The sequence below is a fragment of the Rhodococcus sp. T9N genome, from assembly GCF_024436645.1.
GTDB lineage: Bacteria > Actinomycetota > Actinomycetes > Mycobacteriales > Mycobacteriaceae > Rhodococcus_F > Rhodococcus_F qingshengii.
In genome coordinates this window covers 458,195-573,537 of sequence record NZ_JAMSKS010000002.1, presented here as the reverse complement: position 1 = coordinate 573,537, position 115,343 = coordinate 458,195, and the positions used below count along the sequence as shown (strand labels likewise).

Here is a 115,343-nt window from a genome sequence, read left to right as displayed (position 1 = left end):
ACGTCAATCGAAGCGGTTGACCCTCGACGACCTGGCCGAGGCCTGTGGTGTGACCAAGGGGTATCTCTCGAAACTCGAGCGCGATCACGTCAACGCGTCGGTGGCGACCCTGATAAAGGTGTGCGCGGTGCTCGAGATCCCCGTCGGATCCCTGTTCGAGAATGCGTCCGCCGGTGAAGTAGTCCGCGCCGACGCCATGCCGCAAATCAGCTTCGGTGGCGAAAAGATGACGGAGTACCTGCTCACGCCTACCAACGAGCGTCGAATTCAGGTGCTGCTCGGCGAGCTGGAACCAGGCGGCGGAAGTGGTCGGGAGTTCTACAGTCTGCCGATCGACGTGAACTTCGTGCACGTGCTCGAGGGCGGCTTGCGGGTCTCGTTCGAGGGCGGTCGGACGGATCCGAACGGTGAGGCCGTCGATGCCGAAGACGTCGTACTTGCGGCGGGCGATTCCTTCACGTTCACGCCGACGCACAACCATAGTTTTCAGGCCGAAGGCTCGGTTCTGGCGAAGGTTCTGTGGGTCTTGAATCCGGCATTGCCGGAAGGGCCCCGCGCGTCGTCTTCGTGAGACTCGAATCCGTGAATGTTGATTCTTAGGAAACAAGAGTTGACATGATTGGCGGCACCCGTCACGCTGGTAGTTGTCCCCGTCACACACACCGTCGAAAATTGGCGTCACGGAACTCCTGAAGGAGCGCACCATGCATGTCGATTCAGTTCGAGTTGGCCTGTTCCAAGGTCCGCTCACCACCCCGGACACCTTTGCGTCGGTGGAGTTCAACCTCGCTGCAATCGACACTGCTGCCCGCGAGGCTGCAGCATCCGGTGCGAAGATCCTGCTGACGCCGGAGATGTCCGCAACCGGCTACGACATCGGCGAACTGGTGTCGCTACGCGCGGAACCGGCCGACGGCCCCATCTTCGATTCCGTCGCCGCGATTGCTCGAAGCGCCGGCATCGCAGTCGTCTACGGCTACCCCGAACTCGACGGGGGAGATGTCTACAACAGTGTGCAGGTGGTGGACCGCGACGGCACTTCGCTTGCGCACTACCGCAAGACGCACCTGTTCGGCACGCTCGACCGCGAACATTTCCGGCCAGGTGAGACCCTGGTGGTCGGGTTCGATTTCGAGGGCATCCGCTGCGGGTTGTTGATCTGCTACGACGTGGAATTTCCGGAAGCGGTTCGGGCCCATGCCGACGCCGGTACCGAATGGCTCATCGTGCCGACAGGGTTGATGACTCCGTACGAACACATTGCGCAGCAAGTGGTTCCGGCCCGCGCATACGAGAGTCAGATGTTTGTCACCTACGTCAATCGCTGCGGCGCCGAAACCGAGCTGACATACTGCGGTCTCTCGTGCGCCATCGCGCCCGACGGTGCCGAGTTGGCGAGGGCCGGGGTCGGCCCGGAATTGCTCCTCGCCGATATCGCCGCCGCCACCGTCTCGCAATCGCGCACCCTCAACACGCATCTCGACGATCGACGCCTCGATCTGTATCCAGACCTTTCTGTCACGACTGTCTCCAAGGAGAACCGTAGATGACCATCCCAGTAGCTCCGGACAGTTCCTCGGAACCCGGCAAGCAGCCGCCCCTCACGATGTTCGGGCCGGATTTTCCGTTCCCGTACGACGACTACGTTTCCAGTCCGGCGGGACTCGGCTCGGTGCCCGATCTGGCACTGGGTACAGAAGTTGCCGTGATCGGTGGCGGACTCTCCGGCATGATCGCGGCCTACGAGTTGCTCAAGGTCGGTCTCAAACCGATTGTCTACGAAGCTGATCAGATCGGTGGCCGGATGCGGTCGGTCGAGTTCGACGGGCACCCCGGGGTGGTCGCCGAGATGGGCGCAATGCGTTTCCCACCGTCGTCGACGACGTTGTTCCACTACCTGAACGAACTGGGTCTGCAGACCGAAGAGTTCCCCAATCCCCTTGCCGAGGTCACGCCGAGCACCGTCATCGATCTCAAGGGCGAGAGCCACTACGCGCACACTCTCGAGGATCTGCCGCCGATCTACACCGAGGTGGCGCAGGCCTGGCAGCGCACTCTCGAAGAGCATGCCGATCTGATTCCGTTGCAGCAGGCCATTCGTGACCGCGACACCGCAGAAATCAAGCGGATCTGGAACGACCTCGTGGTGCGCTACGACGACCAGACGTTCTACGGATTCCTCGCCGCGTCGAAGCACTTCAAGTCCTTCCACATGCGGGAAGTGTTCGGACAGGTCGGATTCGGTACGGGCGGTTGGGATACCGACTACCCCAATTCGATCCTCGAAATCCTTCGTGTGGTCATCACGGCCGCCGACGACGACCACCGCGGCATCGTCGGTGGATCGCAGCAGCTGCCGATGCGGTTGTGGAACCGCGCCCCGGCGCACATGGCGCATTGGCCTGCCGGTACTACGGTCGCTTCGCTCAACGACGGTGAGACGCGTCCCCGCGTCACCGAACTCCGGCGTACCGAGCCCGGCAACATCACGGTCACCGACTCCGAAGGTTTCATTCGCACGTATGCGAGTGCCGTTGTGACAGTGCAGAGTTGGATGCTGCTGAACAATATCAGGTGTGACGACGATCTGTTCCCGATCGACCACTGGACTGCGATCGAGCGAACTCACTACATGGGTTCGACCAAGGTGTTCGTTCTCGTCGACCGCCCGTTCTGGAAGGACAAGGACCCCGTGACCGGCCGTGATTCGGTGTCGATGACACTGACCGACCGTATGAGTCGCGGCACCTACCTGCTGGATCAAGGCGAGGGCAAGCCAGGCCTGATCTGCTTGTCGTACACCTGGTCGGACGATTCGCTGAAGCTGCTGGCGCTCGACGCCACCGAGCGCATGAACATCATGCTGCGCTCTCTCGAAGAGATCTACCCCGGCGTTGACTTCCGCAGCCACATCATCTCGAGCCCGGTGACGCTGTCGTGGGAAACCGAGCGCGACTTCATGGGCGCATTCAAGGCGAACCTTCCGGGGCACTACCGCTACCAGGAGCGCCTGTTCTCCCACTTCGTGCAGAATGATCTCGAACCGCGTCATCGGGGAATCTTCCTCGCCGGTGACGACGTGTCGTGGACCGCCGGCTGGGCTGAGGGCGCGATCCAGACCGCGATCAACGCGGTATGGGGCGTCGTCAACCATCTCGGCGGCGCTGCGCCTGCCGAGAATCCCGGACCCGGCGACGTGTTCGAGGAGCTTGCTCCGATCAGGTTGGGCGACTGAGCTCACCGCAACTGCCGAAATGTCGTGCCCGATGGGGGTTGGTACTCCTATCGGGCACGACCTCTTTCCGGTGATCCACGCAACACTGGAAAGTGTTCGGATCCAATAATTTCCAGGAGGGTGTTCAATGGCGAGCACATCATCGGCGACCAAGACCGCAGCTGCAGAATCGAGACCGGCAGGCGGTGATCGATCCGGTGACCCGGCGCTCGAACTGGTCGCCGAATTGGCAGCAGCGGGCCAGCGACTCGTCTTCCGTCAGGGTGACAACCTGAACAGTGACGATCTGACCTGCGTGGTGCTGTGGCCGTCCGGAGAGCCCTCGCTCTCCGATCTGTGCGAGAACTTCGAGTCTCTCGGACTCCGAGTTTCGACGCACCGCCCGCTTCCGACCGTTCTGGGTTCGGCGCATTACTTCACCTTCGAGCCGAGCACCTTCGACGGCAGTGCGCTGGAGAAGATGGCGGACGCCTTCGAAGCCGTCATCGCCGGACAGACCCGGATGGATGCGTTCTCCAGTCTGATCGGACGAGCAGACATCACCTGGCGCGATGCAGAGTTGCTGCGCGCTGCGTGCCGTTTCCTCGCTCAGGCTCGTATCGGTTTGTCCGAGAGCTACATCGTCGGAGTGTTGGCAGCGAAGCCACTCTTCGTACGGCAGGCGATCGAACTTTTCACCGCGCGTTTCGACCCCGCCGTGGCGGGTGTGCGTGAGACAGCTGTGGCTACCGCAACGGCAGCTATCGACGAATCAGTCGACGGTGCAGACACTCTCGACGAGGATCGCGTCTTGCGCGGCGTGCGTTCGTTCCTGCAGGCGACTCTGCGCACCAACTGGTACCTGCGCGGTGAGAGCGGCGAACCGCTACCGTACGCGTCGTTCAAGATCGACTCGCAGTTGCTCTCCACTCCGCAGAAGACCGTTCCCTTCCGCGAGATCTACGTCAGCGCACCCAATGTCGAAGGCGTGCATCTGCGTAGTTCCTCCGTCGCCCGTGGTGGCCTGCGTTGGTCGGATCGATACGAGGACTTCCGCACCGAGGCTCTGAGTCTCATGAAGACCCAGAGCGTGAAGAATTCGCCGATCGTTCCTTCGGGAGCCAAGGGCGCGTTCGTGGTTCGGGGCACGTCGTCACCGACTCCGGCGCAGGTGCAGGAGTCTTACAGCACCTTCATTCGCGGCCTGCTGGACGTGGTGGACAACATCGTCGACGGCGCTGCGGTACACCCGGCAGAAGTAATCGAGTACGACGGTGAAGACTCCTATCTCGTCGTGGCAGCAGACAAGGGGACAGCGCGGTTCTCCGACGTCGCGAACGGCATCGCCGTCGAGCGTGGTTTCTGGCTCGGCGACGCTTTTGCTTCCGGCGGTTCGGCCGGCTACGACCACAAGGCGATGGGCATCACCGCTCGCGGCGCCTGGGTAGCGGTTCGACGGCACTTCGCCGAGCGCGACCTCGATGTCGACACCGATCCGTTCACCGTCGCGGGTATCGGGGACATGTCCGGCGACGTGTTCGGCAACGGAATGTTGCTCTCGCACAAGATCCGTCTGGTCGCGGCATTCGATCACCGCCACATCTTCATCGACCCGAACCCCGACACCGAGACGAGCTTTGCCGAACGCGCTCGCCTCTTCACCGTGCCGCGCTCGTCCTGGGACGACTTCGATCGCACCGTGATGTCGCCGGGCGGTGGCGTCTGGCCGCGGAGCGCGAAGTCGATCCGCCTTCCGCTCGAGGCGCGTGCGGCCCTCGGAATCACCGAGGAGAACTTGACCCCGCAGGAACTGATCCGAGCGATCCTGTGTGCTCCGGTGGACCTGTTGTGGAACGGCGGCGTCGGTACCTACGTGAAAGCGTCGACCGAAAGCAACGTCGACGCGGCCGATCCGTCCAACGACGCAGTTCGCGTCAGCGCTGACGAGTTGCGTGCGACGGTGGTCGGTGAGGGCGGCAACCTCGGCTTCACCCAGCGTGCCCGCATCGAATATGCCGCTGGCGGAGGCCGAATCAACGCCGACTTCATCGACAACGCGGCCGGCGTGGCTACCTCGGACCGTGAGGTCAACATCAAGATCGCACTCGCAGCGTTGGACTCGACCTCGCGCAATGAACTACTCGCGGCGGCCCAGGACGAGGTGGCCGCATCGGTGCTCGAGGCCAGTGAAGATCAGACCCTCGCGATCAGCCTGGCCGAGCACCGCGCACCGGCCCTGCTCGATCAGCACGAGCGGTTGATCGAGAACCTCGTCTCGGCGGGCGCCATGAAGCGACTGGAAGAATCTCTGCCCGACGCCAAGGCGCTGGCGGTCAGGGCGCGTGCCGGGCAGGGTCTCCTGCGGCCGGAACTTGCTGTGCTGGTGGCGCAGTCGAAGAACGTACTGACTGCGGAACTGGGCGCATCGACGGTCCCGGACAATCAGATCTTCGCCGATCGTCTCCCGCAGTACTTCCCGCTCTCCGTCGTCGAGGCCGCACCGGACGCAGTCCGCGCACATCGGTTGGGCCGCGACATCATCATCACCTCGGTTGTCGACGAACTGGTCAACCGCGTCGGCCCCGGCGTGTTGTTCCGGCTCGAGGAACACCTCGGAGTTCGCAGTCCGGAAGCGGCTCTGGCCTACGCCGTAGTCAGCGAAGTGCTTGGAACGGAGGACCTTCGACGTGAAATCCTGAACTCCGATCTCAGTGCCACCGAACAGCTGAAGGCTCTCGATCGCTTGCAGCAGCTGTTGGAATCCGAAATGAGCTGGGTGTTGCGCCGCCCGGGTGCTGCCGGCCGGTTCACCGTGAACCCGCGCGCCGACATCGATCGGTGGGCAGCCCCGGTGCGGGAACTCACCGACGGTTTGTCGGCAAGCGAGCGCATCGAGGCGTCTTTCGGAGCGCTCGCCCTGGCAGACATTGCACTGCAGGAGAATACGACGGCCGCGGCCGCAGCCGCGATCTATCGGGAACTCTCCGACGCTCTCGATCTGGGCGATGTTCTCGGCGGCGTCAACGTCGCCGTCGGTGCCTCGCATTGGGAGGTCATGGGCAGCGCTGCCGTCCATGCCAGGTTGACGGCGCGTTTCGCGGACCTCGTGTCCGGTGCGCTCGGTGAAGGTATTCCGGAGGTCGTCGAGTTGTGGACCGCCGCCAATCCGCAAACGGTGCGCCGGTTCACGGCTTTGATGTCGAGCGTGAGCCGCAGTGGAGCGCTGGACACCGCCCGTCTCTGCACGGTCGACGCCGAACTCGAACTACTCGTTCGCGGTGCGTCCAGTTTCGCTTCGGTACACGCCGCGGAGCGTTCAGCGGCCCTCCCAGGCGAGTAGCGATAGCAGCAGTTCGGCTCTGACCCTGGCCTGCCCGAGGTCGCATTGCAGCAGTTCCTCGATGCGTGCGATGCGACCTCGGAGGGTGTGCCGATGAACACCGAGTTCGGCTGCAGCCGACTCCCATTGGCCGTTTGCCTCGAGATAGGCGCGCAAAGACGCGGCCAGTGCGGTTCCGTGTGCCTGGTCGTGTTCCGTCAGCACCGGGATGGTGTCCGCAGCCATGGCGATCAATGCCTCACGGGCAGACTCGGATGCCAGAATCGTCGAACCACTCAGAGCGTCGAACTCGAGAATACGCGCCGTAGCCGTCGTGAGGTTGGCCGCGGCGCGGGCCTGGACGAGTGCGCGGGGTGCGTCGAGAAGACGGTGAGGGGTGCTGATTCCGGCACGCACGGCTTTCGCTTCGGTGGGGGAGAGCTGCGCCAGTAGTGTTTTGGCGGTGTCGATTGTGTCGGTTCCGCGGAGGAGGACGGTCAGCGAACCGTCCTCGGATTGCGCGAACAACGGCCGGCCTGCTCGCGCGAGAGCGTTGTCGAGTTCGCGAAGAACTGGGCCGAGTCCGGATCCGCGAACGTGGACGACACGAATGTTGCCGTGCGTGTCGCTTGCCTCGTCCAAGTACGACGGCACACTGTCTTCGGGGATTCGGCCGTCGAGTAAGAGCCCGAAAGCCATGGCGTTGAGTCGAGTTCGCTCGGCCCGTAGTCGAACCGGTTTCTCGAGTTCGAGAGTGAGCAGCGAGACCGCATGCCCGAGCAACACTCTGTCGATATTGCTCAGGGGCCCGGCGCCCGCCATGGCGAGGTAGCCGTGCCAACTGTCGGTGACGCCGACGGGGGACAGTGTCAGCGTCCGTTCGGGTGTGCTCTGCGAGATCGACGCCGGAGCGTTGGGATCGCGGGTGGTGGCCGCGACCGCGCGAACCTCGGTGATCAACGACTTCTGGTTTGCCGGATGCACCGCGGTGATCCGATCTCCGACAAACGCCACCGAAGTTTTTGTGGCCGTGGCCAGTTCGCGCACGATGGCAGACACGCCACCGCGCAGTGCAACGCGGGTGATGCGCGTCTGTACTTCTGCCGCGCGGAGTACCGATTCGTATTCCTGCTGGCTCAGACGGGTCATCACCGCGCGCGTGACTGCCGCGAACGGGGTCGTGAACGGCACTTCCAGCAGGGGGAGTCCGCGGCTGCGGGCGGCGGCAATCAGGTCTGTGGGCACACTCTCGTGGGAAAGGCCGGTCCCGAAACCCAGAGCCGATACTTCTGCGGCGGCCAGACGGTCGATGTACTCGCTGTAGTCGGTGGCGTCGGCGCCCACCAGTGCCAGCCCGGTGGTGAGCACCAATTCGCCGCCGGAAAGCCACGGGGTGGGGTCCGTCAGCTCTGTGGCCTGCGCAAACGTGACGGGGTGGGTGGCAGCTGCGCGGTCGGTGAGCAGAGCCAGCGAGAGGTGTTTCTGGCGCAAGAGCCACGAGATCGGAACCGTCACCTGATCAAGGCTAGCTGTCGTTGCCGATATGGAGTAGCCCTGGAGCTCCGGGTATCCATTTCGGCAGTGCTTGCGATGCTTCGCGCGTCGCATACTCGAATGCAATACACAACCGAGAGGGTGGTCACATGAGTGCAATCGAATACCGGCTTCCGCAGGAGCGTCGCATCGTCACGGAGTTCCCGGGCCCGCGCTCGGCTGCGCTCGCCGAACGCCGTAAGAAGGTCGTCGGCGCCGGCGTCGCATCCACCCTCCCGGTCTACGTCGCCGACGCAGACGGCGGAGTCATCGTCGACGTCGACGGCAACTCGCTGATCGACCTCGGTGCCGGTATCGCGGTGACCAGCGTCGGCGCTTCCAACCCGGCCGTCGTGTCCGCCGTTCAGGATCAGGTCGCGCACTTCACCCACACCTGTTTCATGGTCGCTCCGTACGAGGGCTACGTCGAGGTCGCCGAGCGTCTCGCCGAGCTCACCCCCGGTGACCACGAGAAGCGTTCCGTGCTGTTCAACTCCGGCGCAGAAGCCGTCGAGAACGCCGTCAAGATCGCCCGTCACGCAACCGGTCGCGACGCAGTCGTCGTCTTCGACCACGCGTACCACGGCCGCACCAACCTCACGATGGCACTGACCTCGAAGTCCATGCCGTACAAGAGCGGCTTCGGTCCGTTCGCCCCCGAGGTCTACCGCGTCCCGATGTCCTACCCGTACCGCGAGGGCCTCAACGTCGATGGCTCCAAGATCACCGGTGAGCAGGCCGCACAGCGCGCCATCACGATGATCGAGAAGCAGGTCGGTGCTGCCAACACGGCCGCCATCCTCATCGAGCCCATTCAGGGCGAGGGCGGATTCATCGTTCCCGCAGAAGGATTCCTCCCGACGCTCGTCGCGTGGGCCAAGGAGAACGGCGTCGTCTTCATCGCCGACGAGGTTCAGGCAGGCTTCGCTCGTACCGGCGCCTGGTTCGCCAGCGATCACGAGGGCATCGTCCCCGACCTGGTCACTCTCGCCAAGGGCATCGCAGGCGGCATGCCGCTCGCCGCTGTCACGGGCCGCGCCGAGCTCATCGACGCCGTCCACCCCGGCGGCCTCGGTGGCACCTACGGCGGTAACCCCGTCGCCTGCGCCGCTGCATTGGCGTCCATCGACCAGATGCGTGAGCTCGACCTCTGTGGCCGCGCACGCACCATCGAGTCGACCGTCGTCGGCCGAATGAACGCACTGGCAAAGGAACTCGACGTCATCGGTGACGTTCGCGGTCGCGGCGCGATGCTCGCCATCGAGCTGGTCAAGCCCGGTGGGCAGGAGCCGGACGCCGACATCACCAAGAAGATCGCCGCCGAATGCCTCGCTGCCGGCGTCGTGATCCTCACCTGCGGTACCTACGGCAACGTCATCCGTCTGCTCCCGCCGCTGGTCATCTCCGAAGAGCTGCTCGACGACGCGTTGACCGTCCTCGAGACCGCCATCCGCACTGCAGCACAGGGGAACTGACATGTCCAACGTCTCGGATCTTCTCGACTCGGTACCCAAGGGTCTCTGGCTCGGCGGCAAGCTCGTCCCGGCCGAGAAGACCTTTGCGGTCTACAACCCGGCAACGGGTGAGGAACTCGCCCAGGTAGCCGACGCCACCGCTGCCGACGGTATCCGTGCGCTCGACCTCGCCGCTGCGGCGCAGGAAGACTGGGCGGCCACTCCGGCACGTGTACGCGGCGAGATCCTGCGCACCGCCTTCGAATTGCTGCACGCCCGCGCCGAGGACTTCGCGCTGATGATGACCCTGGAAATGGGTAAGTCGTTGGCAGAGAGCCGCGGTGAGGTCAACTACGGCGGCGAATTCCTGCGCTGGTTCAGCGAGGAAGCAGTACGCATCGGCGGACGTTTCACGCAGGCTCCGGCCGGCAACGGTCGCATCCTGGTCACCAAGGAAGCCGTCGGACCGGTCCTCGCGATCACCCCGTGGAACTTCCCGCTCGCCATGGGCACACGCAAGATCGGACCGGCGCTGGCTGCCGGTTGCACCATCATCGTCAAGCCCGCCGAGGACACGCCGCTGACCATGCAGCTCCTCGGTCAGGTGTTCGCCGATGCCGGTCTGCCCGACGGTGTGCTCTCGATCCTCCCGACGTCCGACGCGGCCTCCATCAGTGGGCCGCTGATGGAAGATGCGCGTCTGCGCAAGGTCACCTTCACCGGCTCCACTGGCGTCGGAAAGTTGTTGGTGCGCAATGCTGCTGACAAGCTGCTCCGCACGTCGATGGAACTCGGTGGTAATGCGCCGTTCATCGTCTTCGACGACGCCGACATCGACGCAGCTGTCGACGGCGCAATGCTCGCGAAGATGCGTAACGGCGGCGAGGCCTGCACCGCGGCCAACCGCATCTACGTCGCCAACTCGGTGCGCGAGGAGTTCACCGACAAGTTCACCGCCAAGGTTGCGGCCTTGAAGGTGGGCGCCGGTGACGCCGAGGGCACCAACATCGGACCGCTGATCAACACCAAGCAACTCGCAACCGTCACCGGACTCGTCGACGACGCCGTGTCCAAGGGTGCTCGCGTTCGCACCGGTGGATCGGCACCCGAAGGCCCCGGGTTCTTCTTCACCCCGACGGTCCTCGACCAGGTGCCCGCCGACGCGCGCCTGCTGAAGGAAGAGATCTTCGGACCCGTTGCGGCAGTGGTCGGTTTCGACACCGAAGACGAAGCGATCGCGGCTGCGAACAACACCGAGTACGGTCTCGTGGCGTACTTCTACACCCGCGACATCGACCGTGCAATGCGCGTCTCGGCCAAGCTGGACACCGGCATGGTGGGCGTCAATCGCGGCGCGATCTCCGATGCTGCCGCGCCGTTCGGTGGGGTGAAGGAATCGGGCTTCGGCCGTGAAGGCGGAACCGAGGGTATCGACGAGTATCTCGATACCAAGTACGTAGCGCTCTAACTTGCTGTGCGCCTTTATTAACCGCGGGCGGTTAATAAAGGCGCACAGTTGTCTATTGACCTAACGGAGTCGGGCGGTAGTACTTGCCCTCGTGGTAGAGCAGGGGCGCGGCAGCGGATTCGTCGTCTTCTTCGGCGTGAACCCGCGTGACGAGTCCGATGACCAGCGTGTGGTCGCCGACAGGGATCAGCTGGTCGACCTTGACGCGCATCCAGCTGGGGGTGCCGTGCAGCACCGGCTCCCCGGTGTCGAGCACTGCCCACAGTGACTCGTCTGCAAAACGCTGATCGGCACTACGCGCAAAGCGCTGGGCCAGATGCTGCTGATGTTCGCCGAGAAGGTGGATCACCAAGGACTCGGCTGCCTTGAGTGCATTGATGCTCGACGACGTCTCCGCGATGTTGAACGAGACGAGCGGCGGCTCGAGGGAGACGGACGAGAACGAGGTGGCGGTGAAACCCACCGGGCCGGTACCCGAATCGAGGGTCACGACGGTGACACCGGCGGGGTGGCGGCGAAGCGCAGCGCGGTAGTCACCGGCGCAGATGCCGGTGGACAACTCGGGCGTCGCTGCTACTTCGGGGACGTCGGGGGTGGTGTGGCTGGAAACGGCATTCGGCTTGTCAGACAACGGGAACTCTCCGGCTGGAACTCGAGGTGTGCGGTGTGGTCGAGGTGACTGCGCTCGGCATACACAGACAGGCGTCGGTGCGGCACAGATCTACGTGCCGTCGACGCCAGTGGTTGCCGGCCGGGGTCCTGGTTGCAGTGCACATGGTGCGTCCAACTATAGGTGGACGCACGTCTGAGTGGTTTCGGACCGGGTTGGCTGAAGTGCGTCAGTCCATGTCGACGGCGAGGCCGGCGGTGATTCGGAGGAGTTCGGAGTACGTCGTGCGAAAGACCGTGTTGGGGTGCCCGGCGGCTGCCCACAACTCGGGGTACTGCTCGAGGGCGGTATCGATGTAGGTGGGCAGGTTGGTGGGATGCCCGAGCGGAGCGACCCCACCGATCGGCTGGCCCGTCGCGGACTTCGCCATCTCCAGCGGCGCCCGCGTGAGCTTGCCTTCGAGGCGTTCGCCGGTGGCCTTCAGATTCACCTGATGCGCGCCGGAGACCAGCAGCAGGACCGGATCGTCGTCGAGAAGGAACACCAGTGACTTGGTGATCGCGCCTACCTCCACCCCTACGGCCGCCGCTGCCTCGGCCGCGGTGTGCGTGGCGTCGGGCTGCGTGACGATGACGCCGTGGTGACCCCGCGAGATCAGTGTTTCGGCGACGTGCGAGGCGTTGGGGTGGAGGAGGCTCGTCATGAGTTCAGACTAGGACTAGTCGGCGTTCGCCACAGCTGGAGTCGGCGTCGTGTCGGTGGACTTTCGGTTACGGCGGATCGTGAAGCCGAACAGCATGACCGCACCGATCAGCGCGTAAAGGAAAAGCGTCAGAGCAGGCTGGCCGACGCCGACGTTGTTGAAGTAGACGATGCTCCGCACGCCTTCGGTGCCGGCGCCGGGTGTGATCCACCGGCCGATGGCGGCATAGAACGAGGGAATCACGTTGGAGCCGAATGCGCCTCCCGCACTGGGATTGCCGAGAATCACGAAGACGGCGATAGCCAGCGGGACTGCCAGAACGCCGATGGCGGCGCGCAATCCGAGTGTGAACATGGCGGTGCCGAACACCACGGCTGTTCCCAGGATCCAGAGCGGGAACCAGTGGCCGGCGAAGGTTCCGAGTACGTGTGAGGTGATGAGGGCGCCGAGGGCTCCCGAGATGATCGAGTAGATCGCGATCACGCCCGTGTGTGCGCTTGCCTGGCGGAGAGTCTTCGGCGCACCGATGAACAGTCCGATGGCTGCCGCAAGGAGATAGCCGCCGACGACCCAGCCGACCGAGAGGTAGAAGCCCGAGAGGCCGCGGTTGTCGTGGGCTCCGACGGGGATCTCGTCGCGGACGACGAACTGTCGGTCCTGTGTCGCCTCGACCTTCGTGAACACCGCTTCGAGTGACGTCGCGATGGAGCTGCCGCCTGCGCTCGCGGTGATCAGGGTGTCCGGTCCGGCCGGGTTGATGACAAACGCGCCCTGGATCTCGCGGTCGTTGATCATGCGGCGAGCGGTCGCCGTGCTGTCGACCACCTGAGCGTCGAGCGGGCTGCCGTCGATGGCGTTGAGTTTGTCGGCGATCTGCTGATCCATGCCGTCGGGTGTGCCCTGATCGGCGATGACCGCGATTTCGATGTCTCGCGGAGTCGGCTGATGGAAGGCGGCGACGTAGCTGAGGATGAAGCCCATCTGCAGCAGGAGCACGCCGACGAACAGCGCGGCCATCACCTTGGGTGCGCCGTATTTCACCAGCAGATTGTCGTGGTGGTGTTCGTCGTGGGTGGAGCTGTTGTCTGGTGCGGCGTGTGCCGGATGCGTAGTGGTCACGAAAGAGTCCTGATCTTGTCGAAAGTAAAGAGCTTGTCAATACCCGAGGTATTGAATACTCTAGGTATCGTGACTGAATCTCGTCAACCGGACTGGACGCCGGTAACCCGCCCCGGACGTGACGTGGTGCGGCAAAGACTGCTCGACGCTGCGGCGGAAGAGTTTGCGGAGCGCGGATTCAGTGCCGCACGTCTCACTGAAGTTGCTCGCCGAGCGGGCTTCACCAAGGGGGCTGTCTACTCCAACTTCGAGTCGAAACAAGATCTGTTCGCCGAACTGTTCGCGCAACGGTCTCTCGAACTGGCCGGCCGGGTGCTTGCCGAGATCGCCGGGATGAACCCGTCCGACGCGGCGGGCAAAGGTGGCGAGGCCATTGCCACGTGGATGGTCGACGACCCGGGGTGGTCACTGCTCGTCCTCGAATTCGGAGTGCTCGCCGGACGTGATCCGCAGATCGCACAGGCGTACTTACGTGAGCGTCGCCACTTGCGCAGTCAACTCGTGGAGTTGATCGGCGAACGTGCCCGAGAATGGGGAGTGGATGATTCCTTCGATGTGCGGACCACTGCAATCTCGTTGATGGCCTTGATATCCGGGCTCGTTCTCGAACACTCCGTGGATCCGGAAGAAGTTGATCAGAGCGTGATGGGTGCCGCCGTGACGGCACTCTTCGCCGGCGCCGTCGCACGGGCAGGATTGCCCGCCGTCTGAGTTGCTCGGTTGACAGGCAACAGATTTGAGAACTACCCTCTGGGTGCAGTACCTCGTTAGGTGAGGCTTCTGCACGAACACAGGCCACTGATCTCACGACGTCGAGAGACGCCCAAGGTTAGGACAGATCTCCCCGGCTTAAGGGGTGATCCAAAGTGGCTTCCCGGTCTTGATCGGGACACGTCGTGCAGTGCCAAAACTCGGACGTGGAGGTGTTTTCGCAGCTTGATGCCGGTTTCTTCCGGCGAAGGCGAGAGTACGTCGATATTCGGTTCTCCTGGCGTGTGCTGTGCGCATGTACTTTGTGTGGCGTCATCGGACGCCCCGAACTTTCAGGAGGTGACCATCGTGGACGACCCGCCGAGTCGATATTCGACCCATCCTTCTGTTCTTGCCGACGATGCTCACCCCGGTCTTTTGCTCTTCAGTCACTGACTCTTTGCATCCTCGGCTTCATCTGCGCGGCTTTGCCGCGTCCGCTGACGACTTCCATTGTCGCTCAGCGCATTCTGCTGCCCTCATGCACTGGCATGGTCCGGCGTGTTCGGGCAGCCGAGGAGATTCGTCATGTCATTTTCCGTTCTCGCATTGCGGCCACGGCCCACGAGAAACAGTGCACAACAAACACATTCAACAGTCCTGGCAAAGGAAAGCGCACAGGAATTGGTCGACTACTCGGCCTCGGACACGCGCACCGTCCTCGCCGATCTGACCACGACGGCCAACGGCCTTCGCGACGATCAGATCGACGATCTTCGTCGGCAATACGGGCGCAACGATGTCCGCCACGACCGCCCGGCGCCGGCAATCGTGCAGTTCGCGGGGGCCTTCAAGAACCCGTTCATCCTGATCCTGGTATTCCTCGCCCTGATCATGGTCGGGACCGACGTGGTCTGGGCGGACCCCGAGGACGGTCCTTCCTACGAGGGCATCATCACTCTCGGGTTGATGATCTTTGTCAGTGTCTCACTGAGGTTCTGGCAGGAATACCGTTCGAGCCGCGCCGCCGAGGCGCTCAAGGCGATGGTTACGACGACCGTCGCGGCCACCCGCAAGATCAACAACACCGTGGTCACGGCTGAGATTCCGATCGAGCAGTTACTGCCAGGTGATGTAGTCCAGCTTGCCGCCGGCGACATGATCCCGGCCGATGTCCGCATCATCCGGGCCAAGGATCTACAGGTCAATCAGTCCATGCTCAGCGGTGAATCGATGCCGGCCGAGAAGTCGGCGGACCCGTCGTCGGGGATCGACGTCGATCGCCTGCTCGAAGCCGAGAACATCGGGTTCATGGGTACTTCCGTCGTGTCGGGCAGCGGCACCGCCGTTGCGGTACACACCGGCAAGCGGACCTACTTCGGTGCCATGACAGCACAATTGGCGTCCAAGCGACCCGAAACCAGCTTCGACGTCGGGGTGCGCAGTGTCAGCTACCTGCTGATCAAGTTCATGCTGATCATGGTTCCCGCGGTGTTCATCATCAACGGACTGACCAAGGACTGGAGCCAAGCACTACTCTTCGGCGTCGCCACCGCGGTGGGGTTGACTCCGGAAATGTTGCCGCTCATCGTGACGGCGAACCTGGCCAAGGGTGCGCTCCACATGTCGCGCAAGAAGGTGATCGTCAAGCAGATCAACGCGATTCAGAACTTCGGTGCCATGGACGTTCTGTGCACGGACAAGACCGGAACTCTCACCGAGGACCGCATCGTTCTCGGTGAGCATCTCGATACTGCCGGACGTAAGTCCGAGGACGTATTGCGGCTAGCGGCGGTCAATTCCGTGAATCAGACCGGATTGCGCAGTCTTCTCGACGACGCGGTGATCGAGGCCGCCGGTCCCGAAGTGGTCGAGGAGATCTCGCGTCGCCACGGGTTGGTGGACGAGATTCCCTTCGACTTCAAGCGCCGTCGACTCTCCGTGGTGGTCGACCACGGAGACGCCGATCTGATCGTAACCAAAGGTGCAGTGGAAGAGCTCCTTTCGGTCTGTGAATCGGTGGAACTGGACGGGGTGACCCACCAATTGACACCGGGATGGCTGGCCCGAGTCGACCGTCTGGTCGCGGAGCTGAACGGTCAAGGTAAGCGAGTGCTTGCGGTGGCAACCAAGACAGTCGTCGAAGAGCAGCGCCGCGAGTACTCGACGGCCGACGAAGAGGGCATGACCCTGGTTGGACTGCTGGCCTTCCTCGACCCGCCGAAGGAATCTGCGGCCGGGGCGATCGAAGCCCTCGCGAGCCACGGAGTCGCGGTCAAGGTAGTGACGGGTGACAACGAACTGGTCGCCGAAACCGTCTGCGGCAAAGTCGGTATCGACGTGGGAGCTGTTGTATCCGGCGCCGAGATCGAAGCGTTGAGCGACGACGCCCTCGACGAGTTGGTGCAGCGGACAACCGTATTCGCGAAGACGGATCCGATGCAGAAGGCACGCATTGTCGAATCGCTGCGCCGGGTCGGCCACACGGTTGGTTTCCTCGGTGACGGTGTCAACGACGCACCCGCACTGCGGGCTGCGGACGTCGGCATCTCCGTTGACACAGCGGCGGACATCGCCCGCGAATCCGCGGACATCATCTTGCTGGAGAAGGACCTCGGTGTACTCGAACAAGGAGTCATCGAAGGGCGTCGTACCTTCGGAAACATCCAGAAGTACATCAAGATGACTGCGTCGTCGAACTTCGGGAACGTCTTCTCGGTGCTCGTCGCCAGTGCCCTGCTGCCGTTCATCCCCATGATTCCCGTAGTTCTGTTGTTGCAGAACCTGATCTACGATCTCTCGATGCTCACGATCCCGTGGGACCGTGTCGACGACGACTTCCTCGCGAAGCCCCGCAAGTGGGAGACCAAGAGCCTTCGCCGGTTCATGGTGTTCATCGGCCCGATCAGTTCGATCTTCGATATCTCGACGTTCGCGCTGATGTGGTTCGTGTTCGCCGCCAACTCTCCCGAGCATGCAGCGCTGTTCCAATCGGGTTGGTTCATCGAGTCATTGATCTCGCAGACGCTGATCGTTCACATGATCCGCACCCGCAAGATCCCGTTCATCCAGTCGCGTGCATCGCTGCCGGTACTGCTCAGCACAGGCGCCGCCTGCGTCTTCGCGCTGGTGTTCCCGTTCACGTCCTGGGGTCATTCCCTCGGGTTGGTTTCACTGCCGTGGAACTACTTCCCGTGGCTGGTCCTCACTCTCGCGGCATACTGCGTCGTCACGCAGGTGGCCAAGGGAATGTTCATCCGTCGATTCGCGACCTGGCTCTAGGAGTTCACCGTGGAAATCCACGTCATCCTTGTGCGGATAGCGCTCGGGCTCGTCCTCGGCGCTGCCGTCGGGATCGAAAGGCAATGGCGCGCAAGGATGGCGGGTCTGCGAACCAACGCGTTGGTGAGCTTGGGTGCGACGCTCTTCGTCATCATGGGCGCGTACGGGTTTCAGGGCCCGGACGCTGATCCGACGCGCGTCGCAGCGCAGATCGTCTCGGGGATCGGTTTCCTCGGTGCTGGAGTGATCATGAAGCAGGGTGCGTCGGTCACCGGCCTGAACACTGCCGCCACTCTGTGGGCCACTGCCGCCGTCGGCGCACTGGCAGGTGGCGGAATGTACTGGGTCGCGGTGTTCGGTGCCGGCGCAATCATGTTGGCGAACACGCTGTTGAGGCCGTTGGGCCGGATGATGGATCACCAGCCTGCCCGAACCGGACGCGAAGAACCACCCGCGGACTACACCTTCGAGGTGACCTGTCACGGCGACGCCGAAGCTCACATCAGAGGTCTTACCGTGCAGTCCATTTCGAGGCCCGAGTTTCAGCTCCGGTCAGTGCAGTCCTTCGACATCCCGGACAGCGACCGCGTGCGGGTGGTGGCCGAACTGGCTGCCGCGGAGCGAGACGACGGACTCCTGGAATCCGCCGTCAGCCGACTTAGCCTTGAACCGTTGGTGACTCACGTTCGGTGGGAGGTGGAACCGTCGAAGTAGATTCGGGGTCGCTGTCAGTCAGCGCGCATGTTCTTGCGGCGCAAGTGAGTTCCCCGGTGCAATGTTCGCGCAGTTGGACGGTGCAGGCTTGCCGTTCAAGCGGTCGTCGACCCAGCCGAGCGCACCGGGGAGCCAGAGCATGGCGCCGAGGAAGTGGCTGATGGTGTCGTACTGGTCGTACTGAATCGCCAGGCCGGCGTCGCAGTACTTGCGTGCGAGGGTGCGGACGTCGCCCGTGATCATCACGCCGTCTCCCGCTCCGACACCGGGGCCGCCGGGTTGGGTGCCCTCGATGGTGCCGTTGGCCGCCTGCGCGATGAACATCGGAATGGTCGGTGTCGCCGCGGTGCCCATGTTGATCTTGTTCACGACATCGACGTACTCGGGAACCGTATTGGGATCGGCGTACTCGGGTTTGACCAGATCCTGCCAGGTCAGTCCGGGATACTGTGCCAGCACATTGCCGATGGACGCGTCTTCGAGTCGAGCCATGACGTCGCGTCCACGGTCGCTGAGATACTTCCCGAAATCGATGTCGTACGAACGCGCAACGCCGACGACTGCCATGCCGACCACGCCGCCCCACCCGATGCTTCCGCTCGCGTAGCGAAGGTTGTTGGCCGGATTGACCAGCACGCCTCCCTGCGCGGCACCGATCAAGTTGTCGTTGATCTCCGGTGCATATGCGGGAGCGAGTATCGAAGCCCAGTTGGTGGCGATCGCTCCGCCGGAGTAACCCATCAGCGCGATCTCTGCGTCGTCGGTGATTCCGGTTTCCGGGACATCGCGGGCGGCACGCAGAGCGTCGAGCGTCATCATCCCGTATTCGGGTCCGGCAGCGAAGTTTGCATCCGGGCCCTCGGTGTCCGGGACGACGATCGTGTAGCCCAATGCGAAGAGCGGCCCGAACAAGGCTGCCTCGATGGACGTGAAGGTACCGCCGACGTTGAAATTGCGCCCACTCGGCGTCCAATCTCCGATCGGGGTGTTGCCCGCGATGGCCCGCGACGGACTGTCGTCGGGGTTCAGTGAATCGTAAAAGGATTGGTACGAAACAACTTTATCCGGTTGAGCGTTGGCCGGGCGCAGGATCGAGGTGACGTTGGCCGACGGCTGACCGAGGGCGTCGGTTGATCGGTAGAGAACCTGCACTGCCTGTATCGGGGTCGGGATGTTGAGAATGGTGTACGGCACGGTGCGAGTCTCGAGGACCGCGCCTGGAGCGTACGACGAGAGAGGCGCCGCGCCCTCGTAGCTGTAGAAACTGTCATCAGGGGACTGGGCAAGAGCCGGCTGCGCGAGTGCTGCCGGTGCACCGACGCCTGTCAGTGCAACCGCGAGTACTCCGACAACTGTGCGAGATAAGACCCTTGACGACATACTCGTCCTCCACATTGGTGTGCCACGCCCCACCCTGAGATCGCGGTGTGACGACCACCATATATTACTCGCGGGTAATGTGGGGATCGGTCAGATCGGGCGCAGGCTCGAGGTCTCGGCGTAGGAAGATTTCGGAGGGCTCGCCTGGGAGTAACAGAACTCCCGCGTCGGTATATCCCATTGCGCGATAGAAGTTCTGGGCTGATTCGTCGGCGAGTGTGGAGGTGAGGACCTGCGAGTGTCCCGCGCGGCTCATGCGTTTTTCCCAACCTGTGACCAAAGCGCGCCCGATGCCTTGGCCGCGGTTCGGAGACAGGACGGTCAGCATGTTCATGAACGGAATCTCGTCCCAGAACAAGCCCCAGCGCAGCCATCCGATTGGATTACCGTTGTCCTCGGCGATGAGTATCCGGCCGCGTTGGACCACTGACGCGAGTTCCTCGGCAGCGACGTGCGAGTCGTGCTCACGTAAGAACGGCAAGTCTGTCTGCGCTGCGACGCGAATGTTCACCACAGAAGTCAGTATCGCCGTTCAGTCGGAGTTGATGGCGTTCGGCTTGGACAGGTAGACGACTCCGGGGATGTGGCTGGGGTCCGGCGGCAATTGGGAGTAGCCCGCTCGGGTGTACAGGCGAATGTTCCGCAGGCTCCTGCTTCCGGTGAACAGCTCGAAACGTGTGATGTGCTCCGGAGCGTTCTGTTCCACGTGCTGCAAGAGGCGTCGGCCGAGGCCGTTGCCCGCCAAATCCGGTGCCACCATGAGGCGACCGATCTGCCATGCGGTTCCGTCCGCGGTTCCTCGCACGGCCCCGACGAGCCGTCCGCCGCGTCGTGCGGCCCAGACCGTCGACTGCTGAACCCAGGCTCGGACCGTGGGTAGGTCCTCGTGGAGCGGGGGTATGTCCATGCTGTTGTTGGAGATTGCTTCCGAAACCCAGCAACAGCGTTGTAGAACAAGGATTTCCGCGGCGTCCTCGTCCGTTGCGCGCTCTATGACTATCTCGTTCATGGTTTCCCTTACGAATAGGTTTTTCGCACCCGCAGGGCAATTGTTCACCCGCAGGCTGAATTTGGCGCGCGGCTGAACAATTGGCGCGCGGTTGTGAATGCAGAGCGTTTCAATTCAGGCATAACAAACAAAACGCCCGCGACCAATTGGTCGCGGGCGTTTCGTGAAAAAGAACGTCAGACAGTTGCCGGAGTGTTCTCGTCCAACTTCGGATCTGCGTTCGCGATTCGCTTGTTGCGAATGAGGCTGCTGATGAAAGCAGCGCCGATCAAGAAGACACCGACCAGGCCGGTGATGATCTCGTTGATGTGAACGCCGATGGACACCATCAAGATGACGGCCAGAGCGCCGATGGCCCAGTGCGCACCGTGCTCGAGGTAGACGTAATCGGAGAGCGTGCCCTTGCGGACCAGGAAGACCGTGATGGAACGGACGAACATCGCGCCGACGAAGCCGAGGCCGAGGGCGATGATGATCGGGTCTGCCGTGATGGCGAATGCGCCGATGACGCCGTCGAACGAGAAGGACGCGTCGAGGACCTCGAGGTAGAGGAACAGGAAGAAGCCGGCCTTACCGGTCGCTTTCGCGAGCTGCGTGGGGCCGCCGGACTTGGTGGTTTCTTCCTCTTCGCCTTCTTCCGGCAGATTGAACAGTTCACCCAATCCGTTGACCGCGATGTAGGTGATCATGCCCAGAACGCCCGAGATCATGACGGTGGAGACCTTGTCGTCAGCAGCGAGGAAAGAACCACTGAGAACCAGGACGATGCCGGCCACGACGACGGAGAGCTGATCGAGCTTGCCGATGCGAGCGAGCGGCTTCTCCAGCCAGGACAGCCAGGTGATCTCACGCTCTTCGAAGATGAATCCGAGGAAGAGCATCAGCAGGAACATGCCACCGAAGGCAGCGATCTGCGGGTGAGCGTCGGTGAGGATGGTTTCGTAGCTCGGCTCGCCGTTGGCGAAGTACGCGGCGTCGTCCGCAGGCGGGTTCAGTGCGAGGTCGAGTGCAGCTACGGGTCCGAGACCGGATGCAGCCCAGACGATCACGAGCGGGAACACCAGACGCATACCGAAGACGGCGATGATGACGCCGATGGTGAGGAAGATCTTCTGCCAGAATTCACTCATTCTTTGCAGAACAGTGGCGTTGATGACGGCGTTGTCGAAGGAAAGCGAGATTTCCAGAATCGACAGGATGATGACGAGGAACAGTGCCTCGGGTCCGCCGTAGATGAACGCAACGATCATCGCGAGGATCGAAATTGCGATGGATAAACCGAATATTCGCAGTACCACGGAGCGTGGCCCTTTCTAGTTGGTCAATGCAGAGTGGTTACTGCAAGCGGTCTCTCACCGCATCCGAACGTGAAAACGGGGAGGGTTCCACAGACTACTGCGGAACCTTCCCCGAGTCAGCTCGTCGAGAGCGAAGATCAGACGTTGACGCCGTAATCGCGCGCGATGCCCGCGAGGCCGGACGCGTAGCCCTGGCCGATTGCGCGGAACTTCCACTCTGCACCGTTGCGGTACAGCTCACCGAAGACCATGGCGGTCTCGGTGGAAGCGTCCTCGGAGAGGTCGTAACGAGCGAGCTCGTTGCCGTTCGACTTGTCGACGACGCGGATGTACGCGTTGCGGACCTGGCCGAAGGACTGCGAGCGAGCTTCTGCGTCGTAGATCGAAACGGGGAAGACAACGCTCTCGACCTCGGCAGGAACCGCTGCGAGGTTCACGTCGATCTGCTCGTCGTCGCCTTCGCCTTCGCCGTCCGTGTTGTCACCCTTGTGCTCGATCGAGCCGTCGGGCGAACGGAGGTTGTTGAAGAAGATGAAGTGCTGGTCGGAGAGGACCTTCTTGTTCGAGCCTGCGCCGATTGCGCTGGCGTCGAGGTCGAAAGCAGCTCCGGTGGTGGAACGTGCGTCCCAGCCCAGGCCGACGACCACTGCAGTCAGGTTCGGGGCCTCCTTCGTGAGAGAGACATTGCCGCCTTTGGTCAAGCTGACGCCCATTCAGGGGTCCTTTCAAGAGGAGAGACAAGGCCCACTACGACGCGAAGTCGTCTTGGGAGTGTGTTTACCTCCACCACCCTAACCGCAGTTCCGGTGTGTTCGCCGTAACAGCAGAATTACGAACCGAGAAGCGAAGTGCTGGACCCGTAGGATTCAATCGTGGTGGGAAGATGGTCGGAGCGCTTCAATCGGGGGGCAAGAGTGGGGGAGTCGGTCAGTCGTGCGCGGGAGGCGCAGACGGCCATGGTTTCGGCGTTCCTCGACATGGACAAGCGGCAGACCATCGCGTCGGCAGCAGTCGACGCTTCCGCCGAGCTGTACCCCGAGCGAGGGCTGCGCGCTGCGTGGGAACCCGTTCGGGATCGGTGCTTCCAGGCTGCGTCGGACTACCTCGACACATCCGAGCGCTATGGCAACGATCAGGTACTCCACCAGAACCCGAACGGTGCTCGGGCGGCGTTCGAAAAGTCGGTAGCCGAACTCGTCGAGGCGGCAAAGGGCGTCGACGCCTTCTACAACGGGCATCGTGCGCACCTCGAGCAGGCGACGGTCACGATGTCCGCCATTCCCGTCCTCGGCCAGCAGGCCCGAACCCTGGCGAACGCCGTCCGGGAAAAACTGGCTGCCACCGATCAGCGCTATCGCGAGTACCCGTCGGTGGTGACGGCCTCCGAACACCTCGACGACGCGGTTGCAGCGCTCGACAATGCGCGCTCATCCGGTCGCGCCGACGCAGTCCGCACGCGGGCCGAGAGTGTCCGCGAAGCGGTATCGGCGCTCGAGGAAGCATTGGCAGAAGCCCCGTCGACCCAGCACCGTGCCGAGATGACGATCTCCTCCGTTTCGACCAGGTTGTCGGCAGTGCGCACTCGAGTGGACCGCCTGGATCCGGCGTACTCCGCATTGCTGCGCGAGTTCAACGCCGCGAGTTCCGCTGACCTCGTCGACAACAGCAGTCGCAGCCGAGCGCATATCGATCAGGCCGACATCGATCTCAAGGAAGCGAAGCAGTCGCTGGCTGCGGGAAACCCCGAACATGCACTGGCTTTGATGGCCGAAGCCCGCGTGCACCTCGCCGACGCCGAAGCGTGTGCCGACGCCGTGACGGACCGTCTCGCTACTCTGCGTGCAGTCCGGGCAGATCCGAGCCAAAAGGAACGTGAGGTTCGTTTCCGGCTGAAAGACGCCCAGATGTTCGCTGTTAACCAAGGGTTGGTGGCGGAGTGGGGCTCCGTACTCGATGCTCAACTAGCAAGGATCGAGCGAGCGAGTGCGTCACTGTCGGGAACTCATCCGGACTACTGGTCGTATGTATTACAGCTGGACTCGGTATCGACGTTCATCACCGAAGTTGTCGAGAAGATGCGGGCGCGAGCCGGCAAAAACTGAATGGTCGGGCCGATCGGGGGATCGGAGTTGCCCGACGCGTTGTCACAGGGGGTCGTTTCATGGACTTGATTGCGGTTACAGAGAGAAGAGAAATGCAGCACTTTCAACATCTCGAGGATGACGTGCGGGAGCAACTGTTCCTGCATGCGCCTCGATCGTTCGCGGATTCCGACGAGAGGGATCTGCTCGCGATTGCTCTGGGTGCAACTCTCTACGTTCCTGCCACCCGGGCCGGGTTGGCCGACATCGTGTCCAAGCGTGCGTCCGAGGGCGTCAGCTCGATGGTGCTCGATCTCGAGGATGCCGTCGCCGATCACGAGGTCGAATCGGCGCGAGCGAACGCGGTCGAAGCTCTCGACAAGATCGCGTCCACCGACGCCGTCGGCATGCTGCTGTTCGTACGGGTCCGTGAAGTCGCGGACATCCACAAGGTCGCCGCGTCGTTGACCGAGGGGCGCGCCGCGCTCACCGGGTTCGTAATCCCCAAGTTCGGCAGCGAGTCCGGCCCCGTGTTTCTCGACGCCGTCGCGGACGCATCCGAGTTGCTGGGTAAGCATCTCTACGCGATGCCGGTACTCGAATCACCCGCGCTGGTGCACCGCGATACGCGTGATCTCGAATTGCGCACCATCAGTGGGATTCTCGGGCAGCACCGCGATCGCATCCTTGCCGTCCGCATCGGCGCCACCGACATGTGCAGCACCTTCGGCATCCGTCGTGACCGCGATCTGACCATCTACGACGTGCGCGTGGTGGTCGACGTCATCGCCGACATCGTCAACTATCTCGGGCGCGCGGACGGTTCGGGTTTTGTCATCACCGGGCCCGTGTGGGAGTACTTCGCCGATCACGAACGCATGTTCCGGCCGATGCTGCGCGCCACCCCGTTCGAGGAACACGACGCCGTCCGGTTCCGTCAGCATCTCGTCAGCCGCGACCTCGACGGTCTGCTCCGTGAGATCGCGCTGGACCGAGCCAACGGAATCCAGGGCAAGACGGTCATCCACCCGTCGCACGTCGCAGCGGTCAATGCACTGTCCGCTGTCACGCACGAGGAATATCACGATGCCCTCGACATTCTCGGTGCCGACGCCGGGGGAGTTCAGGCGTCCGGCTACCGGAACAAGATGAACGAGATGAAGCCGCACCGCAATTGGGCCCATCAGACTGCGCTCCGAGCTCACGTGTTCGGTGTGACCAACAAGGGAATCACGTTCGTCGAGTTGCTGACGGCGTTGGTCGATCGATGACAGAGCTTGTCCAGTCCAAGGAGGTTCCCTGGGCTACAGCAGAATTCGGCTTGGACCTCGTTCACGGTGATTCGTCACTCGGGCATTCGGTGCCCGATCTGGTGATCCCGGGACTTCGGCGGAATCCGCGTCGCGCTCATCTGCTGGTGTCCACCGTGCTGGGAAAGCACGTGCCCACCGAGCCGTCCGTGGTCATCGGCGCTGCCGACGACCTCGGCGATCTGGTGCGGACAACCCTCGGTGAGGGTGTCGACGTCGTCGTTCTCGGGTTTGCCGAAACCGCAACAGGTTTGGGCCACTGCGTCGCAGCTCGCCTGCACGCTCACTGCTACCTGCACTCCACGCGCCGAGACGTACCAGGGGCTACGACGCTCGCCGGATTCGAGGAGGGGCACTCGCACGCCACGAGCCATCTGATGCAGCCGACGTCCGCCGAACTGTTCGAGAACGACCTGCCTCTGGTCCTCGTCGACGACGAGATCTCCACCGGCGCCACCGCGATCGATGCCATCCGGGCGCTGCACGGGCAATGCCCGCGAAGCCGCTACGTCGTGGCCTCGCTGGTGGACATGAGAACCGAGGAACACCGAGTCGCCGGCGAAGCCGCGGCGGCAGAGTTGAATGTACGAATCGACTACGTCTCTCTCGCTTCGGGTTCGACGGTCCTGCCCGACGGCCTGACCGAGCGCGTCACGGCGCTGGATGCTCCGGATCTCAATCCGATCGGTGATCGCCGCGGCACGCTGTCTCAGATGGATCTGCCGTGGCCGGCACATGTCCCCGACGGTGGCAGGCACGGCTTTCTCGACGGCGACACCGCGGCATTCGAGTCAGCCGTCGAGGCAGCGGTGTCCATTCTCAAATCGTCGATCGACGCGTCGCGTGCTGTGATCGTGATCGGTCACGAGGAGTTGATGTACCTGCCACTGCGCATCGCTGCGGGCTTGGAAAGCTCTGGGCGAGCAGTTCGTTACCAGACCACAACTCGCTCACCCGCGTACGTCGTCGACGTGCCGGGATACCCGCTGCGTCGCGGGTTCACCTTTCCGGCGCCCGAACTGGGTGAGAACGACCCTCGATACGTCTACAACGCGCAGTGGCCTGATGCGGCGGTCGACGCCCTTGCGTTGCTGGTCATCGACGAGCCCGCAGACACCGATCGGTTGACGGCGATGGACGGAGTGGTCGAGGTGTTGCGGAACTCCGGCACCGACGTCCTGGTCGCCACCGTTCGCGGGGCCGATCCGTCGGCGCTGCGAGATTCCAGAGCAGGGAGCTCGTCATGAACGAACCATTGGTCGGGCCCGAATTCGGTTCGTACGCGCCGGGCGAAGTGAAGTGGCTGCTCAAGGATCTCTCGCACGTGGATCTCGAAGCGGATGTATCCGTGCGCGAGAAGCGTATTCAGTCGGGTGAGGCGCACTATGCCGAGTCTCTCCCCATCGAGTACCAACCCGATCAGGCATACCGGGATCTTTTCGAGACGGTGCTCGCCGAGAGCGCTCCACGGTTGGCGCGCGCTGTCGGGACCGTGATGGACCTGGTCTTGGCCGAGCGGGGGAGTGACATCACGCTGGTCTCACTCGCCCGGGCCGGAACACCGATCGGGATTCTGATGCGGCGCTGGGCCCAGCAGACCCGCGGGTTGACGTTGCCGCACTATGCGGTGTCCATCGTCCGTGGCAAAGGAATCGATTCCGTCGCACTCGATTATCTTGCGCACCATCACGACTCGGAGAACGTCGTCTTCGTCGACGGCTGGACGGGCAAGGGCGCCATCGCCCGCGAACTCGACGCAGCGTTGACGGAGTACCACGAGGCAGGCGGAGCGAAGTTCGACTCCGATCTGGCTGTTCTCGCCGACCCCGGACACTGCGTGCGAACGTACGGGACCCGTGACGACTTCCTGATCGCGTCGGCGTGCCTCAATTCGACGGTGTCCGGCTTGGTCTCACGAACTGTCCTCAACGACACCCTCATCGGGCCCGGCGATTTCCACGGCGCCAAGTTCTACGCCGACCTCGCCGACGTCGACGTTTCCAACAGGTTGCTCGACGTGGTCTCGGCCGAGTTCGATTCGGTTCGCGGCGACGCAGCGGATTCTCTTGCTGCAGTGCTCGATTCCGATCGGACGCCGACCTGGGCCGGTTGGGAGTCGGTGGAGAAGGTGCAGGCCGAGTACGGGATCTCGACGGTCAACTTCGTCAAACCCGGTGTCGGAGAAACAACCAGGGTGCTGCTGCGCCGGCTTCCCTGGAAGGTTCTGGTGCGCGAACTCGAAGCCCCGGAGCACGCACACATCCGGTTGTTGGCACAGGCCCGTGGGGTCCCGGTCGAGGTCGTCCCGGATCTCGCCTACTCGTGTGTCGGCCTGATCAAGGACATCACGTGAGCCGTGTGGACACCGCTGCGTCCCAGGTCCTGATCGCCACGGATCTGGACCGCACGATGATCTATTCGCAGGCCGCGATCGGCGGCGATCCCAGTGGCTCCGACCTGGATTCGGCACCGAGCCCGCTGTGCGTCGAGTACTACAACGGCGGTCCGCTCTCGCACATGAGCGTCGAATCGATCGAACTGCTGACCGCGCTCAGCTCGCGGGTTCCGGTGATTCCGACGACGACCAGGACCATTGCGCAGTTCCAGCGGATCGATCTTCCCGGCGGACCGTGGAAGTACGCGATCACGAGCAACGGCGGAAACATCCTCGTAGACGGCGAGGCCGATCGCGACTGGCGAAACGAGATCGACCGTTCGACCCGTAAGTCCGGCGCCGAGTTGCCGCAGGTTCAGGCGGAACTGGAATCGCGGATCGACTCGAGTTGGGTCAGCTCCATTCGTGTTGCCGACGACCTGTTTCCATACCTGGTCGTCGATCTGGCCGTGATGCCGAGTGATTTCGAAACCGAATGGAATGGGTGGTGCGTGACGCGGGGCTGGAATGTCTCGCGTCAAGGCCGCAAGATCTACACGATGCCCGACGCGGTCTCGAAGTCACGAGCGCTGGCAGAGGTGCGCCGCAGACTGGTCGAGTCGGGTGATCTGGATCAGTCCGCCGTCGTGATCTCGGCTGGTGACGGCGCATTGGATGCGGACATGCTCGAATACTCCGATTTCGCGATCAGGCCCAGGCACGGTGAGCTGGAAGAACTGAATTGGCAACGGCCGACCGTTACTGTGACAGAAAGGTCCGGTATCGCAGCGAGCGCGGAGATCTTGCGGTGGTTCTCTTCCGCGCTCGGGTAATACACGCTCTCTATGAAGGGGATTTAGTTGTCTGTATCGCTTGCCAAAGGGCAGAACGGCCCACTGGACGTCTCGGATGTAGTTGTCTCGGTTCAGCTGGCTGCGGCCGCTGACCTGTCTGCACTCCTCGTGACGAGCAACGGAAAAGTTCGTTCCGACGCCGACTTCGTCTTCTTCAACCAGCCGACCGGACCCGGCGTGCAATTGGTACCCAACCCGGGTGGCATTGCCTCACTCCGAGTCTCACTCGCCGGCGTACCCGCCGATATCGAGCAGGTTCGCGCCGTCATCACGCTCGACGACGCTTCGTCGAACTTCGGGCGCACTGCTGCACCGACCGCTCGGGTCTCCGATGCGGCCGGGAACGTGTTGTACGAGTACGTGATCGACGGCCTCACCACCGAGTCCATCGTCATCGCGCTCGAGGTGTACCGACGCCAGGGTGCATGGAAGGTGCGCGCCGTCGGCCAGGGGTACGCGGGTGGATTTGCCGCGCTGGTCACCGATCATGGTGTGTCCGTCGACGATGCACCACCGCCGCCTCCCACTCCGGTCGCGGCTCCGGCGCCGATCACCCCGCCCTCGTCCGTCGCTCCTACACCGCCGGCGTACAACCAGCCGCCGCAGCAGCAGCCTTCGTACAACGCGCCGCCGGTTCCGCCGGCCCCGCCCGCGTACAACCAGCCGCCGGCCTACAACCAGGGACCGACGCCGCCGGCCTACCCGCCGGCGCAGCAGCCTGCCTACAACCAACAGCCTGCGTACAACCAGCAGCCGACGTACAACCAGGCGCCCCCGGCGCCTCCCGTGCAGAACCAGCCGCCGGCCCAGCAGCCCGAGGTGAGCCTGGTCAAGGGACGCCCCGTCAGCCTGACCAAGGGACAGAAGGTCACACTCCGCAAGGAGGGCGGCGTCGCGCTCACCATGATCCAGATGGGTCTGGGTTGGGATCCGATCAAGAAGAGCGGCCTGTTCGGAAGCCGTACCGCCGACGTCGACCTCGACGCTTCGGCACTCCTGTACGCCGACGGCAACCTCGTCGACGTCTGCTACTACGGTCAGTTGACGTCCAAGGACGGCTCGGTCCGTCACATGGGTGACAACCTGACCGGCGACGGAGACGGCGACGACGAGGTCATGCTCGTCGATCTGCAGCGGGTCCCGGCTCACGTGACCACCGTGATCTTCACCGTGACCTCGTACCGCGGACACACGTTCGAGCAGGTCTCCAACGCTTTCTGCCGTCTCGTGGACAGCACCACCAACTCCGAGCTCGCTCGATACACGCTCCAGGGCGGCATGGCTTTCACCGGAATGGTGATGGCAAAGGTGTACCGCGTGAACGGTGAATGGAAGCTGCAGGCCATCGGTGAAGGTATCCAGGCCAAGCACGCAGGAGAAGCTGCGCCGCAGCTGGGCCGTTTCCTCACTGCTTGAGTCGAGACTGCATAGTCGAGATGAATCCGGTTCGGCGGTAGGTGATTTCGATCGCCGTCCGTCGAACCGGACATCGTTTCCCCCTCTGTGCGTTAACCTCATGCGGCATGTCGAGCCGTCAGTCGAGCGGCCGTGCGCGAGAGGACTTGGCACAGTAGATGATCATTCGAGGGAAACTTCTCGGTCGGGCGGCGGCCGTCGCAGGCGTTGTGCTGGCGCTCGTGAGCACCGGAATCGCGCAGGCTTCGGTGCCGCAGTCGGAAACGCTGTCAGGTGTATCCGGCACCGGGATCAAGTACGTCGCCCTCGGTGACTCCCGCGCCTCCGGCCCAAGGCTGGAACCGATGTACCCCGACGCCTGTTCGCGTTCGTACGAGAACTTCGCGGGCAAGATCTCTCGGGCACTCGAGGTCGCGGAGTTCGCCGACGTCTCTTGCAGCGCGGCACGCGCCGAGAACATCATCGACACTCCACAGCTGATTCCGAACTACTGGCCTGTCCAACTCGATGCCGTTCACCCGGACACCGACCTGATCACCATCTCGATCGGCGGCAACGACTCCAACAGCATCTTCCTCGGCCCCCTGTGCGTCGCTCCGGGACCGGGAACTGATCGTGGATGCCGGTACGACCCGCTCGCGAATTCCGTCGCCCAGTCCGGAATCGACCGGGCTGCCGGAGAATTGGATCGCATCCTGACCGCGGTCACGCAGCGCGCGCCGAACGCTCGCATCTACCTGATCGGTGAGGGCGGCATGATCTCCTCTCGCGGATGCTGGCCGAACATTCCGTTCTCAGACGCCGACGCATCCTGGTTCATGGACTACTTCGCTCGCTACAACACGAAGTTCGACGAGGTCGCCCACGCCCACGGTGTGCGCACTGTCGACATTGCGGCGGCGAGCATCGCCGGCGGGCACGACGCATGTGCGAGTGCAGATCAGCGTTGGTTCGAAGGCCTGTTCTCGGAGTCGACGGCGCAACGCTTGCACTTCACGGACGCTGGGATGACCGCGGTGGCCGATCTAGTGGTGGCGGACGTGCAAGGCTGACCGAGAGAGCCCGGTCATGGCATAGTTCGCTGCTGTGGGTATGACTTTTGTTCCCGGACAGAACGCGCCGCTGCAGGCGCCCGTGGTGACGTTTCGAGCCGAGAGCCAGACGCCGTTCGACGTGTCGGCGCTGGTAGCGGACGCGAACCTGCGGGCATTGACGTCCGCGGACTTCGTGTTCTACAACCAACCATCCACCGCTGGAGTGCAACTCGACGAGAGTGGCATCCGGATGGAACTCGATCGACTTCACCCCGATGCGGCAGCGGTGTTGTGCATCGTCAGCGTGGATCCGGCAGCGACGGCCGCGGGCGCCTTTCGCACGGCCGGGCTCTCCGCCACCCTGAGCGATCAATCCGGTTCGGTCCTGGCCGAATTCGCGATCCCCACCGCAGGCACCGAGACAGCGGTCATCTGCTGGGAGCTGTACCGAAAGTCCGGTGCCTGGAAGATTCGGGCCGTAGGGCAGGGCTATGCGGGTGGTCTGGCGGAACTGATCTCGGTGCACGGCGTCGAGGTGGACGACGAGCCGGCACAACCAGCTCCGACAGCCGCGCCCGCGTGGGACTCCGCAGTGGAGCCGTTGGAGGTGGGCCGAGGCCTCGAGCGCGCGTGGATGATCTTCGAGGATGCCTCACGATCTGCCGCTTCCTTCGTCTCCAGCAGCGAGTACGCGCTTGCCCGTTTGGACGAAGATCTGACCGCTGCCGTCGCAGATCCGTCGTTGCGGAACTCGGCAGCGGGAGTGGCGGCGCGCGACGCCGCACAGAAGCGTCACGACGACCTCGTCTCACTCGCACGGGACAACCACGCCCGCGACAGCGCTCAGCTTGCGCACGAACTCGGTGTGATCGACGGCGTGCTCCCACGGTCGATGGCGTCGTGGAAGTCGGTGTCGTGGGCGGGTACAACCGATCCGGCCCAGATCACAGCCGTCAGCGACGGAATGCGTCTTGGCGAGCTGTCGGCTCCGGACCGCGGCACACTCACCGTTCCGTACTGCGTCCCGTTGCCATTGCGCCGGCCGATCTGGGTGGACAGTACGTCGAGCAAAGCAGCGCTCGGTCTGATCAGTGCCGTCACCGTGCGCGTCATGGCCGCCGGCCCGATGCCGCTACTCGACGTCGTCGACCTGACCGGCTCGCTCACGCCACTGACCGACCGACTGGCACCGATGCTCGCGGGGCCGGTCATCACCGCTCACACCGAGATCTCGGCGCGCTTGCGGGCACTGGCCGAGGCCGTCGACATGGGCGAACTCGCGCGAATGAGTGGCGTCGCCGACGGGCCGAGTTCCCTGCGCCTGTTGATCCTCAGCGATTTCCCGCACGGATACTCCGCCGAAGACGCACAGACCATCATGTTCCTCGCCGAACGCGGGCCGGCAATCGGTTTGTCCATACTGATTGTCGGAGAGGACGAGTCGAACTTCGCGGAAGAATCCGTCGCCGCACTGTCCGAGGGGTGCCAACATCTTTCGGCAGCAGGGCAGACGGAGGTTCACGATCCGTGGACCCGCACGCAATGGCACTTCACCCCGGACGTGCTCGACCCGATCTCCGAGTCGCGAATTCTGGCAGTGTTCGACCGCACCTAGCGGCCGATGGCGGATTGCCGAGCACACAGGCAGAGTGGTGGTACGACCACGCGCGGTGTGTGGCGGCAATACTCGAGGAGACTCATGGCATTCTGGGATCAGTTGAAGGCTAAGGCTCAGGAGATGAACGGCCAGCTCAAGACAAAGACCAGCCAGTTCCAGAACAAGGAATTCAAGAACGCGAGCATGGCAATGTGCGCGTTGATCGCCGCCGCAGACGGTTCGATCGATCCGTCGGAGCGTCAGAAGACCGCCGCGCTGATCATGAGCAACGAGTCGCTCGCGGTCTTCCCGCCGGACGAGCTTCGTGAGCAGTTCGACTGGTACTGCAGCAAGCTGTCCTCGGACTACGAGTTCGGCAAGGTCGAGGCAACCGCGACCATCGCCAAGCTCAAGTCGAAGCAGGATCAGGCCCGCGCGGTCATCCAGATCGGCATCATCATCGGCGGCGCGGACGGCAACTTCGACGAGCACGAGCGCGGCGTCGTACGCGACATGTGTTTTGCAGTCGGAATTTCTCCGGCCGAGTTCGATCTCTGATCGATTCAGAGCATGAAAGCGGGTGCGGCGCGAAAGCGCTGCACCCGCTTTTCTTTTCAGTACTCGGGATAGCCGTCCTCGGGTCCCAGCATGCGCTCGATCCTCGTCCGCGTGATCTTGGCGAGCTCGTCGACGCAGACCTTGCGCTCGACGGACCGTTCGTTGGACATGCGCTGGCCGATGTTCTCGAGCAGGTCGTCGGCGTCGTGGCCGTGCGAACACCACAGATACCGGAAGCCGAAGTTCCGCTCGTACTCCTCGCCGGCGCGATAGATGGTTGCCATGACGGCGTCGTCCGGAACCCAGATCGAGCATTGCTCGAGGTGGGACGGCACGCTGTTCTTGCGCACGCCTACGGGTGGATGGCATTGCAGGGCGCGTTCGACGTCCTCGTCCGAGAGGTTGAGAATCGCGTCCTCGGCGCGCGAGAGGATCTCCGCGTGGTCGGCGAACGGACGTCCGTCGCTGACCCACCCGGCCCACGTCAGCGAGCAGCAGCACTCGAACAATGCGTGAACTGCCTTCTGCCGCGGTAGTTCGTTGAAGCGCTCCAACCCGATCGATTGATGTAGCAGCATGTGACCTCCCGGCCCGTTGTGCCTTCAGGCGCGCTCGACATGCCGCGCGGTAACCAGATGCGCGGCCACTTCGATAATCCGCCGCTTCACCTGGGAAAGGAAGGTTTGCTCACCGAGTTTTCAGGTTCTTAACGCGGCGTAACGAGCTGACCCACACGGTCTCCACCCGACAAGGTTCGCTGACGAAGCCGACTCAACCGGGCGCCGATGACCACAGGAGATGGCGAGCAATCTGTCCCGAAAAGAGGCCAATAACGTTGCGTCTGATGCAACTTCACGGAGATCGGTTGGCGATCCCGCCGTCTCCGAAAGGCGACCAGCGGCTTGACAGGGTCGGCTCTCGTTTGAGGCTCTCGGCGTCGGCCCCTGCAATGGGCAGGGAGTGTGTCTCGTTCGCTGGCAGTCGTGGAGGCTCCGCGCGAGTTCGCGGTTGGCTCGATTTTGTATCGGGCCGTAGATGTCATATCAAGAATCTATGAGGTCGAGGGTGGATACGGTGGGCGAGCGGAGGGGGATGTGGATCGTCGCCGCATTGTCGATACTTGCTCTGGCAGCACTCATCTGCGCGGTGGTGACGTTCAGCATTGCTGTGCAGTCGATCTCCGGTGGTATGGGTCCTGCTGTCGAAGCGAGGGTGCTGGACGTGGAGGACGGTGCCACGCTGGGCCGTTGTGTGCATCCGCGCACCTATACGGTGGGATGGGCGCAGGACGAGGTGGACCACATCGAATCGTTCGTCGAGTGCTCCAGCGCGCACGAATACGCTGTGGGGCAGACGGTCAGGTTGTGGCGGGGTTCGAGTGGTCACTTGGTCGGATCGAGTCCGACGCTGATCGTGGCTTTGAGCAGTTCGCTGTCATTGGCGACGGGAGCGTTGGCGGTTTTCTCCGGGCGGAAGGCAGTTCGGGCGTGGCCGGCTCGACGGAAGGGGCGTAGTGATGTGGGGACGTTGAACATGTGAGTCCGTATGGCGGCGGCGGTGGCAGGGAAACCGGAATTTCACGTAACCGTCCTCGCGGCTACGCCATTCGAACGCAAGTAGCTCGGCGATTCTTTTTGTGGGGCGACGCAAGCGCTCGCTGCCTCGGAAGTAGCTCGTAGACGTCACGATCTTCCACGGTTTATCTGCGCCGTTTGGTGTGTGAACGGCGAACTCTCCATGAGGTGCCGTGACTCACTCAGAGGTTTTCGTCCTGGACGACGGGTATTGATTGTTCGATGTAGTCGGCGTCGGGTGTCGCGTCGACGGCTGCGGGTACGCGGTCGTTTTCCATGGCGGTGGTCCTTACTGTGCGGTGTGTCCTTCTGGCTGTGCGGATTTCAGTGTTGTTTGCGCGTTGTCGCGGCGTAGTGCTGCGGTGCTGTCCTCGAGTTCGAGGACCCGCCTGATGCCGACGAGGTTGATGCCGTCGGCGATGGGGTGTTGCTCACCAGGCTCGCGGCGGGCACCCTCGAAGCTGCAGCGCCGGCCCCGCCGATCATGTTGCCTCGCTACTCGTATCGGGTTCCGGTGATGCGGCCTCGAGCCACTCAACGCTCCCCTCCGTTGCAATTGAAGTGAAGGAACACTGCGCGATTCGAATACTGCACGGCCCGTCGACCTCCCCGGTTGTCACTGATCCGGAGCAACAACGCATTCGAGGAGGCTTCAGATGATTGCTGGGGTGGGATTCGGTGGCTTCCATTGCCGTGGGAATGGCGGATAGCGCTCTCCTAGGTGACTCCATGCGAGCTCAAGCGGAACGCAGTTTTACTGACGCCTTGGTGAACACTTCGGCAGCCATGAAGCTCTTACGTCGACTGCTCAAAGGACTGGAGTTGTGCTGAGTGTGATGGTCACCGACAGACTGGCCAGCTACAGATTGGATGCCCGTATCTCTGTCAGCTGCTGAAACCGCAGGCGTCTATGTCACGCGAGCGATCCCTCGAGCAGATCGACGAGAGCATCGGTATGGGTTAGTTGCGGATGGTGCCCGGCACCCGGCAGCGAGATCAGCTTGATGTTCGGAAGTGACTCGAGCTGCGCAACCGCGGCCGGGTCGATTGGGTCTTTGCTTCCTGTGATGATGCGGACCGGGCCACTGAATCGCCTAAGCGCTTCTTGGAGTTCAGCACGCCACCGCTTCGATCCCGCACGGGCGAGATGCTCGGCCACGCTCTTGGAACTGCTTCGCTCGAGGTCACTGAGACTGGAAACGAGAGAATCCGCGCTCGCTTCTGATCCGGTCAGTTTGCGTGAGAGCCGTGCCGGGTCTGCGTGTCGCAAGTAGGCGCGTACGAGCGGCTTCAGTCTGGCCGAGGAACCCATCGGGGCCTGGAGGAAGAACGGTGCGATCAACGTGAGGGACTTCACCTGCGCCGGGAACCGGTCAGCCGCAACTACTGCAGCAGCCGCACCGATGGAGTGGCCGACGAGGTCAGCAGGTTCACCAGCTACTACCGCCGGCAGCCACTCATCCCAGTCCTGAACGCCGGCCCCGCTACTGAGGCCGAGGCCGGGCAAGTCGACGACCCGCCCCTCGATGCCGGCAGCTACCTCTGCCCACGTGTCCGCGTTCACGGGCATGCCGGGAAGAATCACCCGACTCGATCCTGGTACGCCGAGCTCAAATGTCCTCAGGCCGCCGACGTCGACGAATCGACGGTCGGCGGACATGACGGCACCAAACCGATGCGCTGCCAGGTAGTCGGCCCACCGTTCGAGGGACACCAGCACGTCGGGCATCAGGATCCCGTGTCTGTCGGCGAACTCGACGGCGGACTCTGTCGGATAGCGGTCGGCGGACATGAAGGTGAGGGTCTCGGGATCGGCCTTGGTGATCTGCTGCGGGAGCCGCTTGATGACGCCGATCGGAATCCTGACCCGCGGGACCTTCGCACCGAGATGCCGACCGACGTGTGTGAGCAGGTCCGCTAGCGGTGGGGTGTCGTCGTGGAGAACCCAGTAGGCCATGCCCTCAGCAGCGGGATCGACCGCAGCTGCCGTCATGAAGGCCGCCAGATAGTCGACCGTGACGATCGGGAGAAACGTCGATTCGTTTCCAGGCAACGCTGCTGCGGTGCCGTTCCAAATCTGCTCGACTGTGCTGGCCAGCCCGATGTGCTGGTCGGATTCCCCGGTGGCGCTGTCGCCGATCACGCTGGACGGATTGACAATGGTCCAGGGAACTCCGTGCTTGAGGGCTCGGGCCTGGAAGATTGCGTCGGATTCCACTTTTGACGCTTCGTAGGCGCCAAGGTCCTTGTAAACCGCGGTGCGGTGATCGTCGGGCCATGGAACCGTTGTGGGGTCTTGTCCGCCGACGCGGTAGCCCGACACGTGGATCACGCGCTGCAGGTTGGGGAGGTCCTTGGCGAAGTCGATCAGCTTCTCGACGATGCCGACGTTCGCGCTGCGTGCCTCCTGGGCGGTCATTCCGAATCGGTAGGACCCGGCGCAGTTGTGGATCTCTGTGATGAAAGGGAACGCCGATGGGCCACCCGCGACGATTTCAGGAGCGTCGAAGTCGACGATCGTCGTGCTGATGCTCCGCGTCAGGCCATGCTCTCTGACCCATCGCTCGACACGGGCCCCGGACTCGGCGGTCCGAACTGCCGCCGTGACGTTCGTACCAGCCTCGGCGAGGGTCAGGACGAGGTGCCGACCGACCAGACCTGAGGCCCCGAAGACCAGGGCGTGACGGGAGACGTCGCGTGGAGTCATCGCGTTCCGCCAACGGTCTGGCAGCGCTGGTTGATGAGCTCCGCAACGATGTCAGCGGCCGAAATCAGGGGTTGCGTGTTTTGCGTAGCGCGAGAGACGATGACCGCCCCCTCGATCGTCGACACAACAACGGTCGCCAGGGATCGGGCCTCGTCGGGGACAACGCCGCTGGCCTCGAGAAACGCGGTTGTCAGGGCGATCCACGACTCAAAGGCAGCGGCGCACGCCTGCCGCAGACGCTCGTTCTCCGCGCCCATCTCCAGGGTGACGACAGAGACCGGGCAACCCCGCCGGAAGTTGCTCTCGCTGACGATGGTCGTCAGGGCCTCGATCGCGGCGCGTGCTGCCTCGGCCGCATCGACCCGGGAAATCGCGGCCTCTGCAATCAGCGTCCCGAATGCCTTCGTGGCGAGCTCAATCGCTGCGACGCCCAGGCCTTCCTTCCCGTCGGGGAAGTGGAAGTAGATCGACCCTTTCGGCGCTGCGGCGTGTTCGATCACGGCGTTCAGGCCCGTGCCGCTGTAGCCGCTGGTCTGGATGAGCTCGAGCATGGATTCTGCGAGCCGTGCCCTTGTCAGGTCTCCTTTGGATGCCATGAGCCAACAATAGACCGGTCTACATATTATTTTCAACCGAGAGAATGCGTCTACCAACCAGTCTCGTCGTGATCGACATGCGTGTGACCGCCGACGCCATCATCGGAGTGCCGGCGACCTAGGATCCGGCCAAGGCTTCGGGTCAGGTCCGCTTGCGGGTCGCGATCTCGTCGGAGAGCTGCTGAACGTGGGCGGCGTCCGCGTCCCGGGCAAGGGCGACGTAGTGGTCCATGACGGCCGGCCGGTAGCGCACGGGCAACGTCTGTCCTGGGGCGAGTCGTGTCAGCTCGGTGATCGTGAGGTCTTCGTCTGCGATACCGCGGAACAAGATGCCGTCGGAGGTCTCCACGTCGAACATCAGGACCACGCGTGGATTGCTGTTGACCTCCCGCCAGTCGACGAGAACGCCGAGCGCAAGCACCCCCGTCCGCAGTTCCGCATTGCGCTTGCGTGCATCACTGCTCATGAGCGGGTTCGGGGCGACGCCCGGAAAGTCGGGTCCGACGCCGAGTGATTCCCGACTCAGGTCAGGCCTGAGCTTCGACATCACATCGTCGAGCGTCATCTTTGAATCGTTGCGCTTCTTTTTCCAACCGAACATCCTGACCCCTCCATCACAGCGGCGCCGGAATCTCGGCCTGGAGCTTCGCTCTGATCGCGATTGTATGTCGCGGTCATTCTCGATCTCCGTCGCATCGTCCCGTCCACCTGCGGGTCGAAAGGCCTTTCAATCTGCACTCGCGCGTGCGGACAGACTTTTCGCTCACCAGTTGCACGCCAGTCCCTCTTGCCGGTGCAATTTCCGTTGTCAGAAGGCGAAATCCATGAAGGGGACCGAGATTGGCCCCCAGACACGAATGGAAGGTCGCCATGACGAACGACGCCCCTCACCATCGCGCCCGCATTGGTCGCCTGCCACCTCGGCCACCACAGCCCTGGATGCAGCGATGTTCGACAGCAATCGCGAGCGGGCTTGTGAGCGGTTAGTGGGAGTGGGCGTCAACCGACGTGGACGTGTGGCCGGCGGGACTGGTCGGGTTCGGCGCGGCGGAGGACCTCACGGGTCACGGGAGCGGTTTCGCCCTCACCGATGAACAGGAAGCGGAGCAGGTACATGATCGGGTTTCCCTCCGTCCACTCGAAGTAGACGTCGGGAATCACGCCGGTGATGTCTCTCGTCCGCAGGAGAACCGCCGCAATGGTGTTGGGGACGGCCGGGCTGTCGACCCAGAGAATCCGGTGCTCACCGCGCTGTCGGCCGTGGACGAGGAGGTCGGTGCTGAATTCGGAGGAGTCTGTGACGTTGACTTCGATGAAGATGATCGACTCCGCCTCCGGGATGTTGCTTTCGGCGCGCTGCTGCGATTCCTTCTGCCGATACTCGTCCTCGTCGAGACGGTCGACGTCGTGCGCCACCATCGCGAGGTAACCCTTCTCGGCTGCCTCGGCGATGAATTGCAGCGCGGTCTCGTCGAATTCGACGGAGGTTGCCCGTAGTTCGAAGGCTCGCGAGATCCGGGAAAGGAAGGACACCACCATGATCGCGGCGATGAAGAACGACGCCACTTTCACACCGTCTGGACGTTCGAAGATGTTCGCGATCGTCGTGTAGACGAACAAAACTGCGACAAAACTGAACCCCACGAACAGTTTTCGCTGACCGTGCTTACGAGCGGACAGTGCAACGGCGACGGTCGCCGACGAGATGAGCACGAGGACACCGGTTGCGTACGCGGAACTCTGAGCGTCGACACCGGCGTCGAAGTAGATCGTGACAGTGATGGCGATGACGCTGAACACGAGGACCAGCGGACGCACGGCGCGGGCCCACGACGGCGCCATGCCGTAGCGGGGGAGATACCTTGGAACAAGATTGAGCAACCCTGCCATTGCCGATGCACCGGCAAACCAAAGGATCAGGATCGTGCTGAGATCGTAGACGGTTCCGAAGATCTCACCCAGATAGTCGTGGGCGAGAAAGGCAAGCGCGCGACCGTTGGCAGCGCCTCCGGGTTGGAACTCGTTTTCTGGGATCAGGATGGTGGTGACCAGGCTCGACGTCAGCAGGAATCCGCTCATGATCAGCGCCGCCGTGGTGAGCAGGCGCCGCGCACCTTTGATGCGGCCACGTGGATTCTGTTCGGTGTCGTGCGGATCGCCCTTGATCTGCGGCATGACCGCGACGCCGGTTTCGAAGCCGGACAGACCGAGAGCCAACTTCGGGAAGACGATCAGCGCGATCAGGATCATCATCGCCGGGTTTCCGTGCTCGGTGGTCATGGCGCGCGTCCAGTCGGTGACCAACGACGGCGCGGTCGCGATGTGCCACAGACCTACGGAGATGACCACCACGTTCAAGGCGAGATAGACGGCGACCAATCCGACCGCGATACCGATCGCTTCGGTGAATCCGCGGAGGAAGACCGCAGCGAGGAGCGCGAGCAGAACCAGGGTGACGGCGACGGTGTGTCCGGAGAGAAAGGTTGGAGCAAAAGGGTTCTCGACGAGGTGCGCCGTGGCATCGGCAGCCGAGAGCGTCATAGTGATGAGGAAATCGGTGGCCGCGAAGCCGAGAAGCACGAGAACGAAGATCTTGCCGCGCCACTTGGGCAGCAGCTTCTCGAGCATGGCGATCGAACCCTCGCCGTGCGGACTCTCGCGAGCCACTCGCCGGTAGACCGGTAGAGCGCCGAAGAGTGTCAGCAGGATCAATACGACTGTCGCGATGGGAGCCAACGTGCCGGCCGCCAGTGCCGCGATACCGGGTTGGTAACCGAGAGTGGAGAAGTAATCGACACCCGTCAGGCACATCACCTTCCACCACGGGTGGCGCTTCTCCTTCTTCGGCGCCATCCGGTGTGGCCCCAGATGTCCGGCTGGTTCCTCGGTGATGTCCGCGAGCAGCCAGGCCTCGGTGCGTTGTTTCACAGACGGAGCCGTGTTGTCGGCCGGGACCTCGTTGTCGGCTGCGGTCACCACGGCGTCACGGCTTCAGATAAACATCGTTGAGCGTGACAGTCCGCAGGTTTCGGCTCCGGATGATGTCCACCAGTTGCGGATACACGTGGGTCACGGGCAGATAGTTGAGGTGCCCGATCACGATGGCCCCCGGATTGAAGTACTGGTTCGCCATTTGGAGGATGTACTCCTCGGTGATCAACGAAGAATCCGACAGTGATCCGTACCAGAGGGTGGGCACGGTGTAGCCGACGCTCGCGGCCACGGAATCGACTGTCGCGTTGTGCCTTCCATACGGCGGCCGAAAGTACGGCGCCGCGTCCACGCCGTAGGTGTTGCGCAGGAACGTGCCGTTCTTCGTCAGCTCGTCTGCGATCTGCTGCTTCGGCACGGACGTCAGATCCGGGTGCGAGTAGGTGTGATTGCCGAGCTGAATTTGTCCGCTCTCGACCAGCGGTCTGAGAAGTCCGGCGTTTTCGGTCCACGAGTTGTATTGCCCGTTGACGAAGTACGTCAAACGGATGCCGGTGTCTTTTGCGAACTGTGTGTAGAGGCGCACGACTTCGGAGCTGGCTCCGTCGTCAACCGTCAGGGCAAACAGATCCCCACCGCCGGGTAACGCGGTCAACGATCCGCCGGCGGGCAGCGGCACCCGGGCAGACGGCGGTGGAGGCGGCAACAAGGCAGGCGGGAGATCCGGGACAGGGACGGGGTCGGTTGGTTCGTCGGCTGCAGCGATTGCCGTCCCGACCGAACGTGACGAACAAGCGGTTCCCATGGTCACCGCGGCGGTTCCGGTCAGAGTTGCTGCTGCGAGGGCACTGAGGAAGCGTCGGCGGTCCACAGGGCGGAGCCTAGAGCAGATTTGCCCTATTCGGACTTCATTCTCAGCGTTTTTTCAGCCAATGACCAGCCGTGTCCGGTATCGACAGGTTCTACTCAGGAACGCTGGATAGCGTGTCGGCCGTGGAACCGCGACCTCGACACTCGGCAACCAGACACAGGCGTAGGCGTCAACCGCAGCGGTCGACGCTCTCGGTGGGGCGCAAGCTGGCGGCGGCGTCCCTGTCGACGACGATTCTGGTGGGCGTCGGAATCGGCTGGTACGTGCAGTCGGATCTCACGTCGGGGCTGTATCGATCGGACGCGCTCTCCGCCCTCGGTGACGACGCCGGCAGTTCGCTCGACGGGGATACCAACATCTTGTTGATCGGGCTCGACAGTCGTAAAGCGATGGACGGCAGCGACCTGCCGGCTGAGTTCGTCACCGACAAGCTGCATGCGGGGGACAGTGATGTGGGTGGATACAACACGAACACGCTTATCCTGCTCCATGTTCCGGGCGATGGCGGCAAGGCCAGTGCAGTGGCGATCCCACGCGACGACTACGTCGCGGTACCCGGCTACGGAATGGCCAAGATCAAGGAAGCGTACGGAATGGCGAAGGCTGATGCGGACGCCAAACTCATAGCGGACGGTGTGACGGATCCTGCTGCACGAGAGCAACAAGCGCGTGAAGTCGGAAGACGGTCGACACTGACCACCGTGCAGAATCTGCTCAAGGTTCCGATCGATCACTTTGCCGAAGTGAACCTGATGGGCTTCTACGACGTCGTCTCGGCTATCGGCCCCGTTCAGGTGTGCCTCAACAATCCGGTGCAGGATGACTTCTCGGGCGCCAACTTCCCGGCCGGAGTTCAGACTCTCGATCCGTCACAGGCACTTTCGTTTGTCCGTCAACGCCACGGCCTGGACAACGGGGACTTGGATCGCACCCACCGGCAGCAGGCTTTCATCAGCGCGGTGATCGCCAACTTGAAGGGCTCCGGCGTCATCGGAAACATTCCGAAGATGACGGCACTGGCCGACGTGGTGAAGAAGGACGTGGTGATCGATTCTGCCATGGATCCCGTCCGATTCGCTTCTCAGGCAAGCGCTCTCGCAGGTGGGAACATCGACTTCTACACCCTGCCCATCGAGGGATACGAGACCGTCGACGGCCAGGACGTCAACATGGTCGATCCGGCGCGTCTGCGTAGTGAAGTGTCGCGGATCTTCGCGGGAGGTGACTCGGCATCTGCACCTGCGATGGACACTGCTGTCTCGACCGGGAACGAAGTTGTGGACATCCGCAACGGAACCGCGACGGACGGGTTGGGTGCCGCGTTGGCAGCGGCGATGAAAGCGTCGGGAGTCGAAGTCGGAGAGGTGAGCACCGCAGCTGCGACGGCAAAGTCGGTGGTCAGCTATGGAGTCGGCGCCAAAGCCGTCGCAGAGGCGCTGGCCGAGCAGTTGGGCGTGGCCGCAGTGCCTAACGAGCAGGCAGCGGCCGAATCAGTGTCTGTACTGATCGGTGAGGACAATGCGCAGACCGTGTTCTCGGCCGCTCCGGCGCAGTCGGACTCGTCGGTATCCGCCGGCACCGTTCCCGATACGGGAGCGCAGGGATCACCCATCCGGGCCGACGCGAATGGCGGCATTCCCTGTGTGGACTGACTCTCAGGTAATTCGCACCAAACTCACGCTGACTTCTTCGATCTGCGGGTCTACATTGGAGAAGTCGAACTCAGTCGGGTACTTCACCTTTGGGGTACCTGACTGAGATTGCGTAGTTGAAAGGATTACCGACATGGCTACAACAGCAGCGGTACAGAATCCGACACGCTCACGTGCCAGGACCATGTCCTTGTCCGAGTACGTGGCCGAGCATCCGGCGCAGCGCGTTTTCCCACCGACCAGTGAGCGGGCGGCCAGGATGGCGATGCTCATCATGTTCGCCCTGATGGCCGTCACCCTCGTCGTACTGGTACTTGACGAGGCAGGAATCTTCGGATGAAGGCAGCGGTCTTCGGCTGAGCCCGACCTTTAGTTACTCTTGAGTAATGACTGAACAGAAGAGCTGGAATGCGTTCACCGTCGAGCGCGAAGACAACATCGCCCAGGTGACGCTGATCGGGCCGAGCAAGGGCAACGCGATGGGGCCGGATTTCTGGAGTGAACTCCCCGAAATCTTCGCCGACCTCGACGCCGACCCCGAGGTGCGTGCAATCGTCATCGCCGGTTCCGGCAAGCACTTCTCGTTCGGACTGGACCTGCCGGCGATGAGCGGTGAATTCGGTGCCGTCCTCGCGGACAAGGCTCAGGCAGGCCCGCGCACCAAGTTCCACGACATGATCAAGCGCATGCAGTCGGGCATCAATGCCGTCGCAGACTGCCGCAAGCCCGTCGTTGCAGCTGTTCAGGGCTGGTGCATCGGCGGCGGCGTCGACCTGATCACGGCGGCGGACATCCGCTACGCAAGTGCCGATGCCAAGTTCAGCATCCGAGAGGTCAAGGTCGCGATCGTCGCAGACATGGGCAGTCTCGCACGTCTGCCCGCGATCATCGGCGACGGACACCTGCGTGAGTTGGCTCTGACCGGCAAGGACATCGACGCAGCGCGCGCCGAGAAGATCGGCCTCGTCAACGACGTTTTCGACGATGCCGACGCGGTACTGGCAGCGGCGCGCGCGACCGCCAAGGAGATTGCGCTCAACCCGCCGCTCGTCGTCCACGGGATCAAGGACGTGCTCGATCACACCCGCAGCGCGAGCGTGAACGACAGCCTTCGCTACGTCGCAGCCTGGAACGCGGCGTTCCTGCCTTCGCAGGATCTGACCGAGGCCATCACCGCCGTCTTCCAGAAGCGCCCGCCAGTCTTCCAGGGTGAGTAGGAACTGCAAGGGTGAGTAGGAACTGCAAGGGCGAGTAAAAACAGCACAAAAATCCCCGCACATCTTCCGATGTGCGGGGATTTTCGTTAGGCCTGAGAACTCGAGCTCAGTGACCGCCGTTGGCAGCGAGACGCTTGATCGAAGCCTCGATCTCGGCCTCTGCGTCGGCGCGGCCGACCCAGTTGGCTGCCTCGACGTGCTTGTTCGGCTCGAGGTCCTTGTAGTGGACGAAAAAGTGCTTGATCGCATCGAGCTCGAACTGTGAGATGTCACCCAGATCCTGGATGTGATCCCAGCGGGGGTCACCGGCCGGAACGCAGAGGACCTTGTCGTCTCCGCCGGCCTCGTCGACCATCTTGAACATCGCGACTGCGCGAGCCTCGACGATGACGCCGGGGAAGACCGACTCGGGGAGCAGGACCATGGCGTCGAGCGGATCGCCGTCCTCACCCAGGGTGTTTTCGATGAAGCCGTAGTCGGCCGGGTAGCCGAAAGCTGTGTAGAGGTAGCGATCGAGTTTGACGCGACCGGTTACGTGGTCGACCTCGTACTTGTTGCGCTGACCCTTGGGGATCTCGATGGTGACGTCGAACTCCACGCCGATTCCTCGCTGTCGTGTCGGTAATGATTCGTCGGAAGGATATCGGGTCAAGGATAAGGTTGCCTGACCACCCAGTAGGCAGAGCACAGACGGAGGGGCGTTGGCGGGCCAAGGAAAGAAGAAGATCGGCTCGTTGGAAGAGAGTCGACGGCGTAACTTCCGCATCCTTCTGGCGGTCGGTGCAGTGGTTGTACTGGCCGTCGCCGGAGTTGTCGTCGTGAAACTCGGTACGTCGAACGACACTGCCGGCAGTGCGACCGTGACTACGTCGCCGCAGCCTGCGCTCGTGACGCCGTCACCTCAGGTGGTGCCCGTCCCGACGGACGCACCGATCCCGAGCGCGGCGGGAATCGCCGCGGCGATCGGCCCGGCTGTGGCCAACCCGGATCTGGGGAAGTTCACCGGAGTTGTCGCTGATGCGCTCACCGGAAACATTCTGTGGAGCACGGACCCGTCGACGCCGATGACGCCTGCGTCCACGACGAAGGTGCTGACCGCATCGGCGGCACTGCTGAAGTTGCCGCTCGACCACCGGCTGTCCACGACGGTGGTTCCCGGAGCGAGCCCCGGGCAGGTCGTTCTGGTCGGCGGTGGTGACCCGACGCTGACGGCCACGCCGAAGGGGCAGAGCGGGTATTACGCCAATGCTGCTCACATCGCGGATCTCGTCGACCAGATCAAGGCTGCCGGTACGCCGGTGACCAGCGTCGTGGTGGACTCGAGCTTGTTCAAGGGCGACAACATGGCCACCGGCTGGTTCCCCGCGGACATCGCGGCCGGCTACATCACCCCGATCGAATCGGTGATGATCGAAGGTGGTCGGTACGACGGCACTCAAGACGAGTCGCCGCGTTCGGAAACTCCCGCGTTGGACGCGGGCAAGGTGCTCGCTCAGGCGCTCGGTGTCGATCCCGCCAACGTGAGTCTCGGCGCGGCGCCTGCCGGTGCCAAGCCGATCGCCACCGTGCAGTCGGCGCCGCTGAGCGACCGGCTGCTGCAGATGATGGAACATTCCGACAACGTGCTCGCCGAGACCATCGGGCGTGAGGTCGCAATTGCCTCCGGAATAGAAGCCTCGTTCACCGGAGCAGTCGACGCGACCGGCAAGACCCTGCAGGCGGCCGGGTTCGACTGCACCGGAGTTTCGCTGCACGATTCCAGCGGACTGTCCGTCGACGATCTCATTCCCGCTCAGGTACTCGATCGCGTCATGACGGCTGCGGCCGGTGACGGTGATCCGAAACTGCGCCCCCTGCTGGACTACCTTCCGGTGGCCGGCGGAACAGGAAGTTTGTCCGACCGCTACGCGTCCGGAAACCGAACCGGTGCGGGTTGGGTGCGAGCCAAGACGGGAACTCTCTCAACGGCCAGCGCGTTGTCAGGGTTCGTGGTCGATCAGAACGGGCGAGTGCTCACCTTCGCACTGATGTCCAATGACCGGCCGCCAGAAGTGAGCCGTCCTGCCCTGGACGCGATTGCCGGAGCATTGAGGAATTGCGGGTGCCAATAGTGGCCGAAAAGACTCCACAAGATGATGACGCCTCGGCTCCGCTCGGTGGTGCCGTCGACTGGAGTCTTGCCGCCAAAGCCGGGATAAAACTGGCGCGCGGCGGCCCCGCGATGTCTCGCTACACGGCCGAGACGGCAACCGCAGAACTCGCCGAAGCGTCCGAGCGCGCAGAACTGCCAGTTCGTGAAGTGACCGGGCTGGCCGACGGTCTACCGGTCCCGGCTGCTGACGTGCTTGACCGGGCCGGGTGGATCACGGCGGCCTCGCGGTCGATGGCACATCTCACCGGCGCCGACCCTGACGGCAGTGGCAATCTCATCGTCGGAAAGCCGGCGGGCCTGCAGGCCGGCGCCATGCTGGCGTACCTGTCTTCGGCGATCCTCGGGCAGTACGACCCGTTCACCGGCGAGCACGGCACCCTGCTTCTGGTCACACCGAACATCGTCTCCGTCGAACGGTCCCTTCGGCTGAACCCGAGTGACTTCCGGTTGTGGGTCTGCCTGCACGAGGTCACGCACCGGGTTCAGTTCTCGTCCTCGCCGTGGCTAGCGGAGTACATGAAGGAATCCGTCGAAACGCTTGGTGCGACGGTGGACGAGTCGATGACCGACGTTGTCGGGCGCCTTGCTGCAGAGCTGCGCTCGCGGAAGGAACCCGACTCCAGTGACGGTGCGACGGCGGGCGGCATCATCGGGCTGCTGCGCGCCTCGCAGGCGGAGCCTCAGCGTGACGCGCTGGATCGGATGCTTGTACTCGGCACCCTCCTCGAAGGGCATGCAGACCACGTGATGGACGCCGTCGGCCCCGCCGTGGTGCCGTCGGTGGCAACGATCCGCGCGGCCTTCGACAAGCGTCGGCAGCGCAAGTCCAACCCCGTGCAGCGGATCATCAAGATGCTTCTCGGCATGGACGCCAAGATGGCGCAGTACGTGCGCGGCAAGGCCTTCGTCGACGCGGTGGTTCTCAAGGTCGGCATGGAGCAGTTCAACACCATCTGGACCGGGCCCGAGACCTTGCCGTTGCTCGACGAGATCGACAATCCCGACGCGTGGGTAAAGCGCGTTCTCGGCTAGATGCTGCTGCCTGAGACGCCTGCCCTCCTGGCGCTGCGACAGGCCGTGCGGGCGTGGACGCTCGCATTCGAGCCGCGGCGCCGTGTGGTCGTCGCCCTGTCCGGGGGCGCCGATTCATTGGCGTTGACCGCAGCAGCGGTGGCGGAAGCCGATTCGGTCGACGCGTTGATCGTGGACCATCGCCTGCAAGTCGGTTCCGATGCCGTCGCACGCTCGGCCGCAGACCAGGCGCTGGCGCTGGGTTGCCGGACCGCGACGGTCCTGACCGTCGACGTAGCCGATGGTGGGAGTCTCGAGGCCGCTGCGCGTGAGGCTCGGTACAACGCCCTGCGCGGCGCCAGAACTGACCTCCCGGTTCTACTCGGACACACGCTCGACGATCAGGCCGAGACCGTGCTTCTCGGACTCTCCCGCGGGTCCGGTGGGCGATCGATTCAAGGTATGACGGCATTCGACGCTCCCTGGGGACGGCCGCTACTCGGCATCCGGCGATCGGTGACCAGGGCGGCCTGCGTCGACCTGGAAATCACGCCGTGGGAGGACCCGCACAACAACAATCCCGAGTTCACTCGCGTACGTCTGCGGCACGAGGCGTTGCCGCTGCTCGAAGAAATTCTCGGCGGGGGAGTTCCCGAAGCATTGGCCCGAACCGCGACGCAGTTGCGTGAGGACGGTGAGGCGCTCGACGAGTACGCCGAGGCCCTACTCCTACGGGTTGTCGTCGACGGGGAAGTGGAAGTGGACACACTTGCCGAAGCGCCCACCGCAATCCGTCGACGCGCTCTGCGCGCCTGGCTGCTGCAGGGCGGCGCAAAAGCATTGACGGACAAACAGTTACGCGCAGTCGACGCCCTGGTGACCGACTGGCGGGGGCAAGGCGGCGTCGCGATCGGCGGCGGAACACCGGAGGCGAGGTTGGTGGCGGCCCGGCGACGTGGCAGGCTGATCCTCGGATTCGAAGACCGACGAAGGGTTTGACGCGTGTACGAGGGCGACATCGCATCGGTACTGATCTCCGAAGAACAGATCCGTGCACGAACGGCGGAACTGGCTGAGGACATCGCCAAGCGTTACCCGACAGGCGCCCCCGAAGGGGATCTCCTGCTGATCGGCGTCCTCAAGGGAGCGGTCTTCTTCATGACCGACTTCGCCCGCGCCCTGCCGATCCCGTCGCAGATGGAATTCATGGCCGTGAGCTCCTACGGATCCTCGACCTCGTCTTCGGGTGTCGTCCGCATCCTCAAGGACCTCGACAAGGACATTGCCGGTCGCCACGTGCTGATCGTCGAAGACATCATCGACTCCGGTCTCACGCTGTCGTGGCTGATGCGCAACCTCAAGACACGTAATCCCGCTTCGCTCGAGGTCGTCACCCTGCTCCGTAAGCCGGATGCGGTCAAGATCGACGTCGACGTCCGCGACGTGGGCTTCGACATCCCCAACGAGTTCGTCGTCGGTTACGGCCTCGACTACGCCGAGCGGTACCGCGATCTGCCGTACATCGGCACCCTGGACCCCGAGGTCTACGGCGGCTGAGCCCGCTCGCACTGAGCTGGTTGCCTCGTCCCCGACGTGCCAACCAGCTCAGATCTTAACTATTTCCAGCCATCACTTGGATTCTAGGAAGGGTTCGACAACGCCGAATCCTTCTTGGTAGACGCGGTGCTGCGTCGGTTATGCAATAGGTTTTCGGCAAGTTTCGGCTCTCCACAGCTAACCCCGGTCGAAGTCGCTCGCCTGCGAAAGACCGAACGGATCGTTTCTAACGCAACCTTTTCGATTTCTGCGCTACCGTTCAGTCGCGAGGCGACACGGAGGTATGGAGTTGATGGACGATTTCTACGAGGTATTTGCGGGTTGGGCAAGGAAGACGTCGTTGGAATCAGCTCTCAAGCGTTTCAAAGGCAGGCTCACCGCGGAGGAACTCGATGAATTCGAAGCGGAGTATCGCAGACACCTCTCCGGTGTGATCACCGCCGGCCCGCCGATCATCCACGGGCCGCGTGAGCCCTGGTATGCGGGGCCGAACGCCAGCGCCGATACTTATTGGCCTGCTCTCGAGCGTTACATCCGAGGCGACCTGTCGTGGCCAGATGATCGGATCCAGTCCTTGGACGGCTCGTCCAATAAGGTCATTGCCTACACGCCGCGTCCTAACGAATCATCGTGGGATGCGAAGGGGTTGGTAGTGGGCTATGTGCAATCTGGTAAGACCACCAACTTCACTGCTGTGATCGCAAAGGCTGCGGATGTCGGTTACAAATTCGTCATTGTGCTGTCGGGAATTCACAACGGGCTACGGAAACAGACGCAGGAGCGTCTCGATGAGCAGCTTCATATGCTCACGCCTACCAAGTGGAAGCAGCTGACGAATGCGGATGACGATTTTCGAGCGCCTGCCATGCAGTCGACGGCTCTACTGCATGTCGACGACAGTGGTGTGATCCTTGCCGTCGTGAAGAAGAATGCCGCGGTCCTGAAACGTTTGGACAAGTGGTTACAGCCGGCAGTAAAACAGCGAGCTCTCACCGATGTGCCGACTCTTATCATCGACGACGAGGCAGATCAGGCAAGTGTGGAGACTCGAACCATAAACCCCCTGATTCGGGGCATCATCGAGAAGCTGCCGAAAAGCACCTATATTGGCTACACAGCAACGCCATTTGCAAACATTCTGATCGATCCTGCCGGGGGCGACTTGTACCCGAAGGACTTCATTCTGAATCTCCCGGAACCAAAGGGATACTTCGGCACTGAAAAAATCTTCGGTCGAGATGCGGTCGAGGGCGACGAGGCGAACGGGAAAGACCTCGACGGCTCCAACATGGTGCGGATCATTCCCGACGAAGACGTAGACGACGTTCGTCCGCTGGGGAAGACCGCGACGGCGTCCTTCATTCCTTCGATTCCGCCCACCCTCGAGAATGCGCTCGATTGGTTTGTGCTCTCGACGGCTGCGCGACGCGCACGCGGTGACGCCGGGCATTCGACCATGTTGATCCACACCTCGGTGAAGACGGACATTCATCGCCAGTTCAAGGGGCCATTGAATGCATACGTGGAGAGGCTTTCAAAAAGGTGGACTGCCGGTGATGCATCGACCAAGGATCGCTTGCGAGCGCTATGGGAATCCGAGACAGGGAAGGTGCACTCCTCCGAATTCAATTTGAAATCAATCGATTTCGATGCGGTGTCGGCGAAGGTCGAAGATGTCTTGTCGGTCTGTCGCATCGTCATCGACAATTTCCGAAGCGATGACCGCCTCGACTACTCCACTGACGGTCAAATCGCTATCGCGGTCGGGGGGAACACTCTCAGTCGCGGTCTGACGTTGGAGGGGCTGACCGTCAGTTACTTCGTCCGCGCAGCCGGTGCCTACGACACGTTGCTGCAGATGGCACGGTGGTTCGGATTCAGGCCAGGCTACGAAGACTTGCCCAGGATCTGGATGACCGAGGAACTGCGGCAGTGGTTCCGTCATTTGGCGACGGTGGAGCGTGAGATTCGACTGGACATCGAGAGGTACGAGTCCGAGAATCTGACACCGACGGAGTTCGGCGTTCGAATCAGGACTCATCCCACACTCCGGATTACAGCGAAGATGGGCGCCGCTATTCCCGCGTATGCGTCGTACGGCGGCAGGAGGGTTCAGACGCGTTACTTCCGCACGCAGGACTCGGAATGGCTGTTACACAACAAGGATGCTGCAGACGGTCTCGTATCGCGAGTTCGTACCAAGGGAATTCAAGGCGACATCCTGGACTCCGGCTCCGTACTTTTTCGCGATGTCGATGCGGACGATGTGCTGACCTTCTTGAGTGATTACCACGTGCATAAGGATTCGCCCGATCTCGACGCCGAGTTGATCGCCAAGTATGTCGTGAAGCAAAGACGGAAAAATAGGCTCGACAAATGGAACCTGGCAATTTTGGCTGCAGAGCCAGGGAAGGAGAAGGGATTTGTCAGGCTGGGTGGGTTCGACTTCGGTCGGATCGTTCGATCTCAGCTCAAGGATGACGGTCTCGAGCGGGCTGATATCAAGACTCTGATGTCGAAGGATCATCGTGCGGTTGACTTCATACCCAAGACTGTCGCGAGGAAGCTCAGTGAAGGCGCATTGATGGATGCGCGAGACAAAGATGCAACCGTGCACCGGAAGGGCTTACTTCTCTTGTATCCGATCGATCCGGTGTCAGAACCGCTGGAGCAGAACAAGGATTCAAGGAAGCCGCTGAACGCGGTTGAAGACGTCATCGGCGTGGCTCTCGTCTTCCCTGGTGCTGCTGACGACACAAGTCCGGTTGCCCAGACGTACGTCAGTGTCGATTTGACCGATGCTGAGATCGAATCTGATCAGGAAGAACTCGATGAGCTGGTAGGTGCGGGGTCCAATTGAGAAAATCAAAGGCTGCGGAGCGATCGCAGTGGTGGTCACAACGGGTCGCCGCTGAGGGATCTACCGCTTCGGAAGGTATCCGTCGACAACTCGGGAAGCCCAAGCTGGATCCGCTCACCGTGCTCATTCGCGAAGCGGCTCAAAATAGCTGCGATGCAGCGCTTCCGGGCCGGGAGGTTGACTTCAATGTGCAGATTCGTCAACTGACAGGCAATAGGCTCGAACGGTGGCGGGAGTTCCTTCTCCCAGGGCCGGTAGGGGCGTCCCTCGGCCTGGCTGAAGCGCTGGACCGACAGCCGACCATCTTGACGATTTCCGATCGTGGCACGACTGGCCTTGGTGGTCCTCTACGAGCAGATGAACCTCCACTCGAAGGGGAGCGAGCGGACTTCGTCAAGTTCATCAGAAATGTAGGTGAGAGGAAGGGAGTCGACCTGGGTGGGGGCTCCTACGGATTCGGCAAAGGAATTCTGTACAACGTCAGTCGGTGTCACGTGATCGTCGCTGACAGTCGTTGCATCTTTCGCGGTAAGCCGCAGCGTCGATTGATCGGTGCCGCCATGGGAGATGGTTTCCAAGACAAGGGCGTTCGCTACACCGGACGCCATTGGCTAGGCGTGCTGGAAGGTGAAATCGCGCAGGCACTGGTAGATGACGATGCCGAAGAGATGGCAACTGCCCTTGGCTTGCCGAGGTTCGCTGAGGGGCAAACCGGTACGACTGTAGCGATCATCGATATTGACCTGGGAGCCGTTCGAAATGGCGACGTAGAGCAGGAACGCACACCGGAGTCGGCTGCCGAGTTCATCGCTTCGACCATGTTGTGGAATCTGTGGCCGAAAATGATTGACGGGGTGGAAAACCGCTTGCGGTGTTCAGTGAAGTTCGAAGGGTTCTCTGTCCAGATACCTGATCCAGCTGCAATAATCGAATTGAAGCCGTTCGTCGATGCGTATCGAAAGCTATCGCTGAACGGTGAATACGATGTGCCGGCTCGAAGGGCTAAGCCTCAGGAGATCGGTCGTTTCGCGAAGGTCGAGTCGATGGCACCCATCAAGCAGAATTATCTGCTGTCTCTGGCAGCCCCATTCAGTGGTGCCGCACATCATTGCGCGCGAATGCGCCAAGCCGATCTGGTCGTGAATTATGTATCTGGAGACCCTCATCCGGATGAAGCGATTCAGTATGGCGCAGTCTTCAAAGCCGGCATCGATGCCGATCGGTATTTCTCGGATGCTGAGCCCCCCACTCACGACGATTGGGTGACGAGTGGGCTACATGGCACAGCATTGGGTGTAGTTCGTCTCGGAGCCACTTACGTGAAGAGCAAGCTCAAGCCCTCGGTTCGAGATGTCGATGCTGATTTGCATCACGAAGCTGCGTTGGCTCCGCTCGCGGGTCGCCTGTCAGGACTTGTGGCAGGTGCATCCGGCGATGGAGCAGGGCAACCAAGTCGAAACGGGAGCCGTCGGTCAGGTCGATCCGGCAGTCGTTCGGCTGTCAAGCCAAGGATCGTGGAGGGCCCGCAACTGATCGTGCATGGCGGCGACGCACTCGTGGTTGCTACGGTCGAGTTACCTGCTTGGCCCACAACAAAATTGGTGGTTGCGGAGCCTATCGTTGTGATCGATGGTGGCATTGAGTTACGGGGACTTCTGGAACCGGCGGAGGTCGTGGGCTGGGTATGTCTTGAAACGGGCGAGCATCGGGTAGGAAGTCAGATTTCTGTTGGACGTGCAGACCCCCGGAAATGGGTAGTTTCTGTCCGTCCACCTCGGGACGCGGTCGTGCGGCTAACTTTTGTTGTAGAGGATGAAAGCTGATGGCCGTCAGAGACGTTCGTCCGTATTTGGTGCCGAGTTCCGGGACTATTGAGCCGTCGATCTGGTCACGGATGGTTGAAGGTGAGTGGGAGCCACTGGGCGAGGCTGTCGAGAATTGGGACTATCGATCAGGACTCCGCTTGCGCTGCACCATAAATGCGGATCTGTTGATGATCCGCGCGCATACGAGGCTTGATGATGGTTCGCCATTGGCGTTCTACTTCGGGTGGCGAGCATTGGACACCTACCTAGTCGGACCGGCGAAGCGCGTACCCCTCGCGGACGGGCGGCTCGATGTCGAGATTGAAGTCGATCCGCAATATGCGGGTGCAACTATCGCTTTGACCAGGAAATTGGTTCTCGAAAGGGATCGGTTGAGTCCGCTCGTGGGAGAAGCGCGCCACGCGGGCTCAATCCTCTGGAACGACGAGCAAGCACTTCGTCTCACCGGCTCCGAAGCGATGTTTCCTACCGAGGTTGTCGATTTCGACGCATTCGGCATCGACGAGGGAGCCAGCTGGCATCTTCGAATGCCACTGAGTCCGGACGAGCCTGCGATGGGGGCATTGTTGCTCCTGATAAATCCGCTTGACAAGAAGCTGGTCAAGGCAGTCCAGAGGGAGAGGAACCATACGGACGAGCAATTGGTACTCATTCAAGAGATGGAAGAAGGCCTGGTGGACGAAATCGTCCGATGGTCACTGGCGCGTTGGGATGAGCTCGAAGGTTGTGATAGCGAATCATTCGGCGCCACTGCTCGTTCTCTTGCTCTCAGGGTGCTTGTCGACCCCACTGCGTGGACCGCCGAATCAATCCTGGGCTCCTCAATGGATTTGCACAGTTCGATTGTGGCGGGTGCACGTTCGATTGGATTTGGAAGGTTGCTCTCATGACCGAGCTGTGGCCCCGATTGAGTCTTGCGTCGGGAGTAGTTGAATTGCAAAAGCTCAATGGAGATCCTTCACAAATGGCGCGGGCGGCGCGTCCTACGCACTCGCAGATGACGTATGCAGCGAGTGGAGGGAAGCGAATCGGCGAGTCTGGTGTACAAGAGTTGGCAGACTCGATTCGAGCGATTGCGCATGATTGCGGATATCCGGGCGAGGTAGGGAACGCGGACCTGATTCGCTTTGATCGCGTTGCTGCAGAAGAGATTCATCGGACTATGCAGATCACGTCAGTGGAGGCAGCTCACCGAGGAGTGTGGAACTTCCTCGCAATCGTGGCGATGCCTGACATCACCCGATGGCGATTCCCAGGAGAGAACATTGAACGTTGGATCGCAACTGACCTTACACGTCATATGTTTGCTCGCTTGTGGTGGCAGGCAATGACATTCGCGACAGTGGTCGACGGCGTCGCGGACTACTCGCTCCTGCGCAAACTCTCGGAGAGTGACCTCAACCAGATTACCGAACGCAGGTCGATAGCAGGAGTAACTCCTCTTGCTCGTTCGATCGCTCGCATCTTGATCGAAGGTGGAGGACAGAGAAAGGTTCTCCGTGACGCTGTGCCCAGACTGCGTCGGTTGATGGCGTTCATCGACTTCTCGATATTGAGCGACGAACAGTTGGACGACCGCGTGCGCGCGATTTTTCGTGAAGTCTCGCTCGAGGTCATTCAGTAAGTCATTCGTCTTCCTGGCGAATTGCGAGGCTACCAGCGAACGCCTAAACCGGACGGATAGTCTCTTATCGTGCTATTCGGTTGGCGGTGGAGAGGAGTGCCGGGTGAGTTCTCGAGTACAAGAAGACGCGGTGGCGTCGCTCAGTGCGATTCTCGTCCAAGCCCGGGCTGCTGATGAACGGGGCCGACGCAACCTGGTGAACAGCGTTGGTTCGAATGCGTTCACAGCCCCGTTGACGGATTCCTTCGGTGAACTCGCCGCATTTGTTACTGCTACGGCGGTAGGAATTCAGGTTGTGCGCGGAAACACCGTTGCCACGGAGATTCCCCCACCGTTGCCGTGGCCGTTGGATGAGCTCATCGACGATTCCGACTTGGGCGACTGGTCGGCGGAAGGGCTGGTCGTTGATTTGAGCGAAGTTCATACACACGCCCCCTTCTATTATCGCGAATACGGCCTCGACCTGAGTGAGTTGTTCGGTGAGTACCGCCGAACGTGGAACACGTGGAGGCGCTTCCAGCGCCGTGTTCAAGAGAGCGCCGAATTGTACGACGTGCTTGATGAGCTCGAGACTGCGATTTCGCTGTCTGCTCGGACGGTCGATACCGTCATCGCAGCGTGGCGTCTGGTCGTTCCTGAGCACGGAATTGACACCCGTATCGCATTCCGCTCGGCGCGACTGGTGCGGATCATCGCAAAGGGTGCTGAAGGCGACCTTGGGGATGACGAAACGGCGTCGAGTACTGATGTGCGTGGGATTGCTCTGACCATCGATCCTGCTGAACCGATGTTCATCGAACTTGGATCGACCGGGCTGACCGCAGACGGTGGTGAGTCGCTCCAGTTCCGTACGAGTGTCCTCGAACGGAACGATCTCCCGGTCGGCGCGCATGTTCGTAGCCGTGTATTCGACGACGTCCGTCCGGCAGTTGCCAGGGCTCTCCATCGGCAATGGGGAAGCGACGTGGCGTGGACGCTCACGATGAGCCCTGCACTTCTGGTTCGAGAATCCTCAGCGGAACAGGACCAGAGTGAAATTCAGCGACTGAAGGACGCGGTGACCACGATACTGGCGCCCTGGCCCGACCTCGCCGAGCAAACACAGGCTGAAATTTCAGACGTGACCAGGGGCCGCTGGGGCAGCCTGGTGGAAAAACGACTCGCGGAACTGATCGCTCGTCTGGAGCTTCCTGCCGCAACCGGCACGGAGCCGATAGACGTCGCAGCAGATTCAATCGTTGTCACGATTTCGGACACACCGAAGTTTCGCGACCGGCTCAGGGCGCGGGCGAACCCCGTCGACATCCTTACCCGTTTTCGTGACCGCCGTCGCGCTGCGGCGGCCGCGTCGGTTGTGGCGCCCGCTTTCTCGATCGATGCGAGCGAAAGCCCCTCGCAATCGCTCGAGATCGATTCTGGTTCAACGGTTACCGGTCTTGATGAACTTCAACGCCGAGTAGCTGAGGCGGCCACTGAAGACCGTCTTGTGGTAGTTGCCGGCGCGGGGCAGGGAAAGACCGAAGTTGTTGCTGCCAGACTCGATCACTTGGCAAGGGAGTGCGACTTATCGCTGTCGACAGAAGTGCTCGTTCTGAGTTTTTCCAGAGCAGCAGTATCCGCTGTTCGTAGTCGATTGGAAACACGGGTATTGGCGCAGGCCGAGATTCGTACTTTCGACTCGTTTGCCAACCGGGTGATCATCGACGCGGGTGAGGATCCAAAAGGCAACTTCGACGCAAGAATCGAACGTGCTGTTGGGCTTTTGGCTGATGAAGACGCTGATTTGCCGATGTTGGAAGACATTCAGCATGTCGTTCTCGACGAGGTGCAGGACCTCGTCGGGCAGCGTGCGAAGCTCGTGCTGGCGCTGATCGATCGACTTGGGGACGAAGTCGGATTCACTGCGCTTGGCGATCCGAATCAGGCGCTCTACGATTTCCAGCTTTCTCCGGAAGAACAAACCCAGCGTTTGGACGTGATCAGCGAGCTGCGCGGTCTCGCGAATGTTGAATCGACGGGTCTGCAACGTAATTTCCGTGCGCGGGGGAAAGACCCTCTTGCTGTCGTAGAGCTAGGGTCTCGCCTCCGTGAGATGGACAGCGGTGCGCGAGCACGTGAAGAGGTTGATGCCTTCATTTCCCGGTTGGAAAGCGTCGATTCCTCGGCGTGGCTCACTGATGTTTACCGCGCTGGACGAAGCACCGCGATCCTGACGAAGACCAACGGTGACGCTTTGCGCGTGTCCCAACAGCTCACCGCCCTGAACATCCGTCATACACTGCGGCGTACTGCACAAGAGCACGGCGCTCGGGCATGGGTTGCAGAGCTTGCTCAGCAGCTTCCGCGAAACATGAACCGCCGTGAGGATGTTATTGCTGCACTGCAGAATACGTCGGTGATTGACCCGATCGATGCATGGAATCTGCTCAAGGAATCCGAAGGTCGGACGCAGTTTCCGAACGATCTCGATCTCTCGAGGATCAGGCGCGTCATCGGTGGATACGGCATCCCGACGGCATTGTTGGCAGATGCCACGGAGGACGTTGTGGTGTCCACTGTCCATCGTGCGAAGGGCCTCGAATTCGAGAGGGTCTTCCTGTTCGATACAGACTACGAACGTGATAACGACGACTTCGCCATCGCTCGGCGAAACTATGTCGCGTTGAGCCGCGCTCGTGACGAAATCGTCCGTTGTTGCCCCAAGCCCACAAGGGCGTGGATGGAGAGAGATGCAGCAGCGACGGGGCGTTGGACGGAAAAAGTGCAATTCAAGGGCCGGAAGCGCGTTCGAGCCGTTGAATTTCGTGTCAACGACATCGATACTGACGAGCCCTTCGAATGTAGTGAAAACGCTCCTGCTGTTCAGAGTCTGCTTGCCGCCGGTACTCTCGTCGGCCAAACTGTGACACTGATTTTGGACCTGGAGTGGACCCACCGCGATGCGCCAATCTATCTGGTCAAGGATTCCGATGGTGTCGCATTTGCGCGTACATCCGAGCAGTTCGGGCGAGATATCAGGCGAATCTTCATGATTGGAAATGCCCGTTGGCCAACGATTCTGAATGGTGCAACGACGATGTCGATTGAATCTGTCGCAGGTTCACCCGAAGTCAGCGACGAATTGGGAGTCGGTGATTCCGGCATCTGGCTGGTACCCCGGCTCGCCGGCCTTGTCCAACCAGACTGGAACACGAGATGGGATGGAAAGAATTGACAACCGTCATGACCGAGCTGGATGCGATGTACGGGTTCCGTGCGGAGATGGTCGAGGAGCTCAAACTCGATCTTCTCGGTCCGGGAGAGGGCGCGTCGGAGGTGCTCGCAGAACCACCGTTGGATCGCTACGTGGTGGGCGTGCTGTGGCCGACGGATGAGCCCCTGCAGGAGGAGCCGGAACCCGACAGTGCCGAAGCGGATTCCATTGAAGGTGAAAGTGATTCACCTGTTGCGCAATCCTTGATGCGCTACCCCTCGTCGATGGGTTTGACGTTCACAGTCGATGTTGGTCTGGTATCCGAGGTGTCTTTCGATGTGTCGGCAGCACGATACAGACCTTCCGAGACGCTCGACGACCAAGACCAGGGTGGCAAACGCCGCAGAGGACGGAGTCGGCCTACCGCCTGGACCAGAGAGGCATGTACGCCAGAACGAGTGCGCCATTCACTGGCCACGAAGGGTGCAGTGAAGCTGCATGTTGCACCAGGCTTGGAGCTGTACATTCTGACTCGGACACCGCGCGACGGTAAGGTGACGGTCTCCGCTGTTCTCCGGAACAAGCTTTCGGTGAACAAAGGTGAACTCAAAGACGCGAGTGCCTGGTTCCAGGTCGAACTTGTCGTGACAACCGAAGTGCCTGCGATCGTCGACCGTAGTGCGCCGAACAGGCTCGGTGGCGAGGGTGACTTGCTCTCGGCGGAATTGATGTACCGCAATGCACGCAACTTCGGCATCGGGCACGGATGCGCCGTCACCTGGAGTGGAGTCGAGGCGACCACCGATCGCATCGCCACGACGCTGTTGCCTACGCACGAGGTTTCCCGCGCCCGGCCTGGGAAGGTCGGACCCGACGTCGATCTGAGAATGTCTTTTCTCGCGGAAGCAGACAAGGCGACTCTGGTCGCCACGTTGGGCAAGCTTGTCACCGCATATCGGGAGTGGATCAGCGAGCTGGAAGGGTCGGTGAAGGCCGGCAAGACGAACATTCCTGAATCGCTCGAGGGCACCGCAGACGTTCACTTCGAGAATGCGCGCGAGGCCGCGAATCGCATAGAATCGGGAATCGAGCTGCTCGACAACGATTCTGAGGTTCTCCGGGCATTTCGCCTGGCAAATTCTGCAATGCAAACCCAGCGTGCCCGACAGGTCTGGGTTCGTGCCGGTGCCACCGGTCCTGTCGGCGACGGAATTGATCAAGGTTGGTATCCGTTTCAGATCGCGTTCATCCTGCTCAACCTCCCTAGCATCTCCGACCGAGAGCACCCGCAGCGCGGCGTCGCGGATTTGCTGTGGTTCCCTACCGGTGGCGGAAAAACCGAAGCGTACCTGGGACTGGTTGCGTTCATCGTTCTCCTGAGGAGAATTCGCGATGACACCGCCATTGGCGTAGCTGTAATCATGCGGTACACCTTGCGGCTGCTGACAATTCAACAGTTCGAACGCGCGACGATGTTGATGTGTGCTCTCGAACGAATCCGAATTACAGACGGCAGCTTGGGCGCGAGACCGTTCTCGATCGGCTTGTGGGTAGGTCGGGGGGGAACACCGAATACGCTCCTCGAGGCAAAGAAATCGTTGCGGTCTCTGCGATCGGAAACCGAGATCACCGAGGCGAATCCGGTCCAGCTGACGCAGTGCCCTTGGTGTGGAAAGACTCTCGATCACACGAAATATTCGGTTGTTGCCAGTCCTGAGTCGAAGCTCGTCATCGCTTGTCGCAACAATGCATGCGACTTTGCGGCGGGACTACCGGTTTATGTTGTGGATGAGGACATTTACGAATACCGACCCGAGCTGATTCTCGGCACGGTAGACAAATTCGCCATGATGGCCTGGCGTTCCGATGTCGGAAAGCTCTTCGCGCGAGACGGTGTGGGTAGCCCGCCTGATCTGATCATCCAAGACGAGCTCCATCTGATATCCGGACCTTTGGGGTCGATGGTCGGTCTGTACGAGACGGCAGTGGATGTCGCGTGTTCGGTTCCTGGGAAGGATGGAGCGCCCGGATCAAGACCTAAGATCATCGCGTCGACGGCCACCATCCGCCGGTCTGATGAGCAGATCAAGATGGTCTTCGACCGGGAGTCGCGCCAATTCCCACCCCCAGGAATTGATCCCGATCAGTCGTTCTTTGCTGAGCCGGCGCCGCGCGACACTGCAGGAACTCGAATGTACGTAGGTGTGATGAGTCCGGGCACGAGCCACGCGACTCTCCTCGTGAGGACGTATGGTGCGTTGCTGCAGGCAGCCCAGGACATCGAGTCCGAGGACTCCACTCGGGATCCCTACTGGACACTCTTGGGGTACTTCAACAGTTTGCGAGTACTCGGCAGTGCCATGCTGCAGGTCGAAGGAGACGTTCGTGAGCGACTGGACGTCGTATCCAGGCGTGGCGGCACTGAGGCGCGCCGGCTGGAGTCTGCGAATGAGTTGACCAGTCGCGTTTCGTCAGCGGAAATCCCTAGGCGGCTCAAGAGTCTGGAGCGGAAATACGATTCGGGGACCGCCGATGACATCGTTCTGGCCACGAACATGATCTCGGTCGGGTTGGACATCGATCGGCTCGGGTTGATGACTGTCATGGGACAACCTCAGTCGAGCTCCGAGTACATCCAAGCTACAAGTCGCGTGGGTAGGAAGTATCCCGGGTTGGTTGTCACGATCTTCAACTCCGCTCGTTCGCGAGATCGGTCGCATTTCGAGAATTTTGTTCCGTTTCACCAGGCTCTCTACCGTGCCGTAGAAGCTACGAGCGCTACTCCATTCGCTGCGCGTGCGCGAGATCGAGGGCTGCACGGGGTCTTTGTATCCCTCGCGCGGATGATGATCGGTCCGATGTCGGGCGAAGGGGGCGCGCATGCTGCGCCTGCGCATGAGGAAGAGCTTCGAGACTTGATCTCCATCATCGAACGACGGGTGGAAGCGACATCGAGCGACGAGAGCGAAGACACCGTGGAGCAGTTGAACGAAATGCTCAAGGTATGGATCGAGGAGGCGAAGTCCCGCGATTCCATGAAGTACCAGGATCGCAAGAATTCGATGGACGCGCTTCTGGTCGAGCCCTCGTCTGCACTCACTGATGACAACATCGAATACACCCAAACCGAGACGCCCTGGCCCACTTTGATGAGTTTGCGCGATGTCGACGCGGAGAGCGCCCTGTACACGATCCGAATGAGGAGCCAGTCATGACAGTCGCGAAAGCTCGCCGTACTCAGCTGCTGAGTACGTACGGCGTCGGGAGTCTGTTCCCCTCGGAGACAACGAGTTACATGATTGCCGGCATTCATGAGTGGAAGGCGCGTGATGCGGACCTCATCAGTGAACCGCGTCTTGCGCGAAGTCTCGGAGTGTCCGAGCTGAAAGCTCCCCCAGCAGGATCGAAGCGCAAGCGCGATATACCGGTGATTCGATTTCCCATCACACAGGTCTGCCCGTCGTGCAGGCGAATCGATTCCATTGGAAAGTTGTCCAACGACCGAGAAGTTGCTCGCTGCTCGTGTGAGAAGCGAACGGAACTGAGCCCGTTCCGTCTGGTTATTGCCTGCACACGTGGGCATATCGACGAATTCCCCTACTTCCGATGGCTTCATCAGGGCCAAGATGGCGGATCGGAGCACACGATGCACCTGCGCGCCCAGGGCCGGACTTCGTCGCTCGCCGACCTGGAATTGACCTGTACCTGTGGTGTGCAACCCAGGACCCTCGACGGTTCAGCTGGTCCGATGGCACTGGCCGAGTTCGGTAAGTGTGCCGGTCGTCGCCCATGGCTGGGGCCCGACGAGTCCCAGCACTGCGAAGAGACACCTCGGGCTGTTCAGCGTGGTGCGTCCAACGTCTGGTTGCCTGCCGTCAGATCGGCAATTTCGATCCCACCGTATTCTCAAGCACTTGCCAAGTTTGTCGACCGCCATTGGGTTTCGCTCCGCGATCCTGAGGCGGTAACGCCCGCGCTTTTGCGTAGTCTGGCGGGGCACTCTCGCCGATTTTCAGTAGAGCAGCTCGAGGCCGAGCTGGATCGACGCAGAGGCGAAGCGCTCGACGACCTGCTTACCGAGGAGGGGCTCCGTCGTCAGGAATATGCCGCTCTTGTCGAAGGCCGCGAACAAGAGAGCCTCGACGATGATTTTGTGTGCCTGGAAAGAGATGTGCCCGTCGACTTCGAGCACTTGATTTCCGACGTTCGCAAGGTGACTCGGTTGCGGGAAGTACGCGCGCTCTATGGCTTTACCAGGCTTGATGACAACGAAGAGAATCTGTGCGCATTGTCGCCGGACAAGACGCACTGGCTGCCCGCGATCGAGGTGATCGGCGAGGGCATCTTTATTGCTTTTCATCGAGATGCCCTGGAAGACTGGGCACAAGAGAGTTTTCCGGTCGAACGGTGGAGCTTGTTCAAGAAGGTTGCCGGTCCCGCGTTGCAGCGACCCGACGAACGAGCTGTGACGGGTCTGATTCGTGTTGCACTTCATACGTTTGCGCATGTGGTGATCGACCAATTGTCGCTTGAAGCAGGGTATCCGGCGGCGTCACTGCGAGAGCGGCTCTATGTTGACGATACGGGCATGGCTGGTGTGTTGATCTACACCGCAAGTTCCGATTCCGCAGGCAGCCTCGGTGGAGTGGCATCGCAGGCAGAAACCGAACGGCTGGGCCCAGCTCTCGCAGAGGGTTTGGCTCGAATGTCCTGGTGTTCAGCCGATCCCGTCTGCATCGAATCTCAGGGTGCGGGCGCCGATGCGATGAATCTGGCTGCGTGCCACGCTTGCGTTCTGTTGCCGGAAACCTCATGCGAGTTGGGAAACCGGTATCTTGACCGAGCCTTGCTTTTCGGAACGCCAGAGGACGGTCATGAAGATCGCGGATTGTTCAGCGAGGCCCTGGAGTCGATCTGAGGACTGGATCAGCGGAATGCGTTGTCGCGCGTGCTCGTAGCACGGACGCGCTCGACAATGCGTTCCCTGACCTTGCCGGCCGTCTTCCACTTCATCGAGCGCTTGTCGGGATCCAACCCGTATTGGTGCAGGATGTCTCGGAGTTGTTCGAGATCCAGACCACCCAGTTCCTTGCGCAGTCCATCTTCCCCGTCGCTGCGAAAAGCTGCGAAGGGATCAAGGACTGCTGGTGCCCTTGGTGTGCTGACTCTTCGGGCTTTGGTTTCCGTTCGAATGGTCCGCGAGGCGCTAGGGCGGGCATCCCCAACGGCAATATGTTCTGCGACGAGTTTACCCATTGTCAGCACAATGATCGCGGCGTTCGGATCCTGAGCTGCCAGTTTGCTGATCGACAATTCGAACGCCGTCTGGGCGGCGACGAGTTCGTCGTTGATTGGTGTCACGTGTAGATCTCCACATTCGTCATTACGTGGGATGTGAGGTCTCTCAGATCGTCAACCTTCTTGCCTCCGCCGTATCGGTTTTTCAAGGTGCCGAAGTCGAAGAACTCTGCTGCCGCTGCGATGTCCGTTGCTTCGGGTATCCAATAGGGGATGACATTGGGTGGGCGTTCGATGAGCTTGCGTTCTGCAGCAGGCAATGCGTCGTAGTCGAGGACCGCGTTCTGCAACCGCTGGATGGTGTTTCGGTGCAAGTTGGTGTTCGCGCGATACTTAGTGATGATCAGTCCGAGGGCTTGGACGTGATGTCCAGTTTTTTCGGAGAACATCCGCACACGCTTCTGAATCTGCGGAATACCGTACGTGGACAGCACATCGGGAATCGTCGGAATTACGTACGCGTCGGCCAACATCAGTCCGTTGCGCGTGATGATCCCCATATTAGGCGGACAATCGATGAGTATGTAGTCGTAGTGGTCTCTCACCGTGTCGACAGCTTCTTTGAGAACTAGAAGCGGTTGCAGCGAATCCGGCTCGTCATATTGCCACGCTGCGACTTCTTCGGAGATCTCGATCATGTCCAGTGACGACGCCAGGAGGTCGATACCGGCCAATTTCGCCAGCGGTGACACGTTTCGTTGAATCGCGTCGTCGATGTCGAACTTTGGCGCTTGCGAATCGAGGGCCTGTTCGAACAGTGCTTTCAGCGTGCGACCGGAGTTGTTGAGCTCGTGCCAGTGTTCGGTCCCGATCATCATCGTTGTGAGATTGGTCTGGGGGTCCAGGTCGATCAGGAGAACACTCTTTCCGAACATGCCCGCCATGAACTCGGCGAGTGCGGCGGTCATTGTGGACTTTCCGACGCCACCCTTGAGGTTTATGGTCGCAATTACTTTGGCCATGAGGTGCGTCGGTCCTTACATCTCGGATGCGGTGGTGGTCGTCACGGGCGAATTCGCATTCGACGCAGACTCTACGATGACCAGGCGACAATGCGGCTGTGTGGTGGCTGGAGTCGACCATCGGTGTCGTAAACTTCGCCGTTATGGAAGACAATCGCAGCGCACGGTGTGATCTGTCCACGCACTCGGTTGTCGACCTGTTTGCCGGTCCCGGAGGCATCGATGTCGCTGCGACCTGGCTCGGAATGAGTACCCACGGAGTCGAATGGGACGACGATGCGCATGCAACACGTACCGAGGCCGGCCTGGATACTGACCATCGTGATGTTCGTGAGCTAGGTCCGAAGGAATTCCCCAATGCAACCATTCTTGCCGGTGGGCCCCCGTGCCAGACGTTCACAGTGGCGGGATCCGGTAGCGGCCGGGACGCTCTCGATGATGTGCTGAAGTTGGTAGATCGCATGGCTCGGGCTGAAGACGTGTCATCTTCGCTCAAGGGCCTCGATGACGAGCGCACCGGACTGGTGCTCGAACCGCTGCGTTGGGTCCTCGAAGCGCACGGTGCCGGCCGACCGTACGAAGCGGTGGTCCTCGAACAGGTTCAGACGGTCCTACCCGTGTGGGAGGCGATGAAGCCGGTTCTGGAGTCGCTCGGTTACAAAGTTGTGTGCACAGTTCTACGAACCGAAGAGTTTGGTGTGCCGCAGACCCGCCGCCGAGCAGTGCTGCTCGCCAACCGGACAGTTTCGCCGATCCGTCCGGTGCCCACGCACCAGGCGTACCGAGCGGGAATGGTGCGTGGAACCGGAGAATCGCATTTGCTGCCATGGGAAACCATGGGTTCGGCTCTGAAGCGGGGCGAGTGGTTCGAGGTTGTGTCCAACTACGGCTCGGGCGGAATTCCCTCCGCGCGTGGGCGGCGCACTTCTGATCAGCCGTCGGCCACGGTGACCGGCAAGATTTCGCGTAACCGCATTGTCGACCACATGGGGGACGAACAGGAACGGTTCTCTCCCGCCGAAGCTGGTCGGCTGCAAACGTTCCCCCTCGACTACAAATGGGCGGGGCAAGGCTGGGCTCAGCAGGTGGGGAATGCTATGCCGCCCAGGTTAGCTGTTCATGCGCTCGCGGCCGCCTTTGGTCGCGTTCCGGTGACTGCGCAGCTGGACAGCAAGATCGAGGAGTCCTGGATGCGATCACGAGTGTCCGACACGCCGGTTTTAACAGTAGCTCCTGACCTGGGGATGGAAGGTGCGCTGGATCTTGGTGCCGCTGTGGCGGTCTGACTCCAGAGTAGGTAGGGAACAGCGGCGCACTAACCGTCCGACCGTTATGGTTGGATTTCGAGCCGGCACGGCCCGAAGTGAGAGGACCGCCACGCGTGACAATCAGCGCTACCCCCGTCGTCGGCTCAGCAGCCGGGGGCGAGTATTCATTCAACGTTGCTCCCGGCTCGATAGTGGAGGTTCGGGATGAGGAATGGTTGGTGTCCTCCGTCGAACCGACGTCAGACGGATACGTAGTGCACGTGTTGGGTCTCTCCGACTTGGTGCGCGACACAGAGGCATCGTTTTCGACTGCACTGGATGAAATTGTGCCGGTCGATCCCACAGACGTAACGGTGGTGGCCGATACCTCGGATAAATTCCGTAGATCACGGTTGTGGCTCGAATCGATGCTCCGCAAGACCCCGGTGGCGATTGCCGATCCCAGCCTCACGACTGCGCACAAGGCACTTGCCCGGCCACTCGAATACCAGTACAAGGCTGTTCGTCAGGCACTCGATCCTGACAACCTTCGCCCGCGCATACTGCTTGCCGATGCTGTCGGTCTCGGGAAGACACTCGAAATCGGGATGATTCTGTCGGAACTGGTCCGGCGTGGTCGTGGTGATCGCATCCTCGTCGTGACTCCGAAACACGTCCTCGAGCAGATGCAGATGGAGCTGTGGACTCGGTTTGCTCTGCCGTTCGTCCGGTTGGATTCTGCTGGGATTCAACGCATTCGACAGATCCTTCCTGCGACTCGCAACCCGTTCACTTATTACAAACGGGTGATCATCTCCATCGACACCCTCAAGAGCGACCGTTACCTCAACCACCTTCGTAAGCAGCAGTGGGACGCGGTGGTCATCGATGAATCCCACAACGTCACCAATGTTGCCGCTCAAAACAACCGACTCGCCCGGCTGTTGGCGTCGCGGACTGACGCGTTGATTCTTGCGTCGGCAACACCGCACAACGGTCGTGCCGAATCGTTCGCCGAGCTGATTCGCATGTTGGACCCCAGTGCCGTGTCCCCGTCAGGTGAGTTGGATGCCGAGCAGGTCAAAAAGCTTGTCATTCGTCGCCATCGCCATCATCCCGATGTTGCCAGCGAAGTCGGTTCGGATTGGGCGGAACGTCAACCACCACGCAATATCACGGTGGATGCCTCGGCCGCTGAAGACGCAGTAGCCCGCGAACTCGAAAATGTGTGGCTCTGGCCTGAAAAGGGGCAGTCGCCGTATTCGGGTTCGACGCGGTTGTTTCCGTGGGTGCTCGCGAAAGCATTCCTTTCGTCTCCGGATGCGCTGACGCAGTCGATCGTCGAACGACGAAAGCGGTTGGACCCGGAGGATGCAAGTGCAGCAAGGGAAATCGTGGCGCTCGATCATCTCGGCGAGTTGGTGGCCGCTACACCACTGCGCGAGTCTGCGAAGTACAGAAAGCTCCTCGACTATCTTGCGGAAATCGGCGTCAAAAAGAACGGCGACACCCGCGTTGTCGTGTTCGCGGAGCGCGTCGCGACGCTGAAGGCACTTGCACAGGCCCTATCGAAGGACCTGAAGATGACTCTCACCGAGGGGCGCGACCTTGGTCAGGTGACGGTATTGCACGGTGGACTCAGCGACGTCGAGCAGCAGGACATCGTCGAATCATTCAAACTCGAGTCTTCACCCATTCGAATTCTGGTCACGGGTGACGTTGCGTCCGAGGGCGTCAACCTACACTCGCAGTGTCACGACATGGTGCACTACGACATTCCCTGGAGCCTGATTCGAATCGAGCAGCGCAACGGGCGCATCGATCGGTACGGGCAACGGCATCGCCCTCGGATCGTGACCTTGCTACTGACACCGTCGACGAAGCACTTTGCGGGTGACGTGAGAGTTCTGACGCGCTTGGTGGAGCGAGAACACGAGGCGCACAAGGCCCTGGGCGAATCTTCTTCGCTGATGGGAACTTACGACGTTGCAGCGGAAGAAGAGGCCATTCGTCAAGTTCTCGCCGGCGAGAAGTCCCTGGAGTCCGTGGTGATGACCGTCGATCAGGTGACCTCAGGCGGTGGCCTCAGTGGTCTTCTTGCCCAAATTGGTGCTGCCAGTGTAAGCCTGGACGCATCGTCATCGCCGGTGCCCACCGAGCCGCCGTCAAGCGGCGAGGCATCTACCAGTTTGTATTCGTCCGAGTTCGAGTATCTTTCTGATGCCTTGGAGGAGTTCGTCGGAACGCCGAGTAAACCAGCGCCGAATGGTGTGTCCTGGACTGTGCACAAGGCGCAGTCGATTGCCAGTCTCACCCCGCCGCGTGACCTGAAGCAGCGACTGCAGGTTCTGCCGCAGTCGTATCTTCGGGCGCGGTCGGTCACAGAGACCTACAAGCTGGCGCTCACAGCACTGCGGGGCGAGGAAGAACTGCGCGCTGCGCGGGCAGGGGAGTCGACGTCGACGTGGCCCGAGGCGCATTTCCTTGCGCCCCTTCATCCGATTCTTGATTGGGCTGCAGATCGGTCGCTCGCAGATCTGGGTCGACGGCAGATTTTCGCGGTCTGCGGGGCAGTGCCGGATACGACGGTGCTGGTCCAGGTAACGCAAACGAATACGCGTGGGCAGGTAGTCGCTGCGTCGTTCTACACCGTGGCGTTCCCTGATGTGAACAATCCAAGTTTCGGTCTCGCATCTCCGCACCCGAGCGCGGCTCATGCAATTGCGGTACTTGGCCTCGCTGAAATCAACACAGCCGATCTCGGCAGCGTCGAAGCCTTGCAGCTACTGGTTGCTGCAGCCGTTCGTGCCGCAGATTCTGCAGCCGAAGAACACGCAGGCGCGATCAGGGACGAGACTCGGCAACGAGTGAGTGAATGGACTTCACGCGCCGAACGGTGGACCCACGAAGCTGACGCGCTGATCCAACGTGACGAGTTACGTCAACGGGCAGATCGAGTGTCACACGAGCGAGAAGTCGCCCAATCCATGAATCCCGACCGCCGACTTGTCCGTCCGCTACTCGTCGCGGTGCCGGACAGTTCGATGAGTCAGAATGTAGCGACGACAGGGAAGAGTCTCTAGTGAGTTCAACATCTGATGCCCTGATCGTCGGTGAGGACTTTGTCAGCGAGCATTACTTCACCACTGACGCGACATCTCAGTCGTTCAACGCGCGAGTGATCGATCGGCGCAAGCAATGGGAGTCTGAAAAGGCCGACGGGCAACCAACTGCGCGTTCGCGTTTCACCGCGCAACGTGGTGATCTGACGCGAGACTTCTTGGGCTTGGGTGAAGGTGCGGACCAGCAAACGCTGATTGAGCTCTACTCGAACCTTCGCTCGGTACTCGGGTACGAAGGTGTGCGCTGGGAGATTGTGCGAATTGGTGGAACCGACACCGAATCGGGGCCTGCGCTTGCGGTCCGTACTCGCGGATTGACCGGGCCTGCACCGTTGGTGATCGTCGAAGGTAGGGCGGAGCTCAGCGTCGAGCAGTTGATCGCCAAGGACGAGAAGACGCTGCGAACAGGTTTCAGGACTGGCGACGAGGACGTTCCCGGCGAAGACCTGGCTTCAGTGGCTCAATTGCTGTCCCACCTGTCGACGGCTGAAGACGGTCCACAGTTCATTCTTGTTCTCGCTGGGTCCCAGGCCCTGATCACCGAACGAAGCCGCTGGCTCGAAGGTCGTTACCTTGCCGTCGATCTGCAGCTGATCTGCGAGCGAAATGATGACAAACGAGGTGGTGAGACGGACCGGGCATTAACTTGTTTGGCGGCAGACTCGCTTGCTCCCGATGCCGAAGGCAATATTTGGTGGGCCGGGGTGATCGACGAGTCCGCCAAGCACACCGTTGGAGTGTCCAAGGACCTGCGCGAGGGCGTTCGGCTGTCGATCGAGCTCATCGCCAACGACGTCGTCACTCGGCGAGCCATGCAAGGACTGGCTCCACTGGCAGATTCGGTCGCGCAAGAGCTTGCGGGACAAGCGCTTCGCTACCTGTACCGCATCTTGTTCCTCCTGTACGCCGAGGCCCGGCCCGAGCTCGGCGTACTACCAACAGGTGAGCAGACGTATGAGCGCGGCTACAGCCTTGATCGTCTCCGAGAGCTGCTACTCGTCGAGCTGGTCACACCTCGGGCCGAGAACGGTACGCATTTCCACGATTCGTTGCACACCTTGTTCGAACTTGTAGACATAGGTCACGACGGGTTGTCCGGTGATGCATCGAGAACTGAAGGGCTCACCTTCAGACACCTCAAGGCTGATCTATTTCGGCCGATCGCAACGGCTTTCGTCAATGAAGTCAAGCTGAGTAACTCTGCCGTGCAGAAAGTGCTTCGGAATCTGTTGTTGAGCAAAGAATCTCGGGGAAGAGATCGCGGCTTCATTTCCTATGCAGACCTCGGAATCAATCAACTCGGCGCGGTGTACGAGGGGTTGATGAGCTACACAGGCTTCTTCGCGAAGGACGCGCTGTACGAGGTTGCGAAGAACGGGGATCCCTCCAAAGGATTATGGGTCGTGCCGGAGGGGCGAATCGACGGCATTGTCGAGTCCGACTTCGTCACTGTGAAAGATGAGCTCACCGGGGAGCCGACCAAGGTTCGACATGAGCAGGGCACCTTCGTGTTTCGTTTGGCAGGCCGCGAACGTCAGCAATCAGCCTCGTACTACACCCCTGAGGTGCTGACGAAGTTCACGGTGGGGCAGGCCCTCGAAGAACTGCTCGATCAGGATGGAACGAGCACTTCCGCCGAGGAGATTCTTGGTCTCACCGTGTGTGAACCTGCCCTGGGGTCAGGCGCTTTCGCTATCGAAGCAGTGCGCCAGCTAGCCGATCAGTACCTCACACGTCGTCAGCGTGAGCTGGGCGAGCGTATTGACCCTGAGGAGTACCCAACTGAACTGCAACGTGCAAAGGCGTACATAGCCCTTCATCAGGTGTACGGCGTGGACCTCAATGCAACTGCGGTTGAGTTCGCCGAAATCTCGCTATGGCTGGACACCATGGCGCGCGATCTGGACGCACCGTGGTTCGGATTGCATCTAAAGCGTGGCAATTCACTCATCGGTGCCAGGCGTGCTCTTATTCCGAGTGGGCAATTGAAGTCTCGGGGATGGCTCGATGCCACGCCGATCGACGTTCGCCTTGCGGACTACCTGCTGGGCAAGCCGATTGACGTGGTGGACGGTGTCCACCACTTCTTGGTGCCGACCAGCGGCTGGGGTTCGACCGTCGAGGCCAAGGAAGCAAAAGAGCTCGCGTCAGACGCTCTGGCTGATCTTAAGACATGGCGGAAAGAGCTCAAGCCCCAGCCGACAACTGCCCAGGTTCGCAAACTCAAAGAGCTCGCCGGCCGTGTGGAGACATTGTGGCTGCTGGCACATAAGCGCCTCGAGATCGCCGAGCGGGAGATCCGTCGGCCTATTCCAGTGTGGGGACGCGAAACCGAGAGCGCAGAAACCGTTGTCACGCGCGATCTGATCGAAGCGTCGTTGGCAGACGAGAATGGCGCATATCGGCGTTTGCGTCGGGTGATGGACGCGTGGTGCGCGCTGTGGTTCTGGCCGCTGGTCGACGAGGACGCAACGGTCAATGACGATCTCGTACAGCCTCCGACCTTGGATCAGTGGATCGACACTTTGACCGGTCTACTCGGCACTCCCATCGGAGAGTCGAAGCCGGAGAAGAAGCACGGCCAGCTCAATCTGTTCACAATTCAGTCCTGGGACGAGCTCGAGGCAGTTGAGTCCAACGAGTTGCTCTTTGCGAAAGCTGCCAAAGTTGATGAGCTGAAGAAGAACTCGCCCTGGCTGGTGGTTGCGGAGCGCGTGGCCGCTCGCCAGGGCTTCTTCCATTGGGAACTCGATTTCTCGCCCGTATTCTCGCGAGGAGGCTTCGACCTCCAAGTCGGTAACCCGCCGTGGGTGCGACCGCGCTCCGACGTCGATGCCCTTCTCTCGGAAGGGGATCCGTGGTTTCAGCTCGCCGTAAAGCCGACTCAAGCGGAGTACCACGCGAAGCGCGAGGTGACACTTGAGATCGAAAGTATCAGTGATCTGGTTCTCGGTGGCACGTCTGATGTCGCCGCAACTGCGGCGTTCGTTGGTGATGCGCGGCAGTATCCACACCTTGTGGGGCTTCAACCTGATCTCTATAGATGCTTTATGGAGCAGACGTGGCGACACAACTCGCGTTGGGGGACGGTCGGGCTGATCCATCTTGAATCGCACTTCACCGACGAGAACGCAGGTCTGTTGAGGCATGCTACCTATGAGAGGCTGCGTCGTCACTGGCAGTTCATCAATGAGCTGAAGCTCTTTGAGATCCAGGATCAAAAGACATTCGGAGTCAATGTTTATGCAGGTCGCGGCATTCCACGATTTCTAAATGCGTCATCCCTCTACCACCCGGACACGGTGGCTCGTTCGCTAGTTCACGATGGTTCAGGTACCGAGCCGGGAATTAAGAACGTCGAAGGGAACTGGGACGTCAGTCCTCACCGCAGGCGGATTTTGACTGTCGACGATGAAGTCCTGAATTCGTGGAAGAATGTGTTGGAACAGCCTGCGACTCCGATATACCAAACCCGAATGGTTTACACCGTCAATAGTTCAGCAGCGAGTGCGCTTGAGAAGCTTGCGAATTCTCCGCGGATTGAAGAGCTGGGCTTGAAATTTTCGAGTGGGTGGCACGAAAAGAACGACCGAACAAAAGCCTTCTTCGATTCAGGGTGGGGTGTACCCGAAGCCTGGGATGAGGTCATCCTGCAGGGGCCGCACCTTTTCGTTGGAAATCCATTTTATAAGGCACCCAATTCGACGATGAGGAACCAACAAGACTGGTCAGTGTTAGATCTGGAAACACTTGAACCAGAGACGGTTCCAACTACTTCATACAAACCGGTGGGTGGCCGGGCGCGGTACGACGCGGGGTACACCTCGTGGGAAGTCGAGGACGAGAACGGAATCTTGCAGACTGTTCGGGCCCGGGATTGCTATCGAGTGGCATGGAGAAAAATGGCTGCAAATACCGGAGAACGTACACTGATTCCTGCGCTCGTTCCTCCTGGAACAGCGCATATCGACGGAGTATCCTCCGCCACCCCGATGGACGAAAATCAACTGGGAAATTGTGTGGCGGTAATGTCGTCCCTGATTGCGGACTTTGCGCTCCGATCTGCTCCAAAGGCGAACATCCGCTTTTCGTCGGTGGAACGTTTGCCATTTGTCCCGAGCCCAGTCATCCGGCGACTTCTCCGCCTTAGGGCCCTCAGGTTGAATTGCCTGACAAAGGCTTATGGAGACCTTTGGCAGTTGTGTTACGCCGATGACATGCAAGTGGACTTCTGGACTGGCGGCTTTGCAAACTCAGTGAGGAAGCCCTTGGGTGACGTAGGTTCCAAGTGGACGATTGAAACCCCGTTGCGCATTGCTGCTGATCGTCGCCAGGCTTTGGTTGAGATCGATGCGCTCGTCGCCCTGGGACTCGGTCTGACAGCGGACGAGCTGTGCACTATTTACCGCACACAATTCCCGGTTCTCTATGGATACGACCGCAAAACATACCTCTACGACATCAATGGTCGACTCGTGCCCAACGAAGTCCTCAGTGTGTGGCGCAAGAAGGGCGATGCGATCAGCGAGGAAGAACGCACCGCCACAAACCCGGCCGGCAACACGTACACCTACGAATTGCCGTTCCAGTTCCTAGACCGCGAAGCGGACATGCGTGAGGCATATGCGGAATTCGAACGTCGACTTGGTATTACGGGCGGCACGGCAGTGGGTACCAACTGATGGCCTCTGAACTTCTGCCGCTCTCGCAGGCCGAGCGCATCACTGCCAGCCTGCTCGACTACCTCGGCACTACTTTCGCACTTGCGGACCCCGATGCACGACGTGAATTGGATGCGTTTCTCGAACATCCCTCAACCGGGATGTTTCGTGGACCATATCTGCGGCTGCGCATGCCATTTCGGCCTGCCGAAGAAGGCTGGCGAGACTCCTTGGAATGGTATGAGGGTTTGACGCCGTACGGCCATCAGGCCGCCGCGTTCACGCGGCTCAGTAGCGCGAACCTAGGACCTGACAAGTCGCGGCCGTTGCCCACTCTCGTTACGACGGGTACCGGTTCGGGAAAAACCGAAGCATTCCTCTACCCAATTCTCGATCACGTTCTGCGTGCTAAACGCCAGGGCGTGACTGGCACCAAAGCGATCATTCTTTACCCGATGAACGCGCTGGCAAATGATCAGGCGCAGCGCCTCGCCGGTTTGATCACCGAGCACAAGGAGCTCGGCGGAATCACAGCCGCGCTCTACACCGGTGAAGCTGGTGCAACCCGGACGACCGTCGGCCCCGACGGGCTGATCAGCGACCGGGACGTAATCCGAAGCGTCGCACCGGACATTCTGCTGACCAACTACAAAATGCTTGACCAGCTGTTGCTCCGTCCGGCTGATGCAGAACTGTGGCGACAGAGTGCTCACAGCCTTCAATATCTGGTTCTCGACGAATTTCACACCTATGATGGCGCTCAGGGCACCGACGTATCAATGCTGTTGCGCCGTCTCGGAATGACTCTCAAGAGTTACTGGGTAGATGGCGACACCGGCATCTCCGACGAAGACCGCGTCCGCCCACTAGGACGCGTCACGCCGATCGCGACGTCGGCGACTCTGGGCGACGGCAATGACTCCTCGACCATGCTCGATTTTGCCCGCACGGTCTTCGGTGACGAATTCACGGCTGAATCGGTGATCACCGAATCTCGAGAATCATTGCAGGAGTGGTCAGATGGCGCTGCCTCGCGAATCGCTGTAACCGGGATTACCGTTGCACAAATTGACGAGAAACGACTTCGAGAGCTCGCATCTGCTTCCAGTGTGACTGATCCTGTTGACGTATCGCGGGCTGCACTTCGGTCGCTCTACACGGTGCCGAATGGATTCGAAGACGACGCGATTGATGGTCTCGGCCTCGATTTGATTCGAGCGCATCCAGTATTTCATCGAATTGTCGAACGCTGCGAATCAGCAGTACCCATTCTCAGGTTGTCTGATCCTGAGTTGTTTGCAGGCACAGACGAGTCTCTCGCGTCAGACCTCGAGCGTATCGACTCAAACATCAGAGCCCAGGCCCTACGAGCGCTGGTCACTACTCTCAGCCACGTGCGTGCGGTTTCGGGACGCACCGCACCATCGGTGGACGTTCATCTCTGGGTTCGGGAGCTGACCCGGCTGGATCGGGCAGCATCGGGGGCGCCCCAGTTCGCCTGGGGCGACGACGGTCTACTGCTCAGCGACGATTTTCATGACGATTCACTCGCGGCTCCGTACCTTCCCGCGCTCTACTGCCGGCACTGCAATCGATCCGGCTGGGGAATTCTGCTTGCACCTACCGGCACGGATCTCGATGTCGACGACTCTACAATCCGGCGTCGCAAGCTCGCTGACGATGACCGCTTCCGGGCTCTTATCCATGCGCCGGTAGAAGGGGAGACCGCGGTCGACTCGACATCGGACTCGAGTGCTCCGTCGAAACCTGCTTCTGCGTCCGAGCTTTCATGGCTGGTAGTCGACGATCGTCGCATCACTCGACAACGGCCTGCCGAATCGGTTGTTGCCGAGGGTGGCGCCGTGCCTGTGTTGGTCAACGTCGGCGACACCGCCGGTGAGGATTCGATTCGAGATGTATGCCCGTCTTGCCGTCAACGTGACGGAATCCGCTTTCTCGGTTCCGCGATCGCGACGATGCTGTCGGTATCGCTCTCGACACTGTTCGGCACCCCCGGCCTTGATCCGCGAGAGAAGCGTGCGCTGGTCTTCACTGACAGTGTTCAGGACGCGGCACATCGCGCCGGTTTCGTTCAGGCGCGATCCAGGGCTCTCACGCTACGAACGTTGATCCGTCAGGCACTCGAGGACGGCGACACCAACCTCGACGCTCTCGCCCACAAGATGATCACCATGGCGGGCAACGACCGTGCCAAGCGCTACCGACTCCTGCCTCCTGAACTCGCCGATCGGGACGACTTCTCGAAGTTTTGGAGTACCGCGCGCCTGAGTCGAGCTTCGGCGACGTTGAGTGGTTTTGTCACCAAGCGACTTCAACTCGATATAGCGATGGAATTCGGTTTACGTGCCGGCGTCGGTCGAACATTAACGCGTACGGGGACGGCCCTTGCCGAGGTCGATGTCTCGCCTTCGGTGTTGCTGCTCTGTGCACGAGACGTGCTCGACGGGCAGGACGTGCAACTGGCATTGGACACGTACACCGATGCACAGTTGGTTCGTTGGGTCCGAGGAACCTTGGAGCACATGCGAATCCGAGGCGCGATCGCACACGATTGGTTCGAGAAGTTTCGGACCGACGACGGCAACCGGTGGTGGATCACCGGAGGCCGCAAACGAAGTCAAGGAATGCCAGGTTTTGGCCGCGGGAACTCCGCACCGGGCTTCCCCGTACTCGGCACGGTCAACCGTCGCGACAGCGACTTCGAGCCAGTAGCGTCTGCCCGCGGTTGGTACGCAAGCTGGACGGCAAAAGCTCTTGCCGTCAGTCCAGCCGAGGGGGCAGTCCTCAGCCGACTGCTGTTCGAGCGTCTAAGGCATCGCGATGTCGTAGGCGAGTTAGCAGGCGGTAGTGGAACTCGAACCTTCCATTTGACGCCGGATTCGGTTGTCGCTCGTCCGATCTCCGATAGTGAGATTTCCGACAAGACGGTCTCGCTGGGGTGTAGCAACTGCGGAGATTCGATCATCAGCGGCCACGACACCGTTGATCAACTTGTTGGTGGTCCGTGCCTGATTGCAGCTTGTGCAGGCACCCTTGAACGCCGGCGTATCGATGACAACTTCTATCGACAGATGTACACCGTTACCGACATTCGTCGAGTTGTCGCGCGTGAGCACACGTCGCTGTTGCCCGACGAAAAGCGTTTGGAGTACGAGTCACAGTTCAAAGAAACCAATCCGCCGCCAAACGCGCCGAATGTACTTGTCGCGACTCCGACACTGGAGATGGGCATCGATATCGGTGATCTGTCGGCAGTGATGCTGTCATCGCTCCCGCGCTCCGTCGCGTCGTATCTACAGCGAGTCGGCCGTGCAGGTCGACTGACTGGTAATGCGCTTGCCTTGGCATATGTGACCGCACGTGGCGATCAACTGCCACGCTTTGCCAATCCGGACGCGACGATCAACGGCGCAGTCCGACCGCCGGCAACGTATCTGGATGCCGAAGAGATTCTTCGTCGGCAGTTCATCGCTTCGGTCGCCGATCGATTGGCACGCCTGAAGAATGTGCCACATCCGAGAACCACCCCTGATGCACTCGGGTCGACCGGACCGAAAACCTACTTGGGCACTCTCATATCCGATGCCGAATCACACTCGACGCTCTACGTGGACGAGTTCGTGGCCGGTTTTCAATCGCTGGACGGCGAGGTAGTCGAGCGACTGCGCGACTTCGCCACACCTCAGAGTGGGCCCGAGAGTAGCGAATTGGCGTCCCGGTGCCATAGCGCGTCGATGGAATGGAACCAACGCATCGAGACGCTGCAGCACCGAAAGAAGGCAGTGGACGCGGTTGTTCCACAACTTCATGCAGCAGCGCAGAGCACAGTGGCCACAGATGATGACAAAGTTGCGTACCGTACCGCTCTCGCCGCCCAGCGACTGGTCGGCACGCAACTCGCGTCCCTGCGGTCCGAATACTGGATCAGTGCGCTGGAAGCGTTCGGGCTTTTTCCCAACTACACGTTGCTCGACGATTCGGTGACCCTCTCGGTCTCCGTCAACTGGATACATCCTGAGACTCAGGAATTCGAACACACCGAGTTCGAGCTCACCCGAGGATCCGCCCAGGCCCTACGCGACTTCGCACCCGGATCCACCTTCTACGCAAGTGGATTCGCTATTGCCATCGACGCCGTCGACCTCGGCGCCGAGGGTGACGCTGTGCACGAGTGGGCTTGCTGTCCCGCTTGCGGTTTCATCGCCGACCTGGGGGACGGTGCGCAGCCTCCGGCGACATGTCCGCGTTGTGGAACAGCAGCAATTGCGGATATCGGCCAGCGCCTCCCCGTCGTAGAACTCTCGAGTGTGTCGGCCGTCGTTCGACGTGAAGAAGCGGCTATCGACGACGGCAAAGAAGAACGAATCCGTAACCCGTTCACGATCATTACTGCTGCGGATATCGACCCGACCTCCTTTACCCGCCGTTGGTTCGTCGAAGGACTCGGCTTCGGAGCGACACATCGTCGTTCGATGACGATCCGATGGATCAATACCGGAGGCAGCCGTAGCGGTGGGTCGTCGCGGATTCTCGCGGGCGGCGAGATCGAGTCTGCAATGTTTCGGGTGTGCTCGGAATGCGGAAAGCTCGACACGGACACGCGGCGCAACTCGCCGAGTGAACACCGTCCCTGGTGTTCGTATCGCAAGGCATTGGAAGAGTCGACGCTCTCGATTGCATTGGCGCGGTCATTGACCACCGAAGGACTGGTTTTGCGGTTGCCGCCATCGGTGACGTGGGGCGATTCCTTTGCAGTTCCATCCCTGTCCGCGGCGCTGCTACTTGGGCTGCGTGAACGAATCGGCGGAGATCCGGACCATCTGCAGATCGTGGCTGTGGTCGATCCTGCCGTGAACGGCGAAAACCGACCCGGTCTGCTGCTGCACGACATCGTCCCCGGAGGTACGGGGTACCTCGCTGATCTTTCCGATCCCAGTACCATTTGGGACGTGCTGAGAAGGGCGCACGCTGTCGTCGTATCGTGCGAATGCCAGCGCGAAGGGAAGCTTGCCTGCGAAAAGTGTCTGCTACCGTTCGCGTCGTTCACCGAGGTCAAATTCACGTCGCGGAGTGCTGCTGCACGTCACCTGCGGTCGCTGTTGCTCGGCCGGGAGGTGTCAACGGACGACAACAGTCCGATTCCGGATGCGATGCCGTGGAGCATAACTTCGGATGAACCGCCTATGGTCGATCTGGAGTCGAACCTCGAACGGCGCTTCCGGGTCGTGTTTGCCGAGCGCCTCCGGGCGCTTGGTGCAACGATCGTCGAGAAACCGACCGACAGAGGCGTCGCGTGGGACGTGGCGCTTGGATCATCCAACAGATGGAGTTTGAGGCCTCAGGAAAATATCCTGGGAAGCAAGCCGGACTTCGTTCTGACGTCAGCGACGCCGGGTGTTCCTCCGACCGCGATCTTCACCGACGGATGGCAATTCCATGCCAGTCCTTCGAAAAATCGGCTTGCGGACGATGCGGAGAAACGACGTAACTTACGTGACGGTGGCTACCAAGTCGTCGCCGTGACGCATCAAGATCTCGAGGGTAAGCCATCGACGTCACCGATCTTGGCCGCCGAGCGCGTCCCGGGGCTGCTGCAGATGGCAGGTGATCAGCTTGCCAAGAGTTCTGTCGACCTCGTATTCGCCACCGCCATTGATTTACTGCTTGCGTGGATGCAGAGCCCGCAAGCGCAGTCGCGGCGGAACCTTGCACATTGGCTCCCGGTCCTGGCGATCATGGGAATGAGTGCCTCGGCAACTCAGACCGGCGGTGCGGCACCTGCGGTGCTCGCGGGACGGCTGATCGACGGTGGTGTTTTCGCGGATCCGAATGGGGACACGATCACGTGGCGAGACCGTGGATTCGCGATCGCGGTGCGGGTTCCCGCAGGAAAGTCGCCCAACGATGCAGAGATAGCCGTCGTCATCGACGACGACGATTCTGCGTTGTCCATGGAGACACGCGATTTGTGGAGGGAATGGCTTCGCTGGTCCAACCTGCTCGAGTTGCGTCCGCTTCCTGCGGTCGTGACTACGCGCCGGCACCTGGCGTCTTCATCGATGAATCTGGGGTCGCCCGCCTCGACTGTCACGGGGGGCCCAAGTGAATCTGTGACACTGACCGGGCCTTGGCGTGAGGTGTACGACGAGGTGGTTCAGGCGGCTCAGTCGCTGGTTACCGGATTGGCCGCGTCTGATCTCCCAATTCCGGAGGTCGGTGAGGAGGTCGCAGGGGTGCCTCTCGAAATATCCTGGCCTTCACTGCGAATCGCTGTCGATCTGGGTCTTGACGCTGAGGATCGCGAGGGGTTGTCGGCGGCAGGATGGACGCTGTGCCCAGTGGATGCGAAAAAGGTAATCGAGCTTGTCCAAGCAGAGGGTCTTGCACAGACGCCTTCTGTGACTATTGATTCAGTGAAAGGCGAGTAGATGCCTCAGATTGTCATCGGACGTGGACTGGACAAGATCGATGGGAGTCTCCACAAGGCAACCTATGCGTTTTTGGCGAAGCTGTCGGCCAACGACGACAACAAGAGCCTGCACATTGAGCCGATCAACAACTCGGCTGATCCGCGTGCCCGGACGGGAAGGGTGGACCTCTCCAATCGTGCGGTTCTGTTCAAAGTTCAAGGCAGCGGCCAGGACGCATCGTACGTATTCATCGGTACCTACCCGCACGACGAGGCAATCAAGATTGCTCAGACACAAAGGATGGCCGTCAATCCGCGTAACGGTATCGCTGAGCTACTGCCGGTCGAAAATGCAGCTCCAGCGCCGGTTTACTCAGCGCCGGTTGAAGTTTCCGAAAACCGTACGCCGTCGATTGAACAATCCTTACGCCGGCGTGAGTTCACAGCTGAAGATTTGACGGAGCTGGGACTGGACCTCGAGTTTGCCTCGGGTGCTCTGGACATCAACGATCCTGATGCATTGCTCGAGTACGCGGAGACGGCGCCGGCAACGTGGCAAGGCACTGCTCTCGTCGACATCTTCACGGGAACGTCATTGGCAGATGTCAAGGAGAAGTACGCGCTCGATACCGTCGAACCCGATGACGGTACCGAGGACGACAAACTGCTCAGGGCCCTCCGGCATCCCGCGGCGCGAATGGAATTCGCGTTCATCGAGGACAACGACGAGCTGCGCGAAGCTATCGAGCGTCCGGATTTCGCCGCATGGCGCATCTTTCTCCATCCGGAACAGCGTGCGTATGCGTTCAAAGACATCAACGGCCCCTTCCGTCTGACTGGCGGTGCAGGAACCGGCAAGACGGTCGTCCTTCTCCATCGCGCACGCGAGCTTCATCGCAAGAACCCTACGGCGCGAATCGTCCTCACAACCTACGGCGCCACCCTCGCGGAGAGCCTACGGGCGCAATTTCGCCAACTTGATTCCACCGTGACACTCGCGGCCGACATAGGGAAGCCGGGTGTCTACATTGCCGGCGTCGACGCCATCGCTTCGCGCGTCCTGCACAAATACGAAGGTCAGCTTGGCGGAGGTGCTGATGTAAACGGCGCAGTTGCAACAGTTCTCGGTCCTCGAACCGCGCAAGTGTTCAAGAATCAGGGTTTCGATGCATGGAAACAGGCGATCGGTGCTTACGGAGCCGATCTGCCGAATGAGTTGAAAGTGGACTCGTTCTTCGAAGCGGAGTACAGCTTGGTAGTTCTGCCGAACTCTGTCACGACGCGCGAGGAGTACTTGCGCGTGAAGCGCTCTGGAAGGGGGGTGTCACTCAATCGGTCGAAGCGAAACGCGGTGTGGGACGTCATAGCCGGCTACCGAGCATCTGGAGCGGCGTCAGGTTCGACTGACTTCGACGAGAAAGCTGCCATCGCTGCAGCAGTGCTGCGTGACGGATCGTCGGCACTCGCCGATCACGTGCTCGTGGATGAATCTCAGGACTTGAGCCCGAGCCGTTTTCAGCTCCTTCGAGCCCTCGCATCTGAAGGTAAGAATGATCTGTTCTTTGCGGAGGACACTCATCAGCGGATATACGGCCAACGGGTTGTTCTAGGACGGTACGGCATAAACATTGTGGGGCGCTCGCGTCGCCTGACGCTCAATTACCGAACGACCGAACAGAACTTGCACTACGCCCTCGGGATTCTCTCTGGCACAGAATTCACCGATCTGGGTGATCTACCGGAGACTTCCGAGGGTTACCGATCCGCTCGCAGTGGGCCTAAACCCCAACAGATTTCGGTATCGAACCTCACCGAGCAATATGACGTCGTCGCCAAGCTCGTGAATAGTTGGACAGCGGCTGGCACGGATGCAGAATCCATCGGTTTGCTTGTCCCCACAAAGAAAGAGGGACAAGCACTTCCGCGCGCACTGGGTGAACGTGAGACGTCTGCAACCTTCGTCGACCGGAATTCATCAGGTGCCAAGGGAACTCCTCAGGTGATGACCATGCACCGGGCAAAGGGTATGGAGTTCGCGAAGGTTGTTCTCGTTGGAGTGGGAGAGAACTCGATTCCACGGTCCTATGTGGTGGATTCACTTCCGGAGGGGGAGCGTGACGACGCGCTTCAGAGGGAGAGGTCGCTGCTATATGTGGCTGCAACTAGAGCAAGAGACAACTTAGTCGTGGTGTGGACTGGAAAGCCTAGTGCGTTGCTTCCTGAAATAGGTTGACAAATCGGTCTTTCGGAGGCTGTCGCTCCATATCTCACCAAATACAGGAGTAGAACGAAAATGAGTGACGTTGGTGGGCAGTGGCGTCCATATCCGCTTTGGGGAGGGCGCGGAGACTGGTGCAACGAGGAAGTAGTCGGTGTTCATGCCTATACCGATGCGATCAGGTCGACTTTGGGTTCCGACTTCGACCCTGGAGGTACATCCGTCCGTAGAACGGTGGAGCTCATCCCGGAACCCGGCAATCCGCATGATCGCTATGCAGTCTCGGTCAGGGCATCGAACTATTTGATCGGCTACTTGGCGCGAGAGCGGGCGATCCTGTTCCACAGTCGCTTGGCGGAGCTGATCAAGCGCGGGTTGGTGCCTACAGTGCCCGCATCGATCCGTGCTTACGACCGCAACTCTTGGGACGACACGCCAGGAACTCCAGTGGAGTTGTCTGTCTCCGTGGAGATTCAGCTCAGTGAACCGCATCTATTGATACCAGGCAACGAACCACCTGAGATCCCGTACACGCTGCTACCGTCTGGCGCCTCTGTCCAGGTCACCAAAGTCGACGACCATTTCGACGTGCTTCGGAATTTTGTAGAGCCGGAGGGCGAGCTGGAATTGCTCGTCACTTTGCATGAATTAGACGTGAGCACTGCGAGGACGGAAAAGAAGGTGGTCGAGGTCCGTGTCGACGGCCATCGCATCGGGCAGCTGACTCCGCAGACAAGTGCGAAGTTCTTGCCTGCGGTTCGTCATCTCGGAGGCCGAGGGCTCGTCACTGTCGGGAGGGGGTGGTTTCGAGGTTCATCCGTCTCTGCGCAGGTGTCTTTGATGGCGGCGAAGGCGCATGAGCTACCCGAAGACTTCTTGACCGGTGAGCCTTGGACCGTAATCGCCTTGAACCGGCCGAGCCGAATACCAGTCGACGAGGGCAGATCGGTGTGCGCCGAGCCGATTCCCACGTTCGCAATCGATATGGTGACCACCCGTCCACTGACGCCGTGGCAGCAGAAGGAAGCAACCAAGATGCTTATCGCTGCTTCCACTGCGGTTGCCTCGCGAGGCCTACCGGTTGTCGAGCCGCAGGTGAGTTCTGATTCGATCAAAGCAATTGTGTTGGAAAGCCATTCGGCGGATATCTTGGCTGCCCTGGCAGGTATCGAGGACTCGGACTTCGCATTAGCGGTCAAGTACCGGTCGCTCCAATAATTTTGGATCGACCGTTGACCCAACCGCCTAGGTCGTCAGCAGTTTCTTCTGCACCTTCCCCATAGCGTTGCGGGGCAAGCTGTCGACCAGACAAACCTGGCGTGGGCGCTTGTGGATCGACAGCGATTCGGCGACGAAGTCCGAAACCACCGCGCAGTCGGCTACATCTCCGACGATGAAGGCGACTATGCGCTGGCCGAGATCGTCGTCCGGCACACCGACGACGGCGGCCTCGCGAACACCGGGGTATGCCAGAAGTGCCTGTTCCACCTCGCCGGCACCGATGCGGTATCCACCGGACTTGATCATGTCGACCGACTCGCGACCTACGATGCGGTGGAATCCGCTGTCGTCGATCACCGCGACGTCGCCGGTGCGGAACCAGCCGTCTTCGGTCATGGATTCCGCTGTCTTCGAGGGGTTCCCGAGGTACTCGTCGAAGAGAACGGCGCCCGCAACTTCCAGTTGCCCAAGCTGCTCTCCGTCGTGCGCCGACAATTCGCCGTTCTCGCCGCGCAACCTCGTCCTGACTCCCGGAACGGCGTGCCCGACCCAACCCGGGCGACGTTCGCCGTCGTGCGTCGTGCTGACGGTGATGAGGGTTTCACTCATTCCGTAGCGCTCGACGGGAGCCAACCCGGTCAGCGATTTCATCCGCTCGAACAATGGAACCGGAAGTGGTGCACTTCCGGACACGAGCAAGCGCGCGGATCGCAATGCTGCTGCCGCCGAGGGCTCACCGCACACGCGTGACCAGACGGTCGGAACACCGAAGTACAACGAGCCACCCGCTGCGGCATACGAATCCGGAGTTGGTCTGAAGGTATGAATCAGCGGCGAACCCACGCGCAAGGCGCCCAACACGCCGAGAATCAACCCGTGGACGTGGAAGAGGGGCAGTCCGTGGACGAGTGTGTCCTCTGGCGTCCAATTCCACACATGAGCGAGCGCGTCGAGATCCGCAGCGATCGATGCTCGCGAGAGGACAACGCCTTTCGGAGCTCCGGTGGTTCCTGAGGTGTACATGATCAGTGCGGTAGCTGCCGCGCTCGGTTCGGGATAGGACGTCGCAGATCGCGCGTGAATATCGATGGGAATCAACGGGATACTCGAATCCGACGGTCCGTCTCCGAGTATCAGTTCGGCCTGGGAATCGGCGATGATGTGCTGACGTTCGAGCGGGCCGGAGTCCGGCGGGATCGGGACCACGGCAACACCGGCGATCAGTGCGCCGGCGACGGCGACCACTGTCTCGAGGCCGGCTGCGGCTTGTACTGCCACTCGCTGTGCACCGTGGATTCGATCGGCGACCGCGGTGGCGGCGGCAAACAAGTCGGCGCGAGAGAGGGTTGCGCCTTCGCCGAAACTGACCGCCGCTCCGTGATCGTCGAAGATGCGGGGGTCGAGGGAGCGCAGAAGTGTGGATTCGCTGTTCATCGCGAGTTCCCTTTCTTTGAGCGAAGATTCAGACGGACCAGGGAACAACGAACAGCAGCCAGGCGAGGATCGGCGTCACCACCATGATGGTCATGCCCCACCGCATCGTCAGCCCGAACACCACGTCGCGTTCTTCCGGAGCGGCGTTCGCGACCACCAGCGCGCCGTTGGTCGAGAACGGACTGCAATCGACCAGAGACGAGGAGATTGCCAGCGCGATGACCAGACCGGTTGCATTGACCTGACCGGTCATGAGGAATGGAATTGCCAAAGGGATGAGTGCGCCGAGGATTCCCGTGGTGGATGCAAACGCCGACACGATCGCGCCGATCAGGCAGATCAAGAAGGCTGCGAGAAGTGGAATCCCCACGTGTGCAACAGAATCCCCGAGCCACTGGACGGTGTTCTGGTTCTGCAGAAGAGCGACGTACGTGACGATTCCGCCGATGAGGAGCACGGTGCCCCAGCTGATCTTGTCGACGGCGCCGCGGGCGGAAGCCGGGAAGATCAGGGTGAGAAGTACCGCGACAGTCAGTGCGGTGAAGCCGACGTCAAGGTCGAAGACCAAGGCGCCGAGTGCAAGCGACGCCAGTCCGAGCAGGGTGAGTCGCCGCTCGAGGTTGAGTGCTCCCTCGTGCGGAGCGGTCCCACCCGAGGACTTGCCGCCACTCTTCGAGTTGTCGCCGGAACCCGAGCCGGTGATGGTGTCGCTCCCGCCAGACGCATTGCCGACTGCGTTGACGAGCACGCGTTCGGAGGCGCCGCGCGCAATCAACGCGCGTCCGCCGAACGAGACGTACGCGATGGCAGCAACAACGGCCGCGGCCGCGAAGGTCGAGACGAACAGCAAGGCCGGGCTCGACGGGAGGCCGTTCTGACGCATGACGTCGTTGGTGATCACACCGAAGATTCCGATAGGGGAGAAGCTGCCCGCCGTTGCGCCCTGGACGACCATGAAGCCCATCAGCATGGGGTGGATCCGGTAGCGGGTGGCGAAGCCCATTGCCACGGGCGCGATGATGGCGACGGCAGCGGGACTGACCGCGCCCATGGCGGTGACGGCCGCGCACACCGCGAACATCGCCCACGGCACGAGGGCCACTCGTCCTCTGACCGCGCGGACTGCCGCGTGAATGATCCAGTCGACCGTGCCGTTGTTTCTGGCCAGCGCGAACAGGTAGGTGACGCCGACCAGGATGACGAAGAGGCTGGCCGGGAAGCCGTCGAGGATCTCGCTGGTATCGACGGTGAAGACCAGTGTTCCGACGACGAAGGCAGCCACCAGGGCGAGCGCACCCATGTTCACCGACCTCACGGTGGATATGACGAACACCAGGACAAGTACTGACAGGGCTATGACATTTGCCATCGAACTCTCAATCCGTTCGCGACCAGCTTGTGGTCTGCATCACTTGGAATTGGCCTAGCCTCTCTGCCACTGCTCCATTTGTCAAGTACACTCCGAGGCATGAATTCGACGTCATCGCCCGGCTCGCGCTCGGGCCTGCCCGGACGATTGAAGCGTCCGCGCCTGTACGAGCAGTTGGCCGAGCACATTTCGAATTTCATCGAGGCTCAAGGTCTTTCGCCCGGCGATCGGCTTCCTCCCGAACGCAGCCTGGCTGCCGAACTCGGCGTGAGTCGCGCGTCGCTGGCTCAAGCGCTCGTGGCCCTCGAGATTCGGGGCAGAGTCGAAATTCAGCACGGTAACGGAGCGGTGATTCGCGAAGCTCCCACGCCCGACGCGGGTAGGTCTGCGGATTCGGGAGTGCGGTTGCAAGACCGAACCGTCGACGAACTGACTGCCGCCAGGGAAGCGATCATGGCCGGCCTGGCTCGGGCGGCGGCGTCGAATCCCAACGCTGCGCTTCGGGTCGCGATGTTGACCGACGACGGGACCGCGAGAAACTTCGCCGAGACATGGCGCTGCGTCAGGCACCTGGCTGGTGGCGGCTTATTGGCTGATCTCGACGACACCATCGCCAAGCAGGCGGACGTGCCCGAGTCCTCGGCGCGACTGTCTGCGCGACTCGATCATCTCGCTCACCGCATCATCGACGGTGACCAATCGGGCGCCGCTGACGCTGTTGCGGGAATCCTCTCCGACACGGCCTGACGAATAACGGCGGACAAGCGTCGGAAAAACGCACGATAACCACTATGAGCATGTTCGCTCACAGGAAACTGTGCTGCGACGTAGCCCGGGAACCTGATCGGCAATGCGCACGTTGAACACAGTGACGACCGTTCCAACCAAGCGGCACGGCCGCTGGCGGGCATCGATGGGGCCGATCGCGGTAACCTGCAGGTGTCCGGTTGGCAGCCGGAAGGCGACCTGGCAGACCCGCACTCTCGAAAGGACCGGCCACATCGGCCGACCTGTATGAACCGTAAGACTGTGTTCCGTAACGTGCTACTCGTAGCCGTCGTGCTGTTGGTGATCTATGCCTTCAGCTACTTCAGCAACGACACCCGCGACTTCAAGACCGTCGACACCTCGGTCGCGATCTCCCAACTCGACGCCAAGAACGTTGAGTCGGCGCAGATCGACGACCGTGAGCAGCAGGTTCGTCTGTGGCTCAAGAACGGCAACGACGCCACCGACGGTAAGACGCAGATCCTGGCGAAGTACCCCGCGAGTGCGTCGGAGCAGATCTTCGACAAGGTCGAAGGCGCCGGTGCGGACAAGTTCAACACGACGGTCACTCAGGAGAGCTGGCTGACGTCGATCCTTCTGTTCGTGCTGCCGATGATCATTCTGTTCGGCATCTTCTTCTTCGTCATGAACCGGATGCAGGGCGGCGGTGGTCGCGGCGGAGTCATGGGATTCGGTAAGTCGAAGGCCAAGCAGCTCACCAAGGACATGCCGAAAACCACGTTCGCCGACGTCGCCGGTGCGGACGAGGCTGTCGAAGAGCTGTACGAGATCAAGGACTTCCTGCAGAACCCGGCTCGCTACCAGGCGCTCGGCGCCAAGATTCCGCGCGGTGTGCTGCTGTACGGCCCTCCCGGAACCGGTAAGACGCTGCTCGCTCGCGCTGTCGCAGGCGAAGCCGGCGTCCCGTTCTTCACCATCTCCGGTTCTGACTTCGTCGAGATGTTCGTCGGTGTCGGTGCTTCGCGTGTTCGCGACATGTTCGAGCAGGCCAAGCAGAACAGCCCCTGCATCATCTTCGTCGACGAGATCGACGCCGTCGGTCGTCAGCGCGGCGCAGGCCTGGGCGGCGGACACGACGAGCGCGAGCAGACACTCAACCAGTTGCTCGTCGAGATGGACGGCTTCGGTGATCGCACCGGCATCATCTTGATCGCCGCAACCAACCGCCCCGACATCCTCGACCCCGCACTGCTGCGTCCGGGACGCTTCGATCGCCAGATTCCGGTCGGCGCCCCCGACCTCGCCGGTCGCCGCGCGATCCTGCGCGTGCACTCGCAGGGCAAGCCGATCGATCCCAACGCCGACCTCGAAGGTCTCGCCAAGCGGACCGTCGGAATGTCGGGTGCCGATCTCGCCAACGTCATCAACGAGGCTGCGCTGCTCACCGCACGCGAAAACGGAACCGTCATCACCGAAGCCTCGCTCGAGGAATCGGTGGATCGTGTTGTCGGTGGACCGCGGCGTAAGAGTCGCATCATCAGCGAGCACGAGAAGAAGATCACGGCGTACCACGAGGGCGGTCACACGCTGGCTGCTTGGGCAATGCCTGACATCGAGCCGGTCTACAAGGTCACGATCCTCGCTCGCGGTCGCACGGGTGGCCACGCGATGACCGTGCCAGAGGACGACAAGGGTTTGATGACGCGTTCGGAGATGATCGCTCGTCTCGTCATGGCAATGGGTGGACGCGCCGCCGAGGAGTTGGTGTTCCACGAGCCCACCACCGGAGCGTCGTCCGATATCGACATGGCGACCAAGATCGCCCGCGCGATGGTCACCGAATACGGCATGAGTGCCAAGCTCGGCGCGGTTCGCTACGGACAGGAGGGCGGGGATCCGTTCCTCGGCCGTTCGATGGGCGTTCAGTCCGACTACTCACACGAGATCGCCCGTGAAATCGACGAAGAGGTGCGCAACCTCATCGAGGCAGCGCACACCGAAGCGTGGGCAATCCTCAACGAGTACCGCGATGCGCTCGACCTCATCGCTACCGAACTGCTCGAGCGTGAGACGTTGACTCGCAAGGACCTCGAGAAGATCCTTGCCGGCGTCGAAAAGCGTCCGCGCATCACGGCTTTCAACGATTTCGGTGGGCGCACGCCTTCGGATCGTCCGCCGGTGAAGACTCCTCGCGAACTCGCGATCGAGCGCGGCGAAACCTGGCCGGAGCCCGCTGCCGCACCTGTTCTCGTCAAGGCAGGTGCACCCAACAGCGGTGCCCCCAACAGCGGTGCCCCCAACGGTGGTCTCCCCAACAACGGTGGTCTCCCCAACAACGGCAACCAGGGACCCTCGAACGGCTACGCACAGCCTTCGTACCCGCAGCCGAGTGCTCCGCAGCAGACTCCGCAACCGGGGACACCCGACTACGGAGCGCCCGCCGGATGGTCGGCACCGGGTTGGCCTCCGCGTGAGAACCCGTCGCCGACGTACCCCGGACAGCAGTCGGGTGGGTACACCGGTGGACAGAATCCGACCCCGCCGAACCAGTCGCAGGGCCAGTACGGTCAGCCCCAACACGGTCAGCCCCAGCCCGATCAGGGGCAGTACGGCCAGCCGCACCCGGGACAGCAGGCGTACCCGGAGCAGCCGCACCCCGGCCGTCGTTACCCCGCGCAGCCCGACTACCCGGTGCAGTATCCGGACAGTGGACCCTTCGCCGATCCGAACCGGGGAAACCCGTCGGGTGAAAACCAGTGGCAGAGCCCCGCACCGGAACAGCCGCAAACTCCTCCTCCGCATCATTCGGCTGAGGACGAGGGACCGAGCACCGTTCGCTGGGACGGACCGGACGGATCTCGCTGACCTGGCGCCACTAGGCTCTGCGGCGGGGGACCTGTGAACAATTCTCGAGGAGAGTTCGGTTGTCGGTGAATGATGTGGCCAGTGAACTGGTGTCGCTCGGAACGGGCCGCCCGTTCGATCAGGCGCGGGCAGAGGCTGCCGTACGGGAATTGTTGATCGCGGTCGGGGAAGATCCGGAGCGCCCAGGCCTGCTCGATACGCCGGCCCGGGTTGCGCGCTCGTACAAGGAGATCTTCGCGGGTTTGTACTCCGAGCCCGACGACGCGTTGAACACGACTTTCGACGAGGGTCACCAGGAGTTGGTGCTCGTGCGAGACATTCCGATGTTCTCGACGTGCGAGCACCACCTGGTGTCCTTCCACGGTGTTGCTCACGTTGGCTACATCCCGGGAAAGTCGGGCAAGGTCACCGGTTTGTCGAAGCTTGCGCGCGTCGTCGACCTGTACGCCAAGCGTCCGCAGGTTCAAGAACGCCTGACCAGTCAGATCGCGGACGCATTGATGCGCAAGCTCGACCCGCGTGGAGCCATCGTCGTCATCGAAGCCGAGCATCTGTGCATGGCGATGCGCGGTATCCGCAAGCCCGGAGCCAGCACGACCACGTCTGCGGTTCGTGGGCTCCTGCAATCCAGCGCGGCCTCACGGTCCGAAGCGCTGGACCTCATCCTGCGTAAGTGAGCAAGATGTCCGCGGCTCCCGTTGCAGGCAGCGATCCGGCCCGGATGGTCGTGATGGGGATTCTGAACGTCACCGCCGATTCGTTTTCCGACGGTGGTCAATTTCTCGATCGTGACGCGGCGATCGCTCGCGGACTCGAACTGCAACGCATCGGCGTCGACATCGTCGACGTCGGCGGCGAGTCGACGCGCCCCGGAGCCACCCGTGTCGATCCGAAACTCGAGGCGGACCGAATTGCCCCGGTGATCGAAGAACTCGTGGCAGCCGGAATTCGCGTCAGCGTCGACACGATGCGTGCTTCCGTTGCCGCCGCCGCGATCGAAGCGGGCGCAGGCATCGTCAACGACGTATCGGGTGGTCGCGCAGACCCCGACATGGCCTCCGTTGTGGCCGACGCCGGAGTGCCCTGGATCCTCATGCATTGGCGCTCGGCCGGTGACTACGTCCATCGTGGCAGCGCCGATCACTACGACGACGTGGTCCGCGACGTCCGTGACGAACTGCTGTCGCAGGTCGATCTGGCGTTGAAGGCAGGGGTCGATTCGTCGTCGATCATCCTCGATCCCGGCCTCGGGTTCGCTAAGAACGCCGACCACAACTGGGCACTGTTGCGCGCACTACCCGAGTTCAACGCGACCGGATTCCCGGTACTGGTCGGCGCTTCCCGAAAGCGGTTCCTGGGGTCTCTGCTCAGCGATCCCGACGGCAATCCGCGTCCACCTGGTGGCCGCGAGACTGCGACGGCCGTGGTCTCCGCCCTTGCAGCGCGCGAAGGCGCCTGGGGAGTTCGGGTGCACGACGCACAAGCTTCGCTCGACGCCATTGCCGTGGTCGACGCCTGGAACCGTGGACGAGAAAGGGCCTGACATGGGGGACCGAATCGAATTGCGCGGACTGAAGGTTCGCGGCAATCACGGAGTGTTCGACCACGAGAAGCGTGACGGTCAGGACTTCTTCATCGACATCACCGTATGGATGGACTTGGCTCCCGCCGCGGCGTCGGACGACCTGACGCAGACCCTGCACTACGGCGAGTTGGCGGAAGCCGCCGCAGCGATAGTCGCCGGCCCGTCGCGCGATCTCATCGAGACCGTCGCCGCGGAGATCGCCGACGACGTCATGAAAGATTCGCGAGTCGAGAGCGTCGAGGTTGTTGTCCACAAACCGTCGGCACCGATTCCGCTGGTTTTTGCGGACGTTGCCGTCGTCGCACATCGGACCCGATCGGCATGACGCGCGCTGTTCTGTCGATCGGTTCCAACATCGGCGACAGCGTGGCTCACCTGCAGTCCGTTGTCGACGGGTTGGGCAGCGCCGTCGTTGCTGTCTCACCGGTCTACTCGACCGCGCCGTGGGGTGGCGTCGAGCAGCAGGATTTCTACAACGCGGTGGTGGTGGTCGACGATCCCGAAGCCGATGCCGCTGAATGGCTTCGCCGCTCGCAAGCTCTCGAGGAAGCCGCAGACCGGGTGCGCGAACAGCGGTGGGGGCCACGGAGCCTGGACGTGGACGTAGTCGACTGCGAAGGCGTCGTCAGTTCCGATCCCGTGCTCACACTTCCGCATCCGCGCGCGCGTCTTCGGGCATTCGTTCTCGTTCCTTGGCTGGACGTCGAGCCTGACGCGACGCTGATCGTCGACGGCCAGAAGTTGCCGGTGGCACAAATTCTCGACGGCCTCGATCGCACTGAGCGCGAAGGTGTCCGCACTACCGATGTGGTGCTTGCGCGGTGACCGAAAACGACAAGGGTTTGAAGCCGACCCGGATCAGTGAACTCGCGGTACTCGCCGCAGTGGCGGCCGTGGCCACCTGGATTCTGATTCGCGTGTTCTACGGTTCGATGCCGCCCATCCCTGTTTATGCGGGAGCGTCGCTGTACTTCGTGGCCGTTGCCGAGGCCGTCTTCGCTTTTGTCATTCGTTCACGCGTCAAGAACCGGCAGGTCGGCGACGGACTCAGACAGCTTCATCCGATCACCGCCGCCCGAGCGCTGGCATTGGCCAAAGCATCCGCTTTGGTCGGTTCAGCTACCGTCGGTGTCTGGGTCGGAGTGCTGGTGTATCTCATCCCACAGCGTTCAGTTCTGCAGGCTGCAGCCTCCGACACGCCGGGCGCGTGGGTGGGGTTGGGCGCCGCAATTGCGCTGGTAGCGGCAGCTCTGTGGCTCGAACATTGTTGCAAGACGCCGGAAGATACACCTGACGAGCCTGCGCACTGACAGCCTGGTCGGCAAATCACCCACCGAGGTACGTGGCGACCCCGGTCTCGGCAAGTACCCTGGCAACCATGACAAATTCTGGTCGATCGAAGTCTGCGCGCCGAAGCAAGCGCAGCGCGAGCCAGATGATCATTGCTGCTCTTCTGGCACTTGCTGTCATTGCTTCGCTGTTTCTGATTTTCAGTAACAGCGTTCAGCTTCTTCGGGTGGGTCTGGTCGTCGCTCTGTGGGCAGCCACCCTCGGCGCTATCGCCATGACCAAGTATCGGCGTGAGTCGGCACTGGACAAAGCCAAGGTTGCCGATCTGCAGACCGTGTACGAACTGCAGCTCGAACGTGAAATTTCTGCTCGACGCGAGTACGAACTGAGCGTCGAAGGTCGCGTGCGACGTGAGGTGACCGCGGACGCGGAGGAACTGGCCGGCCTGCGCGCCGAATTGGTGGCGCTGCGCCGAAACCTCGAAGCACTGTTCGAAGGTGGGCTGCTGCCCGAACAGACCGCGCTCAAGACCGATTCGACGCGAGTGCCGGAACTTGGCGGTAGTTCGTACGGCGCGTACCAGCCGGCACCGTCGGGGTTGTACGTTCCCGGCGCCGGCCAGAGCGGGCCCAGCCAACCGGCACCGAACGTCGGCGGCTTGGCTTCGCCCAACGACGATCCGGTGACTGCTGAGACAACCGTCGTGTTCGCGGAGACGTCGTGGCGTGACAGCAGCTTCGTGGCGCCGCGCGTCATCCCGACCCAGAAGTCTCGAGAGACGCAGAAGCCACAAGAGACGCAGAAGCCCCAGAGCGGGAACCAAGCACCGAGTTCTCCGGTGAGTTCCTCGCCGACACGAACGGTGAAAGACGTTTCGGTGAAGAAGGATTCGGAGCCGGTCGCGCCGGTCGAGCCTGAAGTCAAGGCTCCCGCCCAGGCCCCGAACATCGAAGATGCCGTCATCGAAGACGCTGTCGTCGAAGAGGTGCCCGAGGTTGTTCCCGCGGTTGTTCCCGAAGCTGTCGCGGAAGCTGAACCCGAATCCGCTGCGGAGCCTGACGCGGAGCCGCGACGTCGTCGCCGTGCTGCTCCGGAAGATGCCGCCAGTGGTGCTCATTCCAACGGATTGACCGTCGCCGAAATCATGGCGAATCTGAGTTCGAACAACCCGTCCGAAGGCTCCGGTCGACGCCGTCGCCGAGAGGACTGAGTCGCAGATCACTCGCCCGGCCATGGCATGACGGTTCGGGCGAAGGATATCCTCGGACGCAGAACGTCTGGTACCCGCCGAGCGGGACTGGAACGAACGAGAGGAATCCGGTGACTTCCTTCGGGATCACTAATGGACCTGCACCTGCGCGATTGACGGTAGGAATTGTCTCCGCAGGCCGGGTCGGAACAGCTGTCGGTGCCGCATTGGAGCGAGCCGGTCATGTTGTCAGCGCTTGCTCCGCCGTCTCCAGCGCCTCGGTCGCCCGCGCTGTGAAGCGGCTTCCCGATACCGAAATTCTTCCGGCTGCCGACGTCGCAGCTCGTTCCGAGTTGCTGATTCTCGCCGTTCCTGACGATCAGCTTGCGGATCTTGTTCGAGGTCTGGCGGCCACCCATGCCGTCAAGCCCGGCACGCTCGTCGCCCATACGTCCGGTGCCAACGGGATCGCGATCCTGACTCCACTCACCGAACTGGGCGCACTGCCCCTGGCTATCCATCCGGCGATGACGTTCACCGGTCACGACGAGGACACCGCACGGCTGTCGTCGGCCTGCTTCGGAATCACCGCTGCCGACGACATCGGTTACGCGATCGCGCAGTCACTGGTCCTCGAGATCGGCGGCGAGCCCGTCCGAGTGCGCGAGGAGAACCGCGCGCTCTACCACGCCGCACTGGCTCACGGCAGTAATCACCTGGTCACGCTCGTGGTCGACGCCGTCGAGGCCCTGCGAGCGTCGTTGCAAGGTGACGAGCTGCTCGGTCAGCAGTTGGTCGACGGCGATCCGGGTGGAGTGGCCGAGCGAGTCCTGCAGCCGCTGCTGTCGGCGGCCTTGGACAACGCGCTACGACGCGGTCCCTCGGCGTTGACCGGCCCGGTGGCACGCGGCGACGCTGCTGCTGTCGACACACATTTGCGCGTACTGACAGACCTGGATCCGGAGCTCGCTGCCGGCTATCGGGCGATGTCCTTGCGATCGGCCCAGCGGGTGGGCGCCCCCACCGAATTGTTCGACATCTTGACTGAAACGGGAGGTGACCGTCGTGAGTGATCTGCAGGGCGGATACAAGCGCGGCGAACTGACGGTGCACCACGATCCGGACAAGCTTCGGCGCGTCTCGCGGGCACTGCGAGGTGTCGGGCGTCAGGTGGCGCTCGTTCCGACGATGGGTGCGCTGCATGCCGGCCACATCGAACTGGTTCGTCAGGCCAAGGTCACCGGCGCCGTCGTGATCGTTTCCATCTTCGTGAACCCGCTCCAGTTCGGTGCCGGCGAAGATCTGGACGCGTACCCGCGCACTCTCGATGCGGATCTCGACCTGTTGCGCGCCGAGGGCGTCGAATTGGTGTTCGCGCCGAGCGCCAAGACGATGTACCCGCGGGGCCAGCGCACCACCGTCGTGCCGGGCCCGTTGGGTAGCGAACTCGAAGGCGGAGCGCGCCCCACTCACTTCGCGGGAATGCTGACGGTGGTGGCGAAGTTGCTGCAGATCGCGGCACCCAATCACGCGTACTTCGGTGAGAAGGACTACCAGCAGCTGACGCTCATCCGTCAGATGGTGTGGGATCTCAACTTCGATGTACAGATCATCGGAGTTCCGACGGTTCGCGAGTTCGACGGTCTCGCGTTGTCCTCTCGCAATCGCTACCTCGACGAGAACCAGCGCGCGGCAGCGGTCGCGCTGTCCGCCGCTCTGATCGCCGGTGCACACGCGGCGGCTGGGGGAGCGGAAGCAATCCTGGAAACCGCACGCGCTGTTCTGGCAGCTGTTCCGGAAATCGAGGTCGACTACCTCGAGGTTCGGGGCGTCGATCTGGGCCCCGCACCCGAGCGAGGTGACGGCCGACTGTTGGTGGCCGCCAAGCTCGGAACCACCCGTTTGATCGACAACGTCGGTGTCGCGGTGGGAACCGGCTTCCTCGAGCGTGACACCGACCCATCCGCCGACGCCATCGACGACCTGCTGTCTCACTGAGCACTTTTCACGAGTAAGGACCTGGATATGTTTCGCACGATGATGAAGTCGAAGATCCACCGCGCCACCGTGACTCACGCCGACCTGCATTACGTCGGCTCCGTCACCGTCGACCAGGATCTGATGGACGCCGCAGACCTCCTCGAAGGCGAACAGGTGTGCATCGTCGACATCGACAACGGTGCGCGTCTCGAGACGTACGTCATTGCCGGCGAGCGCGGAACCGGTGTCATCGGAATCAACGGTGCGGCAGCGCATCTGGTCAAGCCAGGCGACCTGGTCATCCTCATCGCCTACGGCGTGATGAACGAGCAGGAAGTCAAGGAGTACTCCCCGCGCGTCGTCTTCGTCGATGCCGACAACAAGCAGATCGAACTCGGTTCCGACCCGGCTCACGCGCCGGAGGGTTCGGGTCTGATCACCCCACGCATGCTGTCGACGCTCGAGGCCTCGCGCGAATCCAGCCTGGTGTAATCCATGCTGCTCACGGTCGACGTCCGGAACACCAACATCGTTCTCGGTCTGTTCTCCGGGACTGGTGAGTATTCGAAGCTGTTGCAGGACTGGCGAATGCGAACCGATCCTCGGATGACTGCCGACGAGTTGGCGTTGACCTTCCGTGGGCTGTTGGGTTCTCATGTCGATCAGATCACCGGCGTTGCGGCGCTGTCGACAGTGCCGTCCGTCTTGCGTGAAATCCGTGTGATGCTCGAGCGGTACTGGGGGCACGTTCCCCATGTGGTGGTCGAACCGGGTATTCGCACCGGTGTGCCACTGCTGGTGGACAACCCCAAAGAGGTGGGAGCCGACCGGATCGTCAACAGCCTTGCCGCTCACCATCTTTACGAGGGGCCGTGCATTGTCGTGGACTTCGGTACGTCGACCTGTGTCGACGTCGTTTCCGCCAAGGGTGAGTTTCTGGGCGGCTGCATCGCGCCCGGACTCGAGATCTCGACCGATGCCTTGGCGTCGCAGTCCGCTGCGCTGCGCAAGGTCGAATTGGTGCGCCCGCGTTCGGTGGTCGGCAAGAATACCGTCGAATGCATGCAGTCCGGTGCGGTATTCGGCTTTGCAGGCCTCGTCGACGGATTGGTCAACCGCGTCCGCGACGAACTATCGGAGTTCGGTGGTGACGACGTCTCCGTGATCGCGACCGGGGACAGCGCACCGCTGATCATTCCCGAATCCGACACCATCGATCACCTCGAACGGGACCTCACCCTCGAGGGGCTGAGGTTGGTCTTCGAGCGCAATCAGGCGCGTCGTGGATCCGGTCGACGACCCGTCGCCTGATCGATGGTTTCGTTCCAGCGGTTTCGCGATTGCAAAAGTTATGCCACAATGGTGCTCGTGAATCGCTGCATGGGTGCTCAGGAGTGTTGTCGAGGCTGACCGCTGCCTTGACCAATTCACATTCCTTGGAGCTAGCTCGTGCTATCCACATATTCTGCAGATCTCTCTGTTTTGGCCCCGACTCTTACTGCTGACCGTGCTGTTTCCGCAGGTCGTAGCGCTAACCGTGGGGCGTCCGGACGTCGCCCGAGTGGTGCGTCGTTGCCTACCCGCCTTCGCCCGGCCGATCTGCTGCGTCTGACCGACGAGGGAGCAAACGGCGTGCTCGACGGCCGTTTCGATCACCTCATCCCCGACACCTTCCCGACGCTCGACCGCTGGTCCACCCGCTTGCACGCGGACGACGACGTCGATGTGTGGCTCATCAGTTGGGTGCCCGAACGCAACACCGAATTGCACGACCACGCAGGCTCGTTCGGTGCCTTGACCGTCCTCAGTGGTTCGCTCACCGAATTCCGTTGGGCCGGTGACGCCCTGGTGGAACGCCAGCTCGACGCCGGCGATCAGGCTTCGTTCCCGCTCGGATGGGTTCACGATGTCGTGCGTTCGACGGATGCTCCCGGTGCTCCGATCGAAATCAGCTCTGATGCACCGACTCTGAGCGTTCACGCCTACTCGCCGCCGCTGACGGCAATGTCCTTCTACGAAGTGACGGATCACCGGACACTTCGCCGCACCCGTACCGAGCTGACCGACCTGCCCGAGGGGGGCACCAAATGACCATCGACCAAATGCTCGACGACGCTCGCGCACAGATCGATCGTATGTACGTCTTCCAGCTCACCGAAGCCTTCCACCGCGGCGCGATCTTCGTCGACATTCGCCCGCAGGCGCAGCGCGCCATCGAGGGAACTCTTCCCGGTGCACTCGCGATCGAGCGGAACGTGCTCGAATGGCGCCTCGACCCCACCAGCAGCGCACACCTCGCGTTGGCCACCGACCACGACGTCGAGTGGGTGATCGTCTGCTCCGAGGGCTACACCTCGAGCCTGGCCGCAGCGTCGTTGCAGCAGTTGGGTCTGCACAAGGCCACCGATCTCGTGGGCGGGTACCAGGCGATCAAGGCCGCCGGCCTGCTCGGTGCGCTGAGCGGAGTTCGTCATTGCTCCCGCGAGTTGGCGGCGGTTTCGGCTCATTGAGGTATTTGCTGTGCGCCTTTATTAACCGCGGGCGGTTAATAAAGGCGCACAGCGGGTCTGGCGGTACATCTTCGGACTCATTCCGTGATGACGGGTGAACGCGGTTGTGAGGGCGAAGGGGCTCGAGTAACCCACTTCTCGCGCGATCGACGACACCGTTCGTGCCGGGTCTGCGAGCAGATCTGCCGCCACGGACAGTCGCCACTCGGTCAGATAGCCGACAGGTCCGAGCCCCATGAGGCTGGTGAACCGGCGCGCGAAGGCCGCTCGCGAGCTGCCGGACTCCTGGGCCAGGCTCGCGACCGTCCAGGGGTGTTCCGGCCGATTGTGTATGAGCCGCAAGGCATGCCCGATGACGGGATCCTCGTAGGCCTTGATCCATCGCGGTGATCGATTCGGGTTCTCGGCGAACCAGGTCCGGGCCGCTGAGATCAGGACCAGGTCCAGGAGCCTGTCCAACAACACTTCCTGTCCGGGCCCGTCGGCGGCGATCTGTTGTTCCAGAAGGTTTGTCATCGGCGCGGTTTCGATGCTGCGTCGCACTACCGCGACGGGTGTCAGGCTGTCGAGGATCTGACGGCTGACATAGGAGTCCAAACGGTATGTGCCCGTGAGCATGACGGTCTGACCACTGGTCGAGTTGCCCCAGGTGCGAACGCCGAGAACCGACATGTCCTCGAGTGGTGTGCCGTCGACCGCAGCGCAATTCTGTGCTTCGTCGATCAGTACGTGGACTGGTGTGTCCGGGTGATCGGCGACCGTATACGGATCGGGGCCGCGCAACAGTGCAACGTCGCCGGCCTCGAGATCTTCTGTCTGTCCGGTGTCGGAGACGACGACCGCGCTGCCTCGAACCAGAACCAGCACGGTGATCGGTGCGTGGTCCTCGATACGTAATGACCACGGTGGATCGAGCAGCGAGCGCAGTAGAAAAGCGCCCTCCGCCCGCGATCCGGCCAGCATCATCGACAATGCATCCATGCTTCGACCGTAGACGCTGGCGTATGTTTTTGTGACCTTCGGCTATGGATCGTATTGACGCTCCGCGGTCGAATGAGTGCATGACGACAACAAGCGACATTCAATCGGCAGTAGTGATCGGTGGTACCGGCAAGACCGGTGCGCGCGTTGCGCAGAGGCTGACGGCGGTGGGAATCCGTACCCGAATCGCATCGAGAACATCCGGGGCGCGTTTCGACTGGAACGATCAGACGACGTGGCAGCCAGCAGTGTCCGGCGTCGACGTGGCATATGTGACGTATGCGCCAGATCTGGCTGTTCCGGAATCGAGCACCCACATCGAGGAGTTCGCGGAGCTTGCGTACCGCGAAGGGGTTCGTCGCATGGTGCTCCTGTCCGGGCGCGGTGAACCGGCGGCGCAGAAAGCCGAGCAGGTTCTCGCCGACAGCGGTCTGGAATGGGCTGTGGTGCGGGCCAGTTGGTTTGCCCAGAACTTCAGTGAGGGGTACCTACTCGATCCGATTCGGGAAGGCCACCTGGCACTTCCGGTCGGTGAGGTGGGGGAGCCGTTCATCGACGTCGACGATCTCGCCGACGTGGCGGTGGCCGCATTGACTCGAACCGACCTCCTCGGCCGAGTTCTCGAGGTGACAGGTCCGGAGTTGCTCACTTTCGCGGCGGCGGTGGATGCGATTTCGACGGCGTCGGGTCGTCTCGTGACATTCGAAAGAATTGGACTCAAACAGTTTTCCGACGGCATGGCGGAGGTCGGCGTCCCGAGTGACGTCGTGGAGTTACTCAGGTACCTGTTTGCCGAGGTTCTCGACGGACGAAATCAAAGTGTGACCGGCGTCGTCGAAGAGGTCCTGGAACGACCCGCTCGAGATTTCACCACTTTTGCCGCCGAGGCTGCTCGAACGGGGGTCTGGTCGTGAAGAAATCCGAGATTTTCTTGGAGCTGCTGCTCGGGGTGACTGCCCTCGGCGCGCTCGTCGCCGGTGGTGCGTTGTTTGCCTTCTCGTCCTTCGTGATGCCCGCTCTGCGGTCGGTCGATGCACATACCGCGATCACGTCGATGCAGGCGATCAACGTCGAAGCGCCGCGTAGTGCGTTGATGCTGCCGCTGGTCGGATCGGCGCTCACCGCGATCGCCGCTGGAATCTGGGCAGCGATCTCCAGACCGGACGGCTGGGTCCTTGCTGTCGTCGGTTGCGTCGGGGTGCTCGCGTCCTTCGCGGTGACCGCGATCTACCACGTCCCTCGCAACGACGCGTTTGCCTCGGTCAGCACTATCGACGCGGCCGCATGGGCGTCGTACGAGGCGGGTTGGACTATGTGGAATCACGTTCGGGTCGGGCTGTACCTGCTGTCGGGAATCGTGCTCGCGGTGGCCGCGGTGCTACCAGCAACAAACGCGGTGGACACGGCCCAGTAGTCTTGTACCCCGTGAGTGATGTAGAAGCCCAGCCAGTCGACGACACCCCCGAGCAGCTCCGTATCCGGCGCGAGAAGCGTGAACGGATCCTCGCGCAGGGGCAGGAGGCGTACCCGGTTTCGGTCGATCGCACCCACACGCTCGCGCAGATCCGCGCGGAGTACCCGGAACTCGAGCCGGACACGGCGACTGGCGTGCTGGTCGGCGTCGTCGGCCGCGTCATCTTCATGCGCAACACCGGCAAGCTGTGCTTCGCGACTCTGCAGGAAGGCGACGGTACCCAGCTGCAGGCCATGATCAGCCTCGCCGGCGTCGGCGAAGAGGCACTGGCTGCCTGGAAGTCCGACGTCGACCTCGGCGACTTCGTCTTCATCCACGGTGAGGTCATCAGCTCCCGTCGCGGCGAGCTCAGCGTGATGGCCGATGCCTGGCAGATCGCATCCAAGTCGCTGCGCCCCCTGCCGGTCGCTCACAAGGAGATGAGCGAAGAGTCCCGGGTGCGTCAGCGCTACGCGGATCTGATCGTTCGCCCCGAGGCTCGCGACAACGCCCGCAAGCGCGTCGCTGTTGTCCGTGCGCTGCGCAATGCACTCGAGAGCCGCGGCTTCCTCGAGGTCGAGACGCCGATGCTGCAGACGCTGCACGGCGGCGCGGCAGCTCGCCCGTTCGTCACGCACTCGAACGCCCTCGATATCGACCTGTACCTGCGTATCGCGCCGGAACTGTTCCTCAAGCGTTGCGTCGTCGGCGGTATCGAGAAGGTCTTCGAGATCAACCGCAACTTCCGCAACGAGGGCGTCGACTCCACTCACTCGCCCGAGTTCGCGATGCTCGAGACGTACGAGGCCTACGGCACGTACGACGATTCCGCGAAGATGATTCGTGAACTCGTCCAGGAAGTTGCGCAGGAAGCATTTGGCACGCAGGTCCTCACCCTCGCCGACGGTTCCGAGTACGACGTCAGTGGCGAGTGGCAGGTTCTCGAGATGTACCCGTCGCTGTCGGCTGCCATCGGCACCGAGGTCACGCCGGATACAACGGTCGACGAGCTTCTCGCTCTGACGGAGAAGGTCGGCCTCGAGGTTCCCAAGGACAAGGGCTACGGCCACGGCAAGCTCGTCGAGGAGCTGTGGGAACACCAGTGCGGCGATCAGCTGTACGTGCCGACGTTCGTCCGTGACTTCCCGGTCGAGACGTCGCCCCTGACCCGTGATCACCGCAGCAAGAAGGGTGTCACCGAGAAGTGGGACCTGTACATCCGCGGATTCGAGTTGGCGACAGGCTACTCCGAACTTGTCGACCCGGTCATCCAGCGTGAGCGCTTTGTCGACCAGGCGCGCCTCGCGTCGGCAGGCGACGACGAAGCGATGGTGCTGGACGAGGAGTTCCTCGCCGCGATGGAACAGGGCATGCCGCCGACCACCGGCACCGGCATGGGAATCGATCGACTGCTGATGGCTTTGACTGGTCTCGGTATTCGCGAGACGATCCTCTTCCCGATCGTTCGTCCGTCCGCTCGCTAGCTTTACTTCGATCAAGGTTCGGCCGCACATGTTGCGGCCGAACCTTTTTCAGTTGGGGCGCTCCCAAGGTATTCGATAGTTCCCAACGACATTCGCCTGCGGCAAAGGATTCATCCATGCGCGGTCGCCCGAGTTTCGGACTCTCGAATTGTTGCGATGATTTGGTCGATCGTGCCCTGGTTGAGTGCGTCAGGTAGTCCCTGATCCGACTGGACAAGGAAGACCATGACCTCGGCTGTGGAGTATCCGGGTGTGGTGACGACATCGAATTGTGCTGAGGGCGGATAGCATTCGTTGTCCGCCGGGATATTTGTGACGGTTGCGGCGTGCCGGATCGCCGGGCGTCCGGAGATGGTGAAATTCGTGGGTCCGCCGTAAGCGATACTGGCGAGAGTGCCGTTCTTGGAGGCGAAGATTGCGCTCGGTAGAGGTCTTTTCTCGAGCCGTCGTCTGTCATGATTCCCCCGTCTGGATGCATCCCCCGATGCGTCGCGAGGAGTGTATCGGCACTGTCCTTGTCGCAAGACAAGTCGACCGGCATACCCGGCGGCGAGAAGTCCCAATCATCCTGACGAGCCAAGACAGGACGTTTGTCCAGGTGCTATTGTCGCTGCTTATCGAAGGATCTGGGGAGGAATGGTCGTGGTGAAAAAGGTTGTTGTCACGATGGTTGACGATCTGGACAAAAAATCGCCCGCGGACGAAACTGTGGAGTTTTCCGTCGACGGAGTTGCTTACGAAATCGATCTCACCGCCGCCCACGCCGCGGAACTGCGCGATGCACTGAAAAAGTGGATTCCTCATGCGAGAAAGTCGAATTCCGCCAAATCAGTCAACGGAGCGGTGACCAAATCCCGTCCCGTCGCGGACCGCGATCAGAGTGCCGCCATCCGCGAATGGGCCAAGGGTGCCGGCTTCGAGATTTCGGCCCGCGGTCGTATTTCCACCAAGGTGCGCCGAGCCTACGAAAAGGCCGTCTGAAATGGATCGCGAATGGATTCGGGCGCATTTTGCCGAAACGGATTGATAACGCGTTCTAGTTTGTTAGCGTCTGCACGGTTCGCATCTCTCGTAGAGGAGTCGGTCGTGCACAGAAACAGGTTGTTCGGGGGCGTGGTTCTTGCCGCTCTGATGCTCGTCGGGTTCACCTCCGTGGCTTCGGCTCAGGCCCCGTTGCCCGTGCCCAATGCCTTCCTTGCCGGTGTTCCTCAGGAGTTGGGAAATCCTGGCGGTTCAGCTCCTGGATCCAATGACTTTTCGTGTAAACCGACTGCCGAACATCCCAATCCGGTTGTGCTCGTTCACGGAACGGGTGGAAACAGGCAGACCAACTGGGCCACCTATGCGCCGTTGCTCGCCAACGAGGGCTACTGCGTCTTCGCGCTGACATACGGCAACTTCCCCGAGCAGCCGTGGCCGTTGTCGGCCATCGGTGGAATGCAGGAAATTCCTTCCAGCGCAGCGCAATTGTCGAATTTTGTCGATCAAGTACTTGATGCCACGGGTGCTACATCGGTAGATCTGATCGGACATTCCCAGGGCACCATCATCAACGGGTACTACGCGAAGTTCCTCGGTGGTGCCGACAAAGTGGACAACATCGTCTCGGTGGCGTCGCTGTGGAAGGGAACGCTCGGAAACGAGCAGGCAAGTGTCGGCCGCAGCCTTCGCGAACTCGGGGTATCCGAGGCAGCGCAGGCCGGATTCCCGATCTGCAAGGCATGTCTGAACATGGGGGCAGGCTCGGAGTTCATCGAAAATCTCCGTGCGGGAGGCGTTTACGCGCCGGGTGTTCACTATACGAACATCACGACCCGCTACGACGAACTGGTGCTGCCGTATACAAATGGGCTGGAGCCTGGGCCGAACGCCACCAACATCGTCGTCCAGGACGGTTGTGAGCAAGACATCTCCGATCACCTGGCAATCGCGGCATCGCTGCGCGCCGCGACTTTTGCTCTCAATGCACTCGACCCCGCGCATCAGCGGCCGGTACCGTGCAACTCGGTATTGCCCGTCGTGGGTTGATCACTATGCGGAGGCCTTCGGTGGGGATTCGAACATGCGTGGGCGCTCTCGCTGTGGCGGGAGCCGTGGCCGCGTCCGCGCCGTCTCTTGCGTCAGCGAACGAACCTCTTCCCGTTCCGTCCGGTTTCCTCAGTGGAATCGCCCTCGAAGCGACCAACCCGGGCGGATCGGCCCCTGGCACCAACGACTTCTCGTGCACGCCTTCCGCTGCTCATCCTGATCCAGTCGTCCTGGTGCACGGGACGGCGGCCAACCGTCAGACCAATTGGGGCGTACTCGCACCCGTACTGGCCAACGAGGGATACTGCGTTTTTGCGCTCACCTTCGGGAATCGAACGGACCAGCCGTGGCCGATTTCCGCAGCCGGCGGTCTCGCACCACTCGGAGACAGCGCAGGGCAGCTGTCGGACTTCGTCGACGACGTTCTCTCTGCGACGGGTGCCTCGAAGGTCGACCTGATCGGGCACTCCCAGGGGACGACGGTCAGTGCCTACTACGCCAAGTTCCTCGGCGGTGACACGCACGTTTCCAAGATCGTCTCCATCGCTCCGTTGTGGGACGGCTCGGAGGTCGGCCCGCCGGAAGGCGTCGGGGGACCGGATTTCGACAACGCCAGCTTCGTCACCGAACTGCGCGACGCGGGCGTCTACTCCGATGACGTCGAGTACACCAACATCGTGACTCGATTCGATCAAGTGGTCGTTCCGTACAGCAGCGGAATACTGGCCGCGTCGAACGCGTCGAACATAGTTGTTCAGGACGGTTGCGAGCAGGACCTGTCGGATCACATCGCGCTGGTGGCGTCGCAGCGAACGGCGACTCTGACGCTCAACGCGCTGGATCCGTCGAATCCGCGTGAGGTGCCGTGCGCTCGGGTACTCCCGATATTCGGCTGATCAGGCGTCGAAAATCGCTGTTCGCTTCAGGCGTACAGGAACCGGGAAACGATTCCCTCAGCTGCGACGTTGTGAACGGTAAGCAGTCCGGCTTCCGCCGCCAATCGGGTGGAGGAGCAGCAGGTGGACTTCGCGCCCTCTAGAGTAATAAGTGGGGTCGTGCAACCTTTGTCGATTCGTGGACGTCAGTCCGCTGACCGGCGAGGCGATCAGTCTGTAGTGCCGGAGCGAAACGCGGCGACCAGGGACGAGACATCCGGTCTCGAACCTGCCCGCCGGAGAGTGTGAGGGAGAGCGATGTTCGAGAGGTTCACCGATCGCGCGCGGCGCGTTGTTGTCCTGGCTCAAGAAGAAGCCAGGATGCTCAACCACAACTACATCGGCACGGAGCACATCCTTCTCGGCCTCATTCACGAGGGCGAAGGTGTCGCAGCCAAGTCGTTGGAGTCGTTGGGTATCTCCCTCGAGGGAGTCCGCAGCCAGGTCGAGGAGATCATCGGCCAGGGCCAGCAGGCTCCGTCCGGTCACATCCCCTTCACACCGCGCGCCAAGAAAGTCCTCGAGCTGAGTCTGCGCGAAGCGCTGCAGCTCGGACACAACTACATCGGTACGGAGCACATCCTGCTCGGTCTCATCCGTGAGGGTGAGGGCGTAGCAGCCCAGGTTCTGGTCAAGCTCGGTGCCGATCTCAACCGCGTCCGCCAGCAGGTCATCCAGCTGCTGTCGGGCTACCAGGGCAAAGAGCCCACCGAAACCGGTGGCACCCGCGGAGAGGCCGGCACGCCGTCCACCTCGCTCGTGCTCGACCAGTTCGGTCGCAACCTGACGCAAGCTGCCCTCGAAGGCAAGCTGGACCCGGTCATCGGCCGCTCGAAGGAAATCGAGCGTGTCATGCAGGTTCTCTCGCGTCGTACCAAGAACAACCCGGTTCTCATCGGTGAACCCGGTGTCGGTAAGACCGCTGTGGTCGAGGGCCTGGCTCAGGCAATCGTCAACGGTGAGGTCCCCGAGACCCTCAAGGACAAGCAGCTGTACACGCTCGACCTCGGGTCGCTCGTGGCCGGCAGCCGTTACCGCGGTGACTTCGAAGAGCGCCTGAAGAAGGTTCTCAAGGAGATCAACACCCGCGGCGACATCATCCTGTTCATCGACGAGCTGCACACCCTCGTGGGTGCGGGCGCGGCCGAAGGCGCTATCGACGCGGCCTCCATCCTCAAGCCCAAGCTTGCTCGCGGTGAGCTGCAGACCATCGGTGCCACCACGCTCGACGAGTACCGCAAGTACATCGAGAAGGATGCTGCTCTCGAGCGTCGTTTCCAGCCCGTTCAGGTGGGCGAGCCGACCGTCGAGCACACCATCGAGATCCTCAAGGGTCTTCGTGACCGCTACGAGGCTCACCACCGTGTCTCCATCACGGACGGTGCTCTCGTGGCAGCGGCGACGCTGGCCGACCGCTACATCAACGACCGTTTCTTGCCGGACAAGGCGATCGACCTCATCGACGAGGCGGGCGCGCGAATGCGCATCCGTCGGATGACTGCACCGCCGGACCTGCGCGAATTCGACGATCGCATCGCCGACGCGCGTCGCGAGAAGGAGTCCGCGATCGACGCGCAGGACTTCGAGAAGGCTGCGAACCTGCGTGACAAGGAGAAGACCCTCGTTGCTCAGCGCGCTGAGCGTGAGAAGCAGTGGCGTGCGGGCGACCTGGACGTCATTGCCGAGGTCGACGACGAGCAGATCGCCGAGGTTCTGGGCAACTGGACCGGTATCCCCGTCTTCAAGCTCACCGAGGAGGAGACCACTCGTCTGCTCCGCATGGAAGAGGAACTGCACAAGCGGATCATCGGCCAGGAAGAGGCGGTCAAGTCCGTCTCGAAGGCGATCCGTCGTACGCGTGCAGGTCTGAAGGATCCCAAGCGTCCCTCGGGCTCGTTCATCTTCGCCGGCCCGTCCGGTGTCGGTAAGACGGAGCTCGCGAAGTCGCTCGCCAACTTCCTGTTCGGCGACGACGACGCCTTGATCCAGATCGACATGGGCGAGTTCCACGACCGCTTCACCGCTTCGCGTCTGTTCGGTGCCCCTCCCGGGTACGTCGGATACGAAGAGGGCGGCCAGCTCACCGAGAAGGTGCGCCGCAAGCCGTTCAGCGTCGTGCTGTTCGACGAGATCGAGAAGGCACACCAGGAGATCTACAACACCCTCCTGCAGGTGCTCGAGGACGGCCGTCTCACCGACGGTCAGGGACGTACCGTCGACTTCAAGAACACGGTGCTGATCTTCACGTCCAACCTCGGTACGTCTGACATCTCCAAGGCAGTCGGCCTGGGCTTCAGCTCAGGAACGGGCACGGAGTCGAACTACGAGCGCATGAAGCTCAAGGTTCACGACGAGCTGAAGAAGCACTTCCGTCCCGAGTTCTTGAACCGTATCGACGACATCGTCGTCTTCCATCAGCTCACGAACGAGCAGATCGTTCAGATGGTCGACCTGATGCTCGCTCGCGTCGAGGCGGCACTCAAGAACAAGGACATGGCCATGGAGGTCACCGACAAGGCCAAGTCGCTTCTGGCCAAGCGCGGATTCGATCCCGTACTGGGTGCACGACCGCTGCGTCGCACCATCCAGCGCGAGATCGAGGACCAGATGTCCGAGAAGATCCTCTTCGGAGAGATCGGACCCGGCCACATCGTGCTCGTCGACGTCGAGAACTGGGACGGCGAAGGCTCGGGCGAGGACGCGAAGTTCACGTTCACGCCTACCAAGAAGCCGATCGACGTGCCGGACGCACCGCCGATCGAGCTGACCAAGGCCGGCGAAAGCGAAAGCGCAGCAGAGTAGTACAGCAGAGTAGGTAACGAACGGGCGGCACCTCACCGGTGCCGCCCGTTTCGTGTATCACGGGAGAGGGCGTACACATGAACGACATCGAACTGGGTCACCTGCGTCGTTGCGTCGAATTGGCAACGGAAGCATTGGATGCGGGCGACGAACCTTTCGGTTCCGTCCTGGCAGCGGCCGACGGAACATTTCTGGCGGAAGATCGAAACCGGATCGCGGGCGGCGACAACACTCGCCACCCCGAGTTCGAGCTGGCTCGGTGGGCGGCCCAGTATCTGACGCCGGAAGAGCGTTCGACGGCAACGGTGTTCACCTCGGGAGAGCACTGCGCGATGTGTTCGGCCGCGCACGCGTGGGTGGGCCTCGGACGGATCGTCTACATCTGCTCTTCGGCCCAACTCGGCGACTGGCTCGCGGAGTGGGGTGTGTCCCCGGCGCCGGTGAAGTCTCTGTCCGTCAACGAGGTTGCGCCGAACGTCCCGGTCGAAGGCCCGGTGCCGGAGTTGGTTCCGCTGGTGCGAGAACTGCATCGGAAGTTGCATTCGCAGAGCGCTTGACGGGCACACACAAACGGGCGGCACCTCGCTGGAGGTGCCGCCCGTTTGCGTGTGAAGTCAGGAAACTGCGTCGACCGCTCGAACCTTCTCTCGCAGTTCACCCTTGACGACCTTGCCGCTTGCATTGCGCGGCAGTGCTTCCACGACGACGATGTCCTTCGGGTGCTTGTAGCGCGCGAGACGATCGTTGAGGAAGCTGCTCAGCTCCTCGATGGTCAGGTCCACGGCTGAACCTGGCGCCATCGCGACGATCGCTACCGGCACCTCGCCCCACTTGGTGTCGGGGCGACCGACGACGGCCGCTTCGACGATCAATTCGTGTTCGTAGAGGACGTTTTCCACCTCCGCGCAGTAGATGTTCTCTCCGCCGGAGATGATCATGTCCTTCTTGCGATCCACGACGTAGACGAAGCCTTCGTCGTCGACTCGAACGAGATCGCCGGAGTGGAACCATCCACCGTGGAAGGCGTCAGCGGTGGCGGTGGGGTTGTTCCAGTATTCGCTCATCATCGTGGGCCCGCGGTAGACGATTTCACCGATTTCACCGGGCGCCACGTCGTCCATGTTCTCGTCGACGACCCTGGCCGAGATGGTCGGGATGACCCGACCGACGGATCCGAGCTTACGAATCGCATCCTCGCCGTCGAGAACGCAAGTGATGGGCGACATCTCGGTCTGACCGAAGACCGCGACATTGAATGCGTCCGGGAAGGTTTCGGCCATTGCCCGTAGGATCGTATCGGACGACGGTGCGGCGCCCCACGAGATGTTCTTCAGCGACAGTGCTCGAGGTTGCGCCTTCTGTACTGCGCACACGGCCTGCCATTGCACGGGCACGAGGAACAAGCTGGTGACCTTCTCGGCTTCCAGAATGTCGAGTAGTTGACCAGGGTCGAATGCGCCGACCGGATGGATCACCGTGGTCGTGCCGAGTTGCAGGCTCGGCGCTATGGAACCGAGGGCTGCGATGTGGAACATGGGCGACGCACAGAAGCCGATGGAATCGGCATTGAACAGGTGGAAGGCCCTGATACAGGTCAATGCTTGCGAAGACAGGTTGGAGTGGGAGAGCACCGAGCCCTTGGGGCGACCAGTGGTTCCCGAGGTGTACATGATGAGTGCAGGAGTGTCGTCCGGGATGTCGACGAACGCGTGCGACTCGCCCTCTTCGCTGATCAAGTCCTCGTAATTCAGGCTGTCACCCTCGGCGGGGGCGCCTACGGTGATGGAGATGTCGATACCCTCGGACGCGGCTCGCGCAGCTCCGGCCAACGGAGCCAACGGTCCTTCGGCGACAATGACTTTGGAGCCGGAGTCGTTTACCAGATAAGCGACCTCGGGTGGTGTCAGACGGAAGTTCACCGGAACAGCGATGGCGCCCAGTGCGTTGGTCGCGAGCACGACCTCGAGGTATTCGGGGCGGTTGAGCATCAGGATGAGCACGCGGTCGCCGAAGCTGACGCCGCGTCGGGCAAGAGCGTCCGCCAGCTTCTCGACGCGTGCGTCGAGGGTGCTCCAGGTGATGGAATCGCCCAGGAATCGCAGTGCGGTGCGATCGGGAATCATCTGCGCATGCCTGGCGATCTGATTGTTCCAGTTGGTGCGGCGTGAACGCTGCGCCTCGGAGACTGCATCGGTGGAGGCCATCGATGGGTTCCTCTCATGCGTGGGTGATTGTGTGACTCAGGCTACAGTGAGCCGTCGATTCGTACAGTGGTTTTGTTAACGAAAATTCGCAGTGATTACTTGAAGTGGGGCGCGCGTTTCTGCAGCATCGCCATCGCGCCTTCTTTGAAGTCCTCGCCAGTGAGAAGTTCTGCCTGACCGGTATTTTCGAGCTCCAGCGCATCATCGAGGCGGTCCAGTGTCGCCGCATTGAGTGCGCGCTTGGTGAGTTCGAGGGCGCGTCGGGGAGCCTTCGACGTGCGATCGACCACGGAGTCGACGAGTGCGTCGAACGCGTCGTCGGCGACGGTGCGGGACACGAGCCCGAACCGCTCTGCGTCCTCGGCGGAAACTCGCTCGCCCAGCAATGCCATCTCGGCCGCTCGGGCGCGTCCGATCGCTGCCGGTACCAACGCACTGGCGCCGCCGTCGGGCATCAGACCGATGTTGACGAAGGAGAGGAGGAAATAGGCGCTCGATGCGGCGTACGTCAGGTCCGCGGCTAAAGCGATGGACACTCCGACGCCGGCGGCCGGACCGTTGACCGCGGCGATCACCGGGACCGGGGCGCTGGTGATGGCGCGAATCAGCGACGTCGCCGCATCCATGACGACTTTCGGGTCTGCGGGGTTGACGGCCGCTGCGGCGAGGTCGGCGCCGGTGCAGAACGCTCGACCGGATCCGGTGATGACGATGGTGCGAACGGCCGGGTCTGCGCCGCCGTCGTGGACGGCAGCTGCGAAAGCAGTCATCGTGGGCAGATCGATCGCGTTCATCCGCTTCGGGCGGTCGAAGGTCAATCGCAGTACACCGTCGGTGATTTCGGAGCGAAAGCCCGTCTCGGCGGTGGCGGTCATGCCGCGCTCACAGCGGTGACGAATCCGGAAAGCCGTGAAGTGATGAGGTGTTCGGCCTCCGAGACCATGCGGTCGATCATGTCTGCGACGGTCGGGATGTCGTTGATCAATCCTTGGCTCTGTCCGGCGGACCAGATGCCTGCATCGAGGTCGCCGTCCTCGAAGACCTTGCGTCCGCGGGCTCCGGCTACCAGATGCTGAATGTCGCTGAACTGCGCGTCGCCACGTGCTTCGATGTCGACGACCTCGGCACTGATCGCATTCGCGGCTACGCGCGCGGTGTTGTGAAGGGTCCGGAAGATCAGCTTGGTGTCGCGTTCGGTGTTTGCGACAATCTGCTCTTTAACCGATTGTGCGACAGGGGATTCCACGGTACACATGAAGCGAGTTCCCATGTTGACGCCGTCTGCTCCGAGCGCAAGCGCCGCGACGAGTCCACGTGAATCTGCGATTCCGCCTGAAGCGATCACCGGAATCGTGAGTTGCTGCGTGGCCGCCGGAATCAGAATGAGCCCTGGTATGTCGTCCTCGCCTGGGTGCCCGGCGCATTCGAAGCCGTCGATGCTGACGGCGTCGACGCCCAGTCTCTCGGCTTTGACCGCATGTCGAACTGCAGTGCACTTGTGGATAACCTTCACGCCCGCGTCCTTGAAATGCGGAAGATGATCGATCGGATTGGAACCGGCGGTTTCGACGATCTTGATCCCGGATTCGATGATCGCCTGGCGGTATTCGGCGTACGGCGGCGGCGTGATCGACGGCAGAATAGTGAGATTGACGCCGAAAGGCTTGTCGGTGAGATCGCGGGTTCGAGCAATTTCCTTGACGAGGTCTTCCGGTGTGGGTTGAGTGAGGCCCGTCAAGAATCCGAGGGCGCCGGAATTTGCCGTGGCCGCAACAAGTTCTGCCCGTCCCACCCACATCATGCCCCCTTGCACGATGGGATGGTCAACGCCGAACATTTCGGTGAAGCGAGTGCGAATCATTTGCTCACAACTACTTTCTTACGGTCGGTCATTCGGCATCGAACCCTCTTGCAGGCGAAGAAGACCTCACGCCGCAGGGAACGAGCCCGCCAGCGGACTACGTGCGAGGTTATGCGAATCGTCACTAACATAACACCGCTGAGAGAGCGGGTGTCAAGACTCTTTTTCCGGAATCCGTCCGCCGCTACAACTGCGTTGTAGGGTTTCGGGTGAAGCAGTACCGGGCGCGAATTGCGACCTTCGCGACGGTTAACATGATCCGTTCGGACTCGCGCCCGTGGAAGTGCGGTGCAGCGGACGAAGGCAGTGCAAGAGAAAGCAACGGAAGTGGAGGGTCAGGTGCCCGGACAGACACGCGTCTCCGTGCGTGGCGGCGACCCTGCACCACGGACGCGTCCGAAGAATCGGAAGGCGCAAATCGCGGCCGCTGCTGCGGAAGCATTCAGCGAACGTGGCTACCACGCGGTGGGCATCGACGAGATCGCAGCGAAGGTCGGAATTTCCGGTCCGGCCCTCTATCGTCATTTCCCCACGAAATACGCCCTGTTCGTCTACACCGTGAACAACCTGACGCAGGCGTTGTTGGATGCCAGCGATCCAGCTGTGCACGGAAACGAAAATCCACGCGAGCAGTTGAACTCCACGATGGTGGGTGTCATCCGCGCGACGATCGAGAATCGGCGCCGGGGAGGGCTCTACCGATGGGAGGGCAGGTATCTGGTCGACGAGGATCGTGAGCAATTGCGGGTGGGAATGCGCACGCTCAATCTTCGGATCGCCGAGCCGCTGGCAGCGGTTCGTCCGGAACTCGACCCGGCGGATGTAGAACTCATCGCGCCCGCCGTGCTCAGTGTGATCGCCAGTATCACCGGTCATCGATCCGCGTTGTCCGCCAAGCAGATCGAAGCGCTGATTCTTGCGGCATGCTGGTCCGTCATCGGCGTCGAATTGCCCGCTGCCGAGGAGGACGGCGCGAGGGCAGGGGCGTCCGAACGCAAAACAGGCCTCGTACGGACGTCGAAACGCGAAGTGCTGCTTCAGGAAGCAGTGTTGCTGTTCTATCAGCGCGGCTACCACGACGTGAGCATCGAGGAGATCGGTGCCGCGGCGGATATCAACGCGTCGAGTGTGTATCGGCACTTCGCGAGCAAGGCCGACCTTCTTGCTGCGGCCTTCCACCGTGCGTCCGATCGTCTGACTATGACGTTGGGCTCGGCGTTGGCTGAGTCGGAGACTCCTCTCGCGGCCGTCGAGACGTTGGCGAAGATGTACGTCGAGGTTTCGTTCGGAACCAGCGAACTGTTGGCCGTGTACTTTGCCGAGATCGGCAGCTTGCCGGATCGATCACGGACCGAGTTGCGCAACATTCAGCGTTTGAACGTCGAGGAGTGGGCGCACTTGTGTGTCGAGGCGCGTCCGGAGTTGACGATCGTCCAAGCGCGGTTCCTCGTTCACGCGGCGCTCGGACTGGTCTTCGACATCGGCCGAATCGTGCACTTTTCCTCGGAGAACTCCGCGCAGGCCCGCGTCGAGAAACTGCTGTCCGCGACGCTCCTCGGGTAGTCCCGCCCGAAACAGTAGGTGTGACTTCACGTATCGCGGGTAGGTTCGTGATCGCAAGGCGTTCACCGAATCATGTGAAGACGGAAGTAGGGACAGCAATGCCAACTCGTACCGCACGCACCGCCTGGAACGGCACCCTCGAGGCCGGATCGGGACAGGTGGAACTCACCAGCTCGGGCGTCGCCACCTTCGACGTGTCGTTCCCCAAGCGCGCAGCTGAGGAGGCCGGCGGAACCACCAGCCCCGAGGAACTCATCGCCGCGGCGCATTCGTCCTGCTACGCGATGCAGTTGTCGGCCCTGATCGCCGAGGCCGGCGGGACCCCCCAGAGCCTCGACATCACCGCGGACGTGTCACTCGGCCCCGACACGGTCGGATTCAAGCTCACCGTAATCAAGCTCACCGTTCGCGCCGAGGTCGACGGCCTCGACGCCGACGGTTTTGCCAAGGTTGCCCAGGCGGCCAAGGAAACCTGCCCGGTCAGCAAGGCACTGACCGGCGTCGACATCACGTTGGATGCGGCCCTGGACTGATCATCTCGCGCTCGGGCGCCCCCTCCGGCGCCCGAGTGCGGTGGTGTGTGACGACCAGATAGCTCGCGAACAGGATCGGGAGCACCCACAGGTCCGAGGGATCGCGATAGACCAGGATCGGCAAGAGATCTCCGCGGAATCCTCCTGCGGTCAGGCGGAGAAACCCGATCACCCACTCGTATGCGTCGCCGATCGGCGATATCACCTTCACGGCGGCGAAGCCGATCCCCGTGACTGCGATGGACCAGGCGATCGCTGCTCGCCCCACCAGACTTCGCCTGAGCACCTCGAGAACCGAGAGCAGAAGCAGGGGAAGCAGGAACACACCGGCAACGTCGGACAGCTTGCCCGTCATCGTGTTCCCGAATGCCCCTTTGAGTACGTGGTCGTTGATCAAGATGACGGCCACCGAGACCAGTGCCCACGGATTCAGCAGCAGATCGCCCGGACGGTTCACGACAGGTTGATGGTTGCCGAGCCGGACGAGAACAGATCGCACTTGAACTGAAGGCGCAGACCGGTGGCGGCTTCGGGGACCTCGTACGCCAATTCGCCTCGTTCGGCAGCGCCCGGCGCGAGCTCTCCGTCGACACTCGAAGTG

The 115,343-nt window shown here is 61.7% G+C and carries 89 protein-coding genes and 1 riboswitch (2 of these 90 running past the window's edge); of the genes, 63 read left to right on the top strand and 26 right to left on the bottom strand.

Going from position 1 to position 115,343, the window contains the following annotated elements; genetic code table 11:
- The 4 genes from M1L53_RS06340 to M1L53_RS06325 form a co-directional block, all read left to right on the top strand.
- Positions 1 to 571: the 3' portion of a helix-turn-helix domain-containing protein gene (locus M1L53_RS06340; RefSeq protein ID WP_007727089.1), read on the top strand. The gene continues 65 nt to the left of window position 1, outside the view; 571 of the gene's 636 nt are visible here — the last part of the coding sequence; its start codon lies beyond the left edge, outside the window; it ends in the stop codon at positions 569 to 571.
- Positions 572 to 704: 133 nt separating this feature from the next.
- Positions 705 to 1,550 carry a carbon-nitrogen hydrolase family protein gene (locus M1L53_RS06335; RefSeq protein WP_042452043.1) on the top strand — a complete coding sequence of 282 codons (846 nt, stop codon included), beginning with the start codon at positions 705 to 707 and terminating at the stop codon, positions 1,548 to 1,550.
- Positions 1,547 to 3,235, top strand: coding sequence for an NAD(P)/FAD-dependent oxidoreductase (locus M1L53_RS06330; protein ID WP_042452042.1), 1,689 nt, complete (start codon positions 1,547 to 1,549; stop codon positions 3,233 to 3,235). The genes M1L53_RS06335 and M1L53_RS06330 overlap by 4 nt, the downstream gene beginning before the upstream one ends.
- 127 nt (positions 3,236 to 3,362) lie before the next feature.
- Positions 3,363 to 6,554 (top strand): NAD-glutamate dehydrogenase domain-containing protein, encoded by a 3,192-nt coding sequence (locus tag M1L53_RS06325; RefSeq protein WP_054187873.1) that lies wholly within the window; start codon positions 3,363 to 3,365, stop codon positions 6,552 to 6,554.
- Here the strand turns inward: M1L53_RS06325 and M1L53_RS06320 are convergent.
- Positions 6,531 to 8,048 carry a PucR family transcriptional regulator gene (locus M1L53_RS06320; RefSeq protein ID WP_054187874.1) on the bottom strand — a complete coding sequence of 506 codons (1,518 nt, stop codon included), beginning with the start codon at positions 8,046 to 8,048 and terminating at the stop codon, positions 6,531 to 6,533. The two genes, M1L53_RS06325 and M1L53_RS06320, sit on opposite strands and share 24 nt — an antisense overlap.
- Positions 8,049 to 8,176: 128 nt before the next feature.
- Here M1L53_RS06320 and gabT point away from each other — a divergent pair, with 128 nt between their 5' ends.
- Together gabT and M1L53_RS06310 are read left to right on the top strand one after the other, a co-directional pair.
- Complete coding sequence (gene gabT / locus M1L53_RS06315) at positions 8,177 to 9,541, top strand: 4-aminobutyrate--2-oxoglutarate transaminase (protein ID WP_007727077.1); 1,365 nt, start codon at positions 8,177 to 8,179, stop codon at positions 9,539 to 9,541.
- A gap of 1 nt (position 9,542) precedes the next feature.
- Positions 9,543 to 10,988 (top strand): NAD-dependent succinate-semialdehyde dehydrogenase, encoded by a 1,446-nt coding sequence (locus M1L53_RS06310; protein ID WP_042922728.1) that lies wholly within the window; start codon positions 9,543 to 9,545, stop codon positions 10,986 to 10,988.
- A 52-nt stretch (positions 10,989 to 11,040) separates the two neighbouring features.
- Here the strand turns inward: M1L53_RS06310 and dszD are convergent, their stop codons facing one another.
- The 3 genes from dszD to M1L53_RS06295 form a co-directional block, all read right to left on the bottom strand.
- Positions 11,041 to 11,619, bottom strand: coding sequence for an NADH:FMN oxidoreductase DszD (gene dszD / locus M1L53_RS06305; RefSeq protein WP_003941189.1), 579 nt, complete (start codon positions 11,617 to 11,619; stop codon positions 11,041 to 11,043).
- A 208-nt stretch (positions 11,620 to 11,827) separates the two neighbouring features.
- Entirely contained in the window at positions 11,828 to 12,301 is a 474-nt protein-coding gene (locus M1L53_RS06300) for a YbaK/EbsC family protein (protein ID WP_003941167.1), read from the bottom strand.
- A gap of 15 nt (positions 12,302 to 12,316) precedes the next feature.
- Positions 12,317 to 13,420 carry a membrane protein gene (locus tag M1L53_RS06295; RefSeq protein WP_003941129.1) on the bottom strand — a complete coding sequence of 368 codons (1,104 nt, stop codon included), beginning with the start codon at positions 13,418 to 13,420 and terminating at the stop codon, positions 12,317 to 12,319.
- Between the two features lie 126 nt (positions 13,421 to 13,546).
- Here M1L53_RS06295 and M1L53_RS06290 point away from each other — a divergent pair, with 126 nt between their 5' ends.
- From M1L53_RS06290 to M1L53_RS06280, 3 genes are all read left to right on the top strand, one after another.
- Complete coding sequence (locus tag M1L53_RS06290) at positions 13,547 to 14,131, top strand: TetR/AcrR family transcriptional regulator (protein WP_054187932.1); 585 nt, start codon at positions 13,547 to 13,549, stop codon at positions 14,129 to 14,131.
- Positions 14,132 to 14,176: 45 nt separating this feature from the next.
- Positions 14,177 to 14,350, top strand: a riboswitch (M-box (ykoK) riboswitch).
- Positions 14,351 to 14,698: 348 nt separating this feature from the next.
- A complete protein-coding gene (gene mgtA, locus M1L53_RS06285; RefSeq protein ID WP_054187875.1) occupies positions 14,699 to 17,392 on the top strand; it encodes a magnesium-translocating P-type ATPase in 2,694 nt (897 codons plus the stop codon).
- Positions 17,393 to 17,401: 9 nt separating this feature from the next.
- On the top strand, positions 17,402 to 18,106 hold the full coding sequence (locus M1L53_RS06280; RefSeq protein WP_003941187.1) for an MgtC/SapB family protein: 705 nt from the start codon (positions 17,402 to 17,404) through the stop codon (positions 18,104 to 18,106).
- Between the two features lie 18 nt (positions 18,107 to 18,124).
- Here the strand turns inward: M1L53_RS06280 and M1L53_RS06275 are convergent, their stop codons facing one another.
- The 5 genes from M1L53_RS06275 to M1L53_RS06255 form a co-directional block, all read right to left on the bottom strand.
- Positions 18,125 to 19,486, bottom strand: coding sequence for a lipase family protein (locus M1L53_RS06275; protein ID WP_054187876.1), 1,362 nt, complete (start codon positions 19,484 to 19,486; stop codon positions 18,125 to 18,127).
- Between the two features lie 64 nt (positions 19,487 to 19,550).
- Complete coding sequence (locus tag M1L53_RS06270) at positions 19,551 to 20,000, bottom strand: GNAT family N-acetyltransferase (RefSeq protein WP_054187877.1); 450 nt, start codon at positions 19,998 to 20,000, stop codon at positions 19,551 to 19,553.
- 18 nt (positions 20,001 to 20,018) lie between these two features.
- Positions 20,019 to 20,495 (bottom strand): GNAT family N-acetyltransferase, encoded by a 477-nt coding sequence (locus M1L53_RS06265; protein ID WP_050655991.1) that lies wholly within the window; start codon positions 20,493 to 20,495, stop codon positions 20,019 to 20,021.
- 176 nt (positions 20,496 to 20,671) lie between these two features.
- Positions 20,672 to 21,793 carry a DUF475 domain-containing protein gene (locus M1L53_RS06260; RefSeq protein ID WP_054187878.1) on the bottom strand — a complete coding sequence of 374 codons (1,122 nt, stop codon included), beginning with the start codon at positions 21,791 to 21,793 and terminating at the stop codon, positions 20,672 to 20,674.
- Positions 21,794 to 21,930: 137 nt separating this feature from the next.
- Positions 21,931 to 22,506 (bottom strand): TerD family protein, encoded by a 576-nt coding sequence (locus tag M1L53_RS06255; protein WP_003941199.1) that lies wholly within the window; start codon positions 22,504 to 22,506, stop codon positions 21,931 to 21,933.
- 243 nt (positions 22,507 to 22,749) lie between these two features.
- Here M1L53_RS06255 and M1L53_RS06250 point away from each other — a divergent pair, with 243 nt between their 5' ends.
- From M1L53_RS06250 to M1L53_RS06210, 9 genes are all read left to right on the top strand, one after another.
- Entirely contained in the window at positions 22,750 to 23,895 is a 1,146-nt protein-coding gene (locus tag M1L53_RS06250; RefSeq protein ID WP_007727045.1) for a hypothetical protein, read from the top strand.
- A gap of 92 nt (positions 23,896 to 23,987) precedes the next feature.
- Entirely contained in the window at positions 23,988 to 25,145 is a 1,158-nt protein-coding gene (locus tag M1L53_RS06245; protein ID WP_054187879.1) for an HpcH/HpaI aldolase/citrate lyase family protein, read from the top strand.
- A complete protein-coding gene (locus M1L53_RS06240) occupies positions 25,142 to 26,431 on the top strand; it encodes a phosphoribosyltransferase family protein (protein ID WP_054187880.1) in 1,290 nt (429 codons plus the stop codon). The genes M1L53_RS06245 and M1L53_RS06240 overlap by 4 nt, the downstream gene beginning before the upstream one ends.
- Positions 26,428 to 27,537, top strand: a complete 1,110-nt coding sequence (locus M1L53_RS06235) for a cysteine protease StiP family protein (RefSeq protein ID WP_003941082.1) — start codon at positions 26,428 to 26,430, stop codon at positions 27,535 to 27,537. Before M1L53_RS06240 ends, M1L53_RS06235 begins: the two co-directional genes overlap by 4 nt.
- Complete coding sequence (locus M1L53_RS06230) at positions 27,534 to 28,391, top strand: hypothetical protein (RefSeq protein ID WP_007727039.1); 858 nt, start codon at positions 27,534 to 27,536, stop codon at positions 28,389 to 28,391. Before M1L53_RS06235 ends, M1L53_RS06230 begins: the two co-directional genes overlap by 4 nt.
- 27 nt (positions 28,392 to 28,418) lie before the next feature.
- Complete coding sequence (locus M1L53_RS06225; RefSeq protein ID WP_054187881.1) at positions 28,419 to 29,828, top strand: TerD family protein; 1,410 nt, start codon at positions 28,419 to 28,421, stop codon at positions 29,826 to 29,828.
- 158 nt (positions 29,829 to 29,986) lie between these two features.
- Entirely contained in the window at positions 29,987 to 30,880 is an 894-nt protein-coding gene (locus M1L53_RS06220) for an SGNH/GDSL hydrolase family protein (protein ID WP_047269678.1), read from the top strand.
- 40 nt (positions 30,881 to 30,920) lie between these two features.
- Positions 30,921 to 32,477 (top strand): TerD family protein, encoded by a 1,557-nt coding sequence (locus M1L53_RS06215; protein ID WP_052959813.1) that lies wholly within the window; start codon positions 30,921 to 30,923, stop codon positions 32,475 to 32,477.
- A gap of 84 nt (positions 32,478 to 32,561) precedes the next feature.
- Entirely contained in the window at positions 32,562 to 33,017 is a 456-nt protein-coding gene (locus tag M1L53_RS06210) for a tellurite resistance TerB family protein (RefSeq protein ID WP_003941110.1), read from the top strand.
- 56 nt (positions 33,018 to 33,073) lie between these two features.
- Here M1L53_RS06210 and M1L53_RS06205 read toward each other — a convergent pair whose 3' ends face one another.
- Positions 33,074 to 33,595 (bottom strand): 2-oxo-4-hydroxy-4-carboxy-5-ureidoimidazoline decarboxylase, encoded by a 522-nt coding sequence (locus M1L53_RS06205; protein WP_007727034.1) that lies wholly within the window; start codon positions 33,593 to 33,595, stop codon positions 33,074 to 33,076.
- Positions 33,596 to 34,091: 496 nt separating this feature from the next.
- Between M1L53_RS06205 and M1L53_RS06200 the strand changes: the two genes are divergently transcribed.
- Positions 34,092 to 34,556, top strand: coding sequence for a hypothetical protein (locus M1L53_RS06200; RefSeq protein WP_136472130.1), 465 nt, complete (start codon positions 34,092 to 34,094; stop codon positions 34,554 to 34,556).
- A 948-nt stretch (positions 34,557 to 35,504) separates the two neighbouring features.
- Here the strand turns inward: M1L53_RS06200 and M1L53_RS06195 are convergent.
- The 5 genes from M1L53_RS06195 to M1L53_RS06175 all read right to left on the bottom strand — a co-directional run bounded on the left by M1L53_RS06195 (position 35,505) and on the right by M1L53_RS06175 (position 41,696).
- Positions 35,505 to 37,298: an alpha/beta fold hydrolase gene (locus M1L53_RS06195; RefSeq protein WP_054187882.1), complete on the bottom strand. Its 1,794-nt coding sequence runs from the start codon at positions 37,296 to 37,298 to the stop codon at positions 35,505 to 35,507.
- A complete protein-coding gene (locus M1L53_RS06190; RefSeq protein WP_039972767.1) occupies positions 37,295 to 37,894 on the bottom strand; it encodes a TetR/AcrR family transcriptional regulator in 600 nt (199 codons plus the stop codon). Before M1L53_RS06190 ends, M1L53_RS06195 begins: the two co-directional genes overlap by 4 nt.
- A 142-nt stretch (positions 37,895 to 38,036) precedes the next feature.
- The gene (locus tag M1L53_RS06185) at positions 38,037 to 38,459 is read right to left on the bottom strand and encodes a hypothetical protein (RefSeq protein ID WP_228232423.1); all 423 of its coding nucleotides are present in this window, start codon (positions 38,457 to 38,459) and stop codon (positions 38,037 to 38,039) included.
- Positions 38,460 to 38,893: 434 nt separating this feature from the next.
- Complete coding sequence (locus tag M1L53_RS06180) at positions 38,894 to 40,873, bottom strand: amino acid permease (RefSeq protein ID WP_078377438.1); 1,980 nt, start codon at positions 40,871 to 40,873, stop codon at positions 38,894 to 38,896.
- Positions 40,874 to 40,877: 4 nt separating this feature from the next.
- Positions 40,878 to 41,696 (bottom strand): polysaccharide deacetylase family protein, encoded by an 819-nt coding sequence (locus M1L53_RS06175; RefSeq protein ID WP_003941121.1) that lies wholly within the window; start codon positions 41,694 to 41,696, stop codon positions 40,878 to 40,880.
- 122 nt (positions 41,697 to 41,818) lie between these two features.
- Between M1L53_RS06175 and M1L53_RS06170 the strand changes: the two genes are divergently transcribed.
- The 3 genes from M1L53_RS06170 to M1L53_RS06160 all read left to right on the top strand — a co-directional run bounded on the left by M1L53_RS06170 (position 41,819) and on the right by M1L53_RS06160 (position 44,565).
- Positions 41,819 to 43,348 (top strand): LCP family protein, encoded by a 1,530-nt coding sequence (locus M1L53_RS06170; protein ID WP_228232425.1) that lies wholly within the window; start codon positions 41,819 to 41,821, stop codon positions 43,346 to 43,348.
- 133 nt (positions 43,349 to 43,481) lie between these two features.
- Complete coding sequence (locus tag M1L53_RS06165; protein WP_124568973.1) at positions 43,482 to 43,688, top strand: hypothetical protein; 207 nt, start codon at positions 43,482 to 43,484, stop codon at positions 43,686 to 43,688.
- A 46-nt stretch (positions 43,689 to 43,734) separates the two neighbouring features.
- Positions 43,735 to 44,565, top strand: a complete 831-nt coding sequence (locus M1L53_RS06160; RefSeq protein ID WP_003941098.1) for a crotonase/enoyl-CoA hydratase family protein — start codon at positions 43,735 to 43,737, stop codon at positions 44,563 to 44,565.
- A 106-nt stretch (positions 44,566 to 44,671) separates the two neighbouring features.
- Here the strand turns inward: M1L53_RS06160 and M1L53_RS06155 are convergent, their stop codons facing one another.
- Entirely contained in the window at positions 44,672 to 45,163 is a 492-nt protein-coding gene (locus tag M1L53_RS06155) for an inorganic diphosphatase (protein WP_054187884.1), read from the bottom strand.
- Between the two features lie 103 nt (positions 45,164 to 45,266).
- Between M1L53_RS06155 and dacB the strand changes: the two genes are divergently transcribed.
- The 11 genes from dacB to drmB all read left to right on the top strand — a co-directional run bounded on the left by dacB (position 45,267) and on the right by drmB (position 63,706).
- The gene (gene dacB, locus M1L53_RS06150) at positions 45,267 to 46,676 is read left to right on the top strand and encodes a D-alanyl-D-alanine carboxypeptidase/D-alanyl-D-alanine-endopeptidase (protein WP_054187885.1); all 1,410 of its coding nucleotides are present in this window, start codon (positions 45,267 to 45,269) and stop codon (positions 46,674 to 46,676) included.
- Positions 46,676 to 47,749 (top strand): zinc-dependent metalloprotease, encoded by a 1,074-nt coding sequence (locus tag M1L53_RS06145; RefSeq protein ID WP_054187886.1) that lies wholly within the window; start codon positions 46,676 to 46,678, stop codon positions 47,747 to 47,749. Before dacB ends, M1L53_RS06145 begins: the two co-directional genes overlap by 1 nt.
- Positions 47,750 to 48,727 (top strand): tRNA lysidine(34) synthetase TilS, encoded by a 978-nt coding sequence (gene tilS / locus M1L53_RS06140; RefSeq protein ID WP_054187887.1) that lies wholly within the window; start codon positions 47,750 to 47,752, stop codon positions 48,725 to 48,727. It abuts the gene before it with no gap.
- Between the two features lie 3 nt (positions 48,728 to 48,730).
- Positions 48,731 to 49,285 (top strand): hypoxanthine phosphoribosyltransferase, encoded by a 555-nt coding sequence (gene hpt / locus M1L53_RS06135; protein ID WP_020906068.1) that lies wholly within the window; start codon positions 48,731 to 48,733, stop codon positions 49,283 to 49,285.
- Positions 49,286 to 49,715: 430 nt separating this feature from the next.
- Entirely contained in the window at positions 49,716 to 52,145 is a 2,430-nt protein-coding gene (locus M1L53_RS06130) for a Z1 domain-containing protein (RefSeq protein WP_198165743.1), read from the top strand.
- A gap of 119 nt (positions 52,146 to 52,264) precedes the next feature.
- Positions 52,265 to 53,968, top strand: a complete 1,704-nt coding sequence (locus tag M1L53_RS06125) for a hypothetical protein (protein WP_054187889.1) — start codon at positions 52,265 to 52,267, stop codon at positions 53,966 to 53,968.
- On the top strand, positions 53,968 to 54,861 hold the full coding sequence (locus tag M1L53_RS06120) for a hypothetical protein (protein WP_157092625.1): 894 nt from the start codon (positions 53,968 to 53,970) through the stop codon (positions 54,859 to 54,861). Before M1L53_RS06125 ends, M1L53_RS06120 begins: the two co-directional genes overlap by 1 nt.
- Positions 54,858 to 55,595 (top strand): DUF6339 family protein, encoded by a 738-nt coding sequence (locus tag M1L53_RS06115; RefSeq protein ID WP_042922682.1) that lies wholly within the window; start codon positions 54,858 to 54,860, stop codon positions 55,593 to 55,595. Before M1L53_RS06120 ends, M1L53_RS06115 begins: the two co-directional genes overlap by 4 nt.
- Positions 55,596 to 55,941: 346 nt before the next feature.
- The gene (locus M1L53_RS06110; protein ID WP_157092626.1) at positions 55,942 to 58,809 is read left to right on the top strand and encodes a UvrD-helicase domain-containing protein; all 2,868 of its coding nucleotides are present in this window, start codon (positions 55,942 to 55,944) and stop codon (positions 58,807 to 58,809) included.
- An 8-nt stretch (positions 58,810 to 58,817) separates the two neighbouring features.
- A complete protein-coding gene (locus tag M1L53_RS06105; RefSeq protein ID WP_261949208.1) occupies positions 58,818 to 62,003 on the top strand; it encodes a helicase-related protein in 3,186 nt (1,061 codons plus the stop codon).
- Positions 62,000 to 63,706: a DUF1998 domain-containing protein gene (drmB, locus tag M1L53_RS06100; RefSeq protein WP_054187892.1), complete on the top strand. Its 1,707-nt coding sequence runs from the start codon at positions 62,000 to 62,002 to the stop codon at positions 63,704 to 63,706. The genes M1L53_RS06105 and drmB overlap by 4 nt, the downstream gene beginning before the upstream one ends.
- 8 nt (positions 63,707 to 63,714) lie before the next feature.
- On the opposite strand, the gene M1L53_RS06095 is transcribed toward drmB, so the two are convergent.
- Both M1L53_RS06095 and M1L53_RS06090 read right to left on the bottom strand, forming a co-directional pair.
- On the bottom strand, positions 63,715 to 64,149 hold the full coding sequence (locus M1L53_RS06095) for a hypothetical protein (RefSeq protein WP_232319044.1): 435 nt from the start codon (positions 64,147 to 64,149) through the stop codon (positions 63,715 to 63,717).
- Complete coding sequence (locus M1L53_RS06090; protein WP_042922676.1) at positions 64,146 to 65,048, bottom strand: ParA family protein; 903 nt, start codon at positions 65,046 to 65,048, stop codon at positions 64,146 to 64,148. Before M1L53_RS06090 ends, M1L53_RS06095 begins: the two co-directional genes overlap by 4 nt.
- 143 nt (positions 65,049 to 65,191) lie before the next feature.
- Here M1L53_RS06090 and M1L53_RS06085 point away from each other — a divergent pair, with 143 nt between their 5' ends.
- The 6 genes from M1L53_RS06085 to M1L53_RS06060 all read left to right on the top strand — a co-directional run bounded on the left by M1L53_RS06085 (position 65,192) and on the right by M1L53_RS06060 (position 83,944).
- The gene (locus tag M1L53_RS06085; protein WP_083471201.1) at positions 65,192 to 66,334 is read left to right on the top strand and encodes a DNA cytosine methyltransferase; all 1,143 of its coding nucleotides are present in this window, start codon (positions 65,192 to 65,194) and stop codon (positions 66,332 to 66,334) included.
- 95 nt (positions 66,335 to 66,429) lie between these two features.
- Positions 66,430 to 69,378, top strand: a complete 2,949-nt coding sequence (locus M1L53_RS06080) for a helicase-related protein (protein WP_311052829.1) — start codon at positions 66,430 to 66,432, stop codon at positions 69,376 to 69,378.
- Positions 69,378 to 74,099, top strand: a complete 4,722-nt coding sequence (locus M1L53_RS06075; protein ID WP_054187893.1) for an Eco57I restriction-modification methylase domain-containing protein — start codon at positions 69,378 to 69,380, stop codon at positions 74,097 to 74,099. The genes M1L53_RS06080 and M1L53_RS06075 overlap by 1 nt, the downstream gene beginning before the upstream one ends.
- On the top strand, positions 74,099 to 80,527 hold the full coding sequence (locus tag M1L53_RS06070) for a DEAD/DEAH box helicase (protein WP_054187894.1): 6,429 nt from the start codon (positions 74,099 to 74,101) through the stop codon (positions 80,525 to 80,527). Before M1L53_RS06075 ends, M1L53_RS06070 begins: the two co-directional genes overlap by 1 nt.
- Entirely contained in the window at positions 80,528 to 82,741 is a 2,214-nt protein-coding gene (locus tag M1L53_RS06065) for a 3'-5' exonuclease (RefSeq protein ID WP_054187895.1), read from the top strand.
- Between the two features lie 60 nt (positions 82,742 to 82,801).
- Positions 82,802 to 83,944 (top strand): hypothetical protein, encoded by a 1,143-nt coding sequence (locus tag M1L53_RS06060; RefSeq protein ID WP_157092627.1) that lies wholly within the window; start codon positions 82,802 to 82,804, stop codon positions 83,942 to 83,944.
- A gap of 27 nt (positions 83,945 to 83,971) precedes the next feature.
- Here the strand turns inward: M1L53_RS06060 and M1L53_RS06055 are convergent, their stop codons facing one another.
- Positions 83,972 to 85,381: an acyl-CoA synthetase gene (locus M1L53_RS06055; protein WP_054187897.1), complete on the bottom strand. Its 1,410-nt coding sequence runs from the start codon at positions 85,379 to 85,381 to the stop codon at positions 83,972 to 83,974.
- A gap of 28 nt (positions 85,382 to 85,409) precedes the next feature.
- Entirely contained in the window at positions 85,410 to 86,750 is a 1,341-nt protein-coding gene (locus M1L53_RS06050; RefSeq protein ID WP_054187898.1) for an SLC13 family permease, read from the bottom strand.
- Positions 86,751 to 86,849: 99 nt separating this feature from the next.
- Between M1L53_RS06050 and M1L53_RS06045 the strand changes: the two genes are divergently transcribed.
- The 14 genes from M1L53_RS06045 (at position 86,850) to M1L53_RS05980 (ending at position 98,898) form a co-directional block, all read left to right on the top strand.
- Complete coding sequence (locus tag M1L53_RS06045) at positions 86,850 to 87,497, top strand: FadR/GntR family transcriptional regulator (RefSeq protein WP_054187899.1); 648 nt, start codon at positions 86,850 to 86,852, stop codon at positions 87,495 to 87,497.
- 267 nt (positions 87,498 to 87,764) lie between these two features.
- Positions 87,765 to 90,344 carry an ATP-dependent zinc metalloprotease FtsH gene (gene ftsH / locus M1L53_RS06040; protein ID WP_054187900.1) on the top strand — a complete coding sequence of 860 codons (2,580 nt, stop codon included), beginning with the start codon at positions 87,765 to 87,767 and terminating at the stop codon, positions 90,342 to 90,344.
- Positions 90,345 to 90,403: 59 nt separating this feature from the next.
- Positions 90,404 to 91,021, top strand: coding sequence for a GTP cyclohydrolase I FolE (gene folE, locus M1L53_RS06035; RefSeq protein WP_019746783.1), 618 nt, complete (start codon positions 90,404 to 90,406; stop codon positions 91,019 to 91,021).
- 5 nt (positions 91,022 to 91,026) lie between these two features.
- Positions 91,027 to 91,887, top strand: coding sequence for a dihydropteroate synthase (folP, locus tag M1L53_RS06030; RefSeq protein ID WP_020968349.1), 861 nt, complete (start codon positions 91,027 to 91,029; stop codon positions 91,885 to 91,887).
- A 1-nt stretch (position 91,888) separates the two neighbouring features.
- Positions 91,889 to 92,254, top strand: a complete 366-nt coding sequence (folB, locus tag M1L53_RS06025) for a dihydroneopterin aldolase (protein WP_003945780.1) — start codon at positions 91,889 to 91,891, stop codon at positions 92,252 to 92,254.
- A complete protein-coding gene (folK, locus tag M1L53_RS06020; protein WP_054187901.1) occupies positions 92,251 to 92,754 on the top strand; it encodes a 2-amino-4-hydroxy-6-hydroxymethyldihydropteridine diphosphokinase in 504 nt (167 codons plus the stop codon). Before folB ends, folK begins: the two co-directional genes overlap by 4 nt.
- A 17-nt stretch (positions 92,755 to 92,771) precedes the next feature.
- The gene (locus M1L53_RS06015; RefSeq protein WP_153213529.1) at positions 92,772 to 93,239 is read left to right on the top strand and encodes a DUF3180 domain-containing protein; all 468 of its coding nucleotides are present in this window, start codon (positions 92,772 to 92,774) and stop codon (positions 93,237 to 93,239) included.
- A gap of 68 nt (positions 93,240 to 93,307) precedes the next feature.
- Positions 93,308 to 94,429, top strand: a complete 1,122-nt coding sequence (locus M1L53_RS06010) for a DUF6779 domain-containing protein (RefSeq protein WP_179090775.1) — start codon at positions 93,308 to 93,310, stop codon at positions 94,427 to 94,429.
- A 110-nt stretch (positions 94,430 to 94,539) separates the two neighbouring features.
- Positions 94,540 to 95,481, top strand: a complete 942-nt coding sequence (locus M1L53_RS06005; RefSeq protein WP_003945822.1) for a Rossmann-like and DUF2520 domain-containing protein — start codon at positions 94,540 to 94,542, stop codon at positions 95,479 to 95,481.
- A complete protein-coding gene (panC, locus tag M1L53_RS06000; RefSeq protein WP_175280118.1) occupies positions 95,474 to 96,406 on the top strand; it encodes a pantoate--beta-alanine ligase in 933 nt (310 codons plus the stop codon). The genes M1L53_RS06005 and panC overlap by 8 nt, the downstream gene beginning before the upstream one ends.
- A 27-nt stretch (positions 96,407 to 96,433) precedes the next feature.
- Positions 96,434 to 96,880, top strand: a complete 447-nt coding sequence (gene panD / locus M1L53_RS05995; protein WP_003945761.1) for an aspartate 1-decarboxylase — start codon at positions 96,434 to 96,436, stop codon at positions 96,878 to 96,880.
- Between the two features lie 3 nt (positions 96,881 to 96,883).
- Positions 96,884 to 97,699, top strand: coding sequence for a type III pantothenate kinase (locus M1L53_RS05990; protein WP_054187902.1), 816 nt, complete (start codon positions 96,884 to 96,886; stop codon positions 97,697 to 97,699).
- A 261-nt stretch (positions 97,700 to 97,960) separates the two neighbouring features.
- Positions 97,961 to 98,479 carry a cysteine dioxygenase family protein gene (locus tag M1L53_RS05985; RefSeq protein ID WP_007726989.1) on the top strand — a complete coding sequence of 173 codons (519 nt, stop codon included), beginning with the start codon at positions 97,961 to 97,963 and terminating at the stop codon, positions 98,477 to 98,479.
- Positions 98,476 to 98,898 (top strand): rhodanese-like domain-containing protein, encoded by a 423-nt coding sequence (locus tag M1L53_RS05980; RefSeq protein ID WP_003945445.1) that lies wholly within the window; start codon positions 98,476 to 98,478, stop codon positions 98,896 to 98,898. Before M1L53_RS05985 ends, M1L53_RS05980 begins: the two co-directional genes overlap by 4 nt.
- Positions 98,899 to 98,919: 21 nt before the next feature.
- On the opposite strand, the gene M1L53_RS05975 is transcribed toward M1L53_RS05980, so the two are convergent.
- The gene (locus M1L53_RS05975) at positions 98,920 to 99,879 is read right to left on the bottom strand and encodes an AraC family transcriptional regulator (protein WP_050656736.1); all 960 of its coding nucleotides are present in this window, start codon (positions 99,877 to 99,879) and stop codon (positions 98,920 to 98,922) included.
- An 80-nt stretch (positions 99,880 to 99,959) separates the two neighbouring features.
- On the opposite strand from M1L53_RS05975, the gene M1L53_RS05970 reads away from it, so the two are divergent.
- The 8 genes from M1L53_RS05970 (at position 99,960) to M1L53_RS05935 (ending at position 109,138) form a co-directional block, all read left to right on the top strand.
- Positions 99,960 to 100,793, top strand: coding sequence for an NAD(P)H-binding protein (locus M1L53_RS05970; protein WP_050656737.1), 834 nt, complete (start codon positions 99,960 to 99,962; stop codon positions 100,791 to 100,793).
- Entirely contained in the window at positions 100,790 to 101,293 is a 504-nt protein-coding gene (locus M1L53_RS05965; RefSeq protein WP_047269656.1) for a DUF1772 domain-containing protein, read from the top strand. The genes M1L53_RS05970 and M1L53_RS05965 overlap by 4 nt, the downstream gene beginning before the upstream one ends.
- An 11-nt stretch (positions 101,294 to 101,304) precedes the next feature.
- On the top strand, positions 101,305 to 102,816 hold the full coding sequence (gene lysS, locus M1L53_RS05960) for a lysine--tRNA ligase (RefSeq protein ID WP_054187903.1): 1,512 nt from the start codon (positions 101,305 to 101,307) through the stop codon (positions 102,814 to 102,816).
- A 642-nt stretch (positions 102,817 to 103,458) separates the two neighbouring features.
- On the top strand, positions 103,459 to 103,797 hold the full coding sequence (locus M1L53_RS05955) for an Lsr2 family protein (protein ID WP_198165745.1): 339 nt from the start codon (positions 103,459 to 103,461) through the stop codon (positions 103,795 to 103,797).
- 150 nt (positions 103,798 to 103,947) lie between these two features.
- A complete protein-coding gene (locus tag M1L53_RS05950) occupies positions 103,948 to 104,844 on the top strand; it encodes a triacylglycerol lipase (RefSeq protein WP_047269726.1) in 897 nt (298 codons plus the stop codon).
- A gap of 38 nt (positions 104,845 to 104,882) precedes the next feature.
- On the top strand, positions 104,883 to 105,740 hold the full coding sequence (locus M1L53_RS05945) for a triacylglycerol lipase (protein WP_054187905.1): 858 nt from the start codon (positions 104,883 to 104,885) through the stop codon (positions 105,738 to 105,740).
- A gap of 297 nt (positions 105,741 to 106,037) precedes the next feature.
- Positions 106,038 to 108,581, top strand: a complete 2,544-nt coding sequence (locus M1L53_RS05940; RefSeq protein ID WP_003945604.1) for an ATP-dependent Clp protease ATP-binding subunit — start codon at positions 106,038 to 106,040, stop codon at positions 108,579 to 108,581.
- A gap of 77 nt (positions 108,582 to 108,658) precedes the next feature.
- On the top strand, positions 108,659 to 109,138 hold the full coding sequence (locus M1L53_RS05935) for a nucleoside deaminase (protein WP_054187906.1): 480 nt from the start codon (positions 108,659 to 108,661) through the stop codon (positions 109,136 to 109,138).
- Between the two features lie 57 nt (positions 109,139 to 109,195).
- Here the strand turns inward: M1L53_RS05935 and fadD5 are convergent, their stop codons facing one another.
- The 3 genes from fadD5 to M1L53_RS05920 form a co-directional block, all read right to left on the bottom strand.
- Positions 109,196 to 110,785, bottom strand: coding sequence for a fatty-acid--CoA ligase FadD5 (gene fadD5 / locus M1L53_RS05930; RefSeq protein ID WP_042451945.1), 1,590 nt, complete (start codon positions 110,783 to 110,785; stop codon positions 109,196 to 109,198).
- A 95-nt stretch (positions 110,786 to 110,880) separates the two neighbouring features.
- Entirely contained in the window at positions 110,881 to 111,660 is a 780-nt protein-coding gene (locus M1L53_RS05925) for an enoyl-CoA hydratase (RefSeq protein WP_042451942.1), read from the bottom strand.
- On the bottom strand, positions 111,657 to 112,646 hold the full coding sequence (locus M1L53_RS05920; RefSeq protein ID WP_019746804.1) for a nitronate monooxygenase family protein: 990 nt from the start codon (positions 112,644 to 112,646) through the stop codon (positions 111,657 to 111,659). Before M1L53_RS05920 ends, M1L53_RS05925 begins: the two co-directional genes overlap by 4 nt.
- 339 nt (positions 112,647 to 112,985) lie before the next feature.
- On the opposite strand from M1L53_RS05920, the gene M1L53_RS05915 reads away from it, so the two are divergent.
- Complete coding sequence (locus tag M1L53_RS05915; RefSeq protein ID WP_232319045.1) at positions 112,986 to 114,209, top strand: TetR/AcrR family transcriptional regulator; 1,224 nt, start codon at positions 112,986 to 112,988, stop codon at positions 114,207 to 114,209.
- Between the two features lie 98 nt (positions 114,210 to 114,307).
- Positions 114,308 to 114,742, top strand: a complete 435-nt coding sequence (locus tag M1L53_RS05910) for an OsmC family peroxiredoxin (RefSeq protein WP_054187907.1) — start codon at positions 114,308 to 114,310, stop codon at positions 114,740 to 114,742.
- Here the strand turns inward: M1L53_RS05910 and M1L53_RS05905 are convergent.
- Both M1L53_RS05905 and M1L53_RS05900 read right to left on the bottom strand, forming a co-directional pair.
- Positions 114,717 to 115,199, bottom strand: coding sequence for a hypothetical protein (locus tag M1L53_RS05905; RefSeq protein ID WP_042923589.1), 483 nt, complete (start codon positions 115,197 to 115,199; stop codon positions 114,717 to 114,719). The genes M1L53_RS05910 and M1L53_RS05905 overlap by 26 nt on opposite strands.
- A protein-coding gene (locus tag M1L53_RS05900) for a DUF4352 domain-containing protein (protein WP_054187908.1) crosses the window boundary here: on the bottom strand, positions 115,196 to 115,343 show its end. The gene runs 368 nt beyond the window's last position; 148 of the gene's 516 nt are visible here — the last part of the coding sequence; its start codon lies off the right edge, out of view; its stop codon occupies positions 115,196 to 115,198. Before M1L53_RS05900 ends, M1L53_RS05905 begins: the two co-directional genes overlap by 4 nt.

What these genes read in the sequence shown, in the direction of transcription:
- M1L53_RS06160 (WP_003941098.1), top strand. Translation starts at nt 43,735, where the DNA reads ATGACTGAACAGAAGAGCTGGAATGCGTTCACCGTCGAGCGCGAAGAC.
- M1L53_RS06010 (WP_179090775.1), top strand. Translation starts at nt 93,308, where the DNA reads ATGACAAATTCTGGTCGATCGAAGTCTGCGCGCCGAAGCAAGCGCAGC.
- M1L53_RS06250 (WP_007727045.1), top strand. Translation starts at nt 22,750, where the DNA reads ATGGTTTCGGCGTTCCTCGACATGGACAAGCGGCAGACCATCGCGTCG.
- M1L53_RS06190 (WP_039972767.1), bottom strand. Translation starts at nt 37,894, where the DNA reads ATGGCATCCAAAGGAGACCTGACAAGGGCACGGCTCGCAGAATCCATG.
- M1L53_RS05935 (WP_054187906.1), top strand. Translation starts at nt 108,659, where the DNA reads ATGAACGACATCGAACTGGGTCACCTGCGTCGTTGCGTCGAATTGGCA.
- M1L53_RS06335 (WP_042452043.1), top strand. Translation starts at nt 705, where the DNA reads ATGCATGTCGATTCAGTTCGAGTTGGCCTGTTCCAAGGTCCGCTCACC.
- M1L53_RS06120 (WP_157092625.1), top strand. Translation starts at nt 53,968, where the DNA reads ATGGCCGTCAGAGACGTTCGTCCGTATTTGGTGCCGAGTTCCGGGACT.
- panD (WP_003945761.1), top strand. Translation starts at nt 96,434, where the DNA reads ATGTTTCGCACGATGATGAAGTCGAAGATCCACCGCGCCACCGTGACT.
- M1L53_RS06330 (WP_042452042.1), top strand. Translation starts at nt 1,547, where the DNA reads ATGACCATCCCAGTAGCTCCGGACAGTTCCTCGGAACCCGGCAAGCAG.
- M1L53_RS06115 (WP_042922682.1), top strand. Translation starts at nt 54,858, where the DNA reads ATGACCGAGCTGTGGCCCCGATTGAGTCTTGCGTCGGGAGTAGTTGAA.
- M1L53_RS06245 (WP_054187879.1), top strand. Translation starts at nt 23,988, where the DNA reads ATGCAGCACTTTCAACATCTCGAGGATGACGTGCGGGAGCAACTGTTC.
- M1L53_RS05950 (WP_047269726.1), top strand. Translation starts at nt 103,948, where the DNA reads ATGCTCGTCGGGTTCACCTCCGTGGCTTCGGCTCAGGCCCCGTTGCCC.
- M1L53_RS06220 (WP_047269678.1), top strand. Translation starts at nt 29,987, where the DNA reads ATGATCATTCGAGGGAAACTTCTCGGTCGGGCGGCGGCCGTCGCAGGC.
- M1L53_RS06210 (WP_003941110.1), top strand. Translation starts at nt 32,562, where the DNA reads ATGGCATTCTGGGATCAGTTGAAGGCTAAGGCTCAGGAGATGAACGGC.
- M1L53_RS06165 (WP_124568973.1), top strand. Translation starts at nt 43,482, where the DNA reads ATGGCTACAACAGCAGCGGTACAGAATCCGACACGCTCACGTGCCAGG.
- M1L53_RS05970 (WP_050656737.1), top strand. Translation starts at nt 99,960, where the DNA reads ATGACGACAACAAGCGACATTCAATCGGCAGTAGTGATCGGTGGTACC.
- M1L53_RS06185 (WP_228232423.1), bottom strand. Translation starts at nt 38,459, where the DNA reads ATGACGCTCGACGATGTGATGTCGAAGCTCAGGCCTGACCTGAGTCGG.
- M1L53_RS06070 (WP_054187894.1), top strand. Translation starts at nt 74,099, where the DNA reads ATGGCCTCTGAACTTCTGCCGCTCTCGCAGGCCGAGCGCATCACTGCC.
- mgtA (WP_054187875.1), top strand. Translation starts at nt 14,699, where the DNA reads ATGTCATTTTCCGTTCTCGCATTGCGGCCACGGCCCACGAGAAACAGT.
- M1L53_RS06240 (WP_054187880.1), top strand. Translation starts at nt 25,142, where the DNA reads ATGACAGAGCTTGTCCAGTCCAAGGAGGTTCCCTGGGCTACAGCAGAA.
- M1L53_RS06065 (WP_054187895.1), top strand. Translation starts at nt 80,528, where the DNA reads ATGCCTCAGATTGTCATCGGACGTGGACTGGACAAGATCGATGGGAGT.
- folP (WP_020968349.1), top strand. Translation starts at nt 91,027, where the DNA reads ATGTCCGCGGCTCCCGTTGCAGGCAGCGATCCGGCCCGGATGGTCGTG.
- M1L53_RS06235 (WP_003941082.1), top strand. Translation starts at nt 26,428, where the DNA reads ATGAACGAACCATTGGTCGGGCCCGAATTCGGTTCGTACGCGCCGGGC.
- M1L53_RS05920 (WP_019746804.1), bottom strand. Translation starts at nt 112,646, where the DNA reads ATGATTCGCACTCGCTTCACCGAAATGTTCGGCGTTGACCATCCCATC.
- M1L53_RS05940 (WP_003945604.1), top strand. Translation starts at nt 106,038, where the DNA reads ATGTTCGAGAGGTTCACCGATCGCGCGCGGCGCGTTGTTGTCCTGGCT.
- M1L53_RS05910 (WP_054187907.1), top strand. Translation starts at nt 114,308, where the DNA reads ATGCCAACTCGTACCGCACGCACCGCCTGGAACGGCACCCTCGAGGCC.
- folK (WP_054187901.1), top strand. Translation starts at nt 92,251, where the DNA reads ATGACGCGCGCTGTTCTGTCGATCGGTTCCAACATCGGCGACAGCGTG.
- drmB (WP_054187892.1), top strand. Translation starts at nt 62,000, where the DNA reads ATGACAGTCGCGAAAGCTCGCCGTACTCAGCTGCTGAGTACGTACGGC.
- folB (WP_003945780.1), top strand. Translation starts at nt 91,889, where the DNA reads ATGGGGGACCGAATCGAATTGCGCGGACTGAAGGTTCGCGGCAATCAC.
- gabT (WP_007727077.1), top strand. Translation starts at nt 8,177, where the DNA reads ATGAGTGCAATCGAATACCGGCTTCCGCAGGAGCGTCGCATCGTCACG.
- M1L53_RS06195 (WP_054187882.1), bottom strand. Translation starts at nt 37,298, where the DNA reads ATGACTCCACGCGACGTCTCCCGTCACGCCCTGGTCTTCGGGGCCTCA.
- M1L53_RS06265 (WP_050655991.1), bottom strand. Translation starts at nt 20,495, where the DNA reads ATGAACGAGATAGTCATAGAGCGCGCAACGGACGAGGACGCCGCGGAA.
- M1L53_RS05990 (WP_054187902.1), top strand. Translation starts at nt 96,884, where the DNA reads ATGCTGCTCACGGTCGACGTCCGGAACACCAACATCGTTCTCGGTCTG.
- M1L53_RS06325 (WP_054187873.1), top strand. Translation starts at nt 3,363, where the DNA reads ATGGCGAGCACATCATCGGCGACCAAGACCGCAGCTGCAGAATCGAGA.
- M1L53_RS06055 (WP_054187897.1), bottom strand. Translation starts at nt 85,381, where the DNA reads ATGAACAGCGAATCCACACTTCTGCGCTCCCTCGACCCCCGCATCTTC.
- M1L53_RS06215 (WP_052959813.1), top strand. Translation starts at nt 30,921, where the DNA reads ATGACTTTTGTTCCCGGACAGAACGCGCCGCTGCAGGCGCCCGTGGTG.
- M1L53_RS06275 (WP_054187876.1), bottom strand. Translation starts at nt 19,486, where the DNA reads ATGTCGTCAAGGGTCTTATCTCGCACAGTTGTCGGAGTACTCGCGGTT.
- M1L53_RS06050 (WP_054187898.1), bottom strand. Translation starts at nt 86,750, where the DNA reads ATGGCAAATGTCATAGCCCTGTCAGTACTTGTCCTGGTGTTCGTCATA.
- M1L53_RS06255 (WP_003941199.1), bottom strand. Translation starts at nt 22,506, where the DNA reads ATGGGCGTCAGCTTGACCAAAGGCGGCAATGTCTCTCTCACGAAGGAG.
- M1L53_RS05980 (WP_003945445.1), top strand. Translation starts at nt 98,476, where the DNA reads ATGACCATCGACCAAATGCTCGACGACGCTCGCGCACAGATCGATCGT.
- M1L53_RS06060 (WP_157092627.1), top strand. Translation starts at nt 82,802, where the DNA reads ATGAGTGACGTTGGTGGGCAGTGGCGTCCATATCCGCTTTGGGGAGGG.
- M1L53_RS06090 (WP_042922676.1), bottom strand. Translation starts at nt 65,048, where the DNA reads ATGGCCAAAGTAATTGCGACCATAAACCTCAAGGGTGGCGTCGGAAAG.
- M1L53_RS06105 (WP_261949208.1), top strand. Translation starts at nt 58,818, where the DNA reads ATGACCGAGCTGGATGCGATGTACGGGTTCCGTGCGGAGATGGTCGAG.
- tilS (WP_054187887.1), top strand. Translation starts at nt 47,750, where the DNA reads ATGCTGCTGCCTGAGACGCCTGCCCTCCTGGCGCTGCGACAGGCCGTG.
- ftsH (WP_054187900.1), top strand. Translation starts at nt 87,765, where the DNA reads ATGAACCGTAAGACTGTGTTCCGTAACGTGCTACTCGTAGCCGTCGTG.
- M1L53_RS06205 (WP_007727034.1), bottom strand. Translation starts at nt 33,595, where the DNA reads ATGCTGCTACATCAATCGATCGGGTTGGAGCGCTTCAACGAACTACCG.
- M1L53_RS06300 (WP_003941167.1), bottom strand. Translation starts at nt 12,301, where the DNA reads ATGACGAGCCTCCTCCACCCCAACGCCTCGCACGTCGCCGAAACACTG.
- M1L53_RS05975 (WP_050656736.1), bottom strand. Translation starts at nt 99,879, where the DNA reads ATGGATGCATTGTCGATGATGCTGGCCGGATCGCGGGCGGAGGGCGCT.
- fadD5 (WP_042451945.1), bottom strand. Translation starts at nt 110,785, where the DNA reads ATGGCCTCCACCGATGCAGTCTCCGAGGCGCAGCGTTCACGCCGCACC.
- M1L53_RS06085 (WP_083471201.1), top strand. Translation starts at nt 65,192, where the DNA reads ATGGAAGACAATCGCAGCGCACGGTGTGATCTGTCCACGCACTCGGTT.
- M1L53_RS06310 (WP_042922728.1), top strand. Translation starts at nt 9,543, where the DNA reads ATGTCCAACGTCTCGGATCTTCTCGACTCGGTACCCAAGGGTCTCTGG.
- M1L53_RS05925 (WP_042451942.1), bottom strand. Translation starts at nt 111,660, where the DNA reads ATGACCGCCACCGCCGAGACGGGCTTTCGCTCCGAAATCACCGACGGT.
- M1L53_RS06045 (WP_054187899.1), top strand. Translation starts at nt 86,850, where the DNA reads ATGAATTCGACGTCATCGCCCGGCTCGCGCTCGGGCCTGCCCGGACGA.